Origin of the sequence: Streptomyces sp. NPDC057950, from assembly GCF_042887295.1 — a bacterium.
In the GTDB taxonomy this organism is placed as follows: Bacteria; Actinomycetota; Actinomycetes; order Streptomycetales; family Streptomycetaceae; genus Streptomyces; species Streptomyces kaempferi.
The window spans coordinates 227,209-342,551 of the sequence record NZ_JBHVPP010000006.1 but is presented as its reverse complement, the minus strand read 5'-3'; the positions used below and the strand labels follow the sequence as shown (position 1 = coordinate 342,551).

The window sequence follows — 115,343 nt, the reverse complement described above, 5'->3', positions numbered from 1 at the left end:
CGACTCGGGGACGTACGCCGACGTCGTCGTGGGCGACCGGCTCTCGCGTACCGTCCTCGGACTGCTCGTCGGCGCCGCGCTAGGGCTGTCGGGTGCCGTCCTGCAGGCGCTCACCCGCAACCCGCTGGCCGATCCCGGACTGCTCGGGATCAACGCGGGCGCGTCCGCCGCGGTCGTCACCGCCATCACGTACTTCGGTGTCACCAGCCTGAGCGGATACGTCTGGTTCGCCTTCTTCGGCGCCGCCGCGGTCGGGGCCCTGGTCTGGTTCCTCGGCGGCAGCCGGGGCGCGACCCCGGTGCGGCTCGCACTCGCCGGCACCGCGATCAGCGCCGCTCTCTACGGCTATCTCCAGGCCGTGATGATCATGGATGACGCGGCGCTGGGCAGGATGCGCTTCTGGACGGTCGGTTCGCTCGCCTCGGCGACGGACTCGACCATCAGGCAGGTGCTGCCGTTCCTGGTGGTCGGCACGGTGCTCGCGCTGGGCCTCGCCCGGCCGCTGAACGCCATGGCCATGGGCGACGACACGGCCCGCGCGCTCGGCGCCAACCTGAACCGCACCCGTGCGCTGTCCATGGCCGCCGCCACCGTGCTGTGCGGCGCCGCGACGGCCGCCTGCGGGCCGATCGTCTTCGTGGGGCTGATGGTCCCGCACGTCGTACGGTCCTTCACCGGCCCGGACCTGCGCTGGATCCTGCCGTACGCGACCGTGCTGTCGCCGGTGCTGCTGCTCGGCGCCGACGTGCTGGGACGGATCATCGCCCGGCCCGCGGAACTCCAGGTCGGCATCGTCACCGCGGTCCTCGGCGGCCCGGTCTTCATCTACCTCGTACGACGGCGGAGGACGGCCCAGCTGTGAGCACGACACGTACCCGATCCCTACGCGCGCGCGGCGGTCTGTCGGTCCGGTTCGACGTGCGGGCGCTCGTCGTCGTCGTGCTGCTGCTGGTGGCCGCGCTCGCCGCGAGCGTGGTGCTCATCGGCACCGGCGACTTCCCGATCCCGGCCGCCGACGTCCTCAGGACGCTGGCCGGCGACGGGAACGCCGGGCAGGAGTTCATCGTCAACGAACTGCGGCTGCCCCGGGTGCTCGTCGGCCTCCTGGTCGGGGCCTCGCTCGGGCTCGGCGGGGCGATCTTCCAGTCCGTCTCCCGCAACCCGCTGGGCAGTCCGGACGTCCTCGGCCTGGGGCAGGGGTCGACGGCCGGCGCGCTGATCATGATCGTGCTGTTCTCGGGGACCGCGAACCAGGTCGCCCTCGGGGCGCTCGTCGGCGGCGTGGTGACCGGAGTCGCCATCTATCTGCTCGCCTGGAAGCGCGGCGTGCACGGATACCGGCTGGTCCTGGTCGGGATCGGCGTCTCCGCGATCGTCACCGCGGTCAACGGCTACCTGCTGACCAAGGCGGACCTCGTCGACGCGGCCCGCGCGGTCGTCTGGATGACGGGCTCCCTCAACGGCCGTGACTGGGCCCAGGTGTGGCCGCTGCTGGCGATGTGCGCCGTGTTGGTGCCACTCGTCCTCGGCAACGCGCGGGGGCTGCGCATGATGGAGATGGGTGACGACGTGTCGTACGCACTCGGCGTGCGGGTCGAGCGCGTACGCCTGCTGCTGATGCTGTCCGCCGTCCTGCTCACCGCGGGCGCCACCGCCGCGGCCGGTCCGGTCGGCTTCGTGGCGCTCACCGCGCCGCAGCTCGCCAGGCGCCTGACCCGCTCGCCGGGACCCAACCTGGTGCCGTCGATGTGCATGGGCGCCGCCCTGCTGATCGTCGCGGACTGGGCCTCGCAGCGCGCCTTCGGGGCCGACCAGCTGCCCGTGGGCGTCGTCACCGGAGTCCTCGGCGGCATGTATCTGCTGTGGCTGCTCGTCACCGAGCGCAAGGCGGGCCGGATATGAGCGCCCCCGCGAACGAGAACCCCCAGAGGAGCACTGTGAACCGCCTGTCCGCCGACAACGTCACCCTCGGCTACGACCAGCGTGTCATCGCGGAGAAGCTGTCGGTGGAGATCCCCGACCACTCCTTCACCGTGATCGTCGGCCCGAACGCGTGCGGAAAGTCGACCCTGCTGCGGGCCCTGTCCCGGATGCTCAAGCCCTCCGTGGGGCGGGTACTGCTCGACGGGCAGGTCATCCAGTCGATGCCCGCGAAGAAGGTGGCCAGGACGCTCGGGCTGCTCCCGCAGTCCTCGATCGCGCCGGACGGGATCACGGTCGGCGATCTGGTCGGCCGGGGCCGCTACCCGCACCAGGGGCTGCTGCGCCAGTGGTCGACGGAGGACGAGCGGGTCGTACGGGAGTCGATGGCCTCGACCGGCGTCGCCGAACTGGCCGACCGCTACGTCGACGAACTGTCGGGCGGACAGCGGCAGCGCGTGTGGATCGCGATGGCCCTGGCCCAGCAGACACCGCTGCTGCTGCTCGACGAGCCGACCACCTACCTCGACATCCAGCACCAGATCGACGTGCTCGACCTCTGCGCCGAACTCCACGAGGAGCGGGGGCGGACGCTGGTCGCGGTCCTGCACGACCTCAATCACGCCGCGCGGTACGCCACCCACCTCATCGCCCTGCGCGACGGCCGGGTCGTCGCCGAGGGCGCGCCCGGGGACATCGTGACGGCCGAACTGGTCGAGGAGGTCTTCGGGCTGCGCTGCCAGGTCATCGACGACCCGGAGACCGGAACGCCGCTGGTGGTCCCGGCGGCCCGCAGGGCACGCGTCGCGGTGCCGGAGGGCTCCTGAGGGCTCAGAGGAGGCTCCTGAGCCGGAACAGGTCCAGCAGGCCCGCCTCCAGTTTCACCCGGCCCGAACCCCACGCCTTCGCGAAGTGCAGCTTCCCGTTCACCATCGCGACCAGGTCGTCGCCGCTCATGGTGAGCCGGATCTGGGCCTTCTCGCGGGGCAGCCCCGCAACGGTGTCCAGCACCTCGATCCGGCCGTCCGCGAGACGCCCCACGAAGGTGATGTCGAGGTCGGTGATACGGCAGCTCAGCGAACGGTCCAGGGCCGCCGCGCTGCGTACGTCCCCTTCGGCACCCGCCAGGTTGTCCGAGAGCTTGTCGAGTGCCGCACGGCACTCCTCAGTCGTCGCCATCGTGATCGACCGTACCGCAGCGCTTCGGGGTAGCGTCGGGGCATGAACGAGTCAGTGCCGGAGTCCGGGGCCGTGCCGGAGGCGGAGGCGGGGGTGCCCCCGGAGGATGCGCGGGACGCGATCGAACCCTCGTACGACCCTGCCGCGCCGGTCCCGCTGGACGTGGAACGCGTCCCCACGGGAAGCGCCGAGGTCGACGCGCAGCTCGACCGGCTGGGCGACGCGGACCACCTCGCCACCGACGGACACCTGGAGGTGTACGAGGATGTGCACAGGGGGCTGCGTGACGCGCTGACCGAGCTCGACGCCCGCCCGGCACCTCCGGTGCCCACCCGTCACCCGACCGCCGCCCCTCGATGAGACCCTTCGGGTCACACCTCTCATTGGCCGTACGACCGCAGGAGCTGAACCGAACGTGGCAGGAGTGGCACGCCGCCGCCTCGACGCCGAGCTGGTCCGCCGGAAACTCGCCCGCTCGCGCGAACACGCCGGCCAGCTGATCGCCGCGGGCCGGGTCACCGTCGGCAAGACCCTCGCGACCAAGCCCGCCACCCAGGTGGAGACCGCGGCCGCGATCGTGGTCACCCGGGACGACAACGACCCCGACTACGTCTCGCGCGGCGGGCACAAACTCGCCGGCGCCCTGGCGGCCTTCGTACCCCGGGGCCTGCGGGTCGAGGGGAGGCGGGCTCTGGACGCCGGAGCGTCCACCGGCGGCTTCACCGACGTCCTGCTGCGCGCGGGCGCCGCCCATGTCGTCGCCGTCGACGTCGGCTACGGTCAACTCGCCTGGTCCCTGCAGAGCGATGAACGCGTCACCGTCAAGGACCGTACGAACGTACGCGAGTTGACGTTGGAGGCGATCGATGGGGAGCCCGTGGACCTTGTTGTCGGGGATCTGTCCTTCATCCCGCTCGGACTGGTGCTGCCCGCCCTCGTGCGGTGCGCGGCGCCCGACGCCGATCTGGTGATGATGGTCAAGCCGCAGTTCGAGGTGGGGAAGGAACGGCTGGGCAGTGGTGGAGTCGTACGCAGTCCGGAACTGCGCGCCGAAGCGGTGCGCGGCGTGGCCGGACGGGCCGCGGAACTGGGGCTCGGGGTGGAGGGCGTGACCGCCAGTCCGCTGCCCGGACCCTCGGGCAATGTCGAGTACTTTCTGTGGCTGCGTGCCGGGTCGCCCGAACTCGACCCGGCCGACGTTGACCGTGCAGTGGCGGAGGGGCCGCGTTGACACAGACCCGAGCTCGTACTGTTTTCCTGCTCGCCCACACCGGGCGGCCCGCTGCGATCCGCAGCGCCGAACTCGTCGTCCAGGGGCTGTTGCGCTCCGGCCTCGGAGTCCGGGTCCTGGAGGCGGAGGCGGCGGACCTGCCGCTGCCGCCCGAGGTGGAACTCGTCAGGGAGGCCACCCCGCAGTGCCTCGACGGGTGCGAACTGCTGATCGTGCTCGGCGGTGACGGGACGCTGCTGCGCGGCGCCGAGTTCGCCCGCGCCTCCGGCGTCCCGATGCTCGGCGTGAACCTCGGCAGCGTCGGGTTCCTCGCCGAGGCCGAGCGGGACGACCTCGACAAGGTCGTCGACCGGGTGGTCACCCGGGCGTACGAGGTCGAGGAGCGGATGACCGTCGACGTCGTCGTGCACCGCAACGGCGACATCGTGCACACCGACTGGGCGCTGAACGAGGCCGCCGTGCAGAAGGTGTCCGCCGAGAAGCTCCTGGAGGTCATCCTGGAGATCGACGGCCGGCCGGTCACCGGCTTCGGCTGCGACGGCATCGTCTGCGCGACCCCCACCGGGTCGACGGCGTACGCCTTCTCCGCGGGCGGGCCCGTGGTGTGGCCGGAGGTCGAGGCGCTGCTCATGGTGCCGATCAGCGCGCACGCGCTGTTCGCCAAGCCGCTGGTGACCTCGCCCGACTCCGTGCTCGCGGTGGAGGTGCTGCCGCACATCCCGCCCGGCGTGCTGTGGTGCGACGGGCGGCGCACGGTGGAACTGCCGCCGGGAGCGCGGGTCGAGGTACGGCGAGGTGCCGTGCCGGTACGGCTCGCACGGCTGCACCACGCGTCGTTCACCGACCGGCTGGTCGCTAAGTTCGCGCTGCCGGTGGCGGGGTGGCGCGGGGCACCGCACTGAGCCGCGCGCCGGGCGGCGGGACCGTCCGGCGGGCGCTCGAAGGAGAGCGGGGCGAGGGTTCGCCGCGACGAATGCGACGAATGCGACGACTGCGACCGCGACCGCGGCGCGCTCGCGGCGGGCGCGGCGGATCCCGGGTTCCCCACGGGCGTCAGGAGGCCCACGGGCCCCACGGGCGGCCCACGGAGGCCCCTGACGGCCTGTGGGCCCCCGGTGGCCGGGGAAGCGCCGGAGGGCCCGTGCGGCCCGGTGAGAGCCCGGGAACCGGCGGGGGCGGGGGCGTACACGCCGGTCCCGGCGTGTCGGGCACCCCGTCCAGGGCTTCGCGCGGGCACGACCGCACCACGGTCGGCGAACCCCACCCCAGCGGGTGACACACGTGCCCGGGTGACCCCCGCCACCTGCGCCTTCGCACAAGCAGGGCAGGGCCCGTCGCACATCGGGTCCCTGACCTCGTAAGGTCGTGTCCGTGTTGGAGGAGATGCGGATACGGTCGCTCGGAGTCATCGACGACGCAGTCGTCGAATTGTCGCCCGGCTTCACCGCCGTGACGGGTGAGACCGGTGCGGGCAAGACGATGGTGGTCACCAGCCTCGGGCTGCTGCTCGGCGGGCGCGCGGACCCCGCCCTCGTACGGATCGGCGCCAAGAACGCCGTCGTCGAGGGCCGGATCGCCGTGCCCGCTGGAGGAACGGCGATCCGGCGGGCCGAGGAGGCGGGAGCCGAACTCGACGACGGCGCGCTGCTGATCAGCCGCACCGTGTCGGCCGAAGGGCGCTCACGGGCGCACATCGGCGGACGCTCGGTACCCGTGGGAGTACTGGCCGAACTCGCCGACGAGCTGGTCGCCGTGCACGGACAGACCGATCAGCAGGGGCTGCTCAAACTGTCCCGGCAGCGGCAGGCACTCGACCGGTACGCCGGGGACGCGGTCGCCGCGCCGCTCGCCAAGTACGCCGGGGCCTACCGCCGGCTGCGGGCGATCACCACCGAGCTGGACGAGATCACCACCCGCGCGCGTGAGCGGGCCCAGGAAGCCGACCTGCTGCGCTTCGGGCTCGACGAGATCGCGGCCGTGGAGCCGCGCTCGGGCGAGGACACGGAGCTGTCGGCGGAGGCCGAGCGGCTCGGACACGCGGAGGCGCTGGCATCGGCCGCCACGGCCGCGCACGCCGCGCTCGCCGGCAATCCCGAGGACCCCGAGGGCATCGACGCGGCGACCCTCGTCGCGGGCGCGCACCGGGCCCTGGAGGCCGTACGGGCGCACGACTCCGCGCTCGCCGGGCTGTCCGGGCGGATCGGCGAGATCAACATCCTGCTGCGCGACGTGGCGGGGGAACTGGCCGGGTACGCCGACGACCTCGACGCCGATCCGCTGCGGCTGGCCGCGGTGGAGGAGCGCCGGGCCGCGCTCACCCAGCTGACCCGGAAGTACGGCGAGGACGTCGACGCCGTACTGGCCTGGGCGGAGCAGGGCGCCGCGCGCCTGCTCGAACTCGACGGCGACGACGAGCGGATCGGCGAACTGACCGCCGAACGGGACGCGCTGCGGGCCGAACTGGGCGGACTGGCCGAGGCGTTGACGGACGCCCGGACGGAGGCGGCGCAGCGGTTCGCCGCGGCCGTGACCGCCGAGCTGGCCTCGCTCGCGATGCCGCACGCGCGCGTCTCGTTCGAGATCCGGCAGACCGACGACCCCGAGGGCGTGGAACTCGACGGGCGTACGGTCGCTTACGGGCCCGCGGGCGTCGACGAGGTCGAGCTGCTGCTCGCGCCGCACCCCGGCGCCCCGCCGAGGCCCATCGCCAAGGGGGCGTCCGGCGGTGAGCTCTCGCGGGTGATGCTCGCGGTGGAAGTGGTGTTCGCGGGGACCGATCCCGTACCGACGTACCTCTTCGACGAGGTCGACGCGGGGGTCGGCGGCAAGGCCGCGGTCGAGATCGGGCGGCGGCTGGCGCGGCTCGCCAGGAGCGCGCAGGTGGTCGTGGTGACGCACCTTCCCCAGGTGGCCGCGTTCGCGGACCGGCAGCTGCTGGTCGAGAAGACGAACGACGGGTCGGTGACCCGGTCCGGGGTGAAGGTGCTGGAGGGGGAGGACCGCATCAGGGAGCTGTCCCGGATGCTGGCGGGTCAGGAGGACTCGCAGACCGCTCGGGCCCACGCGGAGGAGTTGCTGGCCACCGCGCGGGCGGACGCGTAGCCGCCCGGTTCGCGGTCCGTGGCCTTGTCTCGCCGCGCGGCCTGCCGTTCCGCGCGGCCTGCGGAGAGGCGGCCGCGCACCTTGTCGCTCCGCGGCAGTTCCCCGCCCGTCCCTCTCGGCGCTTTGCGCCCCGTCCCGGGCCCGCTTCGCGGGTCCCTGGAGTGGCCTGCATGATCTCCGTGTTCGGTACCGCCGCCGCGACCACCCGCGCCCTTCTCGCCGCCCTGCGGGCCGAGCCCCCGGGTGGTCCCGGCCGCTGGGAGCGGGAGAACCACGCGGGCCGCACCGTCGAGCTGTACGCGGGTCCCGCGGCGGCCGTGGGAGCGGCGCTCGGAGCCGGCCTGGCCCACCCTGGAGCCGGATTCGCGGTGCTGGCCGCCGGCGCGTGCGGCGCGTACGACGACATCGCCGGGGCCGGTGACCCACGTCGCGGGTTCCGGGCGCATCTCGGAGCCCTCCGGGACGGCGAAGTCACCAGTGGCGCCGTCAAGTTGTTCGGGATCTCGGCCGCGGGGCTGGTGGCGGGGGCGCTGCTGAAGGAGCGGCCCCTGGACCGGCTGCTCGCGGGAGTGGTGATCGCCGGGAGCGCGCACTTCGTCAACCTCGTGGATGTGCGTCCCGGGCGTGCCGCCGGCGCGGTGCTGGTGCTGGGGGCGCCCGGACTGCTGCGGGGCGGGCGCGCCGGGCGGCTCGCGGCCGCCGCGACGGGAGCCGCGGCCGCCGTCTTCCCCGACGATCTCGGTGAGCGCGCGATGATCGGTGACACCGGGGCCCACGCGCTCGGCGCCGCGCTGGGTACCGCCGTCGTCGCGGGCAACGGGCGGGCCGGACTTCTCGCCCACGCCGCCGCGCTGGTGGCCGCGACGGTGTGCGGGGAGCGGGTCAGCGCGGCGGCGCGAGCCGGACGGCGACCGCGCCCGACCCGGGTCTCCGCGCCCGCCGGGGCCTCCCGCGCCCCCCAGCGCCTCCGCCCCTCGCCCCCTCGTTCCGGCGGGGGTCACGAGGGCCCGCCGAGCCCCGCCGACCCGGCCTGAGGAGGGGGACCACACACCCGTGTGGGTGACAGGTGTCGTCGCGTCGGCCGGTGTGCCGCGCAGCCCGCTCCGATGGCGGTCCCGGAACACCCGTACGGCCTGGCATCCTTGGCGTAGTACGCGGAGCACGACGTGCGGTACACCCCCTCTGCAGACCTTTCTGTACGTTTCTCCGTGACCGTCCGACGCCGAACCAGGAGCCCCGGCCACGTGAGCCACGTGAGCAGCCACTCACCGCACGGCCAGTCGCCGCTGCGCACCGTGCAGGTGCTCGGCGGCGGAAGTGCGGGCAGCAGCGCCCATGTGCGGTCGCTGGCCTCGGGCCTCGTCGCCCGTGGCGTGCGGGTCACCGTCTGCGCCCCCGCCGAGGCCGACCGCGCGTACGGATTCACGGGTGTGGGCGCCCAGCACGTCCCGGTGCCCCGCAGCGGTGACCCCGCCTCCGTGGCCGCGCTGCGGATCGCCTGCGCGGACGCCGACCTCGTACACGCGCACGGGCTGCACGCCGCGCTGCGGGCCACGCTCGCGCTCAGCGGGCTGCGCACCCCGCTCGTCGTCACCTGGCACACCCGCTCGCATGCCGAGGGCGCGCGGGCCCATCTGCTGCGTCTGCTGGAACGGCGCGTCGCCAGGGCCGCCTCCGTCGTCCTCGCCACCTCCTCGGACCTGGTGGATCGTGCCCGCCGCCGCGGGGCCCGGGACGCCCGGCTCTCCGCCGTCGCGATCCCGGCGCCGCGCAAGGCCGTCGAGCACGGGGACCCCGACCGGCCGCGCCACAAGGCGCGGGCCGAACTGGGTGCCACCGAACGCCCGTTGCTCATGGCGGTGGGTGCCCTCGACCGGCACCGCGGATACGGCACCCTGCTGGACGCCGCGCGCGCGTGGCGGGACCTCGACCCGGTGCCGCTCCTCGTGATCGCCGGCGAGGGTCCGCTGCGTACCGTCCTCCAGGGGCGTGTCGAGGACGAGGAGCTGCCGGTCCGGCTGCTCGGCCGGCGCGACGACGTCTGCGAGCTGCTGCCCGCCGCCGACCTCGCCCTGCTGCCGAGCGGTTGGGAATCCCGTTCCGTCCTCGCCCAGGAGGCCCTGCGCACGGGCGTGCCGCTGGTGGCGACCGCGGTCGGCGGCATCCCCGAACTGGTCGGTGACGCCGCCGAGCTCGTCCCGTACGCGGACGCGGCGGCGCTCGCCGCGGCCGTGGCGCGCCTTCTCGGCGATCCGGCACGCCGGGAGCTGCTCCGCGCGAGGGGCGTACGGCAGGCCGCGAGCTGGCCGACCGAGGACGAGACGGTGGCTCAAGTGCTCAGCGTCTACGACGAGTTGACCCAGGTCTGGCCCCTCGTCTAGATCATGTCCGGCCCTTCGCGCGGGATCAGGACACATGCCTTCGCGCGCGGAGGGCCAGGCTCAACGCCAGTACCGTCTGCGGGTCGTCCAGGTCCGTACCCAGCAACTCCCCGATCCTGGCGAGGCGGTTGTAGAGGGTCTGCCGGTTGAGATGCAGTTCGCGGGCCGTCTCCGCCTTGCGTCCCGCGTGCGCCAGATACGTCTCCAGGGTGGGCAGCAGCGGAGGCCTGGAGCGGTGGTCGTGGTCGCGGAGGGGACCGATGGCGCGGTCCACGAAGGCCGCCAGGTCCGGGTGGTCGCGCAGGCGCCACAGGAGGAGGTCGATGTCGAGGCGACGGGCGTCGTACCAGGGGCGGTCCGACAGGCCCTGCGCGGCGGTCGCCGTCTCCGCCGCGTGCCGCAGGCCCGCCGAGGCCGCCGCCCAGCCGCCCGCGACGCCGACCACCACCACCGGCGGCAGCGCACCGGGCCGTTGCATCCCCGCGCGCTCCACGCCCGCCCGCAGTGCCAGTGCCACCCGGTCCGCGACCGTCTGGCGCTCGGACTCCGAACGCAGGCCGAGCAGGAGCGGGACACGGCCCTCGACGGGGCGTACGCCGAGCAGGACCGGTACCCCCACCGAGGCGAGTTCCTCCGCGACGGCCCGCGCCAGGACCGCCCAGCCTCCGCCGGGGGACAGACCGTCGGCGAGCCGCATCACGACGGGCAGGAGCGGGCTCCTGCCCGGCTTGAAACCGAGCACCCGGGCCTGGGCGGGAGCGTCCTCCGCCTGGATACGGCCCTCCGCGAGGTCCGTCAGGAAGTCGCCGCGTCCGCGCGCGGCGAGCTCCTCCTCCTGGCGTGCCTGCATCAGGACGACGGCGAGGATGCCGGCGGCCCGCTCCGCCGCGATCCGGTGCACGGGGGTGACCGGGGCGCCGACCGGCAGCAGGACCAGCCGGGCCCGTACCGCGCCGGTGCCGGGGCCGCCGCCGGGCACGTCCACGAGCGTCGTCCCGGCGGGCGGCTGGTCCTTGTGCTGGCCGCGCATGCCCTCCCACACCTGGAGCGGATCGGCGCCCGCGGAGCCGGATCCGGCGGCGTACAGGAGTTGCCCGTCCGCGGTCTCCAGGAAGACCGGGTTGCCGCTGAAGTCGGCCAGGATGCGCAGGACCTGGGGGACACCGCCACCGCCGAGGAGGGCCTCGGTGCAGCGCCGGTGCACCTCCTCGGCCTGCTGGAGCAGCGCGTAGTGGCCGTTGACGATCTCGGTGTGGATCTCCTCCGTGACCGCCACGAAGGGCACTTCCCGGTGGAGCTGGACGAGGGGGAGGCCGGCCGAGCGGGCCGTCTCGACGAGGGCCGCGGGCAGTCGGGTGAAACGCGGGCCCAGTTCGACGACGAGCGCCGCGATGCCGCGTTCGGCCAGCGTCCGGACGAAGGCGCGCTGGTCGGCCGGGCGGGTGCCGAGGCCGTAGCCCGTGGTCAGGAGCAGTTCGCCGCCCTTGAGCAGTGAGGCGATGTTCGGGACCTCGCCCGCGTGCACCCAGCGCACGGTGCGCTGCAGCCGGTCGGCTCCCGCGAGGATCTCCGGCAGTCCGCTGCGCAGTCCGGGCAGCTCCAGCGCCCGCTGCACGGTGATTCCGGCGCCCTGGGTGTCGAAGCTGCTGTCCGTACGGCTGTCCATGCTGCGGACGCTACCCGTGCACCCCGTGCGCGGGCACCTCCGAGGGCCGGTGCCACCGGGTGCTTGCCGGCACGCGGTCCGGGCCGCACCCGTCCGTGCCGGGCCCCTCGCGGGGCGCCCGCGGTGGCCGCTGTCCGGCGGCCGCCGCAGGTCGTGTCGTCGTGCCGGGGCGGGTTGCGGAAGTCCCGCCCGCCCCGCGACGCCCTAGCCGCCGTACGCCCCGCTCGCGGTCAGCCTCAGTGCCGTGTCGATCAGGGGCACGTGGCTGAAGGCCTGCGGGAAGTTGCCCACCTGGCGCTGCAGACGCGGGTCCCACTCCTCGGCCAGCAGGCCCAGGTCGTTGCGGAGCGCCAGCAGCCGCTCGAAGAGCTTGCGGGCCTCGTCGACCCGGCCGATCATCGCCAGGTCGTCCGCCATCCAGAACGAGCAGGCGAGGAAGGCGCCCTCGTCGCCCTCCAGACCGTCCACGCCCGCGTCCTCGCCGGAGGTCGGGTAGCGCAGGATGAAGCCGTCCGAGGTGGACAGCTCGCGCTGGATCGCCTCGATGGTGCCGATCACGCGCTTGTCGTCGGGCGGCAGGAAGCCCATCTGCGGGATGAGGAGCAGCGAGGCGTCCAGCTCCCTGGAGCCGTACGACTGCGTGAACGTGTTGCGCTCCTTGTCGTAGCCCTTCTCGCACACGTCCCGGTGGATGTCGTCGCGCAGTTCGCGCCACTTCTCCAACGGGCCGTCGGCGTCGCCCGACTCGATGAGCTTGATGGTGCGGTCGACGGCGACCCAGGCCATCACCTTGGAGTGCACGAAGTGCCGGCGCGGACCGCGGACCTCCCAGATGCCCTCGTCCGGCTGGTCCCAGTGGTCCTCCAGATAGCGGATCAGCTTCAACTGGAGCAGCGAGGCGTAGTCGTTGCGGGACAGACCGGTCATGTGGGCCAGGTGCAGCGCCTCGGTGACCTCGCCGTACACATCCAGCTGGAGCTGGTGCGCGGCGCCGTTGCCGACCCGTACCGGGCCCGAATTCTCGTACCCCGGAAGCCAGTCGAGTTCCGCCTCGCCCAACTCCCGTTCGCCCGCGATGCCGTACATGATCTGGAGGTTCTCCGGGTCGCCCGCGACCGCGCGCAGCAGCCACTCGCGCCAGGCCCGTGCCTCCTCGCGGTAGCCGGTGCGCAGCAGGGAGGAGAGGGTGATCGCGGCGTCGCGCAGCCAGGTGTAGCGGTAGTCCCAGTTGCGTACGCCGCCGATCTCCTCCGGCAGGGAGGTGGTGGGCGCCGCGACGATGCCGCCCGTGGGCGCGTACGTCAGGGCCTTGAGGGTGATCAGGGAGCGGACCACGGCCTCGCGGTAGGGGCCGTGGTACGTGCACTGGTCGACCCAGTCGCGCCAGAACTCCTCGGTGGCCTCCAGGGCCTGCTCGGGCTCGGGCAGCGCCGGGGGCCGCTTGTGCGAGGGCTCCCACGAGATGGTGAACGCGATCCGGTCACCCGGCGCCACCGTGAAGTCGGCGTACGTGGTCAACGCCTTGCCGTAGGTCTCGCAGGGGGTGTCGAACCACACCGAGTCCGGTCCGGCCACGGCGACCGTGCGCCCCTCGTGCTTGTGCACCCAGGGCACCACCCGCCCGTAGCTGAACCGCATCCGCAGCGCGGAGCGCATCGGGACGCGGCCCGTGACGCCTTCCACGATGCGGATGAGCTGCGGCGCGCCGTCACGGGGCGGCATGAAATCGGTCACCCGGACCGTGCCGCGGGGGGTGTCCCACTCGGATTCGAGGATCAGCGAGTCGCCGCGGTACGAGCGGCGTGCCGCCGTCGGCGGTTCGGCGTCGGCCGCGTGGGCCGGGCCGAGCCGCCAGAATCCGTGTTCCTCCGTGCCGAGCAGTCCCGCGAAGATGGCATGGGAGTCGAAGCGGGGCAGGCACAGCCAGTCCACCGTGCCGTCCCGGCAGACCAGCGCTGCGGTCTGCATGTCTCCGATGAGTGCGTAGTCCTCGATGCGCCCGGCCACGTGCATCTCCAGTCGAACGGCCACGTCGCCCCCCGCGAGGGGCGGTCGCTCTGCGGTCAAGGGAACGTTCAAAACGTTAGAAGGTTGAATGTAAGAACGTTGGTGAAGCGTCGCTGCGGAACGTCAATTATTGGTCCGATTGTCGTTGCGAAACGAACTGACGAGCCCTCGTTGTTCCGGGGTACGGGCGGGGATGGTGCCGTGTGTCGGCCGGGCTCGGCAGCGAGTGTCCGAGCAGGATACGACGCACGTGGAAGATCCGCGTGCCGCTCCCGGTATCCCGGGTGGGCCGATCGAGTGAGTGGCGTGCGGGGTTCGTGTCGACGTGTGTGCGGAGCGTGGCCGGAAGCGGCCTCGCCGGGTCGCTGATACCCTGGTAGCCCGTGGACCGGTGGGCAAGAAACCCCCGAACCGCAGCGACGGCACCTCCGAAGAATTCTCGGACACCACGCCGGTACGCACCCCAGACCGCGACCACGGGAGCCCCCTCTTGGCCATGCCGCCCGCCGCTTTCCGAAGCAGCACCGCCACGACGACCAAGCACATCTTCGTCACCGGGGGTGTCGCCTCCTCCCTCGGCAAGGGTCTGACCGCCTCCAGCCTGGGCGCGCTGCTCAAGGCGCGCGGGCTGCGGGTCACCATGCAGAAGCTCGACCCGTATCTGAACGTCGACCCCGGCACCATGAACCCGTTCCAGCACGGTGAGGTGTTCGTCACCAACGACGGCGCCGAGACCGACCTGGACATCGGACACTACGAGCGCTTCCTCGACGTCGACTTGGACGGCTCCGCCAATGTCACTACAGGACAGGTGTACTCGACGGTCATCGCCAAGGAGCGGCGCGGCGAGTACCTGGGTGACACGGTGCAGGTCATCCCGCACATCACCAACGAGATCAAGCACCGCATCCGCCGTATGGCCACGGACGACGTGGACGTCGTGATCACCGAGGTCGGCGGCACGGTCGGCGACATCGAGTCGCTGCCGTTCCTGGAGACCGTCCGCCAGGTCCGTCACGAGGTCGGCCGCGACAACGTGTTCGTCGTGCACATCTCGCTCCTCCCGTACATCGGCCCGTCCGGCGAGCTGAAGACGAAGCCGACCCAGCACTCGGTCGCGGCGCTGCGCAACATCGGTATCCAGCCGGACGCGATCGTGCTGCGCGCCGACCGCGAGGTGCCGACCGCCATCAAGCGCAAGATCTCGCTGATGTGCGACGTGGACGAGGCGGCCGTGGTCGCGGCCATCGACGCCAAGTCGATCTACGACATCCCGAAGGTCCTGCACACCGAGGGCCTGGACGCGTACGTCGTCCGCAAGCTGGACCTGCCCTTCCGTGACGTGGACTGGACGACCTGGGACGACCTGCTCGACCGCGTGCACAACCCCGAGCACGAGATCAACATGGCGCTGGTCGGCAAGTACATCGACCTGCCCGACGCCTACCTCTCGGTCACCGAGGCCCTTCGCGCGGGCGGCTTCGCGAACAAGGCCCGCGTGAAGATCAAGTGGGTCGCCTCGGACGACTGCAAGACGCCGGCGGGCGCCGCGAAGCAGCTCGGTGACGTCGACGCGATCTGCATCCCCGGCGGCTTCGGCGACCGCGGTGTGTCGGGCAAGGTCGGAGCGATCCAGTACGCCCGCGAGAACAGGATCCCGCTGCTCGGCCTCTGCCTCGGCCTGCAGTGCATCGTGATCGAGGCCGCGCGCAACCTGGCCGGCATCCCGGACGCCAACTCCACCGAGTTCGACTCCGCCACCGCCCACCCGGTCATCTCCACCATGGCCGAGCAGCTCGACATCGTGGCCGGCGAGGGCGACATGGGCGGGACGATGCGCCTGGGCATGTACCCGGCCAAGCTCGCCGAGGGCTCGATCGCGCGCGAGGTGTACGACGACAAGGAGTACGTCGAGGAGCGCCACCGGCACCGCTACGAGGTGAACAACGCCTACCGCGGCGAGCTGGAGCAGAAGGCCGGTCTGCAGTTCTCCGGCACCTCCCCGGACGGCAAGCTCGTGGAGTACGTCGAGTACCCCCGTGAGGTGCACCCCTACCTGGTCGCGACCCAGGCGCACCCCGAGCTGCGCTCCCGTCCGACCCGCCCGCACCCGCTCTTCGCCGGGCTGGTGAAGGCCGCGGTGCAGCGCAAGACGGGCAAGTAGCACCAGGGTTGTACGGTGGCCGGGGTGTGTGCCTCGCGGGGCGCACACCCCGGTTTCGGTCGTTCTCGGCACCGGGACCGGTTTCTTTTGCACGTGTGGGAGGACAGGGCATGACGATCAAGGACACCGCCGAGGAGTGGGAGGTCAGGGCGACCGCGACCCCCTTCGTCGGCAACAAGACCTCCGTCCGTACCGACGACGTGGTCATGCCCGACGGATCGGTCGCCCGGCGCGACTACCAGGTCCATCCCGGCTCCGTGGCCGTCGTCGCCCTCGACGACCAGGACCGGGTGGTGGTGCTGCGCCAGTACCGGCACCCCGTGCGTCAGAAGCTCTGGGAGATCCCGGCCGGCCTGCTCGACGTCCCCGGCGAGAACCCGCTGCACGCCGCCCAGCGCGAGCTGTACGAGGAGGCGCACGTCAAGGCCGAGAACTGGCGGGTGCTCACCGACGTCTACACCACACCCGGCGGCAGTTCCGAGGCCGTACGCGTCTTCCTCGCGCGTGACCTCTCCGAGGCGGAGGGGGAGCGCTTCGAGGTGGAGGACGAGGAGGCCGACATGGAGCTGGCACGGGTCCCCCTCGACGAGCTCGTCCGGGGGGTCCTCGGCGGCGACCTGCACAACGACTGCCTCGTGGTCGGCGTGCTCTCCCTGCTCGCCGCGCGCGCCGGGGACGGACTCGACGCGCTGCGTCCGGCCGAGGCGCCCTGGCCGGCGCGCCCCTTCGAGGCCTGACGGACCCGCTGCGGCGCCCTGCACGCCCCTCCCGGGGCTCCTCGGCGCCCTGCGGGGTCCCGCGGTGCCCCACAGCACGCCCATCCGGTCCTACGATCGGCTGATCCGATCGAGGGATGTCCCCGCCATGCTCCGCACGGTTCGTCGCAGAGCGTGAACTAGGCTCTGGAAACGCCCGAACCGGAGTCCCGGCGGGCTTGCGCGTGCAGTGGGACGGGAGTGTGGCCCGTGACAGATCAGGCGGTGGACACGGACGGTGCGAAAGCGCCGTCGGCAGGGCGGCGTCCGGCTGCCGGGTCCGCTCCTACCAAGGGTCAGTTCCTCGGCCGTACAAGAGAGTTGAAGGAACTACGGGCCGACATCGAACGGGCCGGACTGGACACCCTGGCGGGCCGCAAAGCCCCCCGCGCGCGGGTGCTGCTCATCGCCGGCAAGCCCGGCTCGGGCCGCACCGCGCTCGCCGAGGAACTCGTCCGGCAGGTCGCCCACAGTTACCCGGACGGGGTGCTGCGCGCCCGGCTGGCCGAACCCGACGGCACCCCCGTGCCCACCGAGCGCACCGCGCGGGAACTCCTCACGGCCCTGGAACTGCCCGCGCCGCCCGGAGCCGGCGCCGAGGACCTGAGCGCGGCGGTGCGCGACGCCCTCGCCACCCGGCGCGCCCTGCTCCTGCTCGACGACGCGGCGGACGCCGAGCAGGTCGACGTCCTGCTGCCCGACACCCCCGAGTGCCTGGTGGTCGCCGTCTCCGGAGGGCCGCTGACCGGCATCGCGGACGTCCGCCCCTGCACCCTGGGCGGCCTCGACACCAAGTCCGCGCTGGAACTCCTGGAGCGGTTCGCGGGCTCGGTCCGCATCACCGTCGACCCGCTCGCCGCCGAGGGCCTGGTCGAGGAGTGCGCGGGCCAGCCCGGCGCCCTGGTACTGGCGGGCGGCTGGCTCGCGGCACGCCCCACCTCGGCCGTCGCCGACCTCGCCAAGCAGTTGCGCGCGGACGGCGAGGAGGGCTCGGCGTCCGCCCGGATCTTCCGGCTCGCGTACACCGGGCTGCCCGCGGCCGCCGCGCGGACCCTGCGACTGCTCTCCCTCGCGCCGGCCGGGCTCGTGGACCCGCACACCGCGTCCGCGCTCGCCGGCTGCTCGGTCGGCGCCGCCCACGGCGCGCTGGACGACTTCGCCGCCCTCGGGCTCCTGCGGCCGGTCGAGTCGCCGCTGCCGCAGTACGAGGTCCCCGGCTTCCTGATGCCACTGCTGCGCACCCTCACCGAGAGCGAGGACCGCCCGGCCGAGCTGCAGCTGGCCCGCGCCCGGATGCTGGAGCGGACCGTGCGGCTGCTGGTGTCCTGCCGCGCGATCACCGAGACCGACAGCTCGCCGGCGCGCGAGAAGCTCGCCGGGATGCCCCGCGCGCTGCGCTTCCCGAACCCCAGGGCGGCCGAGGACTGGCTGCGGATCCGGCAGCCCGCGCTGCTGGCCGCCGCCCGGCTCGCGGTCGCCGACGGCGAGCTGGACACCCTGGCCCGCCGCCTGATGGCCGCCCTGGTGCGGGCGCTGGTCGTCCACTTCGGCACCCGGGCCGCGGCACCCGAGCTCTACGGCATCCACCGGCTCGTCCTCGACGTCGCGGAGCGCCGCAGGCTGCCGAGGGAGCGGGCCGCGGCCCTGCTGAACCTGGCCGACCTGGACGAACGCACCGGCCGCACCGCGGCGGCCCTGGCCCGCTACCGGGCCGCGCTGGACGCGGCGCGCGAGGCGAACGACCCGTACGCGATCGGCCGGGCGATGGAATCCGTAGGGGGCGCCCACCTGGAGCTCGGGGACTTCGACCGGGCCACCGACTGGTACGGCCGGGCACTGGCCCAGCGCCTGGCCCGTGACGAGCGGCTGGACGCCGCCCGGCTCTACGGCCGGATCGCCACCGCGCACACCTACGCGGGCCGCTACGGCGAGGCACTGCGCAACTGGCGCGCCGCCGTCACCGGGCATCGCAGGAACGGTGATGTGGCGTCCCAGGCACGGGCGTTGAGCGAGCTGGCGCGGGTGCAGGAGTACGCGGGACGGCCGGAGGAGTCGCTGCGCACCTGCCAGGACGCCGTCGAGTGGGCCCGCCGCGCCGAGGACCTGCGGCTGCAGGCCGCGCTGCAGCTCAGGCTGGCCGACACCCTGGACCGGCTCGGCGACCCCGCCGCGGCCCAGCTGCACCGCGGGGCGGCCGAGCGCATGCTGGGTGATGAGCTCCCGGAGAGCTCGATGGCCATGGAACAGGACGCTAACGCCTGCGAAATCCGCAGTACATCCGCAGAAGATTGATGCATTGAAAGGCTAGACAGAGAGAATCCCTTCATTAAACTGGCTCCGCTGCGTTCTTTCGTGGTGTCTCCCGGCGCGCCCGTGCATCCGGGTATGACATGCATTGCCCCGGCTTGCGTCGCCCCGGCCGTGCATAGCCCCAGAACCCTCTGAGTCAAGGACCGTGATCGACGTGAAGGTCGGTATCCCCCGCGAGGTCAAGAACAACGAGTTCCGGGTGGCCATCACCCCCGCCGGCGTCCACGAGCTGGTGCGCCACGGCCACCAGGTCTTCGTCGAGCAGAACGCCGGTGTCGGCTCCTCGATCACGGACGACGAGTACGTCTCCGCCGGTGCGCAGATCCTCCCCACCGCCGACCAGGTGTGGGCCACCGCCGACCTGCTGCTGAAGGTCAAGGAGCCCATCGCGGAGGAGTACCACCGCCTCCGCAAGGACCAGACGCTCTTCACGTACCTCCACCTGGCCGCCTCCAAGGAGTGCACGGACGCGCTCCTGGAGTCCGGCACCACGGCCATCGCGTACGAGACGGTCGAGCTGCCCAACCGCGCGCTGCCCCTGCTGGCCCCGATGTCCGAGGTCGCGGGCCGGCTCGCCCCGCAGGTCGGCGCCTACCAGCTGATGCGCGCCAACGGTGGCCGCGGGGTGCTGCCGGGCGGCGTTCCCGGCGTGCTGCCCGCCAAGGCCGTCGTCATCGGCGGCGGTGTCTCCGGCTGGAACGCCGCGCAGATCGCCATCGGCATGGGCTTCCAGGTGACCCTGCTCGACCGCGACATCAACAAGCTCAAGGAGGCGGACAAGATCTTCGGCACGAAGATCCAGACCGTCGTCTCCAACGCCTTCGAGCTGGAGAAGGCCTGCCTCGAGGCCGACCTCGTCATCGGCGCCGTCCTCATCCCGGGAGCCAAGGCCCCGAAGCTGGTCACCAACGAACTCGTGTCGCGGATGAAGCCGGGAAGTGTCCTTGTCGACATCGCGATCGACCAGGGCGGCTGCTTCGAGGACTCGCGTCCGACCACGCACGCCGAGCCGACCTTCCCGGTCCACAACTCGGTCTTCTACTGCGTCGCCAACATGCCCGGCGCCGTGCCGAACACCTCCACCTACGCGCTGACCAACGCGACGCTGCCGTACATCGTGGAGCTCGCGAACCGCGGCTGGGCCGAGGCGCTGCGCCGCGACCACGCACTCGCCAGGGGCCTCAACACGCATGAGGGCAAGGTCGTTTACCGCGAGGTCGCCGAGGCGCACGGCCTGGAGCACGTGACCCTGGAGTCCCTGCTCGACTGACCCCCGTCCGGCCGGGCCGCCACCGCGCGGCCGCGGACCGGCCGACGAGCAAAAGGCGATACGTCAACACAGGTCGTCAACGTCCCGCATCCGGCCGGACCTTGCCCAGCAAGGTCCGGCCGGATGTGTGTCGGGTCACTTTGCGACACTCGTTCAACTCGCCACGAACGTAACTCTTCGACCGATTCGCACACCGGTGAAACCTGCTGTGCGACGGCCTTACGCCCTTGACAGAGGGGTGTTCGGTTGCCGACACATCGGGTCGGGTCCGGCGGATTGTGTTGCTGCGGAGCGGTGACACGCCATAGAGTCGCCAACCGTCGGCATGGTGCCACGCTGACCTATCGAGAAGTTTCCTGGTCACCAAGGAGGTAAGACGACTTGTGAATGAGTCGACATTTACTCCCGGGGGTGGTCAACCAGGAATGCCGGCGCGGGGCCAGGGCCCCACGGGGCTCGAGGCTGTCGGCTCCGTCGCTGTCCGAACCTTCGCAGCCCATCAGAGTCCCCGGATGACTCAGACAGCACACCCGAGCATGGATGGCCATCACGTGAACGCCATGGCCGGCAACGGAAGTGGCGAGAACCGCACCCACTTCGCCGACTACGACGAACTGCCCGAGGGGCACTTCTACGACCCCGATGCCGAGTACGAGCCCGATCCGGAGTACGCGGCCACGCTCGCGCCCGACGCGGCCCGCCAGCGCCGTGAGCGCGTGGGCCCGACCGGACGCCCGCTGCCGTACTTCCCGATCCCGGGCCCGCTGACCGACCACGGCCCCGCGAAGATCATCGCGATGTGCAACCAGAAGGGCGGGGTCGGCAAGACGACGTCGACCATCAACCTGGGTGCCGCGCTCGCGGAGTACGGACGCCGGGTCCTGCTCGTCGACTTCGACCCGCAGGGCGCGCTCTCGGTCGGTCTCGGCGTCAACCCGATGGAGCTCGACCTCACCGTCTACAACCTGCTCATGGAGCGGGGCATGGCGGCCGACGAGGTGCTCCTGAAGACGGCGGTCCCGAACATGGACCTGCTGCCCAGCAACATCGACCTGTCCGCCGCCGAGGTGCAGCTCGTCTCCGAGGTCGCGCGCGAGTCCACGCTGCAGCGCGCCCTGAAGCCGCTGATGGCCGACTACGACTACATCGTGATCGACTGTCAGCCCTCGCTCGGCCTGCTCACCGTCAACGCCCTCACGGCGGCGCACAAGGTGATCGTGCCGCTCGAGTGCGAGTTCTTCGCGCTGCGTGGTGTCGCGCTGCTCACCGAGACCATCGAGAAGGTCCAGGAGCGGCTCAACCCCGAGCTGGAGCTCGACGGCATCCTCGCGACCATGTACGACTCCCGCACGGTGCACAGCCGTGAGGTGCTCGCCCGGGTGGTCGAGGCCTTCGACGATCACGTCTACCACACGGTGATCGGCCGGACCGTCCGCTTCCCGGAGACCACCGTCGCCGGTGAGCCGATCACCACGTACGCCTCCAACTCCGTCGGTGCCGCCGCCTATCGCCAGCTCGCCAGGGAGGTGCTCGCCCGGTGTCCCGCCGAGTGAGTCTGCCGGGGGCCGACGAACTGTTCCGCACCACCGGGGGCATGGCACTCCAGTCCTCCACTCCCACTCGCCGGACCAACGGTGAGGCCCGGGTGCCGGCTCCGGCCGGCGAGAGCGATCCGGCCGCCGCGGCGGAGGACGCGCCGCATTCGGTGCCCGTGCAGGGCGGCGACGGCGAGGGCGACGAACACGTCGCGGCCGACTCCGACGCCGACACGGGGGAGTCACGCAGCCGGGGTACGGCTCCGGAGCGCTCGGCGCGGCGCCAGGCGACGCAGGAAGGTTCTGGCAGCGGTTCCGCCGCCGCCCAGCAGCAGTCCCGCAAGCGTCAGCGCGCCGCCAACCGGCGGCCCAGCGGGCGGGAGCGGCACGACGAGAAGATCACGGTGTACGTGTCCGCCGAGGAGCTCATGGACCTCGAACACGCCCGTCTGGTGCTGCGCGGGGAGCACGGGCTCGCGGTCGACCGCGGGCGGATCGTCCGAGAGGCGGTCGCGGTCGTGCTCGCCGATCTCGAATCCCGTGGGGACGCGAGCATTCTCGTACGACGGCTCCGCGGGCGGTAGCGGTAGCCTGCGACGGCTATGACCTCGAACGACGCCCCCGTCCCCGCCCCCGTCCCCGCCGCCGGCTCCGCCGGTCGCCGACGTGCGCTCGGCCGAGGACCGGGGGCCGGTCCGGCTCCCGCCGCACCGCCCACCGCACCGCCCACCGCACCGCCCGCCGGGGAACCGGCCGGCGAATCCGCGGAGGAGTCCGCCGAGCCGGGCATTCCCGTGGAGCCCGAGCCGCCGACCGGCCCGACGCGGCATCCCGGCCCCGGACCCTCTCCCGCTTCGGAGTCCCCTCCCGCTCCAGACGGCCCGGAAGCCGGAGCCGGATCCGAGATGTCGGTCACACCTGGGGCATCCGCCGGACTCGGAGCCCCCGCCGGGACCGGGTCGCCCGCCGGTGAGGAAGCCGGGACCGCCGCCGAACCGGGCATTCTCGCCGAACCGGGCATTCTTGCCGAAGCCGAAGCCGAAGCCGAAGCCGAAGCCGAAGCCGAAGCCGAAGCCGAAGCCGAAGCCGGTGACGGGATCTTCAAGGTGCGGCTGGCCAACTTCGAGGGCCCCTTCGACCTGCTGCTCCAGTTGATCTCGAAGCACAAGATGGACGTCACGGAAGTGGCGCTGTCACGGGTGACCGACGAGTTCATGGCGCACATCAGGGCCATGGGACCGGACTGGGACCTCGACCAGACGACCGAGTTCCTGGTCGTCGCGGCGACCCTGCTCGATCTCAAGGCCGCGCGGCTGCTGCCCGCCGCCGAGGTCGAGGACGAGGCCGACCTTGCCCTGCTGGAGGCCCGGGACCTCCTCTTCGCCCGGCTGCTGCAGTACCGCGCGTACAAACGGATCGCGGACATCTTCAACGCCCGCCTCGACGAGGAGGCCCGCCGCTACCCCCGTACCGTCGGTCTCGAACCCCACCACGCCGAACTGCTGCCCGAGGTGGTCATCAGCATCGGGGCGGAGGGATTCGCCCGGCTCGCGGTGAAGGCGATGCAGCCCAGGCCCAAGCCGCAGGTGTACATCGACCACATCCATGCCCCGCTGGTGAGCGTGCGGGAACAGGCGGAGATCGTGGTGGCGCTGCTGCGCGAACACGGGGAAGCCAGCTTCCGCGACCTGGTCGCGGACACCGCCGACACCCTCACCGTCGTGGCCCGTTTCCTGGCCCTGCTGGAGCTCTACCGGGAGAAGGCGGTCGCCCTCGACCAGGAGGAGGCGCTGGGGGACCTGCTGGTGCGCTGGACGGGCGGGGACAGTGCCGAGGAGCCCAGGGTGACGGACGAATTCGACCGGCCGCCCGAGACAGCGAAGGAAGACGCCAGTAAGGAGAAGGCGTGAGCGAGCAGACCAGCGGGATCCCGGCGGGCCAGGGCACCGTCGCCGACCTCGATCTCCGGCCCGCATTGGAGGCCGTCCTCATGGTCGTGGACGAACCCGCGACCGAGGAGCACCTCGCGAAGATCCTCGAGCGGCCGAAACGGCAGGTCAGGGACGCGCTGCGGGAGCTGGCCGACGAGTACACCGTCCAGGGGCGTGGTTTCGAGCTGCGGCTCATCGCCGGCGGCTGGCGCTTCTACTCCCGGCCCGCGTACGCGGCGGCCGTGGAACGCTTCGTCCTGGACGGCCAGCAGGCCCGTCTGACCCAGGCCGCGCTGGAGACCCTGGCGGTCGTCGCGTACCGCCAGCCGGTCAGCCGTTCCAGGGTCTCGGCGGTCCGCGGAGTGAACTGTGACGGGGTGATGCGCACCCTCCTGCAGCGCGGTCTGGTCGACGAGGCGGGCACGGAACCCGAAACAGGTGCGATCCTGTACACGACGACGAACTACTTCCTGGAGCGAATGGGCCTGCGCGGTCTGGACGAGCTCCCGGAGCTCGCGCCCTTCCTCCCCGAGGCGGACGCGATCGAGGCCGAGACGCTGGAAGGGGTCCCGTCGTTCCATCCGGATGCACCGGACGCAGATGCAGACGACACGACGACGACGGAACTTTGATGCGAAGCAGTGGCAGTGGCAGGAACAGCGGACGCGGCAACCCCCGGGGGACGGGCGGGGGCGGCTCCCAGCCGAGGAGCGGCGGGGGCGGTCCCCAGCCCCGGAGCGGCGGAGGCGGCTCCCAGCCCCGGAGTGGCGGGGGCGGTTCCCAGTCCCGGAGCGGCGGAGGCGGCTCCCAGCCCCGGAGCGGCGGAGGGAGCGGCGACGACAGGCCGAAGCGCGCCGGCAAGCCCCGTCCCGAGGAGCGCCGCTACGACGTAGGCCCCGGCGCCACCCACGAGGGGCCCAAGTCGGGGCGCGGCAACGCGGCCCGCGGCGGCGCCAAGGGCGGCCCCAAGCAGGGCCAGCAGCGCGGCGGCCGTACGGAGCCCGCGCGCTCCCGTGAGTACGAGACGCGGGCCGAGGAGCGCAACCGGGACCGGTACGCGGGCAAGCCCGAGGTCAAGCTGCCCAAGACCTTCCCGGGCGCCGAGCAGGAGGGCGAGCGTCTGCAGAAGGTGCTCGCGCGCGCCGGCTACGGCTCCCGTCGTGCCTGTGAGGAGCTCGTCGAGCAGGCCAGGGTCGAGGTCAACGGCCAGATCGTCACCGAGCAGGGGCTGCGCGTCGACCCCGAGAAGGACGAGATCCGGGTCGACGGTCTGACCGTCGCCACGCAGTCGTACCAGTTCTTCTCGCTGAACAAGCCCGCCGGTGTCGTCTCCACCATGGAGGACACCGAGGGCCGGCAGTGCCTCGGGGACTACGTGACGAACCGCGAGACGCGGCTCTTCCACGTCGGGCGGCTCGACACCGAGACCGAGGGCGTCATCCTGCTCACCAACCACGGCGAGCTGGCGCACCGGCTGACCCACCCGAAGTACGGCGTGAAGAAGGTCTACCTCGCGCACATCGTCGGCCCGATCCCGCGTGACCTGGGCAAGCGGCTCAAGGACGGCATCCAGCTGGAGGACGGGTACGCGAAGGCGGACCACTTCCGCGTCGTCGAGCAGACCGGCAAGAACTACCTGGTCGAGGTGACCCTGCACGAGGGCCGCAAGCACATCGTGCGCCGCATGCTCGCCGAGGCCGGCTTCCCGGTGGACAAGCTCGTCCGTGTCGCCTTCGGCCCGATCACCCTCGGCGACCAGAAGTCGGGCTGGCTGCGCCGCCTGTCCAACACCGAGGTCGGCATGCTCATGAACGAGGTCGACCTCTAGAGCGTCCGTCGTTCGCGACACCCGCAGGTTCGCGACACCCCTCGTTCGCGATCTCCGTCGTTTCGGCCGGTCCCGGGAGTGCCCCGGGGCCGGCCGACGCGTTTCCGTGGCCGGGCAGCGGTCCGGCGACCGCGCGGCGCGGCCGTGGTCGCCCTCACGGCTCCGGGGAGGCGCGCGGTCACCCATTTCCCCGGCCTCCGGCTCCACGGCCGTCAGCGGGCCCCCAGGAGCCGCCACGGCGACGTCGTGGATGCGTGCCGTCGTGGCTCCGGCTCGGAACGGGGCGGGGTTCCGGCGTCCGGAGGCTTGTGGCCGCCCCGTCGCGCTCTTTATAGTCTCAGTGACTATTACTCGCGGCCGCGACGACGACCTCGCGCGGTGATGCCCGCTCCGGGTGATCCCTCGATCGGGGCGGCCGTGAGCCGTGCGGACGTGGAGGCGGAGCCGGGTGGGTGTGCGCGTGCGGCGGGGCCGCTCGTCCGGCGGCAGTGTGCCCGCGGGCTACGACAAGTACGCGTTCGAACCCTTCGCCGTGACCGTGGACCTGGCCGTCCTGACGATCCGCGCCGACGTGCTGGAGGTGCTGCTCGTCGAGCGGGGGCAGGAGCCGTACGCGGGCCACTGGGCGCTGCCCGGCGGGTTCGTGCTGCCGGCCGAGTCCGCGGAGACGGCCGCCCGGCGTGAACTCGCCGAGGAGACGGGCCTGTCGGACGTCTCGCGCCTGCACCTGGAGCAGTTGCGGACCTACAGCGACCCCGAACGCGACCCGAGGATGCGGGTCGTCTCCGTCGCGTTCGCCGCGATGCTCCCCGACCCTCCCGAGCCGCACGGCGGCGGTGACGCGGCGCAGGCCCGGTGGCAGCCGTACCGGACACCCGGTCCGCTCGCCTTCGACCACGACCGCATCCTCGCCGACGCCCACGAACGCGTCGGCGCCAAGCTCGAGTACACCTGTCTCGCCACCTCCTTCTGCCCGCCCGAGTTCACCCTCGGCGAGCTGCAGCGGGTCTACGAGACGGTGTGGGGCACCGCGCTCGACCGGCCCAACTTCCGGCGCAAGGTCCTCGCCACGCCGGGCTTCGTCGAACCGGTTCCCGGGGCCGCTCGCCTCACCGGAGGCCGCGGCAAACCCGCCGCGCTCTACCGCGCGGGCGGCGCCACCGCCCTGTACCCGCCCCTGCTGCGTCCCCCTTCGGAAGGACGGCCCTGATGACCACCACCCCGACGCTCGCAAGGCACGCCGCCACCGGGTCCCTGCTGGGCCTCGCCCTCGGCGACGCGCTGGGATTCCCGACCGAGTTCAACGACATACCGGCGATCCTCGCCAAGTGCGGCCCGTGGCGGGAGATGGCACTGCCCAGGCCCGCGATCGTCACCGACGACACGCAGATGACACTGGCGCTGGGGCGGGGCCTGCGCACGGCCATGGACCGCGGTCTGCTGGGACCGCTGCGGATGGAGCGGCCGGTGCGCGAGGAGTTCGTGGACTGGTACCTGTCGCCGGACAACAACCGCGCGCCCGGCCGCACCTGCCTGGTCGCCTGCAACCTCCTGAAGGACGAGAGCCGCCCCTGGCAGGACGCCAGCCAGATCGGCTCCAAGGGGTGCGGCGCCAACATGCGGGTGGCACCGGTGGGCCTCGTACAGGGACTGAGTGACGAACAGCGGGCGGGCGCGGCGCAGTTGCAGGCGGCGCTCACCCACGGACATCCCACCGCGCTCGCCGCCTCCGACCTCACCGCCCACGCCGTCCGGCTCCTCGTCCAGGGCGCCGAGCCGGCGGAACTGGTCGGGCTGCTGCGCGCGTACGCCGAGGAGAACCGCGGCCAGTACCACTCCCGTTGGCTCGGCGACCTGTGGACCCGCAGCCAGGACCCCACGCCGGAGCACTTCATCCGGCGTGGCTGGGACGAGTGCCTGGGGGCGCTGGACCGGCTCAGGGACGCCCTGCGCGCGCCCTCTCCCGAGACCGACCCCTGCCTCGCCACCGGAGCGGGCTGGATCGCCGAGGAGGCGCTCACCACCGGCCTGCTCTGCTTCCTGCTCTTCGTCGACGAGCCCGTCACCGCGCTGCGCCGGGCGGCCTGCACCTCCGGCGACTCCGACTCCATCGCCTGCCTGACGGGCGCGTTCGCGGGTGCCCACCACGGCTCGGACGTCTGGCCGACCGAGTGGGCCGACCGCATCGAATACCAGAGCGACCTCATGTCGCTGGGGGCGCTCTGGGATGCTTGACCGATGATCGACGACGTCCTGGACATCGACCTCTCGGGGGTGGTGGCCGAGCAGCCCGACCCGGTGCTGTTCGCCACCATCTCCGGGGCACATCTGTACGGTTTTCCCTCGCGCGACTCCGACGTCGACCTGCGGGGCGTTCACCTGCTGCCGGCGGCCGAACTGGTCGGACTGCGCGAACCGGAGGAGACCCGGTCGAGGATGTGGGACCGGGACGGCGTCGAGATGGACCTCGTCACCCACGACCTGCGCAAGTTCGTACGCCTGATGCTGCGGCGCAACGGCTACGTGCTGGAGCAGCTGCTCTCACCCCTGGTCGTGCACACCGGTGAGGCCCACCGCGAGCTGGTCTCGCTCGCGCCGGGGACTCTCACCCGTCATCACGCCCACCACTACCGGGGGTTCGCCACGACACAGTGGCGGCTCTTCGGGAAGACCGGTGAACTCAAGCCGCTGCTCTACACGTTCCGGGTGCTGCTCACCGGCATCCACCTGATGCGCAGCGGCGAGGTGCAGGCCGATCTGCGCGCGCTCGTCGAGGAGGCGGGCGCCCCCTCGTACCTGCCGGATCTGATGGCGGCGAAGACGGAGCGGGAGCACGGGGCCGCGGACGTCGACCACGCGCGGGTGGCGGACGACGTGGCGCGGCTGCACGCCCTGCTGGACGCGGCCCAGCAGGCCTCAGCGCTGCCGGACGCCCCGTCCGTGCACGACGCCCTGCACGCGTTCGTCGTCCGGGTGCGTCTGGCGGACGCCGGGGTCGGCACGACGGGCTGAGGCGCGGCGCACACCGACCAGGAAGTCCTCGACGCGGGCGTGGTCCGGCTCCGCCGGCAGGGGACTGCGCGCGTCGGCCTCGTCCGCCTCCCCGGCCAGGCGGCCCATCCACGCCTCCACCCGGCTCCACGGGACCTCGCCCCGCTTGACGGCGAGCAGCGGTTCGCGCTGCTCGCCGACGTCGACGGTCAGGGTGCCGGTGCGCAGCAGGTCGCGGGAGGACATGAGGAGGCGGAGCAGGTGCATCGCGTGCTTCCAGCGCGGGGCGCCGTACCGGCGGACGTCGGCCTCCAGCTTCTTGCGCTGGCCCTGCGCGTAGCGGGCGAACGTCTCGTGGACCCGGCGGGAGAGGAATGCCTCGCGCAGGGCGAGCAGCGCGCGGCCCGTGTCGTCGGCGTACTCGACGAGGGGGGAGTGGAGGCACTCCAGGATGTTCGGATTGGCGCGCAGCGCGAGGACGCAGAACCGCTCCAGCTCCCAGCTGAACTGCTCCTCGGCCGGGCCCTCGACGTGTGTCGGCGGCTTCTCGAAGCGCCAGAACAGCGGGGCCGGGGCGAGGAACACGCCCCGGCGGTCCGTGTCGCTGTCGTCGGTGGCCAGGCCGAAGGCGCGCGACCCCATCACGCAGGAGTAGATCGTGTGGTCGCGCACCAGGGCCTCGTATCGCATGTCCGGGAGCCTACGGGGTGGTTCAGGCCAGGCGAATCGAGTTTCCCTCCACGGTGATCCGCTCGGCGGGCAGGGGCCTCGGGGCGGGGCCCGCCACCACCGAGGCGTCGGTGATGCGGTACTTGCTGCCGTGGCAGGGGCAGTCGATCGTGCCGTCGGCGACGGTGCTCACGGTGCAGCCCTGATGGGTGCAGACCGCCGAGAAGGCCTTGAACTCGTCCTTCACGGGCTGGGTGACCACGATCTTGCGGTCCTTGAAGATCTTGCCCCCGCCGACCGGGATGTCGCTCGTGGTGGCGAGTTCGGTGCCGCCGGCCGCGCCGGACGCGGGCGCCGAGGCGGGCGGTGAAGCGGACACCTGCGAACTGCCGCCGCTGTCGCCGTACTTGCTGCACCCCACGAGCAGGGCGGCGGCCGCGCCCGTGCCGAGAACGGTGCGCCGCGCCGGGGGGTTGGTCATGTCGTCACTCCGAAGGTACGGAAGAACCAGAGAGCCGACGTCAGCCAGATGGCGGTGAGGACCACGAAGACGAGTCCTCCGGCCACGGGCAGCAGCCAGCCGGGCAGTCGCTCCGAGCGGAGCAGGAGCATTTTGGCACTGAATGCCCCGAAGAAGAAGCACCCCAGGAGCGAGTGCCACAGCACGCGCGGCTCGTACGTCTGGAAGCCCAGCGCGTAGAGGCAGTGCACCGCGACGGGGACCGCGACCAGGAAGGCGACCCGCCCGGACCAGCGGTGCAGGGCCGGCGCCCAGCTCGGCCCCGGCAGTCTCCCGTACACCATGAACGCCGAGACCAACTGGAGGAGCGCGAAGGCGAACGCCGTGCTGGCCAGCCACGACTTCACCGCGCTCGTACTGCTGAACCCCGCGAGATTGAAGGCGGTCCCGGTCGGGTCGTGCGTCCTGCCGTACGCGCCGAGGCCGACCGCGACCGCCGCGGCCACCAGGGCCGGGACGAGATAACGGGCCGGATGCGGGCGGCGGTGGGCGGGTGGGTCGGCGGGGTAGCCCTGCGTGGCGGCGTTCGGATCCGCGGTCATATCGGCTCCCTGGTCGGGAATGGGCCGGGAAAGGGCCGGGGAAGGGTTCCTGGTCGGGAAGGGCCGGGGAAAGGGCGTCGGGCGGGTCAGGGAGTGACGGGGTGTGCGGTGAGCTTCCGCCCGTCGACCGTGACGGCGCCGGTCTCCGGGTCGATCACGGGTGCCGCGGACGGTTCGCCGTCGCGGTCGAGGATGCCGACCTGCCTGCCGCCGGGCAGCACGATCCAGCCGCCGTCCAGCTCGGCGCCGCGCACCGTGGCCGTCGCGCGGTAGAGCCCGGACGGCTTGACCGCCTTGTCGGCGGTGAAGGCGTAGCGCCGGCCGCCGAGTTCGACGGTGCCGCGGATCCGCCTGCCGTCCCGCAGCCTGCCGTCGAGTCCCGCGCCGTTCTTCCCGGTGAGCCGCATGGTGCCGTCGCCCCCGACGTCGCCCTTGAGCCACGACTCCTTGTCATGGCCGTCGCAGAAGTACGCGATCGCGCGGCCGTCGCGCAGCGAGACGGCGACGGCCGAGGAGTCGTCGTCGGTGCGGCCCGCGTAGTCGGCGTTCGGAACGGGGCTCGCGGACGGCGACGCGGACGGCGACGGGCTCGGCGGTGACGTGGCCTTCCCGGGTGTCGCGCTCGCGGGCGGCGCGGTGCCCGGCGTCCGCGGGCGGGACGACGACGCGTTCCTCACCCCCGTCGTCGCGTTGAGCGACAGCATGAACACGGCGAGCAGCAGTCCGGCGAGCAGAGTGAGCAAGGGTCCTGGGCGCTTCATGCGGGCCTCCCCCGAGGCGGTCTTCTGCCATCAGAGCGGACCGGGGCCCCGGCGTCCAGAGGCGCACGGGTGCATTCTCACTACAAGTGGCGGAATGGGCTGATTCAAGTGACATTGGCTAGGTCTCGGGCCGGGGGTGACCCACCCCGGCCGCACTCTTCGAAAGGCGTCGCCCCATGGCGGACAACGATCTCGGCGGCCTGCTCGGTGGTCTCCTCGGTGGCGGGCAGGGCGGTGCCTCCGGCGGGGGCGACATCCTGGGCTCGCTCCTGCGGTCCCTGACCAACGGCCAGGGCGGCGGCGGCAACCCGCTGGGCGGGCTGATGGACATGCTCACGAAGTCGGGGCTGGCGGACCAGGCGCAGTCGTGGGTCGGCACCGGCGAGAACAAGCCCGTCTCCGCCGAACAGGTCGCGCAGGCACTGCCCGCCGACACCCTCCAGGAGGTCGCCGCCCGGACCGGGGTCAGCTCGGAGAAGGTCGCGGACCAGATCGCCCGGCATCTGCCGCAGGCGGTCGACAAACTGACCCCGGGCGGCGAGCTGCCGCGGTCGGGCGCCTCCCTGGAGGACCTCATCAGACAGCAGTCGCTCTGAACCGTGGCCGGCGGCCGGTGCGCGGTGCCCGTCTCGTCAGGCGGGCGCCGCGCACCGGCGCGCCCGCGGGCTGACTACGCTGGTGTGGCAGACGTGTACGCAGATCAGCGAGGAGCATTGCCGTGGCGGTACGAGCGGTCCGGGGCGCCGTCCAACTGGAGCGGGACGAGGCCGGTCACATGGAGGAGCGGGTCGGCGAGCTGCTCACCGCCGTCCTGGAGCGGAACGGTCTCACCACGGACGACCTGATCAGCGTCTGGTTCACCGCGACGCCTGATCTGCACAGCGACTTCCCGGCGGCCGCGGCCCGCAAGCTGGGCATCGTCGACGTACCGCTGATCTGCGCGCAGGAACTGGACATCGAGGGCGCGATGCCCCGCGTCGTACGGATCCTGGCGCACATCGAGTCCGACCGGCCCCGTGCCGACATCGCGCACGTCTACCTGGGCGCCGCGGGCGCCCTGCGCAAGGACATCGCCCAGTGAGAACCGCACTCGTCATCGGAACCGGTCTGATCGGCACCTCGGCGGCGCTCGCGCTCGCCCAGCGGGGCGTCGTCGTCCACCTCACCGACCACGACCCGGAGCAGGCCCGCACGGCGGCCGCGCTCGGCGCCGGCACCGACGAGCCGCCCACCGGGCCCGTGGACCTCGCGATCGTCGCGGCCCCGCCCGCGCACGTGGCGGCGACCCTCGCGGACGCCATGCGGCGCGGAGCCGCGCGCGGCTACCTCGACGTGGCGAGCGTCAAGGGCGGCCCGCGCCGTGAGCTGGAGGCCCTCGGCCTCGACCTCTCCGCGTACATCGGCTCGCACCCCATGTCGGGGCGCGAGAAGTCGGGCCCGCTGGCCGCGACGGGTGACCTCTTCGAGGGCCGCCCCTGGGTCCTGACGCCCACCCGGGACACGGACACCGAGGTCCTGAACCTCGCGCTGGAACTGGTGTCGCACTGCCGCGCGCTGCCCGTCGTCATGGACGCCGACGCCCACGACCGGGCGGTCGCGCTCGTCTCGCACATGCCACATCTGGTGTCCAGCATGGTCGCCGCGCGTCTGCAGCACGCCGAGGAGGCGGCGGTACGCCTCTGCGGGCAGGGCATCCGCGACGTGACCAGGATCGCGGCCTCGGACCCCCGGATGTGGATCGACATCCTCTCCGCGAACCCGGGACCGGTCGCCGACCTCCTCGCGGACGTCTCCGCCGACCTCGACGAGACGGTCCTGGCGCTGCGTGCCCTCCAGTCCTCCGACGAGGCCAAGCGCCGCGAGGGCGCCGGCGGCATCGAGGACATGCTGCGGCGCGGCAACGCGGGCCAGGTACGGGTCCCCGGCAAGCACGGCGCCGCTCCTTTGACGTACGAGACGGTCGCCGTCCTCATCGACGACCAGCCGGGCCAGCTGGCCCGCATCTTCGCCGACGCCGGGGCGGCCGGCGTCAACGTCGAGGACGTACGGATCGAGCACGCGACGGGCCGGCAGGCCGGTCTGGTCCAGCTGATGGTCGAGCCGAAGGCCGTGCCCGTGCTGAGCGCGGCGCTGCGGGACCGGGGCTGGGCGCTGCGCCAGTAGGGCGACCTGAGGGTGCGGGGCCCTCGCCCCGCGGGCCGGGAGGAGCCGGTGCGGGGGAGCGGCGACCAGGCCAGTAATACGGGGCCTGGGGAACCAGTAACCTGGTGCGGGGCGCGTTCGCGTCCCGCACAGACCTCCACCCCGCACCAGGAAGGTGTCTCCACCGTGGAAAACGGCGCCGCCCGGACCGCCCCGGCAGTGATTGTCGCCATCGACGGCCCCTCCGGCACGGGCAAGTCGAGCACTTCCAAGGCAGTGGCCGCGCAGCTGGGCCTCAGCTACCTGGACACGGGCGCGCAGTACCGGGCGATCACCTGGTGGATGGTGAGCAACGGCATCGACATCACGGACCCGACGGCGATCGCCGCCGTCGCGGGCAAGCCGGAGATCGTCTCCGGCACCGACCCGTCCGCGCCGGCCATCTCGGTCGACGGGACCGACGTCGCGGGCCCGATCCGCACCCAGGAGGTCACCTCCAAGGTCAGCGCGGTCAGCGCGGTGGCCGAGGTGCGCGCCCGGATCACCGAGCTGCAGCGTTCGATCGCCGCGGGCGCGGAGGACGGCATCGTCGTCGAGGGACGGGACATCGGCACCACGGTGCTGCCCGACGCCGACCTGAAGATCTTCCTCACCGCCTCCCCGGAGGCGCGTGCCGCCCGCCGCAGCGGTGAGCTGAAGGGCGCCGACGTCCAGGCGACGCGCGAGGCCCTGCTGAAGCGGGACGCGGCCGACTCCAGCCGCAAGACCTCTCCGCTCGCCAAGGCGGACGACGCGGTCGAGGTGGACACCTCCGACCTCACGCTCCAGCAGGTCATAGAGTGCGTCGTCACCCTCGTCGAGGAGAAGCGGGCCGCCAAGTGACCGCACCCTCCGAGAGAGGCGCCGAGATCGGGCGCCGCATCGGCGTCGGACTGATGTACGGCTTGTGGAAGCCGCGCGTGCTCGGCGCCTGGAAGGTCCCCGCGACCGGTCCGGCGATCCTCGCCGTGAACCACTCGCACAACATCGACGGTCCGATGGTCATGGGCGTGGCACCCCGGCCCACACACTTCCTGATCAAGAAGGAAGCGTTCATCGGCCCTCTCGACCCCTTCCTGCTCGGTATCGGGCAGGTCAAGGTCGACCGCACGACCACCGACCGCACGGCGATCACCCAGGCCCTCGGCGTCCTCTCGGCCGGCGGGGTGCTCGGCATCTTCCCGGAGGGCACCCGCGGCGAGGGCGACTTCGCCTCGCTGCGCGCCGGGCTCGCCTATTTCGCGGTCCGCAGCGGCGCCCCGATCGTCCCGGTGGCGGTACTGGGAAGTACCGGGAAGGGGAGCCGGCTGGCCAAGGGACTCCCCCCGCTGCGCAGCCGGGTCGACGTCGTCTTCGGAGACCCCTTCGAGGCGGGCGACGGCAGCGGGCGACGTACGCGCAAGGCGCTGGACGAGGCGACCACGCGCATCCAGAAGCAGCTGAGCGCCCATCTGGACCATGCCAGGCGTCTGACCGGACGCCCGGAAACCGCCGGGCGCCCCACCGGGCACTAGGCGACACTTGAGTAGTGGATCACCCGATGTGCGGGCGGTCCACCGATCACCACGAATGAACGACGAGGTACGGACTTCATGAACGACCACATCCAGCCCGACGGCTCGGCCGGCCCGGCCGAGCACGAGCACGGGGCGCTTGGCGATGCCGAGTACGCGGAGTTCATGGAGCTCGCCGCGGAAGAGGGCTTCGACATCGAGGACGTCGAGGGCGCGATCGGCGAGGCGGGCCACGGCCCGCTGCCCGTCCTCGCCGTCGTCGGCCGCCCGAACGTCGGCAAGTCGACCCTGGTGAACCGGATCATCGGCCGCCGCGAGGCCGTCGTCGAGGACAAGCCCGGTGTCACCCGCGACCGCGTCACCTACGAGGCCGAGTGGGCGGGCCGCCGCTTCAAGCTCGTCGACACCGGTGGCTGGGAGCAGGACGTCCTCGGCATCGACGCGTCCGTCGCCGCGCAGGCCGAGTACGCGATCGAGGCCGCCGACGCGGTCGTCTTCGTCGTCGACGCCAAGGTCGGCGCGACCGACACCGACGAGGCGGTCGTACGGCTGCTGCGCAAGGCCGGCAAGCCCGTCGTCCTGTGCGCCAACAAGGTCGACGGCATGAGCGGCGAAGCCGACGCCTCGTACCTGTGGGCCCTCGGTCTCGGCGAGCCGCACCCGGTCTCCGCGCTGCACGGCCGCGGTACCGGCGACATGCTCGACGCCGTCCTGGAGGCGCTGCCCGAGGCGCCGGCGCAGACCTTCGGCACCGCGTTGGGCGGCCCCCGCCGCATCGCCCTCATCGGCCGCCCGAACGTCGGCAAGTCCTCCCTGCTGAACAAGGTGGCGAACGAGGACCGCGTCGTCGTGAACGAGGTCGCGGGCACCACCCGTGACCCGGTCGACGAGCTCATCGAACTCGGCGGCATCACCTGGAAGTTCGTCGACACGGCGGGCATCCGCAAGCGCGTCCACCTCCAGCAGGGCGCGGACTACTACGCCTCGCTGCGCACCGCCGCGGCCGTCGAGAAGGCCGAGGTCGCGGTCATCCTGATCGACGCGTCCGAGACCATCTCCGTGCAGGACCAGCGGATCGTCACCATGGCGGTCGACGCAGGCCGCGCCATCGTCCTGGCCTTCAACAAGTGGGACACCCTCGACGAGGAGCGCCGCTACTACCTGGAGCGGGAGATCGAGACCGAGCTCGCCCAGGTGGCCTGGGCGCCCCGGGTGAACGTCTCGGCCCGCACCGGCCGTCACATGGAGAAGCTCGTCCCGGCGATCGAGACGGCCCTGGACGGCTGGGAGACCCGTGTCCCGACCGGCCGCCTGAACGCCTTCCTGGGCGAGCTGGTCGCCGCCCACCCGCACCCGGTCCGCGGCGGCAAGCAGCCCCGCATCCTGTTCGGCACGCAGGCGGGCACCAAGCCGCCGCGGTTCGTGCTCTTCGCCTCCGGCTTCATCGAGCACGGCTACCGGCGCTTCATCGAGCGCCGGCTGCGCGAGGAGTTCAGTTTCGAGGGCACGCCGATCCACATCTCGGTCCGGGTGCGCGAGAAGCGCGGCGCCAACAAGAAGAAGTAGCCGCGAGAGCGGCGGCAACGGGTGAGGGGCGGTTCCCATGGGAGCCGCCCCTCACCCGTTCGACCGATCGTCTCCGTTCAGAGCCCCCGGCGTGGCGCGGGCGGCAGGGCGGCCGGGACGTGGTGCATGCCCGTGCCCTGCTGCCGCCCGCCCGGCTGCCAGACGGCCGTCGCCGTCGTGGTGTGCCCCGGCGTCACACCGCCGTGGCGCGCGGAGTAGGCCCCCGCGCTGTAGGAGCTGAACGACGAGGTGTACGAGGACGATCCGTACCCGCCCGTGCCGTGCGCCAGATGCCCGAAAGCCGTGAAGCCGAGTTCCTCCTCGCCGTGCCGGTCGCCGGGCAGCGCCCTGAAGGATCTGGCCCACTCGGCGTAGAGCGCGTCGTAGATCGGCGTGGCCGAGGGGTCGCCCTGATGGTCCTGGGCCGGTCGCGCGGGCGGGACCGGCTGGAGGGACTGGCGGCGGCGGGGGGCGTCGTAGGTGTGCACGTATGTGCCAACGACCCCACGGCCCAACGGATGCGGCCGCCGCGTCGCTTTCGCAGGTCAGCGGGGACCCGGATCCGGCGTACGGGACGCTCGACGCCCTCGGGGGCGCGGACGACCGCGCGCTCGGTCAGGGACGGCCGGGGTCGGCCGGGTGACCGGAGCGGTCGGTACGGGCGCGGTGGCCCGCACCCCCGGGGAGAGCGCTCACGTACCGGCGAGCGGCATCGCCGCGGTCACCAGCTTCCCGTTGGCCGCGGCCTTGTCCAGCGCGTCGCGCAGCAGGTCCTCACGGGGCTGCCGGCCGATCGAGCCCACCGGGGCGGCGAACAGCAGCACCTGCTGGTGCTTGTTGGCGGCCGCCCGCCAGCTCTCGGCGACCTGGAGCGCCTGGTGCGCCTGCCACCAGGCGACGGGCGAGCCCCCGCCGGTCCCCGGCTGGAGCACGGCGTGCAGCTGGCCCATGGCCAGCAGGACCGACCAGCCGTGCAGCACGGGCGGCACCGAGTGCAGCTGGGTCACCGGCATGAAGCCCTGCTCGATCAGGAGCGGCAGGAAGTCGTCGCCGATGTCCGTCGAACCGGGGCGCACGATGGGACCGGTGGGCTCGACGACGAGCGCCGGGTGCAACTCGCCGCCCAGCAGGACGAGTCCGCTGGTGACGCCGAGCACGGCCTGCTCCGGGGCGGACCGGCCGGAGGGGCCGTCGGGGTTGATCGAGCGGACGGCGCCCTGCAGTTGCTCCTCGGTGACCTGCACGACCTGTGAGGGCAGGCAGGTGGCGTGGGCGAAGGCGAGGACGGCGGTCTCGTCGCCGATGAACAGGACGGTGCTGGTGCGCTCCTGTTCCGAGTCGCCCGGTGTGCGGCAGGACGTGCAGTCGTAACTGCCCGGGGCGTTCTCTCCGGCGAGCAGCCGGGCGGCTTCTTCGTCGCCGATCTCGGCGCGTACGTCGTCGCTGACGTCGAGCATGCGCGGCACGGGTGGCTCCTCGGGATGCGGTGCGTGGCGATGCCGGGTGGCTCCCGGCCCATGACGCCGGGGGCCCCGGCTCATGAAGATGACAACGGGCGATCTGTGGCCGGAGTCACGCCCGGAAGCGAACGGAATCGAACCATCCGACGCGCAGGGTGAACTCGGGTGCGGAATCCGTCACTCCCAGCCAACTTGGCTTGGCCTCATGGAAGTTGATCCGGTGAGGTGGGTCACAGGACGGGGGGAGGGCTGGTCGACATATCCGGAAATCAGGCAATGAAATGGGTGGCCGGAAATCGCCGATACCCGCGGTAACCATGAACTGGCCTCGAATGACAAGGAGTTGGTTGATATCGGGGCGACCAGCTCCCTAGATTCCACCTCCGAGTGCAACGAGCACCACTCGGGCACGTCCGCCGGCAGCACAGCACAGTCAGCACAGTCAGCTTCGAGCACCACCGCCGGCGGACGGGGAGGAGTGCGACGACCGCGTCCTACGCGCAGGCGGTCGCACCCCGCCTTGGGGGACCCCGGGTGTTTCGAGAGGGAAATACATGTCCGCATGTGCCGACAACACTCGTAAGGCCCGTACGACGACTCGTACGACGGCGGTCCTCGCCGGGGCGGCTCTGCTCGCCCCGCTCGGACTGCTCGCGGCGAGCGGCGACGCCGCCGCGGCCGACAACGGAGTGTGGGACCGCATCGCCAAGTGCGAGAGCGGCGGGAACTGGCACATCAACACCGGCAACGGCTACTACGGAGGACTCCAGTTCTCCGCCGGCACCTGGCGCGCGTACGGCGGCACGGCTTACGGGTCGACCGCCGACAAGGCATCCAAGGGCGCCCAGATAGCCATTGCCGCCAAGGTCCAGAACGCACAGGGATGGGGCGCCTGGCCCACCTGTTCGGCGCGGGCCGGAGCCTACGGAAGCGCGCCCGCGTCCTCGGGCGCCGGGTCGTCCGGAGGGTCGGCCGCCACGAAGTCGACACCCAAGCCGGCGTCCGGGAAGGCGCCTTCGGCCTCCGCGTCCAAGGCGGCCCCGTCGAAGCGGGCGACGGCGCCCGCACGCGCGTCGGGCCACACGAACCGCGACATGTCGCGCGGCGGCCACGGCGACTACACGGTCCGCGGCGGTGACACCCTCAGCGGCATCGCGTCACGGCACGCGACCACCTGGGGGGAGATCTACGCGGCGAACCGGGCGGTCATCGGTGGTGATCCCGACCTGATCGTGCCCGGTCAGCGGCTCGACCTCTGAGCATCGCCCGACTGAGCACCGCCCGACCCGGCCCCGGGCACTGAGTCCCGTCCGGTCGTCCGACCGGACGGGACCCCGCCGGGGCGCGGCTCAGGGCCCGGAGGGCCCCGGACGGGGCCCGATGCCAGGCCACCCGGAAGCGGGAGGCCTGGCCGGCCTGTTCCCGGGCGCCACCCGGGCCGGGGCCACGGGAGTCACTCGCGTGGGGCCACGGGAGTCACTCGCGTGGGGCCACGGGAGTCGCTCGCGTGGGGCCTCGAGGGAGGGCGACATGAGCAACGGCTGCTTCCCCTGATGCCGCGGCTGTCCCACGAGCACTGATGTGCCGGTGGGAGGCAACCGATCGGCCGGGTCCGGGGTCTCATCACCCAAGAGGTCCACGCGAGCAAGGGACGCCCCGCATGATGACGCCGGTCCCGCGGGCCGCGCGACGGCGCGCCGACGCGGACACCGCCGTGCCCCCGTGCGCAGACTGCATCGCCGACTCCGCGGGCGGGCTGACCTTCGACGTCACCGACACCGGCGAGCCGGGTGCCGCGCTCCTCGTGCTGCGCCGCCGCGGGGGCCAGGAGGAGGTCAGGCTGCCGCTGACCCCCGTCGGGGACGGTCGGCTGCGCGCCGCCCTGCCCAGCAGCGTCCCCCTGCCCGAGGGCCGTTGGGACGCGTTCGCGCAGGTGGCGGGCGGAGAACCGCGCCGCCTGGCCCCCGGCGTCAACGACCTGCGCTCACTCGTCGCCCGGGTCCCCAGCGGCGCGCTCGGTCACGTCGCCGTCCGTATCCCGTACGCCGCCGGGTTCCCGGCCCCGCCCGGACAGGAGAGACCCTCGCCCCGGCACGGCCGCCTCACCGTCCGCAGCTGGCTGCGCGCCCCGCACGCGGAGGCGGTCGAACTGGCCCGCGGGGAGCGGGGCCTGGGGATACGCGGTCGTATGTACGGCGTCGGGCTCGCGGTGGACGCGTATGCCGAGGTGTGCCACCGGGACGTGCCCGGTGCCCCGGTGCGTGCCGAAGTGGCCGTGGAACAGACCGAGTTCGGCTTCACCGTGGCCTACGACGCCCTGCGGCCCGGCGTCTGGGACCTCTGGTTGCGGCCGACGGGGGAGAGCGGGCCCCGGGTGCGCGTCGCGCGGCTGCTCGACGACATCGCCGACAAGAAGACCGTCCTCCTCCATCCCAGGACCACCGTGCGGACGGCGCACGGCCCGCTGACGGCCGGCCCCTACTACACGCGGGACAACGACCTCTCGGTGACGGTCACCCCGGCGGACTGAACCCCTCCCGCACAGGCCACCGGCTCCCGTACACCACCAACTCCCCTCCCCGGCACCGTCCCACGGACAGCGGATGTCCGTGACCGCTGGCAGACTCGACGCCATGCTGGAGACATCGGCACGACTGCTGCGGCTGCTCTCGCTGCTCCAGGCCCACCGCGACTGGTCGGGTGCCGACCTGGCGGACCGCCTCGGCGTGACGCCCCGCACGGTGCGCCGTGATGTGGACCGGCTGCGCGAGCTGGGATATCCCGTGAACGCCAGCCCCGGCACCGGAGGCGGCTATCAGCTGGGCGCGGGCGCCGAACTGCCGCCGCTGCTCCTGGACGACGACGAGGCGGTGGCCGTCGCGGTCGGACTGCGCACGGCCGCCGGACAGGGCATCGAGGGCATCGGGGAGGCGTCCGTACGGGCCCTCGCCAAGCTCGAACAGGTGCTGCCGAACCGGCTGCGCCGCAGGGTGAGCGCGCTCAACGCCTTCACCGTCCCGATGCTGCGCGGCCCGGGGCCCTCCGCGGTCGACCCGGCCGTGCTCACGGAACTCGCCAACGCCTGCCGGGACCGCGAGCGGCTGCGCTTCGAGTACCTCGACCACGGCGGCTCCCCGACCCGGCGCACCGTCGAACCGCACCGCCTGGTGTGCACCGAACACCGCTGGTACCTGGTCGCCTGGGACGTCGACCGCGACGACTGGCGTACGTTCCGGGTGGACCGCATCACGCCGAGGCCGCCGCACGGACCGCGCTGCACACCGCGTACCCCGCCCGCGGACGACCTGGCCGCCTATGTCTCCCGGGGAGTCTCCACGGGCGCGTACGCCGCGCGGGCGGTGGTGCGGCTGCTCGTTCCCCTGGCGGAGGCGGCCGGGCGGATCTCACCTTCGGCGGGGACGCTGGAGGCCGACGGCGAGGACAGCTGCGTCCTGCGTACCGGAGCCGCGAGCCTCGACGTGATGGTGATCCACGTGATGCTGATGGGCTTCGAGTTCGAGGTGCTCGAACCGGCCGCGTTGACCGAGGCGATCGAAGCGGCGCAGGGCCGACTGGCCCGGGCACTGGAGCGGACTCCCGGGCAATCGCCCCGGACGGGGGACGGCACGGGCCGAACACCGGGGACCGGGGACGGATCAGGGATGGTGTGACGGACCGAGGATGTGCGGGGGTTCTGTGTCGGAACCGTGCATTTCCTATGCGCCACAGGCTTGCGCGGCACGCGCCGGAATCGGAATGCAAAGTGCGGCTCCGGCGCTGGTGCGCGCGCTTTCCCCCTCGTTATTCGGAACGGGGTCAGGAAGGTCCCGAATTACGTTCGAAGGCGTGCGGCTCATCCACTGAACCGCTCGTACGTGTGACGGAGTTCGGCCGAAACGCGTGTTGTGATCCTGTGACAGAAGTGTGACCGGAGGGGCACGGGTGACACAGGGTCCCCGGTTCGGACTTCCCCGGCCGGGACGGGCCGCCTAACGTGGCGGTCATGGCACCCATTCCCACCCCGCCCGCGGAACCCGAGGACAGCCCGGAGACCTATGTCGGGATGGAGGCGAGCAGCGCCGAGCGCCGCGCCCGTGAGCGGGGCTGGTCCTCGGTGCGCTCGCTTCCGCCCGGCGCGATCATCACCATGGAGTACCGCGTGGGGCGGCTGAACTTCGAGGTCGGTGACGGCCGGGTGACCCGCTGCTGGAAGGGCTGAGACCAGGTCCGTTCCGGCTCCTTGGCCACGGGCCTCACGCTTCCGGCGGGTCAGACGTCGGGAACCCACGCCACGAGGTCCGAGGAGATAAAAGACCCAAAAAGGGTCAAATGGTACTTGATGGATCGACAGGACCCGGGATTCCAAGGGCAGAAGCGCCCGCGAACCGGATCACGCGAAGGCCCCCGGCTCGTGTGAGCCGGGGGCCTTCGCGTGCGGGGAGGTCGTGCGTACCGGCCCCGCCGTGTTCCGGGTCTAGCCGCCCGTGGCGGGCCGGGCCGACGCCGTGGTGGCCGCGGAGCGTGCCGCGCGGTCCGCGTGCGGCGGCCGGCGGCTGCCGACGGGGGTGACCGGGGTGCGCTCCGAGCGGGCCAAGTGCGGTCCGGGGGCCAGGTGGACGGCTCCCCGGGCCGGGCGCGCGGCAGCCACGGTCTCGCGGGCCGGCACCTCTTCGTCCACGGGGCCGTGCTGCTTGACCAGGACGGGCGCGCCGACCGGGGCGCCGACGGGAACGTCGGCCGGAGCGGGCGCCACGCGGCCGCGACGGGAACGCCAGGCGTCCCGCAGCGTGAAGATCCAGGTCTCGGCGTGGGCGATCAGCGGCTCGCACCAGGGCAGTGCCAGCAGGATCAGCAGGCCGGCGGCCCAGCCCAGCAGTACATCGCTCAGCCAGTGCGTACCGAGGTAGACGGTGGTGAGGCCGACCCCCAGCGAGGTCACGGCGGACACCGCGGACAGCCAGCGCCGCGCCCCCGGGGTCGAGGCCAGATATGCCAGAATCCCCCAGGTCACCACGGCGTTCGCGGTATGACCCGAAGGAAATATATCGCCGCCCAGGCCCATCTCGTTCGAGCCGATCGTGATGGCGTAGTGCGGACCGAGGCGGCCCATGCCGAGCTTGGCGGCACCGACCGTGATGTTCAGCAGCAGCAGTGAGGCGCCCAGCGTCAGCAGCGGGCGGAGGGTGTGCTGCCGCCACGAGCGCCAGCCGAGCCAGGCCGCCACCATCACGGCGGTGGGGCCGCGTTGGCCGAGCACCACGTAGTAGTCGAGGAACGCGTGGATCTCCGGCCACTGTTGGTAGGGCCGGAAGAACATGACCTGCCAGTCGAACCGGACCAGCCACGAAGTGATCGCCACGGCCCACACGATGGCCACGTAGAAGGCCAGGGTGGCTCCGAAGAGCACAACCCTGTGCCTGCTCATCTTCGGCACATCGATGTGGGCCGGTCGTTCCGGCTCACGGTCCAGCCGGGCGAAGACCCGGTCCAGACGGGTGAGGTTTCGTTCGGTACGCACCCAATCGACGCTACAGCGAGTGAGCTGCGTTCCAGGCCGAATCACTCGCTTTGTGATGACGATGTGATGTGGGATTCCTCTCAGGGCGATGTTTATTTCTAATGATTCGCTAATCCTCGAGGGGGGTGGTCCCGTAATTCCATTGATCGGTTCTCGGCCCGCTTATATGGCGCTTATTAATTCGTTCACCGAAAGCTTGACTGGAATTCTCCGGCTGCTCACCGACCGTGCGGGGGCCGGTCATGGCGGTCCGGAGCCGTTCAGCCAGAAGGCCCCGTAGACGGCCGAAGCCGCGGCCACGGCGCCGAGAACCGCCGCTGACCTGGCCGTACGCAGCCTGGCCAGAGCCAACGCGAGGGGCAGCAGCAGGGGGAAGGCGGGCAGCAGAAGGCGTGGTTTCGAGCCGAAGTAGCCCGAAGCGCACAGGGCGAGTGCGGTGACGATCCCCGAGTACACCAGCAGCGGCAGGGGCTGCCCCTGTCGCACACAGCTGACGTACAGCCAGATCACCAGGGCGACCCCGGCGATCAGTCCGACGCCGGCGAGGGCCGACGGGAATGACGTGAACTTGTCGCCCACGAAGCGCGCGAACGCGTATCCGCCGTCGAATCCGTTGCCCCACTGCCCCTGGATGTCGAGATAGCCCAGCGGCCCCCGGCCCGTGCGGTGGCCGACCCACAGGACGTATCCGGCGGCGCCGAGCGGCGCGAGGAGCATGCCGAGGGCGCGTCGCCATCGGGAGGCGCCCTGCGCGGAAGGCGTGCTCCGCTCCCGCACGAACGAGGTGATCGCCGCCACCCAGAGCGCCGCGACCGCCGCCGCCCCCACCGGACGGGTCAGCCCGGCGAGGGAGGCGAGCAGGCCCGCCGTCACCCAGCGGCCGGTCAGCACCGCGTAGAGCGACCAGGCGGCCAGCGCCGTGAACAAGGACTCGCTGTACGCCATCGACTGCACGATGCCGACGGGCAGCACCGCCCAGACGAGCGCGGCGCAGACACCGGCCCGCCGTCCGTACACATGGTCCGCGACCGCGAAGATCCCCCAGGCCGCGGCCAACGAGGCGAGCGTGCCCACCAGCAGGCCCGCGTCCGCGTACGACAAGGCGGACACGGCCGCGACGAGCCGCTCCAGCCAGGGCAGCAGCGGGAAGAACGCCAGGTTGGAGTGCACGTCGCCGTTGGGCAGCCGGACCTGCCAGCCGTAGCCGAACGAGGCGACCCGGGTGTACCAGAGCGAGTCCCAGCGCGCCGTCAGCAGGGTGTGGGCGCTCTTGCCGTTCGCGGCACTCCACAGGAAGAGGGTGATCAGGCCCAGGGCGCGGACGCCCGCGTAGCCGAGAAGGGCTGGTGCGGCGCGGCGCAGCGCGCCCGTGCGGGGCGGTGGCGCGGCGGGCGTCTCAAGATCGGTCACGGGCTCGATTATCGACGGCCCACGGAACCGGCCGGCCTCCCGGGGTGGGGGCCGGCCGGGCGGGCGTGGTGTACGCCACATGCCCGGCCAGGGGAACGTGAGAGGTCCGCCACGTGGAGGGAAGGGGAACTCGCGTACGCTGGCCGCTCACTCGCCTTGGTCGTGTGCGCCCGGGAAACCGTTCCTCCCGCCGCAGCCGCAGGGAGTCCCCACCCAGCGGATCGCCTGAAGCGAGGGAACATCTGGGAGGTACGTACATGTCCGGGACGACCACGGCCGACACATGTCGCCGTCGGGAGACCGGGGCCGGTGCCAACCGCTGGGTCGTCCTTGTGGTGCTGTGCGTCAGCCTGCTCCTGGTGGCCCTCGACGCCACCGTGCTGCACGTCGCGGTCCCCGCCGTCACCGAGGACCTCAAGCCCGGCGCGATAGAGCTGCTCTGGATCGTCGACGTCTACCCGCTCGTCTGTGCCTCGCTCCTCATTCTCTTCGGCACGCTGGGCGACCGGATCGGCCGCAGACGCGTCCTCCTGCTGGGATACGCGCTGTTCGGCGTCGCCTCGGGCGTCGCCGCCCTCGCCGACAGCGCGCAGCTCCTCATCGGGGCCCGTGCCCTGCTCGGCGTGGGCGGCGCGATGATCATGCCCGCCACCCTCTCGATCCTGCGCCAGGTCTTCCCCGACCGGCGCGAGCGGGCGCTCGCGATCGGCATCTGGAGCGCGGTCGCCGCCGTCGGCGCCGCGGTCGGACCGCTGCTGGGCGGTTTCCTCCTCGAACACTTCTGGTGGGGATCCGTATTCCTCGTCAACATCCCGCTGATGCTGGTCAGCCTGCCGGTCGGGCGGCTGCTGCTGCCCGAGTCGCGCGGCGAACGCAACGGACCCTGGGACGTGACCGGCGCGCTGATGGCCGCCGCCGGACTCTTCGGGCTGGTCCTCGGCGTGAAGCAGCTCGGCGGCGGCGAGGCGCCCCTCGGCCCGTTCACATGGGCGCCACTGCTCCTCGGTGCCGCGCTGATGTTCGGATTCGTACGGCGACAGCGGCGGCGCGCGTATCCGCTGGTCGATCTGCGGATGTTCGCGCGGCCCGCGTTCAGCACCTCGGTGGGCTGCATCGTGCTCGCCATGCTCGCGCTGGTCGGCCTGGAGCTGATCGCCGCCCAGTACCTTCAGCTGGTGCTCGGGCTCTCCCCGCTGGAGACCGGGCTGCGACTGCTGCCCCTCACCTTCGCGGCGATGGCCGCGGGGCTCGTCGGGGCCCGGATGCTGCGTCGGTTCGGGCCGCGCGTGATGGTCTGCTCCGGGTTCTGCGCCACCGCGGCCGCGGTGGTCACGCTCACCGCGATGGGCGGGAACGACAACGCCGGACTGCTGCTCGTCGGGTTCGTGCTGCTCGGGTTCGGGCTGGAGACGACGCTCTTCGGGGCGTACGAGTCGATGCTGAGCGAGGCGCCGCCCGCGCAGGCCGGCGGGGCCGCGGCGATAGGGGAGACCTCGTACCAGTTGGGTGCCGGGATCGGCATAGCCCTGCTGGGGAGTGTGATGAACGCGGCGTACGCCCCCGGGCTGTCGTCCGTGCGGGGGGTCCCGGCGGCCGACTCGGCCGCGGCGGGGCACTCGCTGGGCGAGGCGTACGACGTGGCCGCGCGACTGGGCGGGGCCCGCGGGGCCGCCCTGCGGCACGCGGCCCGCGACTCCTTCGTGCACGGGCTGCATGTGACCCTGCTGGTCAGCGCGGGATTGCTGGTGCTGGGAGCGGTGATGGCGCTGCGGCTGCCCCGGGTGATGGACTGCGAGGTGCCCGCGGCGACGGGCGCGGCCGAGATCCCGACGCCCCGGGAAGCGCCCGAGGCCCGTGTCTCCGCGTAGTTTCACCGGTTCTCGCCAGGTCTCGCCAGGTTCCCCCGCTCGCGCGCCGGTGGGCCCTGGACGTACGGGACGCCGCGTCGTAGCGTCGGCCCCGAAGCCCTTGTGACTATCACTGCTAGTTTTAGTGTGCCGGAGGTTCTGCCATGTCCGCGTCCTCGAAGCTGCCGCCCTTCGACCCCGCCGATCCGCTGGGCGTCGACGACCTGCTGGACGCGGAGGACCTCGCGATCCGCGACACGGTCCGGACCTGGGCCGCGGACCGCGTGCTGCCGTATGTCGCCGAGTGGTACGAGAAGGGGGAGCTCCCCGGAATCCGCGAGCTGGCGCGGGAGCTGGGCGGGATCGGGGCGCTCGGGATGTCGCTGGAGGGCTACGGGTGCGCCGGGGCGAGCGCGGTGCAGTACGGGCTCGCCTGTCTGGAGCTGGAAGCCGCCGACTCGGGGATCCGGTCCCTCGTCTCGGTACAGGGGTCGCTCGCCATGTACGCCATCCACCGCTTCGGTTCCGAGGAGCAGAAGCAGCGCTGGCTGCCCTCGATGGCCTCCGGCGACGTCATCGGGTGCTTCGGGCTCACCGAACCCGACCACGGCTCCGACCCCGGCGCCATGCGGACCTTCGCCAAGCGCGACGCGGGCGGCGACTGGATCCTCGACGGGCGGAAGATGTGGATCACGAACGGGTCGGTCGCCGGGGTCGCCGTCGTCTGGGCGCAGACCGACGACGGGATCAGGGGATTCGCGGTCCCCACCGATGCACCCGGGTTCTCCGCACCCGAGATCAAGCACAAGTGGTCCTTGCGGGCCAGCGTCACCAGTGAGCTGGTCCTCGACGACGTGCGGCTGCCCGCCGACGCCGTACTGCCCGGGGTGCGCGGGCTCAAGGGGCCGCTCAGCTGCCTCTCGCACGCGCGGTACGGGATCGTATGGGGTGCGATGGGCGCCGCGCGGGCCAGTTTCGAGGCCGCCGTCTCCTACGCGAAGACCCGGGAGCAGTTCGGCCGGCCCATCGGCGGCTTCCAGCTCACCCAGGCCAAGCTCGCCGACATGGCCGTCGAACTGCACAAGGGGATTCTGCTCGCCCATCATCTCGGCCGGCGCATGGACGCGGGACGGCTCCGTCCCGAGCAGGTCAGTTTCGGCAAGCTCAACAACGTCCGCGAGGCGATCGAGATCTGCCGGACCGCCCGGACCATTCTCGGCGCCAACGGGATCTCGCTCGAATATCCCGTGATGCGGCACGCCACGAACCTCGAATCGGTGCTCACCTACGAGGGCACCGTGGAGATGCATCAGCTGGTACTGGGCAAGGCGCTCACCGGACTCGACGCCTTCCGGTGAACCGGGCGCCGCAGGGCGGGGCCGGTGAGCGGCCCTGCCTCAGCTCTGGTTGAAGAAACCGTCCGCCGGGCGACCCGCGGCCTCACCGCTGACGATCTCCGTGTGGGCGGGGGTCAGCAGGAAGACCCGGGTGGCGACCCGCTCGATGGTGCCGCGCAGGCCGAAGGTCAGACCGGCCGCGAAGTCCACCACGCGCTTGGCGTCGGAGGCCTCCATGGCCGTGAGGTTGATGATGACCGGGACACCGTCCCGGAAGAGTTCACCGATGCCGCGTGCGTCCCGGAAGCTGTCCGGGGTGACCGTGCCGATCCGGCGGCCCTTCTCCTCCGCCGTCTCGGACGCGACCTTCACGCGCGGGTCGGTGACCCAGGCATCGCCGGGCTCCTGTCCCTCGGCGTAGTTGTCGTCGTCGTAGTAACGCTCGTCATCGTTGTCGTCGACGAGGCCAAGCCAGGCACTCGCCTTGCGCACCGATCCCATGGACGCCTCCTCTCACAGCGGTCTTTCTTGCTTCCGCATCCCCATGGTCGTCCATGATGCGGATGTCGCGCCAAGTGGATAGACGCCGCGCGGGGGTTTCGTGACGGTACTGGTGCACAGCGAATTCGTCGAGAGCCCGCGCCCCCCAAGGGCCCTGCCGTATACGGCTGCTGACTAAGAGTGAAATATGATTCTCGACGGCGTTCGGGTGACGCGTGGGGCGTACGGGTGAACGAGGTGGTCGATACGATGCCGCAGCTCAACGTCGGACGAGTCACGGGGGAGTGTCGTGTTCGGAATCGTGAGGCCCTGCAGCCACCGGCTCGGTGAAGGGCTCAGGACGCAGTGGATGGCGCATCTGTGCGGGCTCTGCCTCGCGTTGCGCGGGGACCACGGGCAGTTCGCTCGGATCGTCACCAATTATGACGGTCTGCTGGTATCAGTTTTGACGGAGGCTCAGGTCGAGCGCGCCGACGGGGGCCGGCGTACGGCGGGCCCCTGCCCCCTGCGTGGCATGCGGACCGCGTCCGTCGCGCAGGGCGACGGCGCCCGGCTCGCCGCCGCCGTCTCGCTGGTGCTGGCCTCCGCCAAGGTGCGCGACCACGTGGCCGACGGGGACGGGCTGTTGGCCCGCAGACCGGTGGCGCTCGCCGCTCGCCGGGTCGCCGCGAGCTGGGGGCGCGCCGGAGCCCGCACCGGGTCCGAGGTCGGCTTCGACACCGCCGTCCTGGTCGACGCCGTGGACCGGCAGATCGGCGTCGAGACGCTCGCCGGGCCCGGAACGCCGCTGCTGACCGTCACCGAGCCGACCGAGTCCGCGACCGCGGCCGCCTTCGCGCACACCGCCGCCCTCGCCGGCCGGCCGGGCAACGCCGCGCCGCTCGCCGAGGCCGGCCGGCTCTTCGGACGGCTCGCGCATCTGCTGGACGCCGTGGAGGACAGGGAAACTGACGCCGCGTCGGGAGCCTGGAACCCGCTGACGGCCACCGGGACGCCGCTCGCCGAGGCGCGCCGGCTCGCCGACGACGCGCTGCGCGGGATACGGCTGGCGCTGCGTGAGGTCGCGTTCACGGACGGCAGGCTGGCGCACGTCCTGCTCGCGCACGAGCTGGCGCGTTCCGTGGACCGGGCCTTCGGGACGTCGGGGTGCGGGCACGGCGAGCACGGCGGTCCGGACGCGGCAGGAGCCTTCGGTCCACCGCGGCAGGGCGGCCCGTACGACCCGCGGCAGCCGCCGCATCCGTACGACGGGCGCAACCCCTACGCGGATGGGGGTGCCCCCTTCGGCGGCGGGCCCTCGCTCCGGCCGCCCGGACCCGGCAGGCGCGGCTTCTGGGCCGGGTGCGCCGTCGCGATCGGGCTGTGCTGCACCTGCAAGGTGTGCTGCGCCGACGAGTTCGAGGGGCCGTGGTCCCGGCAGCGGCGCGAGGGCTGGTGCGGCAACTGCGACTGCTCCTGCTGCGACTGCTGCGAGGCATGTGAGTGCTGCGAATGCTGTAGTTGCTGCGACTGCGGGATCTAGGGCTGTTGCGAAAGTCCCGCCGTCCGCCCGGAGGGCGGGCCGGGCGTCGCGAGGCAGGCGGGACTTTCGCAACACGCCCTGGTGGATACCGTTCGGATCGGGTCGGCCGCGGCGCCGCGTGTTCCGGTTCTTCTGTTCCGGTGGTGAGCGGCGGAGTCGCGGAGGTGAGCGGGACGACGGGCGTGGAACGCCCGTCGCGGTACGCGTGAACGTACGCATGGAGGGAGGGCCTCCTCATCGCGAGGAGCGAAGGGGTACGGCGAGGGGAGGGGTGCGTGTGTGTGAAGGCATGAGGGGGAGCGGGGAAACGCGGAGGGCGCCCGTTCCGGGCGGTCGCGCAGGAGGTCAGCTCAACAGGAAGAGGACCACACTCGACCGAAGTCGATGTGGGAGCGCGTGACCAGCCACTGCTGCGAATGCATGGCCCAAGTGGAACAGGCATCCGTTTCCGCGTCAACTGACCTGAGACGTACGGCTCACAGTGTGGACAACCTTGACAGTGAGGGGAAACGTCGCCGTACTCTCGGTGCACGGCCCTGCTGAGGGGCTCGGCCGTACGCGCCTCGCGGCGCCCGGCGTCACCCGCGTCGACCTGTGTGAAGGCACCCGTGCTCGACTCGATGCGTCACGGAGCCTCAGCATGTCCTCGGACACCCTCACCAAGATCACCGAAGCCGTACCGGACGACACGGCGTCCCAGCGCATCGTCCGGCGAAGCCGTCTCGGCCGGTTCCACGTCGAGAGGCACTGCACGCGCGGTTCGGAGCGCACCCGATGAGCACGCGTCCGGCGACGACGCGCCCGGCGACCGCGCAGCCGTCTGCCACACCCGCGTCCGCCACACCCCTGTCGGCCACACCCCCGGCGACCGCGCATCCGGCGACCGCCGACTCGGCCGGCGCGCGTGCGGCCGGCACGCACCCGGGGAACACGCACCCGGGGAACACGCATCCGGGGAACACGCACGCGGAGAACGCCGTGCGTCCCGCGCTGGTGATCGTGGGCGCGGGTCCCCGCGGGACCGGGCTGCTGGAACGGATAGCCGCCAACGCGCCCGAGCTGTACGCCGGTTCGGGCCTCGACATCCACCTCGTCGATCCGTATCCGCCGGGCGGCGGCCGCATCTGGCGCGAGGAGCAGTCACCACTGCTGTGGATGAACTCCGAGGCCCAGGACGTCACGATGTTCACCGACGAGACGGTCGACATGGCCGGGCCGGTCCTGACAGGCCCCACGCTGCACGAGTGGGCCGCCCTCGACGGACACCTCTTCGCCGACCGGCGGCGCCAGGGCGCGTACCTGCGCTGGGTGTACGAGCGGACGGTGGCCGCCCTGCCGCCGGGCATCACGGTCCAGCACCATCCGTGCCGGGCCCTGCGCGTCGACGGAGGACGCGACGGGCGTCAACTGGTGTGGCTGGAGGGCCACGCGCAGCCGCTCGAGGCCGACCTCGTCGTCCTCACCCTCGGCCACCTCGACGCCGAACTCGACGCCGAACAGCGGGAACTGGCCGCGTACGCCCGCGCGCACGACCTGGTCCACCTGCCGCCGGACTTCACCGCCGACAGCGACCTGGCGGCAGTGAAACCGGGCGAACCCGTTCTCGTCCGCGGCTTCGGGCTCGCCTTCGTCGACCTGATGGTGCTGCTCACCGAGGGGCGCGGCGGACGGTACGAAGGGGAGACCTACCTGCCCTCCGGACGCGAGCCCGTGCTGTACGTCGGCTCCCGGCGCGGCGTCCCCTATCACTCCAAGATCGGCTATGCCTGGACGGGCGAACGGCCGCCGCTGCCACGGTTCTTCGGGCCGGACGAGGTCGGTGAACTGCTCGCCCGGCCCGGTGGGTTCGACTTCCGGCGGGATGTGTGGCCGCTGGTCGAGAAGGAGCTGGGGTTCGCGCACTACCACCGGCTGTTCACCGCCCACCCCGAGCGCACGCGGATCGCCTGGAGGGACTTCGAGGAGAAGTACGGGACCGGGGACGGCCCCGAGATCCAGGCACTGGTGGCCTCCGCCGTACCCGACCCCGCCGACCGGCTCGACCTCGCCGCGCTGGACCGCCCGCTGGACGGGGTGCGTCACACCTCGTACGAGGAACTCCAGACCGGACTGCGCGCCTACATCGAGGACGATCTGACCAGGCGTCACGACGCGTCCCACAGCGCCGACTCGGCGGTCTTCCTCGGACTGCTCTCGGTCTACGGCCAGTTGGTCAGGCTCGGCGACATCGGTTCCTGGTGGCACGGCTTCTTCAGCTTTCTCGCGTCGGGGCCGCCCGGACCGCGGCTGCGCCAGATGAGGGCCCTCTCACGGGCCGGGATCCTGCGGTTCCTGGGCGCGGACATGACCGTCACCGCCGCCGAGGGGGTTTTCCGGGCGGGCAGTGCCACCGTGCCAGGCGCGACGGTCGAGGCCCGGACTCTCGTCGAGGCGCGACTGCCGCACCCCACGGTCGAGCGGACCCGCGACACCCTGCTGCGCGAGCTGTACGCCGAAGGGGCCGCCGCCACCCCGGAGGGGCTGCTCGCCGTCGACCCCGCCGACGGCAGGGTTCTGGACCGCTCCGGCGTCCCGCACCCCCGGCGCTTCGCGCTCGGCCCGCACACCGACGCCCGGGGTTCGGGCGCGTTCACCCGGCCGCGTACCGGCGGCCCGGCCTTCCGGCAGAACGACGCGACGGCGCGGGCCGCGCTGGTGTTCCTGCGCGACCTCGCCTGTCAGGCCCTCTTCTGAAGCCGCCTCGCCGCAAGGCCCTCGATGCCTCTGAGGCCCTGGGCTGTCTTCAGGTCTCCTTGTCTCTTTATGGCTGTCTCTTTATGGCTGTTCGTGGATTTCGGACAGGGGAAGGTGTCATTCATATGACCGCACCGCACGGCCGGGGGCTGCTGCACCTGGCCGCCGCCGTCGATCAGCGGGGGTCCTTCGACGCCGCCGCGTACGTCGAGCCGGCGCAACTCGCGGAGCGTGGCGCGCTCGACTTCGTGACGCTCGGCGGCCCCTTCGCGAGCCCCGGTCCCGACGCGCTCGGAGTGCTCGCCCGGCTGGCGCCGGTCACCCGCCGGATCGGTCTGGTGCCGGCCGTGTCCGGCATCCGCACCGAGGCCCGCCGTGTCCAGGAGGCGGTGGCGACCCTCGACTGGATCAGCCGCGGCCGGGCCGGCTGGCAGTCCGATGGGCCGACCGCCGGGGGCGAGGACGAGGACGAGGCCCGGTTGCGGGCCGACGGGGGCGGCGACACCGGCACGGGTGACGGGGCGACCGGCGGCTTCAACGGCCGGGAAGGGCCGCACCGCGTCGACTACCGGGGCAGCACGTTCTCCGTGACGGGTCCCTCGATCGAGCCGAAGCCCCCGCAGGGCCACCCGGTCCGGGTCGTGGACGCCACCGGGAGCTCCGCCCGCGGGACCGCGGCCCGGCACGCCGACGTGGCACTCCTGCGGGTCACCGGTCCGGCGCAGGCCCGCGCCCTCAGAGCCGGACTCCGCCGCGCCGCGGCCGAGTCCGGCCGCGATCCCGACACGCTGAGAGTCCTCGGCGCGCTCACGGTCGACCTCGGTGACGGCGAACGCGCGGCCGAGCCCGGCCACGGCGGCGGCGGTCCCCGGCACACCGCGCAGGGGCTCCTGTACCGGGGCGGCCCCGTCGGCCTCGCCCAGCTCATCGCCGTCTGGCACGAGTCCGAGGCCGTCGACGGCTTCCACCTGACCCCGCTCGAGCCGCGCCGTGACCTGGAACGGCTCGTGAACGGAACGGTGGCGCTGCTCCAGCACCGTGGTCTGTTCCGCACCTTCTATCCGGGAAGCACGCTCAGGGAGCACCTGCGACTGGCCCGGCCCGCGAGCAGGTACGCCGTGACCGGGGGAGCGTCATGACCGTACGGACGCGCGGGGGGATGCATCTGGCGGCGCATCTGCCGGGCGGCGGAAGCCTCATCGAGCGGACCGGCTCGTACGAGGGCCCGCGGACCGGCTCCTACGAGGGCCCGCCGAACGATCCGTACGAGGGCCCGCGGACCGGCTTCGCCTCCTTCGAACACCTCGCGCGCACCGCCGAGCGTGGCCTGTTCGACTTCCTCCTCCTCACCGAGAGCCCGCGAGCGCGTGAGCACCGGGGTGAGCACCGGGGAACGACCCGTGATCCGGGCGTCGTCGGGCACCCGGAGCCGCTGACCGTCCTCCACGGGCTCGCCGCCGTCACCGGGAGGCTCGGGCTCGCGGCGGCGGTCGGCGCGGGCTCCGGCGAGTCGTACGGACTCGCCCGCAGACTGGCCACGCTGGATCACCTCAGCGGCGGCCGGGCCGCCTGGGCCGCGGTCACCTCCCGCGCCACCGTGCCCGGCGAGGACCTCCGGCGCGACGGCGCCCCGGACCAGGCCGGCCGTCGCCGAGGAGGCCCCCGTCCCACTCGGACAACGGGGGCCGCTCTCGCACGGTCCGCCGAATTCGTCGAGAGGGCAAGGGAGTTGTGGGAATCCTGTCCCCCGGAGGGTGTCCCGCGCACCTCGGGCCGCCGGGGCCGGCGTGCCGACGCCGCGGGCGAGTTCGGCGTGCCGCGCTCGCCACAGGGACACCCCGTGATCATCCACGCCGACGACTCGGGCGGGGGACGGGAGTTCGCCGCGTCCACCGCGGAGGTCGTCATCACGCGGCACCGGACACCGCGGGCGGGCCGGGAGTTCCGCGCGGACATGGAGAGGCGGCTCGCGACGTACGGGCGCGCGCCCGGCGACCTGAAGATCATGCCCGCGGTGACCGTGGTGCTCGGCGACACCGCCGCCGAGGCGAGGGAACGGGCCGCCGGCATCCGCCGCCAGGTGATCTCAGAGGGGGACGCGACCGTCGCGCCGCAGGAGGTCCGGGGCGCCGGCCTCTCCTCGTACGACCCCGACGTTCCTCTTCCCGAGGCGTACGGACCGTCCTCGTACGTCGGTACCCCGGAGGCGGTCGCCGCCGAGCTGGACGCGTTCGTGACCGCGGGCGCCGCCGACGGCTTCGTCCTCGTCCCCCGTCCGGCCCCCGGTGGACTCGACGAGTTCGTCGACCGGGTGGTCCCGCTGCTCCAGGAGCGGGGCGCCTTCCGCACGCAATACACGGGTACGACGCTGCGCTCACACCTCGGGTCGGCGCGGCCGCTGTGGAAAGGTTGATCACATGACGACGGACGCATCCGAGGACTGGAAGCAGTGGCACGAGCACCGCATCGAGACGGTGTCCGCGCCCTACGGCCCGCTGGCGCTCACCGGCACGTACTGGCTGGAGGACGATCCGGACGGGCGACTTCCGGACATCCCCGGGCGGTGGACCGCCGAGGAGGAGGGCGTCGTGCTGACGGCCGCGCCCGAGGACGGTCTCAGCGTGGACGGCGAGACCTTCACCGGCGAGGTCCGGCTGGTGGCGGACGTGGGCCCGGCGGCCGGGGCCCGCGCCGGGACCGGTGAGCGCCGCTTCGTCGTCCTGGTGCGCGAAGGAGTCTGGGGGGTACGTGACTTCGACCCCGCCGCTTCGACGCGGACGTCGTTCAAGGGCATCGAGGCGACGCCGTACGATCCACGCTGGTCGGTGCCGGGGCACTTCACGCCGTACGGCGAGAGGCGCACCGTACGGGTGGAGAACGCGGACGGGCAGACACGCGGACTCGAGCTCGGCGGCATCCTCGCCTTCACCCTGGACGGCGCGGATCTCACGCTCCAGGTGTCGGTCGAGAGCGACGGCTCGCTGTGGGCCGTGTTCGCCGACGCCACCAGCGGGGACAGTAGTTATCGCTTCCGGTTCCTGCGCCCGGCGGCGCCCGACGCCGAGGGGCGCACGACCGTGGACTTCAACCGCGCCGTGCTTCCGCCGTGCGCATTCGCCGACCACTTCGTCTGCCCCTTCCCCCCTCCCGGGAATACGCTGGGCGCGGCCGTCGCGGCGGGGGAGCGCACGCTGAGCTGAGCGGGGGAGCGGGGATGGGGGAGAGCGGGGGCGCGAGAGCGGGCAGCGCCCCGGTCCGCACGGATTCCACGCCGTCGTGCCGGGGAGATCAACACCCCTTTTTCGTACGCAAGTTGAACACTGCACGGCCGAAAGGCGCCCTTGCGCCGGTCGGCCGTGCGGCCGAATACTCCCCCACAGCGCTTGTCAGGGGCACGGCTTGTCCGGAATCCGGACGGGCGACTCCCGGCTGCGCCTCACGGGCCCCGACCCCACGCGGGCCCCCTACTTCCCTCGGGAGGAACGAAAAGTGAGGATCAAGCGCACCACCCCCACTCCTCGCAGCGGCATGGCGAGACGCGTCAAACTGATCGCCGTGACCACCGGACTCGTGGCCGCGGCCGCGTTCGCCACCCCCACCGCGAACGCTGCCGATGTCCACACGTTCAGCGCCACCCAGCTGAGCACGGTGAACAAGTCGGTTCTCAACTCCGATGTCGCGGGCACCGCCTGGGCGGTCGACGCCAAGACGAACCGTGTCGTCGTCACCGTCGACAGCACGGTCTCCCAGGCCGAGATCGCGAAGATCAAGAAGGACGCGGGCGGCAACTCCGCCGCCCTCACGATCAAGCACACCCCGGGCAAGTTCAAGAAACTGATCACCGGCGGCGACGCCATCTACGGCGGCTCCTACCGCTGCTCGCTCGGCTTCAACGTGCACAGCGGGAGCACCTACTACTTCCTGACCGCGGGCCACTGCGGTGAGGTCGCCTCCACCTGGTACTCCAACTCCGGCCACACCACCACGCTGGGCACGAACGTCGGCTACAGCTTCCCGACCAACGACTTCGCGCTGGTCCGCTACACCAACTCCTCGGTCGCCCACCCGAGCGCGGTCGGCAGCCAGACCATCACCAGCGCGGCCACGCCCAGTGTGGGCACGACCGTCTACCGCCGTGGCTCGACCACCGGCACGCACAGCGGCCGCGTCACCGCGCTGAACGCGACGGTCAACTACGGCGGCGGCGACGTGGTGTACCAGATGATCCAGACCACCGTCTGCGCCGAGGGCGGCGACAGCGGCGGTCCGCTCTACGGGGGTTCCGTCGCGTACGGTCTGACCTCCGGTGGCAGCGGCAACTGCACCTCAGGCGGTACGACCTTCTTCCAGCCGGTCACCGAGGCGCTGAGCTACTACGGCGTGAGCGTCGGCTGACCGACTGATTCCCCCCACGGCACCACTCCCCCCACGGCACATCCCCCACAGTGCCCCGCACGGCCAGACCTGCAGCCAGCAGAAGGCGAGCCCCCGTACGCAACCGGCGTGCGGGGGCTCGCCCTTGTTCAGGTGCCGGGGTTACCGTCGAAGTGAACCCGTGAGGCAGGCCCGACAAGGGTCTGGTACACGCCTGATGCGCCACGTCGGACCCTGGGGGGCCGTGATGGTCGAGGAACTGGTGGCGGCGGGAGTCTCCGTCGCGTCGGTGGGCCTGGTCTATGTGATGGCCGGGGCCCGCGTGGTCAAACAGTACGAACGCGGAGTGGTGTTGCGCCTGGGCCGGCTGCGCTCGGAGGTGCGTGGACCCGGGTTCACGATGGTCGTGCCCTTCGTGGACAAGTTGCGCAAGGTCAACATGCAGATCGTCACGATGCCGGTGCCCGCGCAGGAGGGCATCACCCGGGACAACGTCACGGTGCGCGTGGACGCGGTCGTCTACTTCAAGGTGGTGGACGCGGCCGACGCGGTCATCCAGGTCGAGGACTATCAGTTCGCGGTCTCGCAGATGGCGCAGACGTCGCTGCGGTCGATCATCGGCAAGAGCGACCTCGACGACCTGCTGTCCAACCGCGAGAAGCTCAACCAGGGCCTGGAGCTGATGATCGACAGCCCGGCCATGGGCTGGGGCGTGCAGATCGACCGGGTGGAGATCAAGGACGTCTCACTGCCGGAGACGATGAAGCGGTCGATGGCCCGGCAGGCCGAGGCCGACCGTGAGCGGCGGGCCCGGGTCATCAACGCGGACGCGGAACTGCAGGCGTCGAAGAAGCTGGCGGAGGCCGCCGGGGTGATGTCCGAGCAGCCGGCCGCGTTGCAGCTGAGGCTGCTGCAGACGGTGGTGGCGGTGGCGGCGGAGAAGAACTCCACGCTCGTCCTGCCCTTCCCCGTCGAACTGCTGCGGTTCCTGGAACGGGCCCAGCAGCCGGCCGCGCCGACACCCGAACCGGCGGCACCGGCATCGGCACCGGTCGCTCCGGCACCGGCACCGGCGGCACCGGCATCGGCACCGATCGCGCCGGCATCGGCACCCGCACCGGTTCCGGTCGCGCCGGCACCGGCGTCGCGACCGGAACCGACCGCAGGAGAGCCGGTCGCACCGAAGTCGGTCGCACCGAAGCCGAACGCAGGAGAGCCGATCGCACCGGAACCGGCACCTCCAGCCGCCCCGCAATCGGTGCGCGAGCAACCGCGGCTTCCCGAAACCCCCTAGGGGCAGAGTGCCGATGGGGCGAAATCAAGACAGGACTAGACCTCACGGGCCGCATGTCGACCACTCGCACACAGTATTTGCAGTGGGAACTCGCGTGCTACGACCACGTAGGGTCAAGGTGCGCGGGGCGCAGGCCCGTTGCCGTACGCGCGTCCTGAAGTCGACCTTGTGTGCTCCCTGTGCGTCTCGGAATAGTGGGCGGCGAACAACGGGCATGGACACGGCATTTTGCTGTGAGCCGGGTGTGTGTCCGTACGCCTTCCGGTCCTGGAGGTCCCCACAACCTCCCTGACCGACCCCCCACAGGAGGACGTGAGTTGAAGCACCGACGCATACCCGCGAGGCGTGCCGTCATGGCGGGTGCGGGCATCGCCGCACTCGTCGCGGCCGGAGCCACTTTCCAGACTGCGAACGCGAGCGAGACGCCGAAGGCCCCCACGCCGCACACGCTGTCGATCGCTGCGGCCGGAAAGCTCGCCTCGACCCTCGGCGAGGACCTCGGCGCCGACGCGGCCGGAACGTATTACGACGCGAAGTCCCGGCACCTCGTCGTCAACGTGCTCGACGAGACCGCGGCCAAGGCCGTGGCGTCGGCCGGCGCCAGGGCCAGAGTCGTCCAGAACTCGCTCGCCGAGCTGAGGAGCGCGCGTACGACGCTGAAGAGCGACGCGACCATCCCGGGCACGTCCTGGGCGACCGACCCGCAGAGCAACAAGGTCGTCGTCACCGCGGACCGGACGGTCTCCAAGGCCGAATGGGCCAAGCTCGCCGAGGTCGTCGACTCACTCGGTTCCAAGGCCGAACTCCAGCGGACGAAGGGGGAGTTCAAACCCTTCATCGCGGGCGGTGACGCCATCAGCGGCTCCGGCGGCCGCTGCTCGCTGGGCTTCAACGTCGTGAAGGGCGGCCAGCCGTACTTCATCACCGCCGGACACTGCACCGAGGCGATCTCCACCTGGTCGGACTCCAGCGGCAACCAGATCGGCACGAACGAGCAGTCCAGCTTCCCGGACAACGACTTCGGACTGGTCAAGTACACCGGGAGCACCGAGCACCCGAGCGCGGTGGACCTCTACAACGGTTCCTCGCAGCCCATCACCAAGGCGGCCGAGGCGACCGTCGGCGAGAAGGTCACCCGCAGCGGCTCGACGACCCAGGTGCACAGCGGCACGGTCACCGGCCTGGACGCCACCGTGAACTACGGCAACGGGGACGTCGTCAACGGGCTCATCCAGACCGATGTCTGCGCCGAACCCGGTGACAGCGGCGGTTCGCTCTTCGACGGCGACAGCGCCATCGGTCTCACCTCCGGCGGCAGCGGCGACTGCACCTCGGGCGGTGAGACCTTCTTCCAGCCGGTCACCGAGGCACTCTCGGCGTTCGGCGCCCAGATCGGCTGACCGCTCGCCCGCTTCAACGGCAGAGGTCCCGTCCCCGCACCCGCGGGGACGGGACCTCTGCCGTTTGTGCCCCCCCCACGACGAGCAGGGCCGTCGACCATCGCGCCCCCGCGCTCACCGCGACCCGGCCTGCCCCGACGTGTTACGGAGAGTGTCACCCGCACCGCACACCGTCGCCGTCCGTCCATCTCGGGCCAGTGGACGGCGGCGGTGCGGAGTGTGTCGCGAGGTGTTTCCCCCAACTGCGCTTCCCCGCTGGGGAGGTGGCGGGATGGGGCCTGTTCCGGTCACTGCTCCACTCGCCAAAAAATCGCTGATGTGTTCGAATCTAATCGCTGACCAGGGCGGGTGGGGTTAGAGTAATCGAACGAGCGTGCGATGAACGTATCGGGCGTATGGCTGAAAAGGGGGTAGGAGTGAGGGAGGTGCGGCATGGCGGGCTTCGCCCATCTGCACGTCGCGTCCGGTTACTCCATCCGCTACGGCGCCGCGCATCCCGAGCAGCTCGTCCGGAGGGCGGCCGAGCGGGGCATGACGGCGCTCGCGCTCACCGACCGGGACACGGTCACCGGGGCCGTCCGGTTCGCTCGGGCGTGCGCCGGGGCAGGGGTGCGGCCGGTCTTCGGTGTCGATCTCGCGGTGGAGGCCCTGGGGCCCCCGCCGCCGGCCCAGCGCCGTCGCACGCCGGCGCGCGGCGGCTTGCACGTCGCCGAGCCGCCCCTGCGGTTCACGCTGCTCGCGCGGAACCGGGCGGGATGGGCGCGGCTGTGCCGCATCACGTCGGCCGCCCATGCCGGTGCCGTGTCCGGTGCGCCGCCGGTGGTGCCGTGGGCGGCGCTGCGCGAGTACGGCGGCCCCGGGCTGACGGTGTTGCTCGGGCCGCTCTCGGAGCCGGTCCGGGCGCTGTCGGTGGGCCGGGAGGACGTCGCGATGAGGCTGCTGGCGCCCTGGAAGGAGATCTTCGGGAAGGGGGTCCGATTGGAAGCCGTTGCGCAGAAACGTTTCGGCACGGGTCCGGGATCCCTGCGGCTGGCCGCCCGCACCCTGACCCTGGCCGACCGCACCCGTACCACCGCCGTGCTCTCCAACGCCGTCCGCTACGCCGACCCCGACCAGCACCGCCTCGCCGACGTCCTGGACGCGGCCCGGCTGCTGCGGCCGATCGACCGGCGCCGCCTGGACAGCGGGCAGCGTTGGCTCAAGGACGAGCAGGCGATGGCGGTCGTCGCGCGCATGGTCGCCGAATGCGCCGGAGCGGACGTCGGGCGAGCCCGCCGGCTGATGGCGGACACCGCCGACACGGCGGCCGCGTGCACCGTCGATCCCCGAGCGGACCTCGGGCTGGGCGTTGCGCACTTCCCGGAACCCTCGGTCTTCGGCGCCGAGCCCGTCGCGCGAGGAGCCGCGGAACTGCTGCGCAGGCAGTGCGAGGCCGGCTTGGCCCGGCGGGGCCTCGACCGCGACCGGGCGGTGCTCGGCCGGCTGGACGAGGAGCTCGACGTGATCTCCGAGCTGAACTACGACTCGTACTTCCTCGCCGTCGGCCAGGTCGTGGCCGACATCCGGGCCAAGGGCATCCGCGTCGCGGCCCGCGGTTCGGGCGCCGGGTCGATGGTCTGCCACGCGCTGGACATCGCGACGGCCAATCCGCTCGACCACCGCCTGCTGTTCGAGCGGTTCCTCAGCGTGCGCCGCGCCTCGCTGCCCGACATCGACATCGACGTGGAGTCCGCCCGTCGGCTGGAGTGCTACGACGTGATCTTCGACCGGTTCGGCAAGGAACGGGTGGCGGTCACCGCCATGCCCGAGACCTACCGGGCGCGCCGCGCCCTGCGGGACACCGGCCTCGCCCTCGGAATCGCGCCCGCGGACGTCGACCGGATCGCCAAGAGCTTCCCGCACCTGCGGGCCGCGGACATCACCGGCGCACTCGCCGAACTGCCCGAACTGCGGCGGCTGGCGGCCGAGGCGCACCGCTACGGGCCGCTGTGGGAGCTCGCGGAGGGCCTCGACTCCCTGGTCCACGGCATGGCCATGCACCCCTGCGGCGTGGTCATCAGCGACGCGACGCTCCTGGACCGCCTGCCCGTACAGCCCACCCCCCAGGGCGACTACCCGATGGCGATGGCGGCGAAGGAGGAGATCGAAGCGCTGGGCAACATCAAACTCGACGTCCTGGGCGTACGGATGCAGTCCGCGATGGCCCACGCCGTCACCGAGATCGAACGCACGACCGGCAATCACATCGACCTGGACGACCCCGAGCAGGTGCCGCTCGACGACGTCTTCGCGTTCAAGCTCATCCAGGAGAGCCAGACCCTGGGGCTGTTCCAGCTCGAGTCACCCGGCCAGCAGGACCTCCTGTCCCGGCTGCAGCCGCGCGATCCGCAGGACGTCATCGCCGACATCAGTCTCTTCCGTCCCGGACCGGTGGCCGGCGGTATGCCCGAGCGGTACATCGCCGCCCGCCACGGAGGCGCGCCGTCCTATGCCCACCCGGACCTTGAGCCGGTGCTCGCCGACACCTACGGCGTGACCATCTGGCACGAGCAGATCATCGAGACGGTGCATGTGATGACCGGCTGTGATCGCGCGATGGCCGAGATCGCCCGGCGCGCGCTCGGCGACAAGGAGCGGCTGCCGAAGATCAAGGACTGGTTCCACGGTCTGGCACGCGCACGTGGGTACAGTGCGGCGGTCCGGGACGAGGTCTGGAAGACCGTCGAGGCCTTCGGCGCGTACGGGTTCTGCCGCGCCCACGCGGTCGCCTTCGCCGTACCCGCCCTGCAGAGCGCATGGCTCAAGGCGCACTATCCGGCGTTCCTGCTGGCCGGTCTCCTCGAACACGACCCCGGCATGTGGCCCAAGCGTGTCCTGGTCTCCGACGCCCGCCGCCGCGGCGTGCCGCTGCTGCCGGTCGACGTCAACCGCTCCCAGGTGAAGCACACCGTGGAGAAGACCGACGGGGAGCAGTGGGGCGTGCGGCTCGCGCTGTCCGCGGTGCACGGCATCAGCGAGGACGAGTCCGCGCGGATCGAGGGGGGTCGGCCGTACGGATCCTTGTCGGACTTCTGGCAGCGGGCCCGTCCCGGCAGACCCGTCGCCGAACGCCTCGCCGAGATCGGCGCCCTGAACTCCCTGCACGACGGCCGCCTCACGCGCCGCGACCTGCTGCTGCAGATCGCCGAGTTGCACCGGCAGTCCCGCAACCGGACCGCGGCCTCGGGCCAACTGCCCCTCGACACCGGCGCGGTCGGGGGAGCGGAGCCGAGTGGTCTGCCGGAGATGACCGGCCGCGAGGCTCTGAGCGCCGAGCTGAACACGCTGGGCATCGACGTGTCCAAGCACCTGATGGAGCATCATCACCGGCTGCTGCGGGAGATCGGCGCGACCGACGCGGCGCACCTGGCCGGGCTGCGCGCCGGTCAGCAGGTGCTGGTCGCCGGTGTGCGGGCCTCGACCCAGACCCCGCCGATCGCCAGCGGCAAGCGCGTCATCTTCGTCACCCTGGAGGACGGCTCCGGCCTGGTCGACCTGGCATTCTTCGAGGACTCCCACCCGGCCTGCGCGTACACCGTCTTCCACAGCGGGCTGCTGCTGGTGCGCGGCACGGTCCAGGTGCGCGGCACCCGTCGTACCGTCGTCGGCACCATGGCCTGGGACCTGGACGAGATCGCCGCCGCCCGCCGCGACAACGGCCCCGAGGCCGCCCTCGCCCTGCTCGGCGCCGAGCACCCGCACCCGACCCCGGCCCAGCCGGCCGCGGGACGGCCGCACCCCGCGCCCGCCCGGCCGAGGCGCACCCTGGCCAACGGCACCACGGGTGCTCGGCTGCACCCGTACGCCGACCTGCAGCCGGCCGGCAGCCGTTCGGCAGACCTGAAGAAGTTCGGCCACCGCAGCCCCGGTTCTCCGGGCTGACATGTGTCTCAGGAGGCATGGCGGAAGGGTGCCGCGCCTCGGCGACGCGCGGCGGCCACGCGACGGGCCGCGTGACCACGCTCGCTCGTCGTCCCGTCCGGCTCGCGTGTGTGGTGGCGACCGGACGCCCGCGGAGATCCCGCACTTCGGTGGCGGCACGTAGAAACCGAAGATGACCACGGACGCGAAGAGGGTCGCCCGCCGGTCAGGTCCCCAAGGACGACCGCCATCGCGAAGAGGCCGGTTCGGCGGCGACGCGGAGAGTGACCCGCCGCGCTCCGCCGGACACCGATCGCGAGGGGTCCCGGCCGTGCGGCCACTACCGCCCGTGTGACGCACCCGGTGACGAGCGGCACCCCCCCGGCGGTGCCGGTGGCGGTGTCCGGCGCGTCAGGCCTCGGGTCCCGCCATGGACCAGCCTGGCGTGTTGGGCGTCCAGTGAAGCCCTCCGCTGTCGATCGCCTCCCCGCACTCGCCACACACCGTGGCCGGCCGGACGCGGTGGCCATGATGCTCCAGGATCATGGGCGGCTCGGCGACGGCCCAGCGGTCACCCCAGGCCAGGAGGCTGACAAGCAAGGGCAGGAGCTCCCTGCCCGACTCGGTGAGGTGGTACTCGAATCGCGTCGCCTGATACTCGCGCTTTTCGAGAATGCCTTCGGCCACGAGGGATTTGAGTCGCGCGGCGAGCCGGTCGCGCGGCGCTCCGGTGTTACGGGCGATCTGGCTGAAGCGCCGGTTGCCGAACATGATCTCGCGGGCGATCAGCAACGACCAACGGTCACCGACGAGCTCCAGCGTGGCCGCGACCGCGCAGGGCCTTCCGGGGACTACGGGAAATTCGGGCATGTTTCAGCATATCAACTTACGGTTTGTGTATCAAACCGTTCATTGCGGACCGTGCACCGCGGACCGCCTTGGAGGCGGTCGGCCCGCGCTGCTATGGTTTGAAAATCAAACTAAATGAACCGGAGGACGGCCCATGACTGCTCGAGTCACTCCCTACCTCAACTTCAGCGGCAACGCGCGGGAAGCGATGGAGTTCTACCACTCGGTCTTCGGCGGCACGTTGGACATCACCACGTACGCGGATCTGCGCCGAGCGGAGGACACCGGCCAGGAGAACCTGGTCGCGCACTCGATGCTGAAAGGCGCCGTCGGCGTCATCCTCATGGGATCGGACACCACGACCCCGGAAGCCCATGGACCCGGTGGCTCCTTCTCCGTGGCCCTCGGAGGCGAAGAGGCCCACCTCACCGCCTACTGGCACCGGCTCTCCGACGGCGGAACCGTGACAGTGCCCTTCGCCGAGTCCGCGTGGGGCGCGCTGCACGGACAGTGCGTCGACAGGTTCGGGACCTCCTGGCTGGTGAACGTGACGGCGGGCTCGCCGGCCTGAGGGCTCGTCATCTCACGCCCGCCATGGCGTCATCGGCCCTCCTGCCCGAGATCGGAACGCGAGGTCTCGGGCAGGAGTTCCTTCCGCCGCGAACGGCGTGATCCTCAGCGCGCGGAGGGCGCGGAACCCGACCTCAGGCGCGGCAGGGCCTGGACGACGCCCGCGGCAAGGCCGAGAGCCGCGAAAACCCACCAGATGTGCTGGAAATTGTCCACTCCGGGGCCCATTTTCGAAGTTCCCAGGAGAGCGACGAAGACGCTGACTCCCAGAACCGCCCCGAGCTGCCTGAAACTGGAGTTGATCGCGGATCCGACGGCGAACTGCGCCGGAGGAAGTTTCGCGACGGCGGCACCGGACTGCACGGGAAGGGTGAGACCGATACCCAGTCCGGTGAGCAGAGTCCACGGAAGCCAATGGGCCACCCAGTGCGGCGAGGAGTCGACGAAAAGAGCGAAGCCCAGGCAGCCGAGGGTCCAGGTGACGGCGCCGGCAAACAGTACGCGTCGATGTCCGACAACGGTGGCCAGCTTGGTGGTGGAGCGCGCGATGACGGTGACGACGATCGGTCCGGCGGAACTGGCGAGCGCCGCGCGCAGTACCGAGTAGTGCCATTGTGTCTGAAGGAAGATCAGATTGGCCAGCAGAAGGCCGAAGAACGCCGTCGAGAAAAGGAGCGTCGCGGCGTTGATCTCCGAGAACTGGCGCTCCTTGAAAAGAGCGAGATCCATCACCGGCCGTGCGGCCTTCGACGTACGCCACAGGAAGACGGGAAGAGCCAGAGCCGCCGCGACGAATCCGATCACCACCCACGAGTCGGACCATCCACGAGAAGGTCCCTCGATGATGGAGAAGCTGAGAAGGGCGGGAATCGCCGCCACGAGGAGCGCCCCGAGAGGATCGGGAAGACCGGAGGCCCGCGGATCACGGGACTCGTGGAGCAGACGTCTGCCGAGCACCACGATCACTGCCGCGATCGGCACGTTGACCAGGAAGATCCAGCGCCATGACGCGTACTCGGTGAGCAGCGCTCCGAGCGTGGGGCCGACCGCTGCCGCCGCGGCGGCCATCGCACCCCAGACGCCGATCGCGACATGTCGGCGGGCGGCGTGGAACTCGTGCAGGACGAGCGCCAGCGAGGACGGCACGACAAGGGCGGCGAAGACCGCTTGCAGCGCACGGGCGGTGATCAGTATTCCCGCACTCGGCGCCAGTCCGCACAGCGCACTCATGAGCGCGAATCCGGCGATGCCCACGATGAATATGTTCTTGCGCCCGTAGCGGTCGGCTACCCGGCCCGCCGGGATGAGCATGGCCGCGAACACCAGGCTGTACGCATTGAGAACCCAAGCCAAATGCCCGGCTGTGGTGTTGAAACTGTGGCTGATGGTCTGGAAGGCGATGTTGACAATCGTGGTGTCGAGGAAAACCACGAAGGCCCCGAGGCTGCCCAGGGCCAACACCCAACCGGCCCGCCGATTGTTCGCGGGCGCCTCGCCCCGGGTGCTGTCGTCGACAGTGTTCTGGTTCTCCCCCACAGGGGCGCGCTGCGCATTGTTCACCGTGCACAACTCCTCATGTCTTGTTGTGAGCTGCAACTTGCTCGGGTACGGTAGCAGCGCATGGTTTGAAATTCAAACCATGCAATCCGGACCACGGTGCCGTAACGGCAGGCGGTGAACGATCGGCTCGAAGTGACCGGCCGGACAGCCCATTTCACCGTCCGGCATCGGCCGATGTGACGTCTGCCCGCGCTCCGGCTCCCGCCGAATCCGTCGGTACGTCACACACGGCTCCAGTAACGGCTGTCAAGCGAAGCGGCGACACATATCGATACGACACGTGTCGATCCAGTTCCGTCGCACGAGAGAGAAGCGCTCACATTGAATACATCGGAGACCCGCCGACCGACGCTGATGGTCGTGCACGCGCACCCGGACGACGAGGCCGGCCAGACAGGCGGCACACTCGCGCGGTACGCGGCCGCGGGCGTCCGGACGGTCCTTGTCACCTGCACCGATGGCGGACAGGGTGACGGAGTCGACGGCCGTGAACCGGGCCATCACGACCACCGGCCCGAGGAGGTCGCCGCACGGCGCGCCCACGAGCTCGCCATGTCCGGTGCCGCACTGGGGGTGAGCCACCTGATCCGACTGGATCATCCGGACTCCGGGCTGCCCGACTTCCCCGACGACGTCGACCCTCGTGCGTTCAGCAGGGTCGACGGCGAGCCGGTCGTCCGGCAGCTCGAAGCCCTCATGCGCGAGTACCGGCCGGATGTCCTGGTGACCTATCCTCCCGACGGGCTTTCGAACCACCCGGATCATGTCCGTACGCACGACCTCACGACCGCCGCTTTCGAGCGCATCCGGACGGCCGGCGGCTTCCTTGTCCAGGCAGGCGCCGACGCGCGTCCCGGCCGACGCCTGCCGAAGCTGTACCACATCGCCCTCTCCGTCTCCCGCCTCGCGGCGGTGCGAACCCTGGTGCGGGCTTCCCTCGGTCCTGACGCCTGGACTCCCCCGCTGGGCATGGGTGTTGATGACGACGACGTCACCACCGTCGTGGACGTCTCCGCGTTCTGGGAGCAGAAGCTTCGGGCGCTGGCGGCGCACGCCAGTCAGTCGGACGCTCGGGCCCTGCTGGGGATGTTGAGGTTGGCCGGTCGCGAGAACGCCGTCGAGGAGTACGTACGGGCCGACCCGCCGTGGACTGGCGGAGAGCGGGAGACCGACCTCTTCCAGGACGTCGTCGAGGGCGACTGATTCCCGCCTCCCGCCCGTCCCGGGTCGGCCGCGGATGCCGAGAGCACCCGTGCGGATGTGTGGTCACGGCCGACCTCGCCACGGCCGAGCCCTCCCGCGGATGCCGAGAGCACTCCTGCGGATGTGTGGTCACGGCCGACCCCGCCACGGCTGAGCCCTCCCGCGGATGCCGGCCGTGCCGCTCCCGCGGCGGGCGTGGAGCGGCACGGCCGGGAACGGCTCACTGTGCGACGGAGGAGCCCTCCTCCACCGCACGAGCGCCCTGGACCGGAGCCTGAGCACCGCGCTCGTGGAGGTGGGCTGTCGGCGTGCGGTCGATCCGCAGGCTGAGGAGTTCAGGGCGGCTGTAGTGACCGCGCGCGTCCATCGGGCGCTTGCGCCGGTCGATCGGCCTGAAGTCCAGGTCGGCGATGACGTCGCCCTCGCCGGAGGTGAGCGGTTCTCCGAGAACGCGTCCTTCGGGATCGACGATCGCGGTGAAGAACCCCCCGGACAGCGCGAGGGTCGTCACTTGAGGCTCTGTGTGGGCCCGGGGGCCCGGGGGCCCGGAACGGCCGGTGATGGTCCGGCGACCTCTCCGACTATTATGGTTTGAATGTCAAACCAATCGCAGCATACACATCATGGTTTGGAAAACAGGCCGAAGCGGGATTCCTTGGCGGTCGCGCTCGACGCGGTCAGTGACCGGTGGTCCCTGCACATCGTGCGCGCCGTGGCCTTCGGGGCGTCGCGCTACACGGACATCCTGCGAGCGGTGGGAGCACCCAGGGACGTCCTGTCCTCCCGGCTTCGAAAGCTCACCGCGTCCGGGATCCTGCGGCCCCGCTCGCCGGAGAAGGGCCGGCCGGCCGGGTACGAGCTGACCCGGAAGGGCCGCGACCTCGGGCAGGTCGTCCTGGTGCTCAAGCGCTGGGGCGACGCCCACGGCGGGGACGACGTACCTCCGGTCGACTTCATCCATGACGCCTGCGGCGAGGTGTTCGTCGCCGAGGTCCGCTGCCGGGCCTGCGCGAATCCGATCCGGTCGGGTGAGTTCTCCGTCCATCGTGCGTCCCAGGGCTGCTGACGCCCCGGAGGCGGGGGGCGCCGCCACGAGAACGGCCGCACTCCGTACCGGGCGACTGTGTGGACCGGGGGACCGGCGGCCACCCGGTCCGACCGGTACGGAAACGACCATGGCGACGTTGTGAACTCGCTGGTGAGAGGTGGTCGCGCTCAGAAGTGTCCGATGCATTCGCACAAATATTCGAACACGGTTTACGGTGAGGAGCAGGCCCCGGCATCGAGGGACGGCGAGGGAGTGATCACCCATGGCATACCGGCATGTCTCCTGCCCGCGTGCGGTCATCGGTCGAGACGCGCTGAAGTGTCCGGTGAACCCGGGGGGCATGGGATGACCATCCGCCAGCGGCACATCGCCCACCTCCACCTGCACGCGGCGCTGACCGAGGCCCGGTACGCCGATATAATCGAACTGATGTCTGGTATCACGCCGCACGTCCAGGCCGTCCCGCCCGACGCCGTCCAGCTCGACCTGACCTCGGCGCTGCGGTACTTCGACCTGTCTCCGTACGACATGGTCCAGACGGCGAAGATCAGGCTGAAGGCCCTCTACGACATCGACAGCAGTGCCGGGCTCGCGAACAACCGCATGCTGGCGGCCATGGCGGCCGACGCGTCCGCGCCGGGCGAGACCACCTGGGTTCCCCTCGCGGACGTGGCCGACTGGCTGTGTCCCAGGCCGGTCGCCGCTCTTCCCGGAATCGGCCGCACCACCGCGGAGACGCTCCGCAAGTACGGCCTGCACACCGTCGGCCAGATCGTCGACCTGCCGGCGGGAACCCTGCAGCGACTGCTCGGCGCGGGTCCCGCCCGGCTGCTCGCCGAGCGCGCCCGCGGCCGCGACCCCCGGCCGGTGACCCCCTCGGAACCGGCAGCGCATCTGCTGGCCGACCTCGTGCTGGAGCGGGACTCCCTCGATCCTGCCCAGCATCACCGCGCGGTGCTGGCGCTCGCCGACCGGATCGGCCAACTCCTGCGCGGTGAGAGTCAGGTCGCCGACCGGCTCACTCTCACGGTGCGGTACGCCGACCGCAGCGCCACCACGCGCACGCGTGCGCTGCCGGAACCCACCGACCACTCGCCCGCCCTTGCCGCGACAGCCCTGGGGCTGTTGACCTCCCTCGGGCTGCAGCGCGCAAGGGTCCGTGCCTTCGCGATCCGTGCCGACGGGCTGCGGCCGTCCGACGGCGCCTGCCGACAGCTCTCCCTGGACCCGGGCGATGCCCGCGCCCGCGCAGCCGAGGCCGCCGCAGACCGCGCCCGTCGACGCTTCGGTCCGGAGGCTGTACGGCCGGCCGCTCTGGCGAACTGACCGCTTGCGCCAAGGACCCGATGAACTCGCTGGTATGTCACTGAGCGCTTTTCGACTTCGGCCCGAGTGCCCAGGGGCGCCGCTCTTGAATGGGGCGGTCATGGCTGGTTCGCCGGGCGCGGGAGCGCTGCGCAGCCCCCGTCCCGCTCCTCCATCCCGGCCGCGGTCCTATATTGGTCCGGATGACGTCGGTGCGTGCCGGGGGGATTGAGCGCTCTTGCGACGATCGGGTGGAACGCGTCGAGCGGCCGCGCTGCTCTGTGCCGTTGCCGTGCTGTTCCTCGGCGCGTGCGGGACACAGGTGGCCGGTCAGGGGGACGGGAGGCCACCCTCGCCGACGGTGACCGAGCCGATCCCGTGGACCACGATGCAGCCTTCCGCGGTCACCGGGGTGCATCTCGGCGGGGACCGGCGCACGCTGTTCCTCGACACACAGGTGCCCAGCGGCGCCCACGCGTGCGTGCGCAAGCTCGAGGCAGTGCTCACCGACCCGATGACGGACCTCGTGCGGGTGCAGGTCACCTTCACCTCGCCGTCCGGGGACAGGGCCTCCGGGTGCACCGAAGAGAGCACGGCCACGGCAGAGGTCAGGCTGCCCGAACCGCTGGGCGACCGGGACGTGATCGTGGACCACTACACCCGCTTCACCGCCGAGGGTGCCGAGCCGCCCGCGCTGCGGTTGTGTGGAAAGCTGGGCTGCACACCGCCGGCCACCGGCTGCACCGCCGCCTCCTACGATCAGGCGTTGATGGCGGTCGGCGCGCCCGAGCACACGTACCGGGACTCGGAGAAGTGCGACGGGAAGTGGCTGGTGCTGGACTTCTCCTGGCGCACGGGACCGGCCTGCGGCGACTCGGCGGACCCTGCCTGCTCATCCCGGCTGGGTGACCGCTGGTTCTTCCGGGCGAAGGAATCGGGCTGGGAGCCGATCATCCGGACCTCGGCCGGAGGCTGTCGGGACGCGCAGCGCGAGGAGCCCGCCTTCCCGTCCTCGCTGTGCGAGTCACTGGCTCCGCTGTCCCCCTCGCTGCACTCGAGCTACCCTCCGCCGTCCGCCTCTCCGACGGCCGGCGTGCGTTCCACCGCGACGGCCACCCCATGACCACGGACCGCTGCGGCCCGTTCTGACCGTTTCACGGGCTCCGCGTCGATTTCGAGGGTCTCGCCCGCGGGGCCTTCTCCTCGGTCGCGAACCTGGAGACGCCCCGACGTCGTTCACCACGCGCGGCGAGGACCGCACGTCGTTCACCACGCGCGGCGAGGACCGCACGTCGCGGCGAGGACCTGAACGGCTTCGGTCCCGCGTTCCGAGCGCTCGTCGGTCTACGCCCGCATCCTGTCCTCGCAGGATTCCTCCCACGGTTTCGACGACGGAACGGACACACCGCCATGAGTGAACTCGTGCTGGGTATCGACACGGGCACCGCCAGCACCAAGGGCGTACTCACCACCCTGGACGGATCCGTGGTCGCGACATCCGTCCGCCGTCACACCATGTCGTTGCCCAGACCGTCCTGGGCCGAAGTGGACGCCGCCGCGGTCTGGTGGGGCGACTTCACCGCGGTGGCCCGTGAGCTGATGGACCGGATCGGCTCCCACACCCTCGCGGGACTCTGCGTCAGCGGTGTCGGCCCCTGCCTGCTGGTCTGCGACAGCGACATGGAGCCCGTGCGGCCGGCCATCCTCTACGGCATCGACGGCCGGGCCGAGCGGGAGATCCGCGACCTCACCGAGCGGCTCGGCGCCGACACCGTTTTCGAACGCTGCGGCAAGGCGCTCAGCACCCAGGCCGTGGGCCCGAAGATGCTGTGGATGCGGCGCAACGAGCCACGGGAGTGGGCTCGCGGAACGAGGTGGTACAACTCCCACTCCTATCTGGCCGCCAAGCTCACCGGTTCCTACGCGCTCGACCATCACACGGCCAGCCAGTGCGACCCGCTGTACGACATCCATGCCGGATCCTGGGCGCAGGACTGGCTCCCGGACATCGTGGGCCACCTGGAGATGCCGCGACTCGTCCACCCTCACGAGGTCGTGGGGACGGTGACCGCCGCGGCGTCGGAGGCGACGAGGATCCCGGTCGGCACACCTGTCTCCGCCGGGACGATCGACGCCTGGGCCGAGGCCCATTCCGCCGGCGTACGGCATCCCGGCGACCTCATGCTCATGTACGGCTCCACGCTGTTCTTCGTCCAGATCCTGGGTACGTACCGGGCACACCCCAAACTGTGGACCACGGCAGGAGTGGAGCCGGGCCGGCGAACCATCGCCGCGGGGATGTCCACCTCGGGGTCCCTGACGCGATGGCTCCAGGACGTCACCGGAGGAGAGTCCTTCGACACCCTGGTCACCGAGGCCGAAGCGGTGCCGGCCGGTTCGGACGGCCTGCTGATGCTCCCGTACTTCGCCGGTGAGCGGACCCCGATCTTCGACCCGCACGCCAGAGGCGTGGTGGCGGGCCTCACGCTGCGCCACACACGTGGGCACCTGTTCCGGGCCGCCTACGAGGGCATCGCGTTCGGCGTCCGCCAGATCCTCGACTTCCTGGAAGACCCCGACGACCCGGTCCGGCGCATCGTGGCGGTCGGGGGCGGCACCGAGGGCGGACTGTGGACCCAGATCGTCAGCGACGTCACCGGCCGGGAACAGCAGGTACCGGCACAGACCATCGGGGCCTGCTACGGCGACGCCCTGCTCTCCGCGGTCGGGCTCGGACTCGTACCGCGCGACACGGACTGGGCCGTGGCCGAGACGACAGTGCGGCCCCGGGCCCACACGCGTGAGATCTACGACCGGCTGTACGCGTCGTACACGGAGCTCTACCCGGCCACGCTCCACATCGTGCACGATCTCGCCGACATGCAGTGAAGACCATCACGGTACTCATCATGCGGACCTCCGCGGTCCCGGCGTCCGCGGTGGTGGCGAGCGTGTTCGCGGTCGGCCGACGAACGGCGCGCTGAGGGCGTCCCCTGTCACCGGGTGCGCCCTCAGAGCCGTGCAAGCCCCCTCAGGGGGACGGCGGTTGCCACCGTCACCGTCCACAGGACCGATCGCGGACCGTCAGCGCAGTGCGGCCTCGCCCGTGTCGACGGCGCGCAGGGCGCGCTCGACCGTCTCCTGGTTCTCGCCGACCGGAGCCACGTAGTCGAGGACACCGCGCGCGGCGTCCTCCCCGAGGGTGCGGGTGATCACCCACGTGGCCAGGTACTGGGACGCCAGGCAGCCACCCGCCGTGGCGATGTTGCCCTCGGCGTGGAACGGGACGTCCAGCACGGTGACGTCGCACGCCTCGACGAAGGGCCGGCTCTTCATGTCCGTGCACACCGGCATGCCGGCCACCAACCCGAGCCGGGCCAGTACCAGCGCGCCGGAGCACTGTGACCCGATCAGCTGTCGGGACGGGTCGAGCCGGAGCCTGGAGATCAGCCGGTCGTCGGCGACCACGGCCCGCGCCTTCACCCCGCTGCCGATCAGTACGACATCGGCCTCGGTCACGAACTCCATCGGGCGCTGGCCGGTCACCTCGACGCCGTTCATCGACGTGACCACCGGCGCCGGTGTCGTGATGAAGGCTTCCAAGCCGTCCTCGCGGCACCGGTTGATCAGCGCGGAAGCGATGAAGCTGTCGAGCTCGTTGAACCCGTCGAAAGTGACCACGGCTACCTGCATCACGACTCCTCCAAGGACGGCATCCGAGCGTCAGTGTCCCCCGCGCCGTGTCCCGGATGCAGGGCCAATCGGTGGCAGGTGGCCTGCCTGACGTGGCCCCTTCGGCCTGGGGGCGACAGGATCCGCCAGGCCGCGGAGGCCGCGGAGGCCGCGGAGGCAGAGGGCCGGGCGCGGACCCGGGCGCGGACCCGGGCGCGGACCCGGGCGCGGACCCGGGCGCGGGCGCGGGGGAGCGGGCGGGGTGCGGTCCGTATACGACCGTGCCGGGGACGCCCGCCGCGCAGATCCTCATCCGTCCGCGACCCGAACCGAACCTCCCGCGGGGTCAGTTGGCCCAGGGCGGAGTGATGACCGAGCCGTCGGCCAGCTCCGCGCGGAGGCCGATGGACGTGGTGACCCAGGAGGTCGCGGTCCGCCCGGTCGGGTTCTCGACGCCGAAGACCGTGCCGGGGTTGATGATCACCGTGTCGCCCGCGGTGATGCGGTCGGCGCGGCCGTCGAGCGTGATCAGCAGTTCCCCGGTGAGGAGATGGAAGATCTCCTCACGGTTGACCGTGTGCACAGGGGCCTTCGTCCCGGCGGGGATCTCACCCCGCCAGGCGCACAACTCCTTGCTGCCGCTGAGGGGAGTGGCGTACGAGACGAAACGGGCGCCGTGGATCTCGTGGACGACGGCGTCGGACGGGCGGACGACGGGCATGGCTGGCCTCCGTGGCACGTGGGTGAAAGTGGTCAAGTGGCTTGACTATGTGAATATGGTCAAGCTACTTGACTGAATAGTCAAGCCGCTTGACCGATCGGTGAGGGGTGTTTCAATGCTTCCGTGCAGAACTCCGAGGCCATGGCCCTGTCCGCCGCCCTGCTCGCCGTCGCCGGTGACCTGACGCAGCGCATCCATGAGGGTGTCGTCGCCCGCGGGTTCGAGGGGCTGCGGCCCGCGCACGGCTTCGCGTTCACGCGGCTCGCTCCGGACGGCGCGACGGTCACCGAGCTCGCGGCGCACCTCGGGGTCACCAAGCAGGCCGCGAGCCAGCTCGTCGAGGAGCTGGTGCGCAAGGGGTACGTGGAACGGCACCCGCATCCCGGTGACGCGCGCGCCCGCCTGGTCGTGCTGACCGAGCGCGGCTGGGCCTGCACGCGCGCCGCGGAGGAGTCGGCGGCGGAGGCCGTCCGGCCGTGGGTCGAGCTGCTCGGAGAGGGTGAGGTGGGCGTGTTGCGTGAGCGATTGCTGCGGATCGCGCCCTACGGTCCGATCAGGCCCGCCTGGTGACGGCGCGGCGGCACTTATCACTACGGCCGACTATCACTGGAAGTTTTTACTGACGCGTAACTTCACAGTTGGGCTACTCACTCGTAACTTGACGAGTGAACAGCATCCTCGTGATCCGGATCACAGGGCGTACGCCGCCGTCACTCCCTTGAGCCGCAAGGAGATCACCCGATGCTGCCCTGGAAGCGCCTGCTCAGACCCCTCGTCGCACTGCTGATGGCCGCCGCCGTCGCGGTCGTCCCCGCCGCCACCGCCCACGCCGCCGCACCGAGCAGCGGCTGGAACGACTACTCCTGCCGCCCCTCCGCCGGCCATCCCCGCCCCGTCGTCCTCGTCCACGGCACCTTCGCGAACTCCGTCGACAACTGGCTGTCCTTCGCGCCCTACCTGGTCGCCCGCGGGTACTGCGTCTACTCGCTCGACTACGGGCAACTGCCCGGCGTCCCGATCTTCAACGCCCTCGGCCCCATCGACAAGTCGGCCGGGCAGCTCCAGGTCTTCGTCGACAAGGTGCTCGCCGCGACCGGCGCCGCCAAGGCCGACCTCGTCGGCCACTCGCAGGGCGGCATGATGCCCCGCTACTACCTCAAGTTCCTCGGCGGAGCCGCCAAGGTGAACACGTTCGTCGGCATCGCGCCCGACAACCACGGCACCACCCTCGACGGCCTCACCAAGCTCCTGCCGTACTTCCCCGGTGCCGAGGACCTGCTGTCCGCGGCCACGCCCGCGCTCGCGGACCAGATCGCCGGGTCCGCGTTCCTGACCAAGCTCAACGCCGGCGGCGACACCGTCCCGGGCGTCCACTACACGGTGATCGCCACCAGGTACGACGAGGTGGTCACTCCCTACCGCTCGCAGTTCCTCACCGGATCCGACGTCCACAACGTGCTGCTTCAGGACCTGTGCCCGGTCGACATCTCCGAGCACGCGGCGATCGGCCTCCTCGACCGGATCGCCTTCCACGAGGCGGCGAACGCCCTCGATCCCGCGCACGCCACCACCACCAACTGCGCCTCGGTGTTCAGCTGATCCGTGGCCCGGTGCCGGGTCCTGTCCGGCCTGAGCCGCCGGACAGGACCCGGAGTCCTTCCCGCCCCGCGGGAAGAGGCAGGTACTACCGGCCGTGCCGGCCACCGTTCACCGCGCGGCGGCGCACCGAGGCGAACAGCGCCGCCGCGCCCAGCGCCAGCGCGCTCGCGCCCCCGATCGCGAGGTAGGCGGTGCTGGAGTGGTCGGCGCCGGTCTCGGCGAGGTTCTCCGAGGCACCGGCCGCCTCGGGCCGATCGGCCGAAGCGGCGGAGGCACCGGACGTGTCCGAGTCGCCGGGCGTGCCGGAGGCGGGGGAGCCCGCGGCCGGAGTGGGCGCGGCGTCGTGATGGTCGTGCCGCACCGTCGACTTGTCGGTACCGTCGGCGATCTGTTCCTCGGAGGGAGCGGAGGCGGCCGGCGCGGGCGCGCTCGACGCGCCGCCGCTCCCCGAACCGCCACCGGCGGAACCACTGCCGCCCGTACCGCTACCGCCCGTACCGCTGTTGCCTGAACCGCCGTCGCCTGAACCGCCGTTGCCCGGACCACCGCTTCCGCCGAAGGTGACGTCGGAGCAGGAGTAGAACGCCTCCGGGCTGTCCGAGCGCTGCCAGACCGCGTAGAGGACCTGCTTGCCGGAGCGCTTCGGCAGGGTGCCGGAGAAGGTGTAGTAGCCGTTCACCGCGGCGGGGTCGGTCTTGGTGGCCACCGGGTGCGCCAGATCCAGATCCCCCCAGGCCAGCCGCTTCGACGGGTCGTAGCCGTCCTTGGTGAGGTAGACGTCGAAGGTGCCCTTGTGCGGGGCGGTCACCCGGTACCTGAAGGTGTACGCGCCCGCGCTCACGGCCGTCGCGGGCCAGTCGGCGCGGGCCAGGTCCAGGCCCTTGAACTCGGTGTTGCCCGCGCTGCACAGCTTCCCGTCGGGAACGCGCTGCTGGTGCCGGCCGTTCGCGTCGCCGATCCGGATGCCGTTCCAGTCGTACAGCGCCTGGGTTCCCCCCGCCGCGACGGCCGCCTCGCAGGCGGCGGACCGGGGACTCTCGGGGCCCTCCGCGTAGCACTGGAAGACCCGGCTGACGGGGTCTCCCATCGAACCGTGGGCCGAGGCGGGCGCGGCGGCGAGCGCGGTCAGGGCGAGTGGCGCGACACCGACGGCGGCGAGGCCGGCGGACCTGCGGCGACCGGACATGGGGGGAGCTCCTCGATCGAAACGGTCCTGAGCGGGCGCGATCGGCCCGCGCTGCGGGCGGTGATCAGCAAACTAGCCTCAAGAATCCGCGGGATCGCCTGCTGGAGACGGGTGCGGGAGATCCTTATGGCCGCGTTAAGGCGGAGCTAACGGGGGCCTCAGGAAGGGTGGTCGTGGTGGGCCTTCCCGCCTGTGCCGGAGCCGCTGAACCGTCCGTGGTCGTCCATGACCGTCCGTCGTGGGAGGCCCGACGATCTCGTCCGGGCCCGCGACGTGTTCGCCCCGGCACCTTCGACCGTCTGAACGCGGGTAGCGTTCGGGCCGTGACAGATGGTTCGAACGGACAGGGGATCCGTCGCGCCGTCGCTTCGGACGTGGGCGCGGTGAAGGCCGTGACCGACGCGGCGTACCACCCCTACATCGCGCGCATCGGCGTGGTGCCGCAGCCCATGGAGGCGGACCACGCGGCGAACGTGGCCGCGGGGCGGGTGTTCGTCACCGGTGGCCCGGGGGAGTCCGTGACCGGTCTCGTGGTGGTCGAGGCGTACGAGGACCATCTGTACCTCGACAGCATCGCCGTCCGTCCCGACGCCCGGGGAAAGGGCGTCGGGCGACGGCTGCTGGCGTTCGTGGAGGCCCACGCGCGGGAACTCGGGCTGCCCGAGGTCAGGCTCTTCACGAACGCGATGATGTGGGAGAACCGGGAGATCTATCCGAAGTACGGCTACGAGGTCGTGGAGCGTCGCGTGGACGGCCCGTACGACCGCGTCCACTACCGCAAGCGGCTCGTCTGACCGCCCGCGGTCGGAGGCGCGGTGCCGGGACGGCTCACTCGTCCGGCCACCACGTGCGGTGGATGTCCTTCCGCACTTCGGGGCGCTCGGCCGGACGTTCGTCCGCCCTGTCCCGCGCACGACGGGAGTCCGACCTGCTCAGGGGCTTCTGCACGGTCACACGGCGCATGGCTGCCTCCTTGCGTCTACCCGATTCCGTCGTCGTACGGAGGTAGACCCTTTCGGGGAGAGTTCCTCATCGGTCGCGATCTGTCTGTGGCGGGTGTCACGATTGACTGTCAGTGGTCGGTGTCACCCTGGGCCGCACGGCGGGTTACCGGGACATGAATCCAGGTCCGAGCGGTGTCGATCGCTGTTGAAAAGGGAACGACGCGCGGCGTGGGGTAATTCCCGTGGCGAACTCGCCGAACGTGACGTGGTATGCCACCTGTGGTGACGTGGAGGCACCGTCCGTGCGGCGTGGGTGGTCGGGCACGCCCCGGCCGAGCAGGGTCTCGAAGTCGTCCCGGCGGGCCAGGAGCTCGAGGGTGTCGAGCGCGGCGAGCGCGGCGGCCGCGGCCACCGGATCGCTGGTCGCGAGGCCACTCGCCGCGAACTCGTCCTCGTCCAGGCGTCGTACGTCCGCGCCGTCGGCGGAGCGCCACAGGTCCAGGTCGAGGTCCTCGACGATCAGCTCGCCGCCACGGACGGTGGCCGGACGGGTGATGTCGCAGTACCAGCCCTTGCGCACCCCCCGCGCGTCCCGGACCTCCTTCACCGCGTACCAGCGGTCCCGCCAGTAGTGCTCGGTGAGGACGTCACCCGGCTCGAACCGTACGAAGCCGAAATCACGGACGCCGTCGGCCGCCCACGGCGCGCGCACGGTGACCCGGGTGCCGTCGTCGTGGAGGAGCTCGACCGGATAACGGATCTTCGTACGGCCGGACTTGACGAGGACGACGTCCAGACGGCGGGGACCGTCAGCCGAGTTCGCGGACATGACGCACCTCCGTGCCGCAGATCTCGTACCCGAACCACTTGTTGATCGCGATCATCGGCCCGTTGCCGCTGTCGTTGCCGGTGAACGCCTCGGTGCAGCCGGCCGCACGGGCGCGGTGCAGGGAGTCGTTCTTGGCGAGCTTGGCGAGACCGCGACCGCGAAAGGCGGCGGCGGTGCCCGTCATCACGGTGCCGTAGCGGGTTCCGCCGTCCGTGCGGGCCGCGCTGAAGGCGGCCGGACGGCCGTCGACGAGCGCGACCGTGGTCAGTTCCGCGCTGAACAGGGGGTGGTGCCAGGTCTCCCGCAGCCAGGCCCGGTAGTCCGTGAACTCGTGCGGGATGTCACCGGGTTCGTCGGCCGACGTCTGCGCGTCCAGGGCGAACAACGGGCGCGGGTCGTCGGCGAAGTCCGATGCCGTACGCAGTTCCACGCCCGGCGGCGGGACCTGACGGGGCGGCAGGGCGGCGCCCGCCAGGTCCAGCCGGAGGAAGTGGGCGGAGCGGCCGGCGCGGTAGCCGTGCCGCTCGGCGAACGCCCGGTTGCCCGGCTCGTCCAGGACCCAGGCGAAGAGCCTGGTCGCACCCCGGGCCGCGAGGTGCCGCTCGGCGGCGCGCACCAGGAGCGAACCCGCGCCGCTGCGGGTACGGTCCGGGTCGACGTACACATTGAGATAGCCCTGGCCGGGCTCCGGGCTGTCGTACGCGATGCCGACCTGGGCCGTGCCGACCACCTCGCCGTCCAGTTCGGCGACCAGTGGGCGGTAGTGGGCTTCGGGGTGCGCGTGGGAGACGTCGTACGCGAGGGAGCCGGGGGTGTACAGCATGTAGGGGAGCGCCCGGTTGCGGACCCGGGCGAAGCCTTCGGTCCGCCGCCGGTCGTCGGGGCGGAGGTCGTCGACGATCACGGTCATGGACTCGCACGCTACGCGCGGGGCGGGTCCGGCCACCTCTCATTTTTCGGCCGCCTCCGCTCCGGTACCTCTCATCACCCCGCGGGTACGGGACAATCGCCGCGTGACGCTGAAGATCCACATCGATGAGGGGACCGCGCCCTACGAGCAGGTGCGCGCCCAGATCTCCGGGCAGGTCCGTTCCGGGGTACTCCCGGTCGGCTACAAGCTGCCCACGGTACGGGGGCTGGCCGAGGAACTCGGCCTCGCCGCGAACACGGTCGCCAAGGCGTACCGGGCACTGGAGTCGGACGGGGTGATCGAGACGCGGGGCCGCAACGGAACGTTCGTGGCCGCGGCCGGTTCGGCGGCCGAGCGCGAGGCCGCGACGGCCGCTCAGGCCTACGCCGAGCGCGTGCGCCGCCTCGCGCTGACCGAGTCCGCCGCGCTCGACGCCGTACGGGATGCCCTGCGGGCGGCCTACGGAGGCGGGGTCTAGGGCGTGTTGCGGAAGTCCCGTCCGCCTCGCAACACGACCCAGGGGGCGGCACGGCGCCTCCCGGCGTCGCCGGACCGTCCGGGTAGGTCCGTACGGGGGAAACCCTCCGCCGTGCCGGACCTGGCGGGGCAGTGCGGGCGGCCACAGCCACGGGCCGCGCCCCGAAGCCCCGGGGATCTCGAAGCCGACGTCCCGGCTGCTGTCGACGCCCCGAGCCAAGGACGCCCCGGGTGCGCCGAGTGCCCCCGGCGCACCCCAGCACCCGGACGCGCGGCGCGTGAAGGTCTACAGATACAACCCCGCGTCCGCGCCGTCGCGTGGGTCGGGGACCGATGTGGGGGTGGTGCCCCGGCGGAGTGCGTACAGCTCCGCCAGTGTGGCGCCCTCGCGTGAGATGCCCTCCTCCGTGCCGAGCCAGCCGACGGCCTCGGAGCGGGTCAGCGGGCCGACCTCGATCCGGGCGAGGCAGCGGCCGGGGCGGACCACGGCGGGGTGCAGGCGCTCGAGGTCCTCGTTCGTGGTCACCCCCACCAGGACGTTGCGGCCCTGGCCGAGGAGGCCGTCCGTGAGGTTGAGCAGGCGCGAGAGGGCCTGGCCCGCGGTGTGCTTAGCCTCCCCGCGGATCAGTTCGTCGCAGTCCTCCAGCAGGAGCAGCCGCCACCGGCCCTTGCCCGTGCCGTCCTCCTCGCCGATCGCGATGTCCATCAGATAGCCGACGTCGGAGAAGAGCCGCTCGGGGTCCAGGACGCAGTCCACCTGGCACCAGTCCCGCCAGGAGCGGGCCAGGGTCCGCAGCGCGGACGTCTTGCCGGTGCCGGGCGGGCCGTGCAGCAGCAGGAGCCGGCCCGCGATGTCCTCCGGGGTCGTCTTCATCAGGCCGTCCATCGCGTCGGCGACCGGGCCGGTGTAGTTCGGCCGGACCTCCTCCCACGTGCCCGCGGAGATCTGCCGCGTGGTGCGGTGCGGGCCGCGGCGCGGGGACACGTACCAGAAGCCCATCGTCACGTTCTCGGGCTGGGGTTCGGGTTCGTCCGCCGCGCCGTCCGTCGCCTGGTCGAGGACCTTCTCGGCCAGTTCGGCGCTGGTCGCGGTGACCGTGATGTCCGCGCCCCGGTTCCAGCGGGACACCAGGAGGGTCCAGCCGTCCCCCTCCGCCAGCGTCGCGCTGCGGTCGTCGTCGCGGGCCGAGCGCAGCACACGGGCACCCGGTGGCAGCAGGGTCGCCCCGGACCGTACCCGGTCGATGTTCGCCGCGTGCGAGTGAGGCTGCTCGCCCGTCGCGAAGCGGCCGAGGAACAGCGCGTCGACGACATCCGACGGAGAGTCGCTGTCATCGACGTTGAGCCGGATCGGCAGTGCGTCGTGTGGGTTGCCAGACATGCCGCCATGATCCGTCACCAAGGGGACCCGCGCACGGGATTTCCGCAGCCTGTTGCCGGTGTTCCCCTGGACGCGCCCCAGTTCAGCCGCCTTCCGGCCGCACGGCCGGGTGCCCGCCGCGGGGCCACGCGAGCCCCCGCCCCCGGAAAATGTGGCAATCCTGTGCTTACACAAGCTCTGTCCGGCGGCCGATCCGCGCCGTTACTGTTGCCCATGATGGGACGTCATGGGTGGAATTCGGGGGCACAGCGGTGGCGGCTGACCGCGCTGCTCGGCGTGGGAGTGGCCGCTCTGGCCCTGGTGGTCACCCTGCTCAACACCTTGCCCGGGGGCGGCGCGAGCACCGCGGGGACGACCCGTGACGGGGACAAGGTGCACGGCACACCGGTCACCCCGCCCGGGACGCCGCGGCCGGCGGTGGGCTGGGGCTTCACCCACACCCAGTTCAGCGCCGACGAGGGCAGCGACGCGGCGACCGAACGCGCCGAGGGACTGCTGGAGAAGCGGTCGCTGCCGCAGAACCAGCACATCATGGGCTGGGGCGCCGGCAATCCCGAGCCCTCCAAGGGCCGCTACGACTTCACCGAGATGGACCGCCGCATCGACTTCGTCCGCAAGTCCGGCGGCACCCCGGTCGTCACCCTGTGCTGCTCGCCGGACTGGATGAAGGGCGGCAGGCCCGGCGCGAACCACACGGACTGGAGCCAGGCGTCCCTGGAGACCGCGCCGGACCGCGCCCACTACGAGGACTTCGCCGAGCTCGCCGCGACCGTCGCCAAGCGCTACCCGGACGTACGTCACTTCATCGTCTGGAACGAGTTCAAGGGCTTCTGGAACAACGCCGAGGCCCGCTGGGACTACGAGGGCTACACGCAGCTCTACAACCTGGTGTACAAGGCGCTGAAGAAGGTCGACAAGGACATCATGGTCGGCGGCCCCTATCTCGTCATGGACAGCTTCGACCCGCGCCAGAAGGAGAACGCGTCCACGACCGTGAAGGGCGCCTGGGGCGCCATGGACCAACGTGTCCTCGACGCGTTCGACTACTGGAACAAGCACAAGGCGGGCGCCGACTTCGTCGTCGTCGACGGCTCCAGTTACACCAAGGACGACGACCTGCTGCCCGACGAGTTCGGGGCCACCGACAAGCTCACGGCCGTCAGCGAGTGGGTGCGGGCGCGGACCCGCGGCCTGCCGCTGTGGTGGGCCGAGTACTACGTCGAGCCGGCCGACGGCAACGACGACCGCAAGGGCTGGTCCGAGACCCACCGTGTCGCCGTGCAGGCCGCCGGGATGATCGCGATGGCCCGAGGCGGTGCCACCTCGGGTTTCTACTGGAACCCGGAGGAGGAGAAGGGCTCCGGCTGCGCGGGCTGCCTGTGGACGCCGACCGACGGCGCCGAGGGGGGCGCGGCCCTGCCCATGTTCGACCTGGTCTCCCGCTTCGGCGCGGCGTTCGGACCGGGGGCCAGGTACGAGACGGTGTCCGTCGCCGCCGACGACGTGCCCAACGTGCGCGTCCTCGCCACCGACAAGGCCGTACTCGTGGTGAACACCCAGAACCGGCCGATCAGCGCGCAGGTCGACGGCCGGAGGTTCACCCTGGGGGCGTACGGGGTGAAGTGGCTCACCCGGTGAGCCGCTCCACCCCCCACGGTCCGGCTATTTCATGGTCAGGAACCGCTGCACCAGCGAGGCCAGCAGCACCGCCAGCAGCGGCAGCGAGAACCAGAAGCTGCTCTGCAGCCACCGCAGCTGTCGCACGCTCGGCCGCACCGCCACCCGGATGATCTCCCGCGCGGTCAGCATCACGACGAGCGCCACGGCCGCCAGGGCGCCGACGACCGACCACGGCGTCCAGGTGATCTGCGGGCCGATCGGCCCGGGTTCGGCCTTCGGGACGTCCCCCGCGGGCCGCTCGCGCAGCGCGTACACCGTCGCGTCGCCGTTGACGAGGACCTTCCTGAGGTCCTGCCGGTCGTCGAGGCTGTGGACGAGCCGTGTGGGCCAGGTCGCCGAGTAGCCGACGTCCATCTGGAGGTAGACGACCTGACTGCGGTTGATCATGAGGTACGAGTTCGGGCCCGCGTCCTTGAGGGACTTGACCAGACCCGACACCAGGACCGGGTCGGTCGGCGCCAGCGTGGGCACGTACTGCACCTTCTCCATGTCCTTCGTGCCCCACGGCATCGCGGGCGTCACGTTGTTCACGGTGTCATTGCTCAGCCACAGCAGCCGGACGGTCGGGTCGTCGTGCGCGTACACGTACTTCATGGCCGCGACCTCGCCAGGCCGGATCCGCTCGAACGACTCGTTGCCCCAGCGGGCGACCAGGAAGCCGCCCATCAGGAGCAGACCCGTCATGAGGGCGGCGAGCGGGGCGAGACTCGCCCGGTCCTTCTCCCGCTCCTTCGCGGTGACGCCGGTGCGCGGGAACAGGGCGAGCCCGGCGAGCAGCGCCGCGCCCGGAAGGGCGAACATGAAGACCCGCAGCGCCATTTCACCGCCGTAGGACTGCATGCCGAAGCCGAGGAAGGGCACGAAGGTCAGGACGAGCAGTGACCGCTCGCGGTACTTGTGGTCACGCCGCCGCCACCAGCCCCAGCAGGCGAAGGCCATCACGCCGCCGGCCAGCAGCACGCGCGCGTAGAGGACGAGCTTGTGGGTCGAACTGCCGCCCTGGATACGGCCGGATACGGACGTCGACACGTTGCTGCCGACCCCGCCGACCCCGCCGAACAGTTCGTTGAAGTGCCCGGACCAGTAGGGCTCGGCCATGAAGCCGATCCAGACGGAGACCAGCACCGCGAACAGGATGGGCAGGCCGCGCAGTTCGGAGCGGCCGACGAGGACGAGGACCGCGAGGACGCCCAGCATCACGAACGGGGTGAGCTGGTGGGCGGGGACGCTCGCCGCGAACAGGCCGATCAGCACCATGAGCAGCACGGCCCGCTGACGCCGGTCGGTCGGCTCGACCTCCGCCTCGCCCGGCCGTGCCTTCGTCCACAGCACGCGCGGTGCCCGGAACCACACCAGGAGGATCGCGACGAAGGCGAGGTAGAGCAGATAGGTGAAGCCCTGCGGGGAGAAGTAGTCCTGGCCGACCCAGCCGCTCAGCACGAAGACCCAGATGCCGGTCCACTTGGCGCGCCAGCTCGCCCGCAGTGAGCGCACGAGCAGGAACATCGGTGCCAGGTACAGGACCTGCATGGTCAGCGGCCACCAGCGGATCACCTCGGTGAGGTCGCCGACACCGCAGGCCCTGGCGACGAACGCGGCCGCCGCGAAGAAGCCGGGCCAGCTCCAGCGCGCGTCGAGGTCCGGCACGGCCGACCCGGTCCGGTCGATGTAGTCGAGGAACCCGAGGTGCTGCCAGGCCGTCGCGAACCGCGGTTCGGTCTCGATCACCGCGGGCAGCGCGTGCAGCGAGACCACGGTGGCGAGCAGGGTGACGAGCAGCAGTCCCTTGTGCTCGCTCTTCGTCCAGAGCAGCGAGGCGAAGACCGCGATCAGCAGGGCGGCGCCCACGAGGGTGGGCAGCGGCAGGACGGAGACGAGGCCGAGGCCGCCCATCGCGTCGAGGGAGGCGTCGTCGAGGCTCAGCGCCGGGACCCAGTAGAGAAACAGCGCGGAGACCAGGAGGAGGCCGAGGAGCACGCCGGGTTTGGAGGGGTGCCGCAGGCGGTCACGGAGGGGTGGTGCGGTCTCTTCCGGTGGCCGCGGGCCGTCCGGGGCCGGGCGCGCGGTTCCCCCCGCCCCCGAGATGACGCCGTCCGTGCCGTCCGTTGCGAAGGAGGACGCCTGTTCGAGGGTGGGCGTTTCGAAGGGAGCGTCCACCTCCGGGGCTTCCAACGGACCCAGGGACGCCTCCGAGCCCGGCTCGCGCGACTCGACCGGCAGTCCCAGGGCCGGCGTCGGCAGGTGCTGCGGACGCAGCGCCCAGGTCGGACGGTGGTCGGGGCGCGCCGTGGGTGTCCCGCTGGGCGGAGCACCCGGCCCCGGCCGTACGTCCGGGCGGCGCTCCTGGTGGTCGAAGTCGACGTGGATGCCGAGGGCGAGGGTGTCGGAGTCGAGGGCCCAGGCGGGCCGCTTCGGCTCGCTCGGCTCGGCCGCGGGCACGTCGCGCGCGCCGAGGTCGGCGAGGTCTCCGTCCGGCGCCGCGCCCTGCGGCAGTTCGGCGGGCGGCGCGTGCCGCACGATCTTGAAGAGCCGGGGCGCCGCGATCGACACGATGACCGCGAGGCTGGAGATCTCCGCGACGCCGGCGCCCGTCAGTCCCATCCGGGGCAGCAGGACGACCGTCAGGCCGAGCACGAGGACGCACAGCAGGCCCTGCAGATAGGCGAGTCCGGAGGTGCGGCTCTGCGCGCGCAGCACCGCGAAGTAGGTCTCCATGACGACCCGCAGCAGCGCGCCGACCGCGAACCAGCGCAGCAGCGGCGTCGCCGCGTGCGCGTAACCCTCACCGAAGACGTGCAGGATGAACGGCGCGCCGAGGAACAGCAGTCCGCACACCGGCAGCATGATCCTGGCCATCCGCCTGATGGCGGCCCGGGTGTTCGCGGCGAGCCGCGCCGGGTCGTGCGAACCCTCGACGGTCAGCGAGGCACCCATGTTGATGGCGAGCAGGTTGACCGTGCCGCCTATCGTCGTGGTGATGTAGAAGTACGCGTTGTCGGCGGAGCTGACCTGAGAGGCGACGATCACCGGGACGAGGTAGACCACGGCGAGCGAGAACAGCGAGCCGGTGTAGTCGCCCGCGAGGAAGCGGCCGATCTCCCTGAGGGAGGGCGGCTTGGCGCGGTCCTCGGTCGCCTTGACGTGCCGGGGCACCAGGCGCCGGAAGACCAGCAGTCCGAGCGGCACGACCGACAGGGCGATCGCGGCGACCCAGGAGACGAAGACACCGCTGGTGGGGATCGCGGCGGCGAGGCCGATGAGCAGGACCAGCTTGACCGCGGAGAACACGGTGTTGCCCACCGGCACCCACAGCGCGCTGCGCAGCCCGGTCAGTACCCCGTCCTGCAGCGTCAGCAGCGACCAGGCGACGACCGCGAGGATGAACCCGAGGCCGTTGAGCGGTCCGTGCAGGAAGTGGTACGAGGGACCCCACAGGTTCAGGGTGAGCAGGAAGACGACGGCGGCCACCGCCACGACCACCGAACTGCCCGCGTAGGTGCGGAGGATGAGGCGCCCGGTGGCGCGCCCCGCGACGGGTATGAAGCGGGCCAGGGCACCTGTCAGCGTCACCGCGGTCACCCCCGCGAGGAGCTTCATCGCGGCGATGGCGGCGGACCCCTGGCCGACCGCCGAGTCGGAGTAGTAGCGGGCGGCGATCAGCCAGTAGCCGAGCCCGAGCACCGCGGAGATACCGGTGTTGAGCATCAGGGCGTAGGCGTTGCGGAACAGCTGGTTGCCTCCGCTGTCGCCCTTGCGGCCCCGGCCGGGCAGGCGGAACCGGCGCCCCGACCGCTGTTCGGACGTTTCGGTCGTGGGCGAGGAAGCCTGTGCTGTGGTCGTCGTGTCAGACACGGGAACGGATGGCCTTCCGGCGGACCTGTCGTGCTCTTCGGACCATGGCGTACCCCTTGGTCAGGGCACGGTCCCGGGCGAAATTGCGAGCGATCGCACGACCCTCGACGAGCCGCTCGAACTCCTCGACACCGGTGCTGCGGCGCACGGTGACACGTTCCAGGGCGTACGGGCCCTGCCGTCGGCGCGCCAGGGCGTTGCCGACGGCGAGGGACTGGGCGAAGCCCGCCTCCCGAACCGCGCGGCGCACCCGGCGGCTCGAGTAGCCGTAGGGGTACGCGAACGAGCGGGGCGGGGTGCCCAGTTCGTCGGCGACGATCTCCCGGCAGCGCCGCACCTCGAACCGGAGCGCGTCGTCGTCGATCTGGTCCAGCTGCGGGTGCGTGTGGCTGTGCCCGCCGATCTCGACCTGCTCGGCGGCGAGTTCGCGCACCTGGTCCCAGCTGAGCATCGTGTCGAGGCCGCCGCCGGTGTCGTACGCCCCGCGCAGCCAGCCCGTCGAGACGAACAGTGTGGAGGCGAAGCCGTGCTTGGCGAGCACGGGCAGGGCGTGCCGGTGCACGCCCTCGTATCCGTCGTCGAAGGTGATCAGGACGGGCCGGGCGGGCAGAGCGGAGCCGAAGCGCCATCCCGCCGCCAGCTCCGCCGTGCCGACCGGGGTGAATCCCCGGTCCCCGAGCAGCGCCATCTGCTCGGCGAACGCCTCGGGCGCGACGGAAAGGGCGCGCGTCGCGTCGTTGGGCGCGGCGGCGATCGAGTGGTACATGAGGATGGGGACGGGGGAGTCGCTCACGGGGCGCCGCCTTCCGCGCGGGCGCGCGCGTGTCTCGTTCCGTCGTGGTGCCTCGTGCCGGACACGGGTCCTGTTCTCATGCCGCCGCCCCCTCACGCCCCGGACCGTCGCCGATCTCCACCACCGAGAACACCGCCCCACCCCTGCGGGCCCGGAGACTGCCGAGTACGTACCCGCCGGCCGCGGTGAGCACCCCGGCGACGATGGCGCCCGCGCGGCCCGCGCCGCCCGGTCGGGCCAGTACCGCGTCGCGCACGCCGCGCACGACTCCGGCGGGCAGGACGCGGGTGGTGTACCGGCGCTCGGACTCCAGTCCCTTCGCGGCGCCGACGCTGCGGGCCACCAGTGCCTTGGACAGGCCCTCCGCGTAGGTGCGGGTGCGGAAGTACGCGAAGTGCTCACGCGCCCGCGGCACCCGGTGGTGGATCACCGCGCGGTCGTCGATGAGCAGGATCGCGTCCGGCCTGGCGCGGGTGAGACGGATGCACAGTTCCGTCTCCTCGCAGCCCAGCGGACGTTTGTCGCCGTCGCGTCCGATGCCGGTCGCGAAGCCGCCCGCCGCGTCGAACGCGGTACGGCGGAAAGAAGCGTTTCCGCCGAGGACGTTGCGGACTTTGACCCTGCCCTGCGGCAGGCCCTTGTACGTGCAGCCCACCACCCAGTCGAATTCCTCGGGGAACCAGGCCGGACGGCGGCCCGACGCCCAGATCGGCATCGTGCGGCCGCCGACGGCCATGACCCGCGGGTCCGCGTACCCCGCGGCGAAGTGCCGCAGCCAGTCCCGCTCGGCCACGGCGTCGTCGTCGAGGAACGCGATGATCCCGCCGTGCGCGGCGGCGATCCCGGTGTTGCGGCCCGCGGACAGACCGCGCGGGCCCGCGTTGGCCAGCACCCGCACCGCGTCGGTCTCCTTGTACTCCCTGCCGAGCCGCTCCAGCAGCGTGGGATTGTGGTCCACGACGAGGAGTGTCTCCAGGGCGGGCAGCGACTGCGCCCGCACCGAGGAGACCGCCGCGAGGATGTCCTCCCAGCGGTCCTCGGTGTAGGCGCAGACCACCACGGAGATGTCGGGACTGCTCAAGACACCTCTCCCTGGCCCGAGTCCAGCTGGGACGCGTGCGGCCGGCGCCGCAGCGCGCGCCGGTTGGAGCGCTCCTTGAGGATGACCTTGAGGACCCGCAACCCGTCCCGGACCGCGCGCAGGTTGCTCGCGCCGTGGATACGGAGGTACTCGTGGCTGGGGATCTCCTGCACCTTGAGACCCGCCTTGACCACCCGGATGTTCATCAGGGTCTCGACCTCGAAGCCGGTGCAGTCGAGGTCGATCTCGTCCAGGCAGTGCCGCCAGAACGCGTTGTAGCCGTAGCAGAGATCGGTGTAGCGGGCGCCGAACTTGGCGTTGACTACCGCGCACAGCACCCTGTTGCCGAGCTTGCGGACGGGCGTCATGTCGGACGTGCCGCCGCCGTTGGCGAACCGTGAGCCCTTGGCGAAGTCCGCCCCGGACACCAGCGCGGACACATAGGACACGATCTCGTGTCCGTCGGCCGAGCCGTCCGCGTCGACCATCACGATGATGTCGCCGGTGCACGCCTCGAACCCGGTGATCAGCGCGTCGCCCTTGCCCTTGCCGCGCTGCTCGACGACCTTGACGTCGGGCCACAGTTCGCGGGCCACCCGGACGGTGTCGTCGGTGGAATTGCCGTCCACAAGAACCACTTCGTGGATCCAGCCGGGAAGTGTCTTGAAGACGTAGGGGAGATTCTCCGCCTCATTCATGGCGGGAATCACCACACTCACCGGTGGCGCAATGGCCAGGTGAGAGGAGATCGGCCGGTATTTGCCGACCGCTAACGGATCATCGCCCGAAATGGCTGGGCGCAGGACTGAGCTCATGAGTCTGGTCCCTCTCGTCCGGTGGACCGCCCGCCCCTGGGCGGTCCGGCTCTTTTTCCGGTTCGAAAGGGGGGTTCTCACTTACGGCACGCCGAAATGGATCTCCGTGCATGCCGGGTGAGCTGGCAAAGCTGGCCGGCCCTCGGAAAATCGGAAGCCGACCGCGCGGCACGGCTCGGCACGAATGTGGCCACCGAGCACGGCACCCCCCTACCGCGCCCCGCGTCCGACCCTCTGCGCGATCTTGAGCCCTCCCCTAGATCGCATACGCATGACGGTCCGATGCGGGTGAGATGTATGACGATATTGACGATTGTGTCTCTATGGCAAGGCCTGGAACCTGCTCCCACGTTTTTGTTGGTTTGGCCGTTACCTAACGACTCGAACGGATTTTCCCCATCCGCTTGAGAATCCTGTCGGCGGGCTCGAAGAGCTCCGGCCGCGACAGCACCATGTTGCGCAGCGCCCGGACCGGAGCGCGTCGCGCCCTGTGTCCGACCGCGACCGGATGACGCCGGGTCACCCACCCCTCGGACACGGAGAGTTCCCGCGTCTTCAGGGAGTCCTTGTATTCCTTCTGGCCCCGCCCTAGATCCAGATAGGCAATTCCGTCGGCCGCCGCCGACTCGGCCATCCGCAAATGCATGATCAGCCCCGGCGAGTACTTCGCGAACGCCGGATCGTAGGCCGGGAACCAGCAGGCGAGGACCCGCTCGGTACGCAGGCCGAAGTGCGCGGCGACCGGTTTACCGTCGGCGTACAGCACGGACAGGATGCCCGCGAACGACTCCGAGCGGGTGTGGAAGAGCTGCAGCACCAGATGGTTGATCCAGGCGTGCGCGAAGCGGTCGCTGCGCCCGGTTCTGCGGTACTGCGCGGACTTCCAGTCCATCAGGGTGCGCAGGGCGGCGGGGTCGCGCTCGTCGTGGACGTAGCGCACCTCGCCGGCGTCCCGGCCGAGCCTGCGCTCCTTGGCGAGTGTGGTGCGGGTGAACTTCGGCGACTGGGCGCGCAGTTGGCGCAGATACGTTTCGTAGCCCTGGTCGACGTCCATGACCGGTGACGGGAAGGTGCCGGAGGCGCCCGCCTCGAACGGCGGCTGGCCCTCCACCAGATGGTCGAACTCCCATACGGCGAGCCCGCACTCCCGCAGCAGGTCCTGGGCGTCCCAGGCGAACCCCGGGCGGTGCACGAGTCCCTGGCAGTCGGAGACGCCGAGGCCGACGGCCCGTCCCACGCCGGTGGTGGATCTCTGGAACGGGAAGAACGCCGTGGGTTCGCCGTCCTCGCGGGCCACCGCGATCCGCACGCCTCGTCGGCAGCGTCCCACCGCGAGAGTGAACTCGGGGGACAGGAACGGATTCGCGAGCTCCGGCGAGCCGTTCAGATGGGCCTTCGACTGCAAAGCCGTCCAGGCCGCCCGGTCGGCGGTGCTCAGCTCGCCGGGGCGGTACACGCGTATGTCCACTTCAGGAGGTCCGTCTTCTCGTGGTACGGCCGCGCAGCCGCCGTACCAGTACCAGCAGGAGAACGAGAGAGCTGATCGCGGTCACGGCCACGATCCCGCCGGGGACCGACCAGCGGTGCACCGCCAGCATGCCCTGGGCGACGAGGAGATCGACGGCGATCGCTCCCGCGACGGACACCACCGTGCGGGCGAACGGATCCAGCCCGCGCAGCGCGGCTCCGACGGCGGCTCCGGGCGCGGCAAGCAGGAAGAACAGCGTGAACGGTCCGCGCAGCGAGGAGTCCACGTCGGCGAGCGCGAGCACCGCCCCGACTCCCGCGACGGCCACCGCCACGCCCGCGAGCAAGGGGACCAGGTCCTTTCCCGGATCCTGTCCCGACCGCTCGCCACTGTCTGGTGAAGGTGACTTGATGCCTATGGTCTGCATTGGCGACTTTGCCCCCCGAAGCGCCGGATGCCGGGCTTCAATGTCGCGCAGGCGGCTGGCGGCCGTCAAGATGCGGTGGGCACCGGCACGGGCTTCTTGGGCGACTTCAAACCTGCGGCGGCCTTGTTCCGCGCGCGATTCGCGAAGCCGCCGTGCGGCCCGGACGAACTGCGTTCGACGCCCCTTGAGTTGGTTGCGGACATGAACGTGCAACCACGATGTCGCCGGTGAGCGCGGTGCCACGGTCCCGGCCGTCGCGGAATTCTTTGGCATGGACACTTCCTGTCAACACGCGTAGCTGCTACCAAAGTTGTGGCAGAGATCCTGCTAAAGGGAGGTTCCATGAGACGTTCCCGAATTACGGCATACGTGGCCTCACTCCTCCTCGCCGTCGGCGGTGCCCTCACCGGGGCAGCGGTGGCGCAGGCGTCCCCCACCGTGGCCGCCACCGGTTATGTGGCCCTCGGTGACTCCTACTCCTCGGGGGTGGGCGCCGACAGCTACATCAGCTCCAGCGGCGACTGCCTGCGCAGCACGAAGTCGTACCCCTACCTGTGGGCCGCCGCTCATTCACCCTCGTCGTTCGCCTTCACGGCCTGTTCGGGCGCTCGAACGGGTGATGTCCTCGCGAACCAGCTCGGCCCGCTCAACTCCTCCACCGGCCTGGTCTCGATCAGTATCGGCGGCAACGACGCCGGCTTCGCCGACGTCATGACCACCTGCGTACTCAATTCCGACAGCGGCTGTCTGTCCCGGATCGCCACCGCCAAGGCGTACGTCGACTCGACGCTCCCCGGTCAACTCGACACCGTCTACTCCACGATCAGCGCCAAGGCACCCGCCGCACACGTGGTGGTGCTCGGCTACCCCCGGTTCTACAAGCTGGGCGCGACCTGCCTCGGCCTCTCCGACACCAAGCGTGCCGCGATCAACGGCGCCGCCGACTACCTGGACAGTGCCATCGCCAAGCGCGCCGCCGACCACGGCTTCACCTTCGGCGACGTCAGGACCACCTTCACCGGCCATGAGCTCTGCTCCGGCAGTGCCTGGCTGCACAGTCTCAACCTGTTCAACATCACCGAGTCGTACCACCCGACCGCGGCCGGCCACTCCGGTGGCTATCTGCCGGTCTTCACCGGCGTGGCCTGACCGGCCTGCCCTACGGCGTGGCGGAAGCGGAGGCCCCGTCCGACGGGGTCTCCGTCACGCACGTGACCGAGAACGGCACCGAGTCCGATGTGGTGTGCACCGGGCTGCGGACCTCCACCCCGATCGCGTTGCGGTAGGTCCCGCTCTCGTCGTACGTCGTGACGACGACCGACCTCCGCGCGGTCCTGTCGTCACCCGCCGAGAACGACAGGGTCTTCCAGCCCGGGTCGGAAACCTGGCCGCTCTCCGTCACCCAGCGGTACTCGACCCGCGCCGGCACCCGGCCCACCGTGAACGTCGCGGTGAAGACGGGCGCCTGGGCCTGCGGCGGCGGACAGGTCCCGGAGTAGTCGGTGTGCGCGCCCACCACCGTCACCCGCACCGACTGCGCGGGCGGCGTACTCGTCCGGTCCCCGCCGGGCGAGGTGGTGGCCGGTGAGGCGCCACCGGACGCCGGGTCACCGCTCGCGCTGCTTCCCGATGGTGAACCGCCTCCGCCCGTCACCTTGTCGGTGCTGCCACCGGTGCCCTTGCCGCTGGAGCTGGTGGTGCCGTCCCCGCCGCCGTCGTGGTTCATCAGGGCGTACATCAGTCCACCCAGGGCGAGGACGAGCACCGCCACCCCCGCGATCACGGCGGCGGCCGCCCGGCGGTCGCGGACGGGCTCCGTCGGGGCCGGGGTGTCGCTCAGGGGCGGGAACGACGGATAGCCCTGTGTCGGACCCTGCGGATACGGCGTGCCGTGTTCCGAGCGCGGCGGACCCTGCGCGGGCAGCGGGAAGGCGGAGACCGTCGGGGTCCGCAGGCTCGCGGACGAGGGGCCCGCGGCCGGGGAGCCGCCCGCGCCGATGATCCGCAGGTCGCTCTCCGCCTGCGCGGCGCTCGTCCGCTCGGCCGGGTCCTTCCTCAGCAGCCCCTCGATCACAGGGGTCAACGGTCCCGCCAGGCGGGGCGGTGGCAGCGGCTCGTCGACGATGGCGCGCAGCGTGTTCAGGGGGGTGTCGTACCGGAACGGCGAGTTGCCCTCGACCGCCGCGTACAGCAGCACGCCGAGCGACCACAGGTCCGACTCCGGCCCCGGCGTACGGCCGAGCGCCCGCTCCGGGGCGAGGAACTCGGGCGAGCCGATGACCTCGCCCGTCATGGTCAGCGCCGAACTGCCCTCGACCGTCGCGATACCGAAGTCCGTGAGCACCACCCGGTCGTCGTTCGACAACAGGACGTTCGCCGGCTTCACGTCGCGGTGCAGGACCCCCGCCTCGTGCGCGGCCCGCAGCGCGGAGAGCACTTCGGCCCCGATGTGCGCGGCGCGCTGCGGGGAGAGCGGCCCCTCGGCGTCCAGGAGGTCGGAGAGGGAGATCCCGCGGACGAGTTCCATGACGATCCAGGGACGACCGTCCTGCGTCGCGACGTCGTACACCGTGACCACGTTGCGGTTCGGCACCCGGGCCGCGGCCCAGGCCTCGCGCTCCAGGCGCGCGTACATCCGTTCGACCTCGGGGCCCATGAGCCCGGCGGGCGCGCGGACCTCCTTGACCGCGACCTCGCGGTGGAGCACCTCGTCCCGGGCGCGCCACACGGTCCCCATACCGCCCTGACCCAGAGGAGAGAGAAGGCGATAGCGGTTCGCGATCAGACGTTCACCGACCGGCTCTTCGGACACGGGTGTCCCCCCATTCGTATCCGTCGCGCATCCGCGTGATTTCTCCACAAAAGTAGCTCAACCGAGTGCGGATGCCGCCCCCTTGAACACCAATCCGGCCCCCAGAGCCACGACGACGAACGCCGAACCCAGCGGCGCGGTCCTGCGGATCAGAGCCGCGACCGGTCCCGCGGCCCACCGCGGGCGCTTCGCCAGCGCCCGGTTGACGCCACTGCCGAGCTTGACGACGGCGAACCCGGCCGCGGTGAGTGTCAGGGCCAGCCCGACGCCGTACGCGAGCACGAGGAGCAGGCCGAACCACGCCTGGCCCAGTGCCGCGGCGCCCACCAGGACGACGACGGCGGACGGACTGGGCACGAGCCCCCCGGCGAAGCCGAGCAGGATCGTGCCCCGGATCGTCGGGGCCACGGCGTGGGTGTGGGTGAAGCCGCCGTGGGTGTGTTCGAGGGTCGAGGGGACGGCGCGGCCGTGCGGGTGGTCGTGCCTGTCGTGCCTGTCGTGCCTGTTGTGCCTGTCGTGAGGGTGCTGATCGGGGTGGTGCTGGTGCTCGCGCGGCGCACTGTGGGGGTGGTGCGCGCCGTCCTGGACCGTCGCGACGGCGGACGCGTGGGCGTGCGCGAGGACCAGCGGGCGCTCGTGCCGCTCGGGGTGCTCGTGAGGGTGGTCGGCGTGGTCGTGCGCGGGGCTGTGACGGTGGTCGTGGCCGTGGTCGTGGTCATGGGCGGGGCCGTGACCGTGTTCATGGCTGTGGTCGTGGTGGTGGTCGCCGCCATGGTCGTGGTCGTGTGCGCGGTCCGGGCGCGGCCCCGGCGGGAGACCGTGTCCAGGTGCCCTGTTGCGCCATGCGCGCCGTACGAGCGTGACACCGGCGCACGTCACCAGGAGGCCGCTCGCGACACCCAGCCACGCGATCACGGAAGGCGCGGCGGCGGAGCCGGCCGTCACCAGGAGGCCGAGCGCGACGACACCCAGGGTGTGGGTGACCGTGACCGAGGCGGCCAGCGGCAGCACGTCGCGCAGGCCAGCCCGGCCGCCCCGGGCCGCCGCCGTCGCGGCCATCAAGGTCTTGCCGTGCCCCGGCGCGAGCGCGTGCATCGCGCCCAGACCGACCGAGACGAGCAGCGCCAGCGAGGCGAAGCCGAGGGTGAGGTCGTGCCGGGCGACCAGGTTGTCCAGGGCCCGGGTCCAGCGGTCGGCGCCGCGCGGGAGGACGGAGGCACCGGGCGCGGCCGGTCCCTCCTCGGCCAGAGCGGGGCCGCCGGGGCGGATCCGCAGGGTGGCGGTCGAGGTGTCGGCGGGGGAGGAGAGCAGCGCCTTGGGGTAGCTGGTCAGCTCCCGGGACACCGACTTCCTCGGTACGTCCGACGCGGTGAGCGTCATCCGGTCGCCGCGCGCGGTGATCTCGCGCCAGCCCGGTCCCCGGTCGGTCCCGGCGCCGCGGAAGCCCAGTGACACCGTGGCCGCCTCGGGGAGCGCGGCCGTCAGCCGGCACTCGACGCGCAGGGTGTCGAGTCCGGCCTGGCCCGGCCGCGGCCTCGCCCGGCTCGCGGCGACGGCGAGCGGGACCGTCCGCCCGTCGACACTGGCCCTGCTGCCGTGCGCCGCCGTCTCGCAGCGCTGCCGGGCCCAGTCCGCCAAACCGAGCTTCTCGATGTCGGGCTTCGCCTGGGTGGCCGGGATCTCGGCGAGGTCCTCGACGTGGTCGACGCGCAACTGCCCGGGGGCGGCGACGAGTCCGTCGTAGCGGTTGACGGTGAAGTTGCCCAGTGGATGCGCGCTCGCGGCCCCGCCCGGCACCAGAACGAGGGCGCAGGCGGCGGTGAGCACGGCCGCGCACGAGGCGAACAGTCGACGTGGCGTCACTTGTCGTCCTCCAGAGCCTTGCGGGCCGCGCGGGCGCCCAGGCGGGAGAAGCCCGCGTTCAGGTCGAGGGCCGCCTTCAGCGAGGCGCGGGCCTCCTTCCCGTGACCCGTCGCGCGCTCGATCATGCCGCGGTGGTAGAGGAAGGACGCGTTGCGGTAGCCGGTGGCCGTGGCCCTGCGGGCGTACGGAAGGGCTTCCGCGTCACGGCCGTTGACGTGCAGGGCCCAGGCGAGCGCGTCCGCCGTGTGCACGGTGTGGCGGCGGGCCCATTCGTCGCGGGCCGCCTTCAGCGCCGCCCTGCGGTCACCGTGGTCGGCGGCGGCGAGAGCGGTGTCGAGGTCGGCGTCGACGCCGTAGGAGTGGGCGAGCGCGATCCACGCGTCCACCAGCGCGTACTGGTCGTGGGCCTTCCGCGTGTCGCCCGGATTGCCCCGTGCCTCGTACAACTCGCCCAGTTCCACCAGGGGCTGGGGCAGCGGATAGCGCTGCACCACCTGTTCCATGCCCTTGATCGCCGCCGCTTCGTCGCCCCGGGCGGCCTGGGCGCGGGCGCGGCCCTCCAGCGCCGGGAGGTAGGTGTCGTCGGCGGCCAGTGCCCGCGCGTAGTACGTGAGGGCGTCCGTGTACTGACCCTGGTTCCAGGCGAGTTGACCGAGCGCACTGGCCACGTACGAGATGTCGCCCCGACTGGTCGCCGTGCCGAGCGCCTGTTCGAGGACCCGGCGGGCTGTCTTCACGTCGCCGCGCAGCTCGTGCACATAGGCGTACCGCGTGAAGACGGGGACCCCCGGGCGGCGCGCGTCGGCCAGGTCGGCGGCCTTCGACGCCTCGGTGTAGCGGCCGAGTTCGACGAGCGCGTCGATACGGGAGGAGAGGGCGCGCTCGCTGTACGGGTTCTCCTTGAGCACCGTGTCCGCGTGGGTCAGGGCGCCGGTGAAGTCGTGTCGTGCCGCGGCGAGGGCGGCCCGTCCCGTGAGCGCCGGCTCATTGCCGGGGCGCAGCTTCAGGGAGCGGTCCAGTGCCTGCTGCGCCTGGGGGTAGCGGGAGGGGTCGCCCTTGGTGCGGGCCTGCTCCACGTACGCCAGTCCCAGCGTCGCCCAGCCGCCGAAGTCCTTGGGCTGGGCCCGGAGGTGGGCCTGCAGCGCGGTGATGCTCGTGTCCAGGTCGCCACTGGCGAGGAGCTGCGGGGAGACGCCGCTCGGCGCGGCGGCGACGGTGGCGCCCGAGCCGCTCCTGACGGCCCCGACGACCACGGCCCCGGCGGTGAGCGCGACGGCCAACGATGCAGCGCAGGCGACGAGTTGCACGGCCCGCCAGCGGCGCGCCGAGGCGGACACCCGCCGGACGGCGGCGACGCGTTCGTCACCCGCGCCGGCCTGTTCACCACTCGCGGACGCCTGTTCGCCACCCGCGCCGGCCCGCTTGTCACCCGTGTCGGGCTCGCCGCTCGCCGTGCCGGGCCCGCCGCCTCCCGCGGCCTCGGCCGTGTGCTCCTCGCCGGCCGCGTCCTTGTCGTTCTCCGCGCCTTCCTTCTGGTTGTCCTCGTCCACCGTCCCCTCGGTGGCGGCGGGGACGGTCGTGTCCCCGGACGTGGAGGGGGCCTGCGCGGGTGTCGTCCGGCCGGCGGCGGCGACCCGCGCCCGCGCCGCGGACCGACCGGGCGAGTCCGTCGCCGCGCGGATCGGCGGAGCCGGATCGGGCTCCGGCGCGGCGACCGACCGCTCGCCGTGGTCGCCGTCCGGCGCGCTCTCGTTCGTACGCGGGGACATGCCCACTCCTCAAGGTCCGGGGAACGATCGTTTTGCAGGTGGGGGGGAGGGAGCGGCGCGGCCCGCGCCGTGGGGGATGGGGGGAAACGGGCCGCGCCAGTCGGTGGACCGGGCCGGTCAGTAGGCCCGGTACATGCGCCGGCGCCACCACATCACGCCCGCGCCGATCAGCAGGACTCCGGCCACACCCGCCGCCGCGGAGCCCGCGATCAGCATGGTGTCCGTGCCGCCCGAGCCCGACTGGATCGCGTCGCCCAGCTGGTTGCGGACGTTGTTGCCGGTGCCCTTCGCCAGCGCACCGCGCGACCCCGAGGTCGGCTCGGCCAGGTACGGGAAGGACTTCTCGAACTTCTTGTCGTTCTTGTCGACCGCGTCGGTCAGACCGGTCTTCTGGCCGAGGAGTTCGCCCTCGACGACCCGCAGCGACGCGTCGATCACGTCGTCGGAGAGCCGACGCCCGTTCGGGAAGCCCGCGTTGTCGCCGTCGAGCACACCGAGCCGCTTGGGATGCATGCTCGGCTTGATGGAGGTGTTGAGGCGCAGTTCCTCCGAAGGACGCACGTGAGGCGGCTGGTTGAGTCCCTTCACGCCCTTCAGGAACACGTCGACCAGATCGTTGCGCGGCTCGGCCGGCGCCTTGATCTTGTAGATCCCCTCGATGAGCTTGGGCAGCTCGGGGTTGGTCACGTTCTTCAGGAACTGGGCGTCGCCCCACGGCGCGGACGCGTTGAACTTGTCCTTGTCCTTCTGGGGGTTGACGACCTCGTTGACCAGCGGGCTGCCCAGTCGCGAGACCTGCGTCCAGTCGCCGTGGGCGTCCGCGCGCTGGACCGTGGACCAGATGCCGACGATCGGCTGTCCGGCGGACTCCCGGATCATGTCGTTGGGCACCTGCAGGGCTATCGAGTTGACGTTGTAGCCCTTGAGGGTGTCCCGCCCGACCTCGGAGAGGTTGCCGCCGTACAGCAGGTCGAAGACCCGCAGATCCAGGAAGAACGGGTCGTCCGCCTGGCCGGCGAACGTGGTCGAGTCACCGGCGAGCTTGTACACCGCCTGGTTGCGCAGTTTGGTGTAGTCGGGCATCGACGCCTTGCCGACGTTCGACGGCGCGACCGGGATGTCGTCCGCGACCTTGGTCTTGGACACCAGCTTCTGGTTGTGCAGCCGCAGCAGATCGATGTCGTACGTCTGCGTGATGTTCAGGTCGGGGTCGTCCAGGCTGCTGACCGGACCCGTGTTGTAGAGGAAGGTGTTCCCGTTCTTCCGGTGCGTCTTGAAGGTGTACCGGTAGATCAACTCGCCCTGGGCGTCACCGTTGTTGTCGATGTGGATGTCGTACTGGGCGTCGTCGGCGAACGTGTAGAAGTTCGGTCCGCCGGCCGGTTCCTCGAAGGGGATGAAGTTCGCGATGAGCGTCGTCGTGTCCGGCTTGTCCGGACTCACGAAGGCGTACACGTCGGTGTTGTCGTACTGGGGCGTCCCCGAGATCAGCGGGGCCTCCCGGTGGCTGGAGGCGGAGGCCGCCCCCGGTTCCAGCACGGTCACGCCGGCGGCCGCGAGCCCACCGGCGGCCAGCGCACCACAGATGAGAGTCACGAGACTCCTGCGTCCCACGCCACTCCTGGAGATAGGTGTCATGCCGTCCGTCCTCAGATCCCAATTGCCTGACGCACGCCATTCGGAGCGGTCGCCGCGGTGGATTGGTCGAATCCCAAACGTTCTTACGGCGGGTTGCGCGACTCGTCTCAGCGGAGGGCTCGCTTCTTTTCGCGGCTCTTTCGCGGCCGACCCGCTTTTTCGGTCCGCTGATCCGTAACCCATCCGAAGGACCGCTCGCTGCGAACACGTAGGTGAAGGAACGGGCCGTGCGCGCCCGGAGAGGGGGGAACGAGTGGAGGCGGACGAACTTCTGGTGCTCGTGGCCGGAGGCGACCAGAAGGCATTCGAGGAGCTGTACGGGATCGTGTCCGGACCCGTGTTCGGACTAGTGCGCAGGGTGGTGCGGGACGCCGCACAGTCGGAGGAGGTGTCCCAGGAGGTGCTGCTCGAACTCTGGCGCTCCGCCGCCCGGTTCGACCCCGGCCGGGGCAGCGCGCTGTCCTGGATCCTCACCCTCGCGCACCGGCGGGCCGTCGACCGCGTCCGCAGCGCCCGCGCGGCCACCGAACGCGAGCAGCGGGAGGGACAGCGAGCCCACCACCCCGCTTTCGACCAGGTCGCGGAGGAGGTGGAAGCCGGGCTCGAACGTGAATGGGTACGCCGCTGTCTGGACCGGCTCACCGCCCTCCAGCGGCAGTCCGTCACCCTCGCCTACTACGACGGCTACACCTATCGCGAGGTCGCCGAACGGCTCTCGCTGCCGCTCGGGACGGTCAAGACGCGCATGCGTGACGGTCTGACGCGGCTGCGCAACTGCCTGGGGGGTGCCGCATGAGCGGGGCCCGGCTCGCCTGGAGCCACGACGACACGACCCGGCACCGCATCGCCGATGGCGCGCACCCCCGTGGCCGCGCCGGCCGCCCCCGACCGCTCTCCTTCCGTCCCCACCACCCCTTCCGGCATCTCCCCACCGGTACTCACCTCCTCCGTACCCGCGTTCTGGACCTGCCCAGCAGCGCCCGGCATCTTCTGGGAGGCGTCGCATGAGCGTCCTCGACCGTCTGCTGCGTCGCGATCTGCACTCGCTCGCGGCGCCCTACGCCCTCGACGCGCTGGAGCCCGACGAACGGCACCGCTTCGAGCGGCATCTGCGCGGCTGCGTGCGGTGCGAGGCCGAGGTGCGGGCGCTGGGCGAGGACGCGGTGCGGCTCGCCTGGTCCACCGCGGCTCCGGCCCCGGCCGCGCTGCGCGACCGGGTCCTGACCGCTGTGCGTACGACCCCGCAGGAGGCGGCGTCGCCCGGTGGCGCACCGCGCCCACGGGCGGCGCACGGACCCTCGCGTGCGCGGGCCCCGCGCTTCCGTCCTCTGTTCGCCCCGTTCGCCACCGCGACCGCCGCCGCGGCTCTCGTCGTCGCCTCCCTCTTCGCCGTACAGGCGACGCAGACCCAGGACAAGCTGGACCAGGAGCGGGCCCAGGCGCGTGAGATCGCCCACGTTCTGGCCGCGCCCGACGCCCGCGCGTCCGGTCAACGGGACGCGCAGGGCCGGGGAATAGGTGTCGTCGCCTCCGCTTCGGAAGGGCGCGCCGTCGTGACACTGAGCGGACTCGGCACTCCGCCAGGGGGGCGCGTGCACCAACTGTGGCTGATGCGCCCCCATGCGCGACCGCGCTCCCTCGGGCTCTTCGAGGGCGACACGCCCTTGATGGCCACCGGACTGAACACGCGGGCGACGTCACTCGCTGTGACCGTCGAGCCGCACGGCGGCTCGGTGCAGCCCACAACCGTGCCGGTTGTCCAACTCGCCCTGAAATCGGTTGGATTCGGAGAGTAATCGTCAACCCCCTTACGGGGTAGGTGAATCCTGTGACCGCGATACACGAGTGCCATGAGGGAGCGATAGGGTTAGCCTGCCCGGGCCGGGTGGACTCGTACGGGTGGGGAGAGACATGGAACAGATAACAGTGCGCAGCAGGGCACGCGTCCCTGCGATCACCTGCGGGAGCAGCGCGACCAGTTCGCGACTCGACCGCCATCTGGCGGTGCTGGGTGGTCCTGCCATACCGCAGCGCGAGACGGTCGAGGCGACGTCGCTGATGCGTGAGCTCACCGCGCGTGACACCACGCAGGACAACAACAGCAGGGGCGCGCGCGTTCGGCGGGTCTCGCTCTTCGCACCTCTGAAGCGACTTCGTCGTTCCCTGTTCGGCGGCCACTAGTCCGGTCACGCGGTACCCGACCCGCGCTCACGGGACCACACCGCCCCGGCGCGCACGCTGCGCTCTCGCCGCCCGTCATCCCCACGGCGCGCAGCGTCGCCCCGGTGTGTTCCCGGGCGCGGGTACCTGCTCGTTCTCGTACGCGCCCTGACTCCCGCCCGGCAGCGCGCAGATCCAGCGGACACTCTCCCGGCCCCTGGGTCCCCGGCCGAGAACCGGACCGACCGGTCCCCGGCCCGGCATTGAAGCAGCGGCACTGGGCCAGCGGCACTGGAGCAGCGGGACTAGAGCAGCGCGAACTGGCCCTCCGGGCCCTCCTCGTGGTGATCGAGGACGGACGCGGGCCGTCGTGCCGCCTCCGGTACCGGCAGCACTCCCACCGCGCGCAGCTCACTCGCGCCGACCGGCGCCTCCCGCACCGTCAGCTCCGCCTGGCGCTGCCGCAGTTCCCCGAGCAGCGCCAGCACCGTGACGAGTTCGAGCAGCTCGGAGGTCCGGGTCTGCGGCCAGGTCGCGGGCCCGATCGCCTCCAGAGCACCCGGTCCGCCCGTCCCGGTGCGTTCCGCGAACCACTGTTCCAGGACGCGCACCCCACCCACCTCGAAGTCCCACGCATGCGGCGGCACGGGAGAGATCCGGCCCTCACCGAGACACAGGGCCTCCTCGTCCCGGTCGTAGCGCGGTTCGAAGGGGGAGGCGGGAAGCGGCGCGCGGACGTACGGGCGGCGGCCTCCGGGCAGCTTGGGACGCTCGCCGTCGCGCCGCGTCAACCGCAGCATCCCGCGCCCCAGTTCGACCCCGCGCTCCCAGACCTCCGGGTCGGCGGTGAGGGGGACGACACGGCCGCCCCGGCCCGGCCGTGCGACCGCCACCGTCCAGGCCAGGACGTCCAGGGCGTCGGGGGAGCGGCCGAGGCGGGCGCCCAGGTGTGCCGTCAGGCCGGGCGCCAGATTCGGTTCGAGGCCGCCCGGACGCCGGTACAGGGGGCGGATCCGTCCGCCGCGCCCGGCACCGAGCGGGAGGAGGGACGTGGCGAGCAGGACCGGCCCCGGCGCGCCGGGCACCACCGTCTGCTCGACCACGAACACCTGCCGTGCGTCGGCCACCCGCCACAGTTCGGGGCGCGCCGCGTCGATCAGCCGGTGGTCCGGGATCAGCCACTGCTCGTCGAACGGGCCGTGCAGGACACGCACCGGCTCCGGACAGGGACCCGACTCGCGCGCCAGCCGCCCCGTCCCGGTGGACTGCCCCGGAAGCTGCGGGACCGCCGACCGCGGGGTGCGCGAGCGGGTGGAGCCGAACAGCGCCTCGCGGTCCGGTCCCTCGGCCCTGAGCAGGGCGTCCCACCGCGCTCCGAGGGACGCGGCGTCGGGAGCGGCCGGCCACCCCCGCCCCAGTCTCGGCGGTGCGACCGACCACGGCATGAGGTCCGCGAGCAGCGGAGCGTCGTCGTCGTGCGTCACGCTGGGCATCGTACGACGAGGGCCGCGCGCACCGTCCTCGTACGCCGTCGTCAGTGGGCGTCGAGGGTGACCGTGAAGGAGAAGCGGTCCCCGCGGTAGTGGATGCGGGCCACGTCCAGGGCGACGCCGTCCTCGCCGTACACGATGCCCGTGTAGTGCAGGATCGGGCTGAGCAGCGGGACCTGGAGCAGCCGCGCCGTCTCCGGGTCCGCCAGCCGGGCCTCCACGGTGTCGGTGATCCGGCTGATGCGCAGGCCCACCGCGTCCCGCAGCACCTTGGTCATGGGCCAGCGCACCAGGTCCTGCGGGTCGATCAGCGCCGCCAGTTCGGGACGCACGTAGTTGCGCGCGTGGTTCGTCGGCTCACCGGTCTTCTCGTCGCTGCGCAGCCGGTGGTACGTGCCCACCTCGGCCACATCCGGGAAGTACTCGGCGAGTTCGGCGGGCAGCGGGGCCGGGCCATGGCCGAGCAGCTCGGTCGTCATGCCCGACTGCTGGGCCACGATCGTGTCCACCGAGCCGAGCAGCCGCACGGGCGCGCCGCGCCGCGCACTCGGCTCGATGAACGTGCCCCGCCGGCGATGGCGGTTGATCAGCCCCTCGTCCTCCAGCTCCTTGAGCGCCTGCCGCATGGTGAGCACGCTCACCCCGTAGTGGCCGGCCAACTGCTCCTCGGTCGGGAGCCGTAGCGGGTCCTGGGGCGACCGCCCGAGTATCGAGGCGCGCAAGGACTGCGACACCTGATACCAGAGCGGCAACTTGCGGTTCAGGACGATCGAATCCGGGGCGAAGGAGGTCACGAAGGTATCCGTACCGGTCGCCGCAGCTCAGCGCAACGGGCGGAAGTGCCGCTGGAGGCCCTGCCACACGTCGTCGTACCCGCGCTGCAGGTGCTCCGCGCCCGCCGCCTGCGCGGTGGCGGTCACCGGCCAGCGCGTCTCGAACATGAACGCGAGCCCGTCGTCGACCTTGTGGGGCCGCAGTTCGGCGGCGCTCGCCCGGTCGAAGGTCTCCCGGTCCGGCCCGTGCGCGGACATCATGTTGTGCAGCGACCCGCCTCCCGGCACGAAACCCTCGGCCTTCGCGTCGTACGCCCCTTCGATGAGCCCCATGTACTCGCTCATCACGTTCCGGTGGAAGTACGGCGGACGGAAGGTGTCCTCGCCCACCAGCCAACGCGGCGCGAAGACGACGAAGTCGACGCCGGCGAGACCCGGGGTGTTGCTCGGCGAGGTCAGCACCGTGAAGATCGACGGGTCCGGGTGGTCGTAGCTGATGGTGCCGATCACGTTGAAACGGCGCAGGTCGTAGACGTACGGCAGATGGTTGCCGTGCCAGGCGACGACATCGAGCGGAGAGTGGTCGTACGTCGCCCTCCAGAGGTTGCCGCAGAACTTGTTGACGACCTCGACCGGGCCCTCGGAGTCCTCGTACGCGGCCACGGGGGCGAGGAAGTCGCGTGCGTTGGCGAGTCCGTTGGCACCGATCGGGCCCAGATCGGGGAGTTGGAAGGGCGCACCGTAGTTCTCGCAGACATAACCACGGGCGGACGCGCCGGGACCGCCGTCGAACGCCTCGTCGAGCAGCTCCACCCGGAAGCGGACCCCCCGCGGGATCAGCGCGAGGCCGCCCGGCTCCACCCGCAGCAGCCCGAACTCGGTACGCAGCAGCAGCCCGCCGCGCTCCGGCACGATCAGCAGCTCGCCGTCGGCGTCGCTGAACACCCGCTCCATCGAGGAGTTGGCGTGATAGAGGTGCACCGCCATACCCGTGCGCCGCGTCGCGTCGCCGTTGCCGCCGAGGGTCCACAGGCCCGCGAGGAAATCCGTGCCCGCGGGGGGCTCCGGCAGCGGGTTCCAGCGCAGCCGGTTGGGATCGGGCTCGGTCTCGGTGAACGGAGCCGAGCGCAGGGTGCCGTTGTCCGTGCGCGTGAACGCGGGATGCGCTGCCGACGGGCGGATCCGGTACAGCCACGAACGCCGGTTGTGGGCTCTGGGCTCGGTGAACGCCGTACCGCTCAACTGCTCCGCGTAGAGCCCGAGCGGGGCGCGCTGCGGCGTGTTGCGGCCGTGCGGCAGCGCCCCCGGGACCGCCTCCGAGCTGTGTTCGTTGCCGAATCCGGAGAGGTAGGCCAGCCCCTCGGCCGTCTTCCTCGCGTCCCCGCTCATGATCGCTCCCTCGCGCCCGATTCCTATGCATCACCGTAGGATTCGATGTCACCGTGCGCAAGAGGGCGCTCGAAGCACTGTTCGGGACCGGCCGCAGCCGCGGCAGGTGGCCGGGGTCCGGGCGCGACGTACGCCCCAGGGCTCGCCACCGGGGCCGAGAACCCGACTCCAGGGGGATCCGGCCGTCGGACCGTTGTTCTACTCTCCCCGGCATGTCGTGGAAGCGTGGACCGCTCGCCGCGCTCGCGGTCTGCGCCCTGCTCGGCGGACCGGCGGGCTGCGGCTCCGGTGACGGGCACGGGCGAGGGGAGCGGGTGTCGGCCTCGCCCGTGGGCAGACTCCTGGACGGGACGGACGAGAGGGGACGGCACTACCGTGAGGTCGGCAAGAAGAACGCGCCCGAGGTCGCGATCGAGATCCAGCCGGACTTCGACCACGGCTGGGACGTGCGCCTGAGCGTCCACCACTTCCACTTCTCACCCGCCGGGGCGAGGACCCGGGCCGTGGCCGGCCGCGGCGTCGCCCTGCTCTACCTCGACGGCCGCGCCATCGCCACGCTGCGCACCGCCGAACACCACCTCGCCGGCGGCCTGGTGCCGCGGGGCACCCACCATGTCACCGCACGCCTCTACGCGGACGACCGGACGGTGTGGGCCGTGCACGGCAAGCCGGTGCAGAGCACGGCCGACATCACGGCGTCCGTGGCCGGACCGACGCACGGCCCCGCCCCTACGCCCGCCCCGACGCGGACTCCGACCCGCACGGCCACCCCCACGGGAGCCTCCACGGCGACCCCCACGACGACCCCGCCCCGCACGAGGACGGCCACGACGAGCGGGAACGGCGGCACGGCCCGCACCGACACGGGAGGTTCACCGGACCCCGGCGGAAAGGCATCATGAAGCCCGTGCCCCCCGCGAACCCGCTCCGGCGTGCGCCCGTCCAGCGGCGCAGCGCCGAAAGACTGACGAGGATCCTCGACGCCTGCGCCGGACTCCTCGACGAGGTCGGCTACGACGCCCTGAGCACCCGGGCCGTGGCCCAGCGCGCCGGTGTCCCGATCGGCTCCGTCTACCGCTTCTTCGGCAACAAGCGCGCCATGGCCGACGCGCTGGCCCAGCGCAACCTGGAGCACTACACCGAACGTGTCGCCGAACGCCTCGGGGAGTCGGGCGGCGAGGGAGGCTGGCGGGCCGCCATGGACGCCGTGCTCGACGAGTACCTCGCCATGAAACGCACCGCGCCCGGCTTCACCCTGGTCGACTTCGGCAACCAGATCCCGGTCGGCTCCGGTTGCGCCGAACCCAACACCCGTGTCGCCGAACGGCTCACCGAGCTGCTCTCCGGCTATCTCGACCGCACCCCCGACGAGGACCTGCGGCGCATCTTCCTCGTCGCCGTGGAGGCCGCGGACACCCTGGTCCACCTCGCCTTCCGGGTCGCACCGGAGGGCGACGAGCGGATCATCGACGAGACCCGGCGACTGCTGCGCGCCTACCTGGGCCGGGTCCTCGACTGAACGGGGCGCGGGCCGGGGCGGGCGCACGGGGATTTCCGAACCGGGCGCGGCCGGGGCGGGGATGCGCAGATTTCCGATCCCGCACCCGAGAGCCCCTCCCGGTCATCCGTACCGGTCGGTATGCTCGGCCGCGTCCGTGTGCCACCGCTGCCACCGTCCTCCGGGAGGATCCGTGTCCCGTACCCCCGGCACCACCCGAGACTCCCGCACCGCCCTGCGCGTCTGCCCCCTGTGCGAGGCCACCTGCGGGCTGACGCTCACCATCGAGGGCACCCGGGTGACCGGCGCCCGCGGCGACCGCGACGACGTGTTCAGCAAGGGGTTCCTCTGCCCCAAGGGCGCGTCCTTCGGGGCCGCCGACGGCGATCCCGACCGACTGCGCACCCCCCTCGTACGCGAGGCCGGTGTCCTGCGCGAGGCCACCTGGGAGGAGGCCTTCGACGCCGTCGCGGCGGGACTGCGCGCGGTCGTGGACCGGTACGGCCCGCACGCCGTCGGCGTCGTCCTGGGCAACCCCAACGTCCACACCATGGCCGGCGCCCTCTACCCGACCGTCCTGCTCAGCGCCCTCGGCACCCGCAGCGTCTTCACCGCCTCCACCGTCGACCAGATGCCCAAGCACGTGTCGAGCGGCCTGCTCTACGGCGATGCCAACGCCATTCCGGTGCCGGACCTCGACCACACCGACCATCTCCTGCTGATCGGCGCCAACCCCCTGGAATCCAACGGGAGTCTGTGCACCGCACCCGACTTCCCCGGCAAGCTCAAGGCGCTGCGGGCCCGCGGCGGCACGCTCACGGTCATCGACCCGCGCCGGACCCGCACGGCCAGACTCGCGGACCGTCACGTGGCCGTCCGGCCCGGCACCGACGCCCTGCTCCTCGCGGCGATGACCCACGTCCTGTTCGAGGAGAAGCTCGTCGACCCGGGCGAGCTCACGCCCCACCTCCAGGGCGTCGAGGAACTCGCGGACGCCGTCGAGGACTTCACCCCCGAAGCCGCGAGCGAGGCATGCGACGTGCCCGCCGACACCATCCGCGCACTCGCCCGCGAACTGGCCGCCGCCCCCACCGCGGCCGTCTACGGACGCATAGGCAGTTGCACGGTTCCGCACGGCACCCTCGCGAGCTGGCTCGTCGACGTCCTCAACATCCTCACCGGCAACCTGGACCGGCCCGGCGGCGCCCTCTTCCCGCTCGCCGCCACCGGCCGGACACCCCGGCCCGCCGGTCCGGGTCACGGCTTCGCGCTCGGCCGCTGGCACAGCAGGGTGAGCCGGTACCCCGAGGCAAAGGGCGAACTGCCGCTGTCCGCCCTCGCGGAGGAGATCGACACCGCCACACCCGAAGGAGCCCCGGTCCGCGCCGTCATCGCCGTCGCCGCCAACCCCGTCCTGTCCGCCCCGGACGGCGACCGCCTCGACAAGGCCCTCGACTCGCTCGACTTCATGGTCAGCGTCGATCCGTACCTCAACGAGACCTCCCGCCACGCGCACGTCGTCCTGCCGCCGTCCCCGCCCTCGCAGAGCGCCCACCACGACTTCGCCTTCAACACCCTCGCCGTGCGCAACCAGGTCCGCTACAACCGTCCCGCCGTCCCCCTCGAACCCGGCCGGATGGCGGAGACCGAGATCCTCGCCCGGCTGGTGCTGGCCGCGACCGGCAGGCACGGGGCCGATCCGTCCGCCGTCGACGCCATGGTCGTCGACTCCACCCTCGCCAAGGCGGTCGAGGACGCGCACGGACCGGTGCACCGGCGCGACCCCCGTGAGCTCGCCGCCGCGCTCACCGGCGAGACCGGACCCGAGCGGCGCCTCGACCTGATGCTGCGCCTCGGCCCCTACGGCGACGGCTTCGGCGCGCGACCGGACGGTCTGAACCTGGACCGGCTCCTCGCGCGTCCGCACGGCATCGACCTCGGGCCGCTGCGGCCCCGCCTGCCGGGGCCGCTGAAGACCCGCAGCGGCAGGATCGAACTGCTGCCTGCCCCCATCGCCGACGACCTGCCGCGGCTGCGGGACGCCCTGCGCGAACGCCCGGCAGCGATCGTGCTCGTCGGCCGCCGCCATCTGCGCTCCAACAACAGCTGGATGCACAACGTGCCCGCGCTCACCGGCGGTTCCAACCGCTGCACCCTGCACGTCCACCCCGAGGACGCCGCACGTCTCGGCCTCGCCGACGGGACGGCGGTCCGCATCAAGGGGGCCGGGGGAGAGGTGACCGCCCCCGTGGAGGTCACCGACGCCGTGCGGCGCGGAGTGGTGAGTCTGCCGCACGGCTGGGGGCACGACCGTCCCGGCACCCGGATGAGCCACGCCGCTCTCGACCCCGGGGTGAACGTCAACCAGCTCCTCGACGGCTCGCTCCTCGACCCGCTGTCGGGCACGGCCGTGCTCAATGGCGTCCCCGTCGAGCTCGCGCTCGCCGAGAAGAGGCAGTGACCTGGAGTCCTGCGGAATTCCTCCGTGCCGACCATCGTCGGCCTCGCCGTATCGCGACCTTCCTGGTCCTGATCACGGTGAAGAAGGTGTCGCCGATCGCGGCGCTCGTGCTGATCCCGGATTCAGGGCCACGGTCCCGGCGATGTACCCGCTCCCCAAGCGCCTGGGGATGAGCCCGGTCGTGATGACCGGCGTCGCCGCGACGGCCGAGGTCATGAACACACTGCCCTGGGGCGGCCCCACCGCACGCGCCGCGACCGCGTTGAAGCGCGGCGGTGGCGGAACCGGGGCCGTGCGTACGGTCGCTGTGGGCGGCGCTGACGTCGCTGGTCGTGCTCGGGACCACGATCGGGTTCGGCATCGCCTGACGGGCAGCGGCTGCCGTCCGCCGCCGTCCGCGACGTCGCACGGAGCGGTAGGTGATCGTCCGTTTCCTCCCGGGGTGAACCGTGCCGACCGATCCCGCCGGGTGTCTTCCCCCGGGCGTGCGCGGTCCGTTAGCTTCCGTGACTCATACGTCCCCCGCGACCCGCCCGGGACGTCCGACCGCGGAGCACCAGCGCCCTGTGAGCCCCCGGGGGCACCCTTCATGACACGCGCCATCTCCCTGCACCAGGTCAGCAAGTCGTACGCGCGCGGGGTCCGCGTGGTGGAGCGGCTCTCGCTCGACATCAGGCCCGGAGAGTTCCTGGTCCTGCTCGGACCCTCCGGCTGCGGAAAGTCGACCGTGCTGAGGATGATCGCCGGACTGGAGGACCCGAACGAGGGCGAGGTGCGCCTCGACGGCGAGTTCGCCAACGATCTGCCGCCGGCCGAACGGGACATGGCGATGGTCTTCCAGAACTTCGCCCTGTACCCGAGCATGACCGGCCGCGACAACATCGGCTTCCCGCTGCGCATCGAGGCACCCGGCGAGGACCCCCGTCCGCGCGTCGACGCCACCGCCCGGATGCTCGGCATCGAGGACCTCCTCGACCGCTTCCCCAACCAGTTGTCGGGAGGTGAACGCCAGCGTGTCGCGATGGGCCGCGCCATCGCCCGGCACCCCTCCGCCTTCCTGATGGACGAGCCGCTGTCCAACCTCGACGCCAAGCTCCGCAACCACCTGCGCGCCGAGATCGCCTCCCTCACCAGAAAGCTGGGCGTCACCACGGTGTACGTCACCCACGACCAGGCCGAGGCGCTCTCGCTCGGCGACCGGGTCGCCGTCCTGCGCGGCGGCGTGCTCCAGCAACTGGGCACGCCCCGCACGGTCTACGCACTTCCCGCGAACGTCTTCGTCGCCGCCTTCATCGGCACGCCCCGTATCAATCTGCTGCGCGGCCTCGTCCGGGCGCCGCTCGACGGCGCCATGACGATCAGCCTCGGCCGGCAGTACCTCCGGCTGCCCGAACCCCTCTGTCTCGACCATCAGTTGCTACGGGTGCAGCAGGGCCGGGAGGTCATCGTCGGCCTGCGCTCCGAGGGGGTCCGCATCGCCAGACCGTCGGAGGCCAGGCCCGGCGAGGTGCCGATCAGCGGCCTGGTCGAACACGTGGAGTTCCAGGGACACGAGGTGCTCGTCCACTTCAACACAGGCTCGCGGCCCGCCTTCGTACCGGAGCTGGAGGCGCCGCGTCCGGCCCGTCCGGTGCGCCGCCGGCGCCGTGAGGGCACCGTCCTGGGCCGCCTCCGGGAGCGGGCGGCCGGACGGCGGGCAGGCCCCGCGGTCGTCCTGGAGCACCCGGGCGACACGGAACCCGCCCGCGCCGACGAGGTCCCGCCGGAGGGGCGGCTGCCCGGCGACCTCGTCGTCCGCACCACCCCCGACTTCGAACTCCGGCACGGCCTCCAGGTCCCCCTCCTGGTCGACCTCGCCCACCTGTTCGTCTTCGACCAGCAGGGCGAACGCATCTGCCCCGCTCCGGCGCGGCTGCCGGACCTGGACGAGTGAGTTCGCCAGACATGCGGGCGGGCCGGCGCGTGGAGCGCCGGGACCGACCGGATCCGGACGGCGTACGAGAGGACGTTCGGGCGGGAGTCCGTGGCCCGTCCCGACGCGCCCACCCGGGCGGACTTCCGAGGCCGCGGGGGACGTCCGGGCCGCACGCGCCTCCCGATCCCCTGGCGCCACAAAACTATCATCGCTAGTTTAGGGTCCGGACCGACGCGGCCCCGCCCGGGAGGAACACGATGAAGGCACATGACGGCATGTACATCGACGGGGTCTGGCGCCCCGCCGCCGGCACCGGCACCATCGAGGTGGTCAACCCGGTCGACGAGCGGGTGGTGGGCCGGGTCCCGGCGGGCACCGCCGAGGACGTCGACGCCGCGGTACGAGCCGCCCGCGCCGCCTTCCCGGCCTGGGCCGCGACCCCGCCCGCCGACCGCGCCGCGCGGCTGGCCGCCCTGCGTGACGTACTCGACGCCCGCAAGGACGAGATCGCCGAGACGGTCACGGCGGAGCTCGGCTCACCGCTCGCGTTCTCGCAGGCGGTCCACGCGGGCGTACCGATCCTGGTCGCGGGCTCCTACGCCGAACTCGCGGCCACGTACGCCTTCGAGGAGAGGGTCGGCAACTCGGTCGTCCACCAGGAGCCCGTCGGGGTGGTCGGAGCGATCACGCCGTGGAACTATCCGCTCCACCAGATCGTCGCCAAGGTCGCCCCGGCGCTCGCGGCCGGCTGCACGATCGTCCTGAAGCCCGCCGAGGACACCCCCCTGACCGCCCAGCTCTTCGCGGAGGCGGTCGCGGAGGCGGGCGTGCCGGCCGGTGTCTTCAACCTCGTCACCGGGCTCGGTCCGGTGGCGGGCCAGGCCCTCGCCGAGCACCCGGACGTGGACCTGGTCTCCTTCACCGGGTCCACGGCCGTCGGCCGGCGGATCGGTGCCGCGGCGGGCGCCGCCGTCAAGCGCGTCGCCCTGGAGCTCGGCGGCAAGTCCGCCAACGTGATCCTGCCGAGCGCGGACCTCGCGAAGGCGGTCAACGTCGGCGTCGCGAACGTGATGTCCAACTCCGGCCAGACGTGCAGCGCCTGGACCCGCATGCTGGTGCACGAGTCGCGTTACGAGGAGGCCGTCGACCTGGCCGCCGCGGCCGCGGTCAAGTACGGCGACCGCATCGGCCCGGTGGTCAACGCCAAGCAGCAGGCCCGGGTGCGGAGTTACATCGAGAAGGGCGTCTCCGAGGGTGCCCGGCTGGTCGCGGGCGGTCCCGAGGCCCCGCGGCCCCAGGGGTACTTCGTCAGCCCGACCGTCTTCGCCGATGTCGAGCCCGGCATGACGATCGCCCAGGAGGAGATCTTCGGGCCGGTTCTGTCGATCCTGCGCTACGAGGACGAGGAGGACGCCGTCCGGATCGCCAACGGCACGGTCTACGGGCTGGCCGGAGCCGTCTGGGCTGGCGACGAGGCCGAGGCGGTGGCGTTCGCGCGACGGCTCGACACCGGGCAGGTCGACATCAACGGCGGACGCTTCAACCCCCGTGCCCCGTTCGGCGGGTACAAGCAGTCCGGAGTCGGACGCGAGCTGGGCACACACGGCCTGTCCGAGTACCTCCAGACCAAGTCCCTGCAGTTCTAGACCCCAGGAGCACGCACATGGTTCGCGCCGCCGTCCTTCCCGCCGTGGGCGCTCCGCTGGAGATCGCCGAGATCGACCTCCCCGCGCCGGGCGCGGGCCAGGTCCGTGTCCGGCTGGCCGCCGCCGGAGTCTGCCACTCCGACCTCTCGCTGTCCGACGGCACCATGCGGGTGCCCGTCCCCGCTGTCCTCGGCCACGAGGGCGCCGGGACCGTCGTCGCCGTGGGCGAGGGCGTGACGGGCATCGTCCCCGGCGCGCGTGTGGTCCTCAACTGGGCTCCTTCTTGCGGAAGTTGCCATGCCTGCACGTTGGGGGAGGTGTGGCTGTGCGCCAACGCGCTGACCGGAGCGGGGAACGTGTACGCACGGCGCGCGTCCGACGGGAGCGACCTGCACCCCGGCCTGAACGTGGCCGCGTTCGCCGAGGAGACGGTGGTGGCCGCCGGATGCCTGCTCCCCGCCCCGGACGGCATCCCGCTCACCGACGCCGCCCTGCTCGGCTGCGCCGTCCTCACCGGATACGGCGCCGTTCACCACTCGGCCGGGGTCCAGCCCGGCGAGAGCGTCGCCGTGTTCGGGGTCGGCGGGGTGGGTCTCGCGGCGCTCCAGGCCGCCAGGATCGCGGGCGCCTCGAAGATCGTCGCCGTCGACGTCTCCGCCGAGAAGGAGTCGCTGGCCCGTGCCGCGGGCGCCACGGACTACGTCGTCGCCTCCGACACCACCGCCCGCGAGATCCGCGCCCTCACCGGGAAGCAGGGCGTCGACGTGGCCGTCGAGTGCGTCGGCCGCGCCGTGACCATCCGCGCCGCCTGGGACTCCACCCGCCGCGGCGGCCGCACCACGGTCGTCGGCATCGGCGGCAAGGACCAGCAGGTCACCTTCAACGCGCTGGAGATCTTCCACTGGGGGCGGACCCTGGCCGGCTGTGTCTACGGCAACTGCGACCCGGCGCGCGACCTCCCGGTGCTCGCCGAACACGTCCGGGCGGGCCGGCTGGACATGGCGATGCTTGTCACCGGGCGGATCGGGCTGGAGGGGATCCCGGGGGCGTTCGAGAACATGGTGGCGGGGAAGGGCGGACGGGCGCTCGTGGTGTTCTAGCCGGAGGGATCGCGGGGGAGCGGGCGGCTGCCACCGAGGCGTGCCCGCGATCCTGGGCCGGTCTCCTGGCGGGGGTGTGCTCGTGTTCCTGGGCCGGTCTCCTGGCGGGGTGTGCTCGTGTTCCTGGGCCCGGTCTCCTGGCGGGGGCGTGCCCGCGATCCTGGGCGGGTTCTCACCCCGGGGCGTGCTCCCGATCCCGGGCGGGTCCCTACCCCGGGGCGTGCTCCCGAGCCCAGGCGGGTCCCCACCCCGGGGTGCCCCCTCCTCGTCGTGCCGCCTCCTGTCAGGCGCGCTCCGACGGCCGAGGTGAGGCTGTCGCCCGCGCCGGAACGGTGGCTCCCGGCCGCGACCGCGACACCGCGACCCCGGCCAGGCACAGGGCGCCGCCCGCCAGGGTCAGCACCCCGGGGACCTCGTCGAGGAACAGCCAGGACATCGCGACGACCAGTGCGGGGACCGCGTACGTGGTCGCCCCCATCCGGCTCGCGGTGGTCCGGGCCAGGGCGTACGCCCAGGTCGTGAAGGCCAGCGCGGTCGGGAAGACGCCCAGGTAGAGGACGTTGAGGGTGGCGGAGGCGGGGGCGTCCGCCACCTCGTGGACCAGTTGCCCCGCGAACGGCAGGCAGGCGACTGCGCCGACGAGACACCCGAACGTGGTGACCTGGAGGGCGCTCGCCCGGCCGAGGGCAGGCTTCTGGGCGACGACGCCCGCCGCGTAGCCGATCGCCGCGAGCAGGCACAGGACCACCCCCAGGACCGAGGAACCGCCCCCGCCGGACATCGACAGCCCAACCGCGACCGCGCCCGCGAACGACACCGCCATCCCCGCGAGCAGCCGCGGCGGCATGGTGTCCCCCAGCAGCCGGGAGCCGAGCAGCGCGATCAGGATCGGGCCGGTGTTCACGACCAGCGCGGCCGTACCGGCGTCCACCTGCTGCTCGCCCCAGTTCAGCACGACCATGTAGAAGCCGAACCACAGCAGGCCGGACAGCGCGATCCCGCGCCAGGCCTCCCGCGGCGGCAGGCCCTCGCGCCGCAGCAGACAGATCGTGCCCAGCGCCACGGCGCCCGCCAGCAGCCGGCCGAGCGCCAGCGCCCCCGGGGAGTACACCGCGCCGGCGCTGCGGATCGACACGAAGG

Annotated in this window: 98 protein-coding genes and 2 pseudogenes (2 of these 100 only partly in view); 64 read left to right on the top strand and 36 right to left on the bottom strand. The window is 71.9% G+C overall.

What is annotated here, in order from left to right; genetic code table 11:
* The 3 genes in view from ACFVTC_RS13845 to ACFVTC_RS13835 are tightly spaced (each overlapping or abutting the next) and all read left to right on the top strand, a layout consistent with a single transcriptional unit that may run on beyond the window.
* A protein-coding gene (locus tag ACFVTC_RS13845; protein WP_390126779.1) for a FecCD family ABC transporter permease crosses the window boundary here: on the top strand, positions 1-862 show its 3' portion. 182 nt of this gene lie to the left of the window's left edge; 862 of the gene's 1,044 nt are visible here — the last part of the coding sequence; its start codon lies off the left edge, out of view; it ends in the stop codon at positions 860-862.
* Positions 859-1,902 carry a FecCD family ABC transporter permease gene (locus ACFVTC_RS13840; protein ID WP_390126778.1) on the top strand — a complete coding sequence of 348 codons (1,044 nt, stop codon included), beginning with the start codon at positions 859-861 and terminating at the stop codon, positions 1,900-1,902. Before ACFVTC_RS13845 ends, ACFVTC_RS13840 begins: the two co-directional genes overlap by 4 nt.
* On the top strand, positions 1,899-2,747 hold the full coding sequence (locus ACFVTC_RS13835; protein ID WP_390126777.1) for an ABC transporter ATP-binding protein: 849 nt from the start codon (positions 1,899-1,901) through the stop codon (positions 2,745-2,747). The genes ACFVTC_RS13840 and ACFVTC_RS13835 overlap by 4 nt, the downstream gene beginning before the upstream one ends.
* 4 nt (positions 2,748-2,751) lie before the next feature.
* On the opposite strand, the gene ACFVTC_RS13830 is transcribed toward ACFVTC_RS13835, so the two are convergent.
* Positions 2,752-3,099, bottom strand: coding sequence for an SCP2 sterol-binding domain-containing protein (locus ACFVTC_RS13830; RefSeq protein WP_390126776.1), 348 nt, complete (start codon positions 3,097-3,099; stop codon positions 2,752-2,754).
* A gap of 42 nt (positions 3,100-3,141) precedes the next feature.
* On the opposite strand from ACFVTC_RS13830, the gene ACFVTC_RS13825 reads away from it, so the two are divergent.
* The 6 genes and pseudogenes from ACFVTC_RS13825 (at position 3,142) to ACFVTC_RS13800 (ending at position 9,813) form a co-directional block, all read left to right on the top strand.
* Positions 3,142-3,459, top strand: coding sequence for a hypothetical protein (locus ACFVTC_RS13825; RefSeq protein WP_390126775.1), 318 nt, complete (start codon positions 3,142-3,144; stop codon positions 3,457-3,459).
* Positions 3,460-3,514: 55 nt separating this feature from the next.
* Positions 3,515-4,330: a TlyA family RNA methyltransferase gene (locus tag ACFVTC_RS13820; protein ID WP_168527410.1), complete on the top strand. Its 816-nt coding sequence runs from the start codon at positions 3,515-3,517 to the stop codon at positions 4,328-4,330.
* Positions 4,327-5,232, top strand: a complete 906-nt coding sequence (locus tag ACFVTC_RS13815) for an NAD kinase (protein WP_168527409.1) — start codon at positions 4,327-4,329, stop codon at positions 5,230-5,232. The genes ACFVTC_RS13820 and ACFVTC_RS13815 overlap by 4 nt, the downstream gene beginning before the upstream one ends.
* Positions 5,233-5,713: 481 nt before the next feature.
* On the top strand, positions 5,714-7,432 hold the full coding sequence (gene recN, locus ACFVTC_RS13810) for a DNA repair protein RecN (protein WP_390126801.1): 1,719 nt from the start codon (positions 5,714-5,716) through the stop codon (positions 7,430-7,432).
* A 170-nt stretch (positions 7,433-7,602) separates the two neighbouring features.
* Positions 7,603-8,334, top strand: a pseudogene (locus ACFVTC_RS13805) (hypothetical protein); the annotation flags it as partial.
* Positions 8,335-8,676: 342 nt separating this feature from the next.
* Complete coding sequence (locus tag ACFVTC_RS13800; protein ID WP_390126774.1) at positions 8,677-9,813, top strand: glycosyltransferase family 4 protein; 1,137 nt, start codon at positions 8,677-8,679, stop codon at positions 9,811-9,813.
* A 25-nt stretch (positions 9,814-9,838) separates the two neighbouring features.
* On the opposite strand, the gene ACFVTC_RS13795 is transcribed toward ACFVTC_RS13800, so the two are convergent.
* Together ACFVTC_RS13795 and ACFVTC_RS13790 are read right to left on the bottom strand one after the other, a co-directional pair.
* Entirely contained in the window at positions 9,839-11,479 is a 1,641-nt protein-coding gene (locus ACFVTC_RS13795) for a PucR family transcriptional regulator (protein WP_390126772.1), read from the bottom strand.
* A 204-nt stretch (positions 11,480-11,683) separates the two neighbouring features.
* Positions 11,684-13,486, bottom strand: a complete 1,803-nt coding sequence (locus ACFVTC_RS13790) for a glycoside hydrolase family 15 protein (RefSeq protein ID WP_329294769.1) — start codon at positions 13,484-13,486, stop codon at positions 11,684-11,686.
* Positions 13,487-13,982: 496 nt separating this feature from the next.
* On the opposite strand from ACFVTC_RS13790, the gene ACFVTC_RS13785 reads away from it, so the two are divergent.
* From ACFVTC_RS13785 to ACFVTC_RS13730, 12 genes are all read left to right on the top strand, one after another.
* Positions 13,983-15,650 (top strand): CTP synthase, encoded by a 1,668-nt coding sequence (locus tag ACFVTC_RS13785; RefSeq protein ID WP_390126800.1) that lies wholly within the window; start codon positions 13,983-13,985, stop codon positions 15,648-15,650.
* Positions 15,651-15,760: 110 nt separating this feature from the next.
* On the top strand, positions 15,761-16,387 hold the full coding sequence (locus ACFVTC_RS13780; RefSeq protein ID WP_390126771.1) for an NUDIX domain-containing protein: 627 nt from the start codon (positions 15,761-15,763) through the stop codon (positions 16,385-16,387).
* Positions 16,388-16,615: 228 nt separating this feature from the next.
* Complete coding sequence (locus tag ACFVTC_RS13775) at positions 16,616-18,697, top strand: tetratricopeptide repeat protein (protein WP_390126770.1); 2,082 nt, start codon at positions 16,616-16,618, stop codon at positions 18,695-18,697.
* A 163-nt stretch (positions 18,698-18,860) separates the two neighbouring features.
* Positions 18,861-19,985 (top strand): alanine dehydrogenase, encoded by a 1,125-nt coding sequence (gene ald, locus ACFVTC_RS13770; protein ID WP_390126769.1) that lies wholly within the window; start codon positions 18,861-18,863, stop codon positions 19,983-19,985.
* 425 nt (positions 19,986-20,410) lie between these two features.
* On the top strand, positions 20,411-21,538 hold the full coding sequence (locus tag ACFVTC_RS13765; RefSeq protein WP_168527405.1) for a ParA family protein: 1,128 nt from the start codon (positions 20,411-20,413) through the stop codon (positions 21,536-21,538).
* A complete protein-coding gene (locus ACFVTC_RS13760) occupies positions 21,523-22,104 on the top strand; it encodes a hypothetical protein (protein WP_390126768.1) in 582 nt (193 codons plus the stop codon). The genes ACFVTC_RS13765 and ACFVTC_RS13760 overlap by 16 nt, the downstream gene beginning before the upstream one ends.
* A gap of 18 nt (positions 22,105-22,122) precedes the next feature.
* Complete coding sequence (locus tag ACFVTC_RS13755) at positions 22,123-23,430, top strand: segregation/condensation protein A (RefSeq protein WP_390126767.1); 1,308 nt, start codon at positions 22,123-22,125, stop codon at positions 23,428-23,430.
* Complete coding sequence (gene scpB, locus ACFVTC_RS13750) at positions 23,427-24,083, top strand: SMC-Scp complex subunit ScpB (protein WP_390126766.1); 657 nt, start codon at positions 23,427-23,429, stop codon at positions 24,081-24,083. The genes ACFVTC_RS13755 and scpB overlap by 4 nt, the downstream gene beginning before the upstream one ends.
* Entirely contained in the window at positions 24,083-25,279 is a 1,197-nt protein-coding gene (locus ACFVTC_RS13745; protein ID WP_329286779.1) for a pseudouridine synthase, read from the top strand. Before scpB ends, ACFVTC_RS13745 begins: the two co-directional genes overlap by 1 nt.
* A 454-nt stretch (positions 25,280-25,733) precedes the next feature.
* Positions 25,734-26,489, top strand: coding sequence for an NUDIX domain-containing protein (locus tag ACFVTC_RS13740; protein ID WP_390126799.1), 756 nt, complete (start codon positions 25,734-25,736; stop codon positions 26,487-26,489).
* The gene (locus ACFVTC_RS13735; protein ID WP_390126765.1) at positions 26,489-27,514 is read left to right on the top strand and encodes an ADP-ribosylglycohydrolase family protein; all 1,026 of its coding nucleotides are present in this window, start codon (positions 26,489-26,491) and stop codon (positions 27,512-27,514) included. The genes ACFVTC_RS13740 and ACFVTC_RS13735 overlap by 1 nt, the downstream gene beginning before the upstream one ends.
* Before the next feature lie 3 nt (positions 27,515-27,517).
* Positions 27,518-28,291, top strand: a complete 774-nt coding sequence (locus ACFVTC_RS13730) for a DNA polymerase beta superfamily protein (protein WP_390126764.1) — start codon at positions 27,518-27,520, stop codon at positions 28,289-28,291.
* Here ACFVTC_RS13730 and ACFVTC_RS13725 read toward each other — a convergent pair.
* The 4 genes from ACFVTC_RS13725 to ACFVTC_RS13710 all read right to left on the bottom strand — a co-directional run bounded on the left by ACFVTC_RS13725 (position 28,196) and on the right by ACFVTC_RS13710 (position 30,762).
* Positions 28,196-28,960, bottom strand: coding sequence for a DNA polymerase beta superfamily protein (locus ACFVTC_RS13725; RefSeq protein WP_390126763.1), 765 nt, complete (start codon positions 28,958-28,960; stop codon positions 28,196-28,198). The two genes, ACFVTC_RS13730 and ACFVTC_RS13725, sit on opposite strands and share 96 nt — an antisense overlap.
* A gap of 22 nt (positions 28,961-28,982) precedes the next feature.
* Positions 28,983-29,420, bottom strand: coding sequence for a Rieske (2Fe-2S) protein (locus ACFVTC_RS13720; protein ID WP_390126762.1), 438 nt, complete (start codon positions 29,418-29,420; stop codon positions 28,983-28,985).
* Complete coding sequence (locus ACFVTC_RS13715) at positions 29,417-30,001, bottom strand: DUF6529 family protein (RefSeq protein WP_390126761.1); 585 nt, start codon at positions 29,999-30,001, stop codon at positions 29,417-29,419. Before ACFVTC_RS13715 ends, ACFVTC_RS13720 begins: the two co-directional genes overlap by 4 nt.
* Before the next feature lie 86 nt (positions 30,002-30,087).
* Positions 30,088-30,762: a hypothetical protein gene (locus tag ACFVTC_RS13710; RefSeq protein WP_390126759.1), complete on the bottom strand. Its 675-nt coding sequence runs from the start codon at positions 30,760-30,762 to the stop codon at positions 30,088-30,090.
* 176 nt (positions 30,763-30,938) lie between these two features.
* On the opposite strand from ACFVTC_RS13710, the gene ACFVTC_RS13705 reads away from it, so the two are divergent.
* The 6 genes from ACFVTC_RS13705 to der all read left to right on the top strand — a co-directional run bounded on the left by ACFVTC_RS13705 (position 30,939) and on the right by der (position 36,023).
* Positions 30,939-31,358 (top strand): YidB family protein, encoded by a 420-nt coding sequence (locus tag ACFVTC_RS13705; RefSeq protein WP_390126758.1) that lies wholly within the window; start codon positions 30,939-30,941, stop codon positions 31,356-31,358.
* Positions 31,359-31,480: 122 nt separating this feature from the next.
* Entirely contained in the window at positions 31,481-31,843 is a 363-nt protein-coding gene (gene aroH / locus ACFVTC_RS13700) for a chorismate mutase (protein WP_168527396.1), read from the top strand.
* Positions 31,840-32,925: a prephenate dehydrogenase gene (locus ACFVTC_RS13695; RefSeq protein ID WP_390126757.1), complete on the top strand. Its 1,086-nt coding sequence runs from the start codon at positions 31,840-31,842 to the stop codon at positions 32,923-32,925. Before aroH ends, ACFVTC_RS13695 begins: the two co-directional genes overlap by 4 nt.
* 165 nt (positions 32,926-33,090) lie before the next feature.
* Positions 33,091-33,786, top strand: coding sequence for a (d)CMP kinase (cmk, locus tag ACFVTC_RS13690; protein WP_390126756.1), 696 nt, complete (start codon positions 33,091-33,093; stop codon positions 33,784-33,786).
* Positions 33,744-34,457: a lysophospholipid acyltransferase family protein gene (locus ACFVTC_RS13685; protein ID WP_390126755.1), complete on the top strand. Its 714-nt coding sequence runs from the start codon at positions 33,744-33,746 to the stop codon at positions 34,455-34,457. Before cmk ends, ACFVTC_RS13685 begins: the two co-directional genes overlap by 43 nt.
* 78 nt (positions 34,458-34,535) lie before the next feature.
* Positions 34,536-36,023 (top strand): ribosome biogenesis GTPase Der, encoded by a 1,488-nt coding sequence (gene der, locus ACFVTC_RS13680; RefSeq protein WP_390126754.1) that lies wholly within the window; start codon positions 34,536-34,538, stop codon positions 36,021-36,023.
* 77 nt (positions 36,024-36,100) lie between these two features.
* On the opposite strand, the gene ACFVTC_RS13675 is transcribed toward der, so the two are convergent.
* Positions 36,101-36,511: a hypothetical protein gene (locus ACFVTC_RS13675; RefSeq protein WP_390126753.1), complete on the bottom strand. Its 411-nt coding sequence runs from the start codon at positions 36,509-36,511 to the stop codon at positions 36,101-36,103.
* A 204-nt stretch (positions 36,512-36,715) separates the two neighbouring features.
* Positions 36,716-37,489 (bottom strand): hypothetical protein, encoded by a 774-nt coding sequence (locus ACFVTC_RS13670; protein ID WP_390126751.1) that lies wholly within the window; start codon positions 37,487-37,489, stop codon positions 36,716-36,718.
* A 548-nt stretch (positions 37,490-38,037) separates the two neighbouring features.
* On the opposite strand from ACFVTC_RS13670, the gene ACFVTC_RS13665 reads away from it, so the two are divergent.
* The 4 genes from ACFVTC_RS13665 to ACFVTC_RS13650 all read left to right on the top strand — a co-directional run bounded on the left by ACFVTC_RS13665 (position 38,038) and on the right by ACFVTC_RS13650 (position 41,702).
* Positions 38,038-38,742 carry a transglycosylase family protein gene (locus ACFVTC_RS13665; RefSeq protein ID WP_390126750.1) on the top strand — a complete coding sequence of 235 codons (705 nt, stop codon included), beginning with the start codon at positions 38,038-38,040 and terminating at the stop codon, positions 38,740-38,742.
* Between the two features lie 401 nt (positions 38,743-39,143).
* Positions 39,144-40,013 (top strand): hypothetical protein, encoded by an 870-nt coding sequence (locus ACFVTC_RS13660; protein ID WP_390126749.1) that lies wholly within the window; start codon positions 39,144-39,146, stop codon positions 40,011-40,013.
* Between the two features lie 103 nt (positions 40,014-40,116).
* The gene (locus ACFVTC_RS13655) at positions 40,117-41,154 is read left to right on the top strand and encodes a helix-turn-helix transcriptional regulator (protein WP_390126797.1); all 1,038 of its coding nucleotides are present in this window, start codon (positions 40,117-40,119) and stop codon (positions 41,152-41,154) included.
* Between the two features lie 332 nt (positions 41,155-41,486).
* Entirely contained in the window at positions 41,487-41,702 is a 216-nt protein-coding gene (locus ACFVTC_RS13650) for an I78 family peptidase inhibitor (protein WP_356809655.1), read from the top strand.
* A gap of 255 nt (positions 41,703-41,957) precedes the next feature.
* Here ACFVTC_RS13650 and ACFVTC_RS13645 read toward each other — a convergent pair whose 3' ends face one another.
* Both ACFVTC_RS13645 and ACFVTC_RS13640 read right to left on the bottom strand, forming a co-directional pair.
* Entirely contained in the window at positions 41,958-43,001 is a 1,044-nt protein-coding gene (locus ACFVTC_RS13645; RefSeq protein ID WP_390126748.1) for a phosphatase PAP2 family protein, read from the bottom strand.
* 240 nt (positions 43,002-43,241) lie between these two features.
* Entirely contained in the window at positions 43,242-44,411 is a 1,170-nt protein-coding gene (locus tag ACFVTC_RS13640; RefSeq protein WP_390126747.1) for a hypothetical protein, read from the bottom strand.
* A gap of 257 nt (positions 44,412-44,668) precedes the next feature.
* On the opposite strand from ACFVTC_RS13640, the gene ACFVTC_RS13635 reads away from it, so the two are divergent.
* Together ACFVTC_RS13635 and ACFVTC_RS13630 are read left to right on the top strand one after the other, a co-directional pair.
* Complete coding sequence (locus tag ACFVTC_RS13635) at positions 44,669-46,279, top strand: MFS transporter (protein ID WP_390126746.1); 1,611 nt, start codon at positions 44,669-44,671, stop codon at positions 46,277-46,279.
* Between the two features lie 143 nt (positions 46,280-46,422).
* Positions 46,423-47,616: an acyl-CoA dehydrogenase family protein gene (locus ACFVTC_RS13630; protein WP_390126745.1), complete on the top strand. Its 1,194-nt coding sequence runs from the start codon at positions 46,423-46,425 to the stop codon at positions 47,614-47,616.
* 39 nt (positions 47,617-47,655) lie between these two features.
* Here ACFVTC_RS13630 and ACFVTC_RS13625 read toward each other — a convergent pair whose 3' ends face one another.
* Positions 47,656-48,096, bottom strand: coding sequence for a cell division protein SepF (locus ACFVTC_RS13625; RefSeq protein ID WP_390126743.1), 441 nt, complete (start codon positions 48,094-48,096; stop codon positions 47,656-47,658).
* A 289-nt stretch (positions 48,097-48,385) separates the two neighbouring features.
* Between ACFVTC_RS13625 and ACFVTC_RS13620 the strand changes: the two genes are divergently transcribed.
* From ACFVTC_RS13620 to ACFVTC_RS13575, 10 genes are all read left to right on the top strand, one after another.
* Positions 48,386-49,618, top strand: a complete 1,233-nt coding sequence (locus tag ACFVTC_RS13620) for a DUF5685 family protein (RefSeq protein ID WP_390126742.1) — start codon at positions 48,386-48,388, stop codon at positions 49,616-49,618.
* A 640-nt stretch (positions 49,619-50,258) separates the two neighbouring features.
* Complete coding sequence (locus ACFVTC_RS13615; RefSeq protein WP_390126740.1) at positions 50,259-50,396, top strand: hypothetical protein; 138 nt, start codon at positions 50,259-50,261, stop codon at positions 50,394-50,396.
* A gap of 200 nt (positions 50,397-50,596) precedes the next feature.
* Positions 50,597-52,351: an FAD/NAD(P)-binding protein gene (locus ACFVTC_RS13610; protein ID WP_390126796.1), complete on the top strand. Its 1,755-nt coding sequence runs from the start codon at positions 50,597-50,599 to the stop codon at positions 52,349-52,351.
* 125 nt (positions 52,352-52,476) lie between these two features.
* Positions 52,477-53,490, top strand: a complete 1,014-nt coding sequence (locus ACFVTC_RS13605; protein WP_390126739.1) for an LLM class flavin-dependent oxidoreductase — start codon at positions 52,477-52,479, stop codon at positions 53,488-53,490.
* On the top strand, positions 53,487-54,764 hold the full coding sequence (locus tag ACFVTC_RS13600; protein ID WP_390126738.1) for an LLM class flavin-dependent oxidoreductase: 1,278 nt from the start codon (positions 53,487-53,489) through the stop codon (positions 54,762-54,764). The genes ACFVTC_RS13605 and ACFVTC_RS13600 overlap by 4 nt, the downstream gene beginning before the upstream one ends.
* Before the next feature lie 4 nt (positions 54,765-54,768).
* Positions 54,769-55,551, top strand: coding sequence for a DUF1684 domain-containing protein (locus tag ACFVTC_RS13595; protein ID WP_390126737.1), 783 nt, complete (start codon positions 54,769-54,771; stop codon positions 55,549-55,551).
* 289 nt (positions 55,552-55,840) lie between these two features.
* The gene (locus ACFVTC_RS13590; RefSeq protein ID WP_390126736.1) at positions 55,841-56,746 is read left to right on the top strand and encodes a S1 family peptidase; all 906 of its coding nucleotides are present in this window, start codon (positions 55,841-55,843) and stop codon (positions 56,744-56,746) included.
* Positions 56,747-56,972: 226 nt separating this feature from the next.
* Positions 56,973-58,019 (top strand): slipin family protein, encoded by a 1,047-nt coding sequence (locus tag ACFVTC_RS13585; RefSeq protein ID WP_390126795.1) that lies wholly within the window; start codon positions 56,973-56,975, stop codon positions 58,017-58,019.
* Between the two features lie 242 nt (positions 58,020-58,261).
* The gene (locus ACFVTC_RS13580) at positions 58,262-59,419 is read left to right on the top strand and encodes a S1 family peptidase (RefSeq protein ID WP_390126794.1); all 1,158 of its coding nucleotides are present in this window, start codon (positions 58,262-58,264) and stop codon (positions 59,417-59,419) included.
* A 432-nt stretch (positions 59,420-59,851) separates the two neighbouring features.
* Positions 59,852-63,340, top strand: coding sequence for a DNA polymerase III subunit alpha (locus tag ACFVTC_RS13575; RefSeq protein WP_390126735.1), 3,489 nt, complete (start codon positions 59,852-59,854; stop codon positions 63,338-63,340).
* Positions 63,341-63,730: 390 nt separating this feature from the next.
* On the opposite strand, the gene ACFVTC_RS13570 is transcribed toward ACFVTC_RS13575, so the two are convergent.
* Entirely contained in the window at positions 63,731-64,189 is a 459-nt protein-coding gene (locus tag ACFVTC_RS13570) for a winged helix-turn-helix transcriptional regulator (protein WP_390126734.1), read from the bottom strand.
* A gap of 133 nt (positions 64,190-64,322) precedes the next feature.
* On the opposite strand from ACFVTC_RS13570, the gene ACFVTC_RS13565 reads away from it, so the two are divergent.
* The gene (locus tag ACFVTC_RS13565) at positions 64,323-64,739 is read left to right on the top strand and encodes a VOC family protein (protein WP_390126733.1); all 417 of its coding nucleotides are present in this window, start codon (positions 64,323-64,325) and stop codon (positions 64,737-64,739) included.
* 104 nt (positions 64,740-64,843) lie between these two features.
* Here ACFVTC_RS13565 and ACFVTC_RS13560 read toward each other — a convergent pair whose 3' ends face one another.
* Positions 64,844-66,298 carry an MFS transporter gene (locus ACFVTC_RS13560; RefSeq protein ID WP_390126792.1) on the bottom strand — a complete coding sequence of 485 codons (1,455 nt, stop codon included), beginning with the start codon at positions 66,296-66,298 and terminating at the stop codon, positions 64,844-64,846.
* A gap of 321 nt (positions 66,299-66,619) precedes the next feature.
* Between ACFVTC_RS13560 and ACFVTC_RS13555 the strand changes: the two genes are divergently transcribed.
* Positions 66,620-67,501: a PIG-L deacetylase family protein gene (locus tag ACFVTC_RS13555; RefSeq protein WP_390126732.1), complete on the top strand. Its 882-nt coding sequence runs from the start codon at positions 66,620-66,622 to the stop codon at positions 67,499-67,501.
* Positions 67,502-67,721: 220 nt separating this feature from the next.
* Here the strand turns inward: ACFVTC_RS13555 and ACFVTC_RS13550 are convergent, their stop codons facing one another.
* Positions 67,722-68,012, bottom strand: a complete 291-nt coding sequence (locus ACFVTC_RS13550) for a hypothetical protein (RefSeq protein WP_390126731.1) — start codon at positions 68,010-68,012, stop codon at positions 67,722-67,724.
* Between the two features lie 117 nt (positions 68,013-68,129).
* Here ACFVTC_RS13550 and ACFVTC_RS13545 point away from each other — a divergent pair, with 117 nt between their 5' ends.
* From ACFVTC_RS13545 to ACFVTC_RS13530, 4 genes are all read left to right on the top strand, one after another.
* On the top strand, positions 68,130-68,567 hold the full coding sequence (locus ACFVTC_RS13545) for a winged helix-turn-helix transcriptional regulator (RefSeq protein WP_390126730.1): 438 nt from the start codon (positions 68,130-68,132) through the stop codon (positions 68,565-68,567).
* 327 nt (positions 68,568-68,894) lie between these two features.
* Positions 68,895-69,875, top strand: coding sequence for an ImpB/MucB/SamB family protein (locus ACFVTC_RS13540; protein ID WP_390126729.1), 981 nt, complete (start codon positions 68,895-68,897; stop codon positions 69,873-69,875).
* A gap of 340 nt (positions 69,876-70,215) precedes the next feature.
* Entirely contained in the window at positions 70,216-70,977 is a 762-nt protein-coding gene (locus ACFVTC_RS13535; RefSeq protein WP_390126728.1) for a hypothetical protein, read from the top strand.
* 287 nt (positions 70,978-71,264) lie between these two features.
* The gene (locus ACFVTC_RS13530; RefSeq protein WP_390126727.1) at positions 71,265-72,743 is read left to right on the top strand and encodes an FGGY-family carbohydrate kinase; all 1,479 of its coding nucleotides are present in this window, start codon (positions 71,265-71,267) and stop codon (positions 72,741-72,743) included.
* Positions 72,744-72,938: 195 nt separating this feature from the next.
* On the opposite strand, the gene ACFVTC_RS13525 is transcribed toward ACFVTC_RS13530, so the two are convergent.
* On the bottom strand, positions 72,939-73,547 hold the full coding sequence (locus tag ACFVTC_RS13525; RefSeq protein WP_390126726.1) for a DJ-1/PfpI family protein: 609 nt from the start codon (positions 73,545-73,547) through the stop codon (positions 72,939-72,941).
* 325 nt (positions 73,548-73,872) lie between these two features.
* A complete protein-coding gene (locus ACFVTC_RS13520) occupies positions 73,873-74,247 on the bottom strand; it encodes a cupin domain-containing protein (RefSeq protein ID WP_390126725.1) in 375 nt (124 codons plus the stop codon).
* A 123-nt stretch (positions 74,248-74,370) separates the two neighbouring features.
* On the opposite strand from ACFVTC_RS13520, the gene ACFVTC_RS13515 reads away from it, so the two are divergent.
* Together ACFVTC_RS13515 and ACFVTC_RS13510 are read left to right on the top strand one after the other, a co-directional pair.
* Positions 74,371-74,817 carry a MarR family winged helix-turn-helix transcriptional regulator gene (locus ACFVTC_RS13515; protein ID WP_168527373.1) on the top strand — a complete coding sequence of 149 codons (447 nt, stop codon included), beginning with the start codon at positions 74,371-74,373 and terminating at the stop codon, positions 74,815-74,817.
* A 171-nt stretch (positions 74,818-74,988) separates the two neighbouring features.
* Positions 74,989-75,846 (top strand): esterase/lipase family protein, encoded by an 858-nt coding sequence (locus tag ACFVTC_RS13510; RefSeq protein ID WP_390126724.1) that lies wholly within the window; start codon positions 74,989-74,991, stop codon positions 75,844-75,846.
* An 85-nt stretch (positions 75,847-75,931) separates the two neighbouring features.
* On the opposite strand, the gene ACFVTC_RS13505 is transcribed toward ACFVTC_RS13510, so the two are convergent.
* A complete protein-coding gene (locus ACFVTC_RS13505) occupies positions 75,932-77,032 on the bottom strand; it encodes a lytic polysaccharide monooxygenase (protein WP_390126723.1) in 1,101 nt (366 codons plus the stop codon).
* Between the two features lie 323 nt (positions 77,033-77,355).
* Between ACFVTC_RS13505 and ACFVTC_RS13500 the strand changes: the two genes are divergently transcribed.
* Positions 77,356-77,826, top strand: coding sequence for a GNAT family N-acetyltransferase (locus tag ACFVTC_RS13500; protein WP_390126722.1), 471 nt, complete (start codon positions 77,356-77,358; stop codon positions 77,824-77,826).
* Positions 77,827-77,860: 34 nt separating this feature from the next.
* On the opposite strand, the gene ACFVTC_RS13495 is transcribed toward ACFVTC_RS13500, so the two are convergent.
* The 3 genes and pseudogenes from ACFVTC_RS13495 to ACFVTC_RS13485 all read right to left on the bottom strand — a co-directional run bounded on the left by ACFVTC_RS13495 (position 77,861) and on the right by ACFVTC_RS13485 (position 79,715).
* Positions 77,861-77,995, bottom strand: a complete 135-nt coding sequence (locus ACFVTC_RS13495) for a hypothetical protein (RefSeq protein ID WP_282189840.1) — start codon at positions 77,993-77,995, stop codon at positions 77,861-77,863.
* A gap of 315 nt (positions 77,996-78,310) precedes the next feature.
* A pseudogene (locus ACFVTC_RS13490) lies at positions 78,311-78,805 on the bottom strand (DUF402 domain-containing protein); the annotation flags it as partial.
* Positions 78,786-79,715, bottom strand: coding sequence for a GNAT family N-acetyltransferase (locus ACFVTC_RS13485; RefSeq protein ID WP_390126720.1), 930 nt, complete (start codon positions 79,713-79,715; stop codon positions 78,786-78,788). The pseudogene ACFVTC_RS13490 and the gene ACFVTC_RS13485, both read right to left, overlap by 20 nt.
* Before the next feature lie 103 nt (positions 79,716-79,818).
* Here ACFVTC_RS13485 and ACFVTC_RS13480 point away from each other — a divergent pair, with 103 nt between their 5' ends.
* A complete protein-coding gene (locus ACFVTC_RS13480) occupies positions 79,819-80,193 on the top strand; it encodes a GntR family transcriptional regulator (protein ID WP_168527367.1) in 375 nt (124 codons plus the stop codon).
* Positions 80,194-80,478: 285 nt separating this feature from the next.
* On the opposite strand, the gene ACFVTC_RS13475 is transcribed toward ACFVTC_RS13480, so the two are convergent.
* On the bottom strand, positions 80,479-81,573 hold the full coding sequence (locus ACFVTC_RS13475; protein WP_390126719.1) for a DUF5925 domain-containing protein: 1,095 nt from the start codon (positions 81,571-81,573) through the stop codon (positions 80,479-80,481).
* A 216-nt stretch (positions 81,574-81,789) separates the two neighbouring features.
* Between ACFVTC_RS13475 and ACFVTC_RS13470 the strand changes: the two genes are divergently transcribed.
* A complete protein-coding gene (locus tag ACFVTC_RS13470) occupies positions 81,790-83,211 on the top strand; it encodes a xylan 1,4-beta-xylosidase (RefSeq protein WP_390126717.1) in 1,422 nt (473 codons plus the stop codon).
* A 24-nt stretch (positions 83,212-83,235) separates the two neighbouring features.
* On the opposite strand, the gene ACFVTC_RS13465 is transcribed toward ACFVTC_RS13470, so the two are convergent.
* The 6 genes from ACFVTC_RS13465 to ACFVTC_RS13440 all read right to left on the bottom strand — a co-directional run bounded on the left by ACFVTC_RS13465 (position 83,236) and on the right by ACFVTC_RS13440 (position 91,608).
* Entirely contained in the window at positions 83,236-87,105 is a 3,870-nt protein-coding gene (locus ACFVTC_RS13465) for a lipopolysaccharide biosynthesis protein (protein ID WP_390126716.1), read from the bottom strand.
* Complete coding sequence (locus tag ACFVTC_RS13460; protein ID WP_390126715.1) at positions 87,098-87,898, bottom strand: polysaccharide deacetylase family protein; 801 nt, start codon at positions 87,896-87,898, stop codon at positions 87,098-87,100. The genes ACFVTC_RS13465 and ACFVTC_RS13460 overlap by 8 nt, the downstream gene beginning before the upstream one ends.
* Before the next feature lie 76 nt (positions 87,899-87,974).
* Positions 87,975-88,979, bottom strand: a complete 1,005-nt coding sequence (locus ACFVTC_RS13455) for a glycosyltransferase (RefSeq protein WP_390126714.1) — start codon at positions 88,977-88,979, stop codon at positions 87,975-87,977.
* Positions 88,976-89,794, bottom strand: coding sequence for a glycosyltransferase family 2 protein (locus ACFVTC_RS13450; RefSeq protein ID WP_168527363.1), 819 nt, complete (start codon positions 89,792-89,794; stop codon positions 88,976-88,978). Before ACFVTC_RS13450 ends, ACFVTC_RS13455 begins: the two co-directional genes overlap by 4 nt.
* Positions 89,795-90,167: 373 nt before the next feature.
* Positions 90,168-91,262, bottom strand: coding sequence for a GNAT family N-acetyltransferase (locus tag ACFVTC_RS13445; protein WP_390126713.1), 1,095 nt, complete (start codon positions 91,260-91,262; stop codon positions 90,168-90,170).
* Between the two features lies 1 nt (position 91,263).
* On the bottom strand, positions 91,264-91,608 hold the full coding sequence (locus ACFVTC_RS13440; protein WP_390126712.1) for a hypothetical protein: 345 nt from the start codon (positions 91,606-91,608) through the stop codon (positions 91,264-91,266).
* A gap of 423 nt (positions 91,609-92,031) precedes the next feature.
* On the opposite strand from ACFVTC_RS13440, the gene ACFVTC_RS13435 reads away from it, so the two are divergent.
* Positions 92,032-92,838 carry an SGNH/GDSL hydrolase family protein gene (locus ACFVTC_RS13435; protein ID WP_390126711.1) on the top strand — a complete coding sequence of 269 codons (807 nt, stop codon included), beginning with the start codon at positions 92,032-92,034 and terminating at the stop codon, positions 92,836-92,838.
* Positions 92,839-92,848: 10 nt separating this feature from the next.
* Here ACFVTC_RS13435 and ACFVTC_RS13430 read toward each other — a convergent pair whose 3' ends face one another.
* The 4 genes from ACFVTC_RS13430 to ACFVTC_RS13415 form a co-directional block, all read right to left on the bottom strand.
* A complete protein-coding gene (locus ACFVTC_RS13430; protein ID WP_390126710.1) occupies positions 92,849-94,501 on the bottom strand; it encodes a serine/threonine-protein kinase in 1,653 nt (550 codons plus the stop codon).
* 57 nt (positions 94,502-94,558) lie between these two features.
* A complete protein-coding gene (locus tag ACFVTC_RS13425; RefSeq protein ID WP_390126709.1) occupies positions 94,559-96,364 on the bottom strand; it encodes a sulfite exporter TauE/SafE family protein in 1,806 nt (601 codons plus the stop codon).
* The gene (locus ACFVTC_RS13420; RefSeq protein ID WP_390126708.1) at positions 96,361-98,133 is read right to left on the bottom strand and encodes a tetratricopeptide repeat protein; all 1,773 of its coding nucleotides are present in this window, start codon (positions 98,131-98,133) and stop codon (positions 96,361-96,363) included. Before ACFVTC_RS13420 ends, ACFVTC_RS13425 begins: the two co-directional genes overlap by 4 nt.
* Before the next feature lie 117 nt (positions 98,134-98,250).
* Positions 98,251-99,771 carry a DUF4331 domain-containing protein gene (locus ACFVTC_RS13415; protein WP_390126707.1) on the bottom strand — a complete coding sequence of 507 codons (1,521 nt, stop codon included), beginning with the start codon at positions 99,769-99,771 and terminating at the stop codon, positions 98,251-98,253.
* 253 nt (positions 99,772-100,024) lie between these two features.
* Between ACFVTC_RS13415 and ACFVTC_RS13410 the strand changes: the two genes are divergently transcribed.
* From ACFVTC_RS13410 to ACFVTC_RS13400, 3 genes are all read left to right on the top strand, one after another.
* The gene (locus ACFVTC_RS13410; protein ID WP_168527356.1) at positions 100,025-100,567 is read left to right on the top strand and encodes a sigma-70 family RNA polymerase sigma factor; all 543 of its coding nucleotides are present in this window, start codon (positions 100,025-100,027) and stop codon (positions 100,565-100,567) included.
* Between the two features lie 208 nt (positions 100,568-100,775).
* Positions 100,776-101,567 carry an anti-sigma factor domain-containing protein gene (locus ACFVTC_RS13405; RefSeq protein ID WP_390126706.1) on the top strand — a complete coding sequence of 264 codons (792 nt, stop codon included), beginning with the start codon at positions 100,776-100,778 and terminating at the stop codon, positions 101,565-101,567.
* Between the two features lie 115 nt (positions 101,568-101,682).
* Positions 101,683-101,952: a hypothetical protein gene (locus tag ACFVTC_RS13400; protein ID WP_329286656.1), complete on the top strand. Its 270-nt coding sequence runs from the start codon at positions 101,683-101,685 to the stop codon at positions 101,950-101,952.
* Positions 101,953-102,236: 284 nt separating this feature from the next.
* On the opposite strand, the gene ACFVTC_RS13395 is transcribed toward ACFVTC_RS13400, so the two are convergent.
* Genes ACFVTC_RS13395 through hmgA form a run of 3 tightly spaced genes read right to left on the bottom strand, consistent with a single transcriptional unit; the run spans position 102,237 to position 105,583 of the window.
* Positions 102,237-103,424: a type ISP restriction/modification enzyme gene (locus tag ACFVTC_RS13395; RefSeq protein WP_390126705.1), complete on the bottom strand. Its 1,188-nt coding sequence runs from the start codon at positions 103,422-103,424 to the stop codon at positions 102,237-102,239.
* A gap of 41 nt (positions 103,425-103,465) precedes the next feature.
* Complete coding sequence (locus ACFVTC_RS13390) at positions 103,466-104,215, bottom strand: GntR family transcriptional regulator (protein ID WP_390126704.1); 750 nt, start codon at positions 104,213-104,215, stop codon at positions 103,466-103,468.
* 27 nt (positions 104,216-104,242) lie between these two features.
* Positions 104,243-105,583 (bottom strand): homogentisate 1,2-dioxygenase, encoded by a 1,341-nt coding sequence (hmgA, locus tag ACFVTC_RS13385; RefSeq protein ID WP_390126703.1) that lies wholly within the window; start codon positions 105,581-105,583, stop codon positions 104,243-104,245.
* Between the two features lie 212 nt (positions 105,584-105,795).
* Here hmgA and ACFVTC_RS13380 point away from each other — a divergent pair, with 212 nt between their 5' ends.
* The 6 genes from ACFVTC_RS13380 to ACFVTC_RS13355 all read left to right on the top strand — a co-directional run bounded on the left by ACFVTC_RS13380 (position 105,796) and on the right by ACFVTC_RS13355 (position 114,203).
* Entirely contained in the window at positions 105,796-106,485 is a 690-nt protein-coding gene (locus tag ACFVTC_RS13380) for a nuclear transport factor 2 family protein (protein WP_390126701.1), read from the top strand.
* Positions 106,482-107,102 (top strand): TetR family transcriptional regulator, encoded by a 621-nt coding sequence (locus ACFVTC_RS13375; RefSeq protein ID WP_390126699.1) that lies wholly within the window; start codon positions 106,482-106,484, stop codon positions 107,100-107,102. The genes ACFVTC_RS13380 and ACFVTC_RS13375 overlap by 4 nt, the downstream gene beginning before the upstream one ends.
* Positions 107,103-107,274: 172 nt before the next feature.
* The gene (locus ACFVTC_RS13370; RefSeq protein WP_390126698.1) at positions 107,275-109,542 is read left to right on the top strand and encodes a molybdopterin oxidoreductase family protein; all 2,268 of its coding nucleotides are present in this window, start codon (positions 107,275-107,277) and stop codon (positions 109,540-109,542) included.
* A 589-nt stretch (positions 109,543-110,131) separates the two neighbouring features.
* Positions 110,132-111,475, top strand: coding sequence for an ABC transporter ATP-binding protein (locus tag ACFVTC_RS13365; RefSeq protein ID WP_390126697.1), 1,344 nt, complete (start codon positions 110,132-110,134; stop codon positions 111,473-111,475).
* A gap of 239 nt (positions 111,476-111,714) precedes the next feature.
* Positions 111,715-113,103 carry an aldehyde dehydrogenase family protein gene (locus ACFVTC_RS13360; protein ID WP_390126696.1) on the top strand — a complete coding sequence of 463 codons (1,389 nt, stop codon included), beginning with the start codon at positions 111,715-111,717 and terminating at the stop codon, positions 113,101-113,103.
* Positions 113,104-113,120: 17 nt separating this feature from the next.
* Positions 113,121-114,203 (top strand): zinc-binding dehydrogenase, encoded by a 1,083-nt coding sequence (locus tag ACFVTC_RS13355; protein ID WP_390126695.1) that lies wholly within the window; start codon positions 113,121-113,123, stop codon positions 114,201-114,203.
* Between the two features lie 283 nt (positions 114,204-114,486).
* Here the strand turns inward: ACFVTC_RS13355 and ACFVTC_RS13350 are convergent, their stop codons facing one another.
* Positions 114,487-115,343, bottom strand: the 3' portion of a protein-coding gene (locus ACFVTC_RS13350) for a DMT family transporter (RefSeq protein ID WP_390126694.1). 91 nt of this gene lie beyond the right edge of the window; the window shows 857 of its 948 coding nt (coding positions 92-948); the start codon falls outside the window, past its right edge; it ends in the stop codon at positions 114,487-114,489.

Bases quoted from the DNA above. Each gene is read 5' to 3' on its own strand.
- ACFVTC_RS13830 (WP_390126776.1), bottom strand. From the start codon at position 3,099: ATGGCGACGACTGAGGAGTGCCGTGCGGCACTCGACAAGCTCTCGGAC.
- ACFVTC_RS13395 (WP_390126705.1), bottom strand. From the start codon at position 103,424: ATGCCCAGCGTGACGCACGACGACGACGCTCCGCTGCTCGCGGACCTC.
- ACFVTC_RS13765 (WP_168527405.1), top strand. From the start codon at position 20,411: ATGCCGGCGCGGGGCCAGGGCCCCACGGGGCTCGAGGCTGTCGGCTCC.
- ACFVTC_RS13565 (WP_390126733.1), top strand. From the start codon at position 64,323: ATGACTGCTCGAGTCACTCCCTACCTCAACTTCAGCGGCAACGCGCGG.
- recN (WP_390126801.1), top strand. From the start codon at position 5,714: ATGCGGATACGGTCGCTCGGAGTCATCGACGACGCAGTCGTCGAATTG.
- ACFVTC_RS13570 (WP_390126734.1), bottom strand. From the start codon at position 64,189: ATGCCCGAATTTCCCGTAGTCCCCGGAAGGCCCTGCGCGGTCGCGGCC.
- ACFVTC_RS13520 (WP_390126725.1), bottom strand. From the start codon at position 74,247: ATGCCCGTCGTCCGCCCGTCCGACGCCGTCGTCCACGAGATCCACGGC.
- ACFVTC_RS13540 (WP_390126729.1), top strand. From the start codon at position 68,895: ATGACCATCCGCCAGCGGCACATCGCCCACCTCCACCTGCACGCGGCG.
- ACFVTC_RS13705 (WP_390126758.1), top strand. From the start codon at position 30,939: ATGGCGGACAACGATCTCGGCGGCCTGCTCGGTGGTCTCCTCGGTGGC.
- ACFVTC_RS13525 (WP_390126726.1), bottom strand. From the start codon at position 73,547: ATGCAGGTAGCCGTGGTCACTTTCGACGGGTTCAACGAGCTCGACAGC.
- ACFVTC_RS13360 (WP_390126696.1), top strand. From the start codon at position 111,715: ATGAAGGCACATGACGGCATGTACATCGACGGGGTCTGGCGCCCCGCC.
- ACFVTC_RS13660 (WP_390126749.1), top strand. From the start codon at position 39,144: ATGATGACGCCGGTCCCGCGGGCCGCGCGACGGCGCGCCGACGCGGAC.
- ACFVTC_RS13795 (WP_390126772.1), bottom strand. From the start codon at position 11,479: ATGGACAGCCGTACGGACAGCAGCTTCGACACCCAGGGCGCCGGAATC.
- ACFVTC_RS13375 (WP_390126699.1), top strand. From the start codon at position 106,482: ATGAAGCCCGTGCCCCCCGCGAACCCGCTCCGGCGTGCGCCCGTCCAG.
- ACFVTC_RS13510 (WP_390126724.1), top strand. From the start codon at position 74,989: ATGCTGCCCTGGAAGCGCCTGCTCAGACCCCTCGTCGCACTGCTGATG.
- ACFVTC_RS13355 (WP_390126695.1), top strand. From the start codon at position 113,121: ATGGTTCGCGCCGCCGTCCTTCCCGCCGTGGGCGCTCCGCTGGAGATC.
- ACFVTC_RS13530 (WP_390126727.1), top strand. From the start codon at position 71,265: ATGAGTGAACTCGTGCTGGGTATCGACACGGGCACCGCCAGCACCAAG.
- ACFVTC_RS13735 (WP_390126765.1), top strand. From the start codon at position 26,489: ATGACCACCACCCCGACGCTCGCAAGGCACGCCGCCACCGGGTCCCTG.
- ACFVTC_RS13785 (WP_390126800.1), top strand. From the start codon at position 13,983: ATGCCGCCCGCCGCTTTCCGAAGCAGCACCGCCACGACGACCAAGCAC.
- ACFVTC_RS13485 (WP_390126720.1), bottom strand. From the start codon at position 79,715: ATGACCGTGATCGTCGACGACCTCCGCCCCGACGACCGGCGGCGGACC.
- hmgA (WP_390126703.1), bottom strand. From the start codon at position 105,583: ATGAGCGGGGACGCGAGGAAGACGGCCGAGGGGCTGGCCTACCTCTCC.
- ACFVTC_RS13475 (WP_390126719.1), bottom strand. From the start codon at position 81,573: ATGTCTGGCAACCCACACGACGCACTGCCGATCCGGCTCAACGTCGAT.
- ACFVTC_RS13505 (WP_390126723.1), bottom strand. From the start codon at position 77,032: ATGTCCGGTCGCCGCAGGTCCGCCGGCCTCGCCGCCGTCGGTGTCGCG.
- ACFVTC_RS13710 (WP_390126759.1), bottom strand. From the start codon at position 30,762: ATGAAGCGCCCAGGACCCTTGCTCACTCTGCTCGCCGGACTGCTGCTC.
- ACFVTC_RS13755 (WP_390126767.1), top strand. From the start codon at position 22,123: ATGACCTCGAACGACGCCCCCGTCCCCGCCCCCGTCCCCGCCGCCGGC.
- ACFVTC_RS13665 (WP_390126750.1), top strand. From the start codon at position 38,038: ATGTCCGCATGTGCCGACAACACTCGTAAGGCCCGTACGACGACTCGT.
- ACFVTC_RS13745 (WP_329286779.1), top strand. From the start codon at position 24,083: ATGCGAAGCAGTGGCAGTGGCAGGAACAGCGGACGCGGCAACCCCCGG.
- ACFVTC_RS13635 (WP_390126746.1), top strand. From the start codon at position 44,669: ATGTCCGGGACGACCACGGCCGACACATGTCGCCGTCGGGAGACCGGG.
- ACFVTC_RS13825 (WP_390126775.1), top strand. From the start codon at position 3,142: ATGAACGAGTCAGTGCCGGAGTCCGGGGCCGTGCCGGAGGCGGAGGCG.
- der (WP_390126754.1), top strand. From the start codon at position 34,536: ATGAACGACCACATCCAGCCCGACGGCTCGGCCGGCCCGGCCGAGCAC.
- ACFVTC_RS13715 (WP_390126761.1), bottom strand. From the start codon at position 30,001: ATGACCGCGGATCCGAACGCCGCCACGCAGGGCTACCCCGCCGACCCA.
- ACFVTC_RS13650 (WP_356809655.1), top strand. From the start codon at position 41,487: ATGGCACCCATTCCCACCCCGCCCGCGGAACCCGAGGACAGCCCGGAG.
- ACFVTC_RS13725 (WP_390126763.1), bottom strand. From the start codon at position 28,960: ATGCGATACGAGGCCCTGGTGCGCGACCACACGATCTACTCCTGCGTG.
- ACFVTC_RS13575 (WP_390126735.1), top strand. From the start codon at position 59,852: ATGGCGGGCTTCGCCCATCTGCACGTCGCGTCCGGTTACTCCATCCGC.
- ACFVTC_RS13595 (WP_390126737.1), top strand. From the start codon at position 54,769: ATGACGACGGACGCATCCGAGGACTGGAAGCAGTGGCACGAGCACCGC.
- ACFVTC_RS13365 (WP_390126697.1), top strand. From the start codon at position 110,132: ATGACACGCGCCATCTCCCTGCACCAGGTCAGCAAGTCGTACGCGCGC.
- ACFVTC_RS13630 (WP_390126745.1), top strand. From the start codon at position 46,423: ATGTCCGCGTCCTCGAAGCTGCCGCCCTTCGACCCCGCCGATCCGCTG.
- ACFVTC_RS13835 (WP_390126777.1), top strand. From the start codon at position 1,899: ATGAGCGCCCCCGCGAACGAGAACCCCCAGAGGAGCACTGTGAACCGC.
- ACFVTC_RS13600 (WP_390126738.1), top strand. From the start codon at position 53,487: ATGACCGTACGGACGCGCGGGGGGATGCATCTGGCGGCGCATCTGCCG.
- ACFVTC_RS13450 (WP_168527363.1), bottom strand. From the start codon at position 89,794: ATGAGCTCAGTCCTGCGCCCAGCCATTTCGGGCGATGATCCGTTAGCG.
- ACFVTC_RS13655 (WP_390126797.1), top strand. From the start codon at position 40,117: ATGCTGGAGACATCGGCACGACTGCTGCGGCTGCTCTCGCTGCTCCAG.
- ACFVTC_RS13720 (WP_390126762.1), bottom strand. From the start codon at position 29,420: ATGACCAACCCCCCGGCGCGGCGCACCGTTCTCGGCACGGGCGCGGCC.
- ACFVTC_RS13470 (WP_390126717.1), top strand. From the start codon at position 81,790: ATGGGACGTCATGGGTGGAATTCGGGGGCACAGCGGTGGCGGCTGACC.
- ACFVTC_RS13435 (WP_390126711.1), top strand. From the start codon at position 92,032: ATGAGACGTTCCCGAATTACGGCATACGTGGCCTCACTCCTCCTCGCC.
- ACFVTC_RS13625 (WP_390126743.1), bottom strand. From the start codon at position 48,096: ATGGGATCGGTGCGCAAGGCGAGTGCCTGGCTTGGCCTCGTCGACGAC.
- ACFVTC_RS13415 (WP_390126707.1), bottom strand. From the start codon at position 99,771: ATGACACCTATCTCCAGGAGTGGCGTGGGACGCAGGAGTCTCGTGACT.
- ACFVTC_RS13495 (WP_282189840.1), bottom strand. From the start codon at position 77,995: ATGCGCCGTGTGACCGTGCAGAAGCCCCTGAGCAGGTCGGACTCCCGT.
- ACFVTC_RS13605 (WP_390126739.1), top strand. From the start codon at position 52,477: ATGACCGCACCGCACGGCCGGGGGCTGCTGCACCTGGCCGCCGCCGTC.
- ACFVTC_RS13420 (WP_390126708.1), bottom strand. From the start codon at position 98,133: ATGTCCCCGCGTACGAACGAGAGCGCGCCGGACGGCGACCACGGCGAG.
- ACFVTC_RS13405 (WP_390126706.1), top strand. From the start codon at position 100,776: ATGAGCGTCCTCGACCGTCTGCTGCGTCGCGATCTGCACTCGCTCGCG.
- ACFVTC_RS13585 (WP_390126795.1), top strand. From the start codon at position 56,973: ATGGTCGAGGAACTGGTGGCGGCGGGAGTCTCCGTCGCGTCGGTGGGC.
- ACFVTC_RS13380 (WP_390126701.1), top strand. From the start codon at position 105,796: ATGTCGTGGAAGCGTGGACCGCTCGCCGCGCTCGCGGTCTGCGCCCTG.
- ACFVTC_RS13400 (WP_329286656.1), top strand. From the start codon at position 101,683: ATGGAACAGATAACAGTGCGCAGCAGGGCACGCGTCCCTGCGATCACC.
- ACFVTC_RS13780 (WP_390126771.1), top strand. From the start codon at position 15,761: ATGACGATCAAGGACACCGCCGAGGAGTGGGAGGTCAGGGCGACCGCG.
- ACFVTC_RS13615 (WP_390126740.1), top strand. From the start codon at position 50,259: ATGTCCTCGGACACCCTCACCAAGATCACCGAAGCCGTACCGGACGAC.
- ACFVTC_RS13730 (WP_390126764.1), top strand. From the start codon at position 27,518: ATGATCGACGACGTCCTGGACATCGACCTCTCGGGGGTGGTGGCCGAG.